The following is a 107,013-nucleotide window of genomic DNA, read 5'->3' as shown; positions in this document are numbered from 1 at the left end:
CTGAGCCTGAGCCTGAGCCTGAGCCTGAGCCTGAGCCTGAGCCTGAGCCTGAGCCTGAGCCTGAGCCTGAGCCTGAGCCCGAGCCCGAGGTCGAGGTCGAGCCCGAGCCTGAGGTCGAGGTCGAGCTCGAATCTGAATCCGAGCCCGAGGTTGCTTGCGACCTTGCGGACGAAGCCGAAGAAGAGCAGGAAGCCCCTGCGGAAGAGCCCAAGAAGGAAGGTCGCCTGAAGCGCGCCTTCAAGTGGATGGGATTTTAGGAGATACGCATGCTCGAGAACCTTTCCGATCGCCTCCAGAGCATTTTTGGCGGCCTGCGCAGCAAGGGCAGGCTTACGGAAGACGACATCAATGCCGCCATGCGCGAGATTCGCATGGCCCTGCTCGAAGCCGACGTCAACTTCAAGGTCGTCAAGAGCTTCGTCGCACGCACGAAGGAACGCTGCCTGACCGCGGAAGTGCTCGATTCGCTCACGCCCGCGCAGAACGTCATCAAGGTCGTCCTCGACGAGCTCACGCGCCTGCTGGGCGAAACCGATTCGCGCCTGGTGCTTTCCAGTCGCATCCCCAATGTGATCATGCTCGTGGGCCTTCAGGGCTCTGGTAAGACCACGGCATCCGCAAAGCTCGCGTACCTGCTGAAGCAGCAGAATCACAATCCGCTGCTCGTGGCCTGCGATGTCTATCGTCCCGCTGCAGCCGATCAGCTGCAAACGCTTGGCGACGAGATGGGCGTGCGCGTGTATCGCGGCGATGGGCAAGACCCGGTCCGCATCGCCAAGGAAGGCGTGCAGGACGCCATCGACAACCTGCGTGACGTCGTGATCATCGACACGGCGGGCCGCCTGCATGTCGACGAGCAGATGATGCAGGAAGCGCGCGACATCAAGGAAGCCACCAAGCCCGACCAGATTCTCATGGTCGTCGACGCCATGACCGGCCAGGATGTCGTGAACGTTGCCTCCGCCTTCGCCGAGCAGGTCGATTTCGACGGCGTCATCATGTCGAAGATGGATGGCGACGCCCGTGGCGGTGGCGCGCTTTCCATTCGCGAGGTAACCGGCAAGCCCATCAAGTTCATCAGCCAGGGCGAAAAGCCCGATTCCCTCGAGGAATTCCACCCCGATCGCATGGCCAAGCGCATCTTGGGCATGGGCGACGTTGTGAGCCTCATCGAATCGGCCACGAAGCTCCAGGAAGAGCAGCTGGAAGCCGAGCAGACCGAGCGCATGATGAAGGCCCAGCTCAACTTGAACGACTTCTTGGAAATGAACAAGCGCGTTCGCAAGATGGGCGGCATCTCCAAGCTCGTTTCCGCCTTGCCTGGTGGCGACAAGGCCCTTTCCCAGGGTCAGGTCGACACGTCGGCGCTCGATCGTATGGAGAACATCATCTTCAGCATGACGGCGGAAGAGCGCCTGCATCCCGATATCCTCAACGGCAGCCGTCGTGCGCGCATCGCGCGCGGCGCGGGTGTTTCGGTCACCGAGGTAAACCAGGTGATGAAGAAGTTCAACGAAACCAAGAAGATGCTCAAGCAGATGATGCCCACCGAGGATATGTCCGCCGGACGCAAGGGCAAGAAGGGCAAGAAGCGCCGTCGTCGCGGTTTGCCCGGCATGCCTGGCATGAACCTGAAGGACCTTCAGAAGATTCAGGACATGCTCGACCAGTAGGCGGGGGAGTGCGCCGTCGCTGTGAGCGTTGCATGGTAATCTTTCTGGATTTCGTTTGTGTTTGAACGCTATGCTTGCGTAAATTGCCCCTACGGGCTAACATTACCAATTGCTGTTTTCAAGAGCGCTTTTACGCTCTCGTATACGTAGGAAATTAAAGGAGTTCACCTTCATGGTCAAGATTCGCCTCGCCCGTCATGGCGCTAAAAAGGCCCCGTACTACCGCATCGTTGTCGCCGACGCTCGCTCTCCTCGCGACGGTCGTCTGATCGACGAAGTTGGTCGTTATAACCCCAACACCGATCCTTCCATGATCCAGATCGATCTGGAGAAGGTCGACAAGTGGATCGCCAATGGCGCTCAGCCCACCGACACGGTTGCTCGCCTCATCGAAACCGCTCGCAAGGACGCATAAATTATGTCCGATCAGACTATGGATCTGGCGGGATTGGTTCGTACGCTCGTAGAGCCTATTGTTGAGTATCCTGGCGACCTGCAGGTTTCCCAGACGGAATCCGATGCGGGCATTCTCGTTGAGATCGCTCTCAACGAAGAGGATACGGGCAAGGTCATCGGTCGACAGGGTCGTGTAATCAAGGCCATCCGCACGCTCGCTCGTGCCGCTGCCGTCCGAGCCGATCGTCACGTCGATGTGGAGATTGCCGAATAAAATGGGTGCGTGGGTTCGTGTAGCTCGCGTAGCGAAGACTAGGAATCTTGAAGGGAACCTCGTGGTGCAAGCCATCGCGGGGCTCCCTTTCCTGCTTTCGGAGGGCATGGAAGTGCGTTTCGTGCCTCCCACGCTGAAGGGTCCTCGGTCTGCGGTTGTGCGCGAGTTGTATCAAAGCAAGGGCAATGCCTGCGAGGTTTCGTTCGATGGCGTCGAATCGGCTTCGGATGCCGATGTACTTATTGGATCGTACTGCCTGGTAAGGCGCGATAGCCTGCCCGAAATCGATTATGCCAGCACGCCTTCTGCGCTTGCAGGTTGGCGTGTGGTCGATGCCGAGTTCGGCGATTTGGGCGAAATTGCCGAAGTCATCGACAATCCCGGCCAGTCTCTTCTGGTCGTGCAGGGCGAGCGCGGCGAAGTGCTCATTCCCGCTGTCGACGAGTTCATTCGCTCGATTCAGGAAGAGGAGCGCGTGGTTGGCACTGCCATTCCCGCTGGTCTGCTCACGCTTTCCGAGTCGTCCGACGAAGATATCCCGGAGGACGAATCGTGATCGTAGATACGCTCTCCACGTTTCCCGGCATGTACGATTCGGTGATGGGCACGAGCATGATGCGCATCGCACAGGAGAAGGGCGCTCTCGAATTTCACGCCCACGACCTGCGCGATTGGACGCACGACCGCCATCGCACCACCGACGATGAACCGTATGGCGGCGGCCAGGGCCTCGTCATGAAGTGCGAGCCCATCTTCGAGGCGTATGACAGCATCGTCTCTGTGGGTCCCAAGCCCTACACGCTCTTCCTTACGCCAACGGGCGAGCCCTTCAACCAGGGGCTGGCGCAGGAGCTTTCCGAAAAGCCCCGACTGCTGTTCGTCTGCGGCCATTACGAAGGCATCGACGAGCGCGCGTACTCGCTTGCCGATCGCTGCATTTCGCTGGGTGACTACGTGCTCACCAGCGGCGAGCTTGCCAGCATGGTGGTCATCGATGCCGTCGCTCGTTTGCTTCCGGGCGTCTTGGGCGACGAGGGCAGCGCGGTCGACGAGAGCTTCTACGATGGCTTGCTTGAATACCCGCAGTACACGCGCCCGGCTACGTTTCGGGGCATGGAGGTGCCACCCGTGCTGCTTTCGGGCAATCATGCGGCCATCGATCGCTGGCGCCGCGAGCAGAGCATCGAGCGCACCGCTCGCTTGCGCCCCGACCTCATCGAGGAATCCAACTTGTCACAGCAAGACCGTGACTTTTTGAAATCTTTGCACAACCGCTAATGGGTTGCTCTCGAAGCGCTATCATTAAAATTCAGCATTTGTAACGTTTGGGCGTTTCGCCACGGAGAGGAAAGCCGATGAATTCCGGTAACCATGCACCTTCGAAGTCGGGAGGTTTCGGGCGCGCGTGCGTTGAATTCTTGGTTATCGTGGCCCTTATCGTCGGCTGCGCCTATCTGCTCCGCACGTATGTCATCACGCCCTACGAAGTTCCCTCCGGCAGCATGGAAACGACCATCATGTCGGATGACCGCATCTTCTCGGAAAAGATTTCGTATTATTCCCGCGACGTGCAGGTGGGCGACATCGTCACCTTCGACGACCCCGAAGTCGACGGCCGCACGCTCGTGAAGCGCGTTGTTGCTACGGGTGGCCAGACGGTCGACCTGGTCGACGGCGTGGTGTACGTCGATGGGGAAGCGGCGTTCGAGCCCTACACCAATGGGCAGCAATCGTACCCGCTTAGCACCGCAGCCGACGTTACCGTGGAATATCCCTACACCGTTCCCGAAGGCTATATCTGGGTAATGGGCGACAATCGCGGCAACTCTGCCGATTCGCGCTACTTCGGCGCCGTGCCCGTTTCCAGCGTTACGGGTCACGTGTGCTTTATCTACTGGCCGTTCCAGCATTTCGGCCCCATTAGCTAATCATCAATTCTTTTGCAGGAAGACAACGAGGAGGATCATGGCACCTCAGGACGCCACGGTGAATGCGGGAGCCGTTCCCACATTCCAAGACATCATTATGAATCTCCAGCATTACTGGGCCGAGCAGGGCTGCGTTATTCTGCAGCCGTATGACGGTGCGGTGGGCGCTGGTACCAACCATACCGCCACCACGCTGCGCTCGCTTGGTCCCGATACCTGGCGTACGGCGTATGTGCAGGGTTGCCGCAGGCCAACCGACGGCCGCTACGGCGAGAACCCGAATCGCCTGCAGTACTACTATCAGTTCCAGGTGCTCATGAAGCCCTCGCCCGACAACATCCAGGATCTGTACCTGGGCAGCCTGCGTGCCATTGGCATCGAGCCGAACGAGCACGACGTGCGCTTCGTCGAGGACGACTGGGAAAGCCCCACGCTGGGCGCATGGGGCCTTGGCTGGGAAGTCTGGCTGAACGGCATGGAGGTCACGCAGTTCACGTACTTCCAGCAGGTGGGCGGCTTCGAGTGCTCGCCGGTTCCCGTGGAAATTGCCTATGGCCTGGAACGCCTTACCATGTACATCCAGGGCGTCGATAGCGTCTACGACATCATCTGGGCGCGTGGCGACGACGGCGTCGAATTCACGTATGGCGACGTCTACCTGGAAAACGAGCGCGAGTTCTCTACGTACAACTTCGAAATCGGCAACACCGATTTCCTGTTCCAGCTGTTCGACAATTGCGAAGCCGAGGCTCAGGCGTGCCTGGCCGCCAACCTTCCGCTTCCCGCGTACGACTGGGTTCTGAAGTGCAATCATGCGTTCAACCTGCTCGATGCCCGCGGCGTCATTTCCGCTACCGAGCGCATGGCATACATTCTGCGCGTCCGTTCCATGGTGAAGGATTGCTGCGCGTCGTACATGGAGCATGTGGTGGGTTCGGCTCCCCAGCTCGAGGAAGAGAAGGGGGAGTAGCATGTCGAATACGCATACGCTCGCATTTGAAATCGGCGTCGAGGAGATTCCCGCGTTCGATCTTGACTCCGCACGCAAGCAGCTCGAGAAGGCAGTTCCCGAGGCATTCCAGGCTGCGCGCATTCCGTTCCAGCAGTTCGAAGTCTTCACGAGCCCCCGTCGCATCATCGTGATGGGCTACGGTCTGCCCGAGGCAACCGAGGCGCTGCGCGAGGAATATCGTGGCCCTGCGGCCAAGATCGCGTTCGATGCCGACGGCAATCCCACGAAGGCTGCCATCGGCTTTGCACGTGGCAAGGGCCTTACGCCCGACGACCTGGAGCGTCGCGACGAGGGTGGCGTCGAGTACGTGTACGCCACGAAGGAAATCCCCGCTACGCCCATCATCAGCCTGCTTCCCGGCATCCTGTCGGAGTTCATCACCATGCTGAAGTGGCCCCGCAGCTGCCGCTGGGCTGCATACCGCGATTACTTCGTGCGTCCGGTTCGCTGGATCTGCGCTATGCTCGACGACCAGGTCATTCCCGTTACGTTCGCGGGTGCCGTTTCCGGTAACTCCACCATGGGCCATCGCGTGCTTGCCCCGGGCGAGCACGTGGTCGACACGGCCGAGCATCTTATCGACGTCGTTCGTTCCGCCTATGTGGTGCCTTCCCAGGCCGAGCGCGAGCAGATCATTCGCGAGGGCGTTGCCGCCATCGAAGCCGAAACGGGCTGCAAGGCCGAGCTGCCTGCGAAGACGCTGCTCGAGGTCGTGAACCTCTCCGAGTACCCCACGCCTCTGCGTGCCACGTTCGACGAGGAATTCCTGCAGGTGCCGGAAGAGATCATCGTCGATGCCATGCTCATGCACCAGCGCTACTTCCCGCTGTACAACGCGCAGGGCAAGCTCACCAACGACTTCATCATCGTCTCCAACGGCGATCCCGCTTGCAATGCCACCATCGTCGATGGCAACGAGCGCGTCGTGCGCGCCCGCCTTTCCGATGCGAAGTTCTTCTACGAGGAAGACCTGAAGAACCCGCTCGAGTCCTATGTCGAGAAGCTCGACGCCGTAGTGTTCCAGGAATTGCTGGGCACGGTGCGCGCCAAGGCCCAGCGCCTGGCCGCTCTGGCTGGCCACTTGGCCGTTGATGCGGAGCTTTCCGAGCAGGACGCTGCCGACTTGAAGCGCGCTGCGTACCTGTGCAAGGCCGACCTCGTAACCAATGCAGTTATCGAGTTCACCAGCGTGCAGGGCGTCATGGGCAGCTACTACGCCTTGGCTTCCGGTGAAACGCCGCAGGTTGCGCAGGCCATCGGCCAGCACTACCAGCCCCGCTTCGCGGGCGATGCCGCTCCCGACACCGTGGTGGGCAAGCTCGTCGCCTTCGCCGACAAGCTCGACACCATCTGTGGCCTGTTCGCCGTCGACCAGGGCCCCACGGGCTCTTCCGACCCGTTCGCGCTGCGTCGTAGCGCCATCGGCATCGTTGGCATGCTCGAGGCCGGGCTTCCTGTGTCCCTCGATGCCGCCATCGATTTCTCGCTTGACGAGTTCGATCGTCAGGGCGTCACGTTCGACCGAAATGCCGTGCGTGCTGCCGTGGTCGACTTCTTCGTTACGCGCACCAAGGTCATCCTGCGAGATGGCGGCGCTTCTGCCGACGCGGTTGACGCCGTGCTCGCCGCGGGCGTAACGGAACCCGCCATTATCATCAAGCGTACCCGCGCGTTGGAAGAGGCTCGCGCCGGTATGCCCGAGGTCATGGCCGACCTGGCAATCGCGTACGACAGGGCGAATAACCTGCGCGACGAGTCCTTGGGCATCGAAGTCGACGCAACGCTTTTCCAGGGCGAGGAATCCGAGCTCGACTCTGCAATCGATGCGGTCTCCGCTGCGGTTCCCGGCTTGCTTGTTGCGGGCGATTACGAGGCGGCGCTCAAGCAGCTTGCTTCGTTGCGCGGGCCTATCGATGCGTTCTTCGAGGCCGTCATGGTCATGGCCGAAGACGAGGCGCTGCGCAGCAATCGTTTGCGGTTGCTCAACAAGTTCGTCTCGGCGTTTTCGGGCGTTGCTGATTTCGGTAAGCTGGCAAAGGCGGCACGCTAAGCACGTTGTGAATCGTTTGTTCGACGCGCCCGCTTAGGGCGCGTCTTTTTTATGCGGAGGCATTTACATGGAGACCATTCAATATGGCGCGGAAACGTCTTCCATTCCCACCATCCACGTCATTAGCGACTCGGTGGGAACTACCGCGTCGGCCATAGCACGTGCTGCGGCTGCCCAGTTCGGTGAAACGGAGCCGCGCGTTGAGCTGCTTCCCAACGTGCGTTCGTTCGAGGAGGTGCGCGATTACCTGCTCGCCCATGCCGAGTACCATCGCGAGCTGTATGGCAAGCCCGACATGATCGTGCTGTACACCATCATCGACGCCCAGGTGAATGAGAAGCTGCGTGCGTTCTTCGCCGAGTATCCCCAGTTTGCCGCCGTGGACCTCATGACCGATGCCGTTGCCTCCATCAAGCGGGTAAGCGGCATGGAGCCCATCCTGCAGCCTGGCGAGCTGCATGCCACCGACGAGCGCTACTTCAATCGCATCGAAGCCATGGAATTCACGATCGAGCACGACGATGGCCGCAATCCGCAGGATCTTACCAAGGCGGACATCGTGTTGCTGGGCGTTTCGCGCTGCGGCAAGACGCCCATTTCCATCTACCTTTCTCAAGAGGGGTACCGCGTGAGCAACGTGCCGCTCGACCTGCAGAGCACGCCTCCGCGTCAGCTGTACGACGTCGATCCTTCACGGCTTTTCGGCCTCATGACCACGTCTGACGTGCTCGTCGACATTCGCCGCAAGCGCTTGGGCCGCGCCCTTTCGGTGGCGTCGTCCTACGCCGAACCCGAACAGGTTGTGGCCGATCTCGATGAGGCGCGGGCTCTCATGCGGCGCCTTGGCTGCATCGTCATCCACACCGAGCATCGCGCCGTTGAGGAAACGGCGCAGGAGATTCTGCGCTACTACGAGATGCGCCATCCGCGCAGCGTTCCGCGTCCGCGCTAGGGCATTGCCTGCGGGACGTTTCGCCATGTGAGCACAGTGCCACTTAGCGTCGTCATTGTACGCATTTTGTCATAATGCCTATTCGCCGTTTGCATTGCGTTATTATTAGCGTGCTCTCTCGCGATTTCGGAGTTACACGCGGGGGAGAGACTTTTAGAACGTCGCGAATAAGGAGTAAAAGTGACCGAAGAAGTGAAGCGCGTCTATGCATTCGGCAAGGATGCTGACGGCAAGAATGTAACCGAGGGTAATACGAACATGAAGCCGCAGCTGGGCGGCAAGGGCGCTAACCTCGCCGAGATGGCCAACATTGGCCTTCCGGTTCCTCCCGGCTTCACCATCACCTGCCAGACCTGCATGGAGTATTCCAACGCTGGCAACGTATGGCCCGAGGGCGCGCTTGACACCATCCGCCAGTACCGCGAAGACCTTGAGCAGCGCGTGGGCAAGAAGATTGGCGATCCGAAGGACCCGCTGCTCGTTTCCGTCCGTTCCGGCGCTCCCATTTCCATGCCCGGCATGATGGATACCGTACTCAACCTTGGTCTGAATGACGAGTCCATCAACGGCCTCATCGAGCAGACGGAGAACCCCCGCTTCGCGTGGGACTCCTACCGCCGCTTCATCCAGATGTTCAGCAACGTGGTTATGGGCCTCGACGGCGACCTGTTCGAGAACGCCATCACCATCAAGAAGAACGAGCGCGGCGTCAAGAGCGACACCGAGCTTACCGCGGAAGACCTGCAGGAACTCGTAGCCGAGTTCAAGCGTATCTTCAGCGAGAACGTCGACCTGGCCGCCTATCCCGACCTCGCTCAGGATGGCGTTGCCGTATTCCCGCAGGATCCCATGGCTCAGCTGAAGCTGGCCATCGAAGCCGTTTTCGGCAGCTGGGACAACCCCCGCGCAGTTCTGTACCGCAAGCAGAACAAGATCGACGACAACATGGGCACCGCCGTCAACGTGCAGTGCATGGTCTTCGGCAACAAGGGCGCTACGTCCGCTACGGGCGTTGCCTTCACGCGTAACGCTGCCAATGGCGCCAAGGAATACTATGGCGACTACCTGGTAAACGCTCAGGGCGAAGACGTTGTTGCTGGCATCCGCAACACCAGCCCCATCTCCGAGCTCAAGCATACGCCGGGCCTGGAAGAGGCTGGCAAGGAGCTCGAAGACGTGTTCGTACTGCTGGAGAACCACTTCCGCGACATGATGGACATCGAGTTCACCATCGAGCAGGGCAAGCTCTACATGCTCCAGACCCGCGTTGGCAAGCGTACCGCTGCCGCCGCCCTCCATATCGCCATCGACATGGAGAAGGAAGGCCTCATCACGAAGGAAGAGGCTGTTTCCCGCGTCGAACCCGAACAGCTCGACCAGCTGCTGCATCCCCAGTTCGACAAGAACGCCACCTACGACGTTCTGGCCACTGGCCTGAACGCCAGCCCTGGCGCTGCCGTGGGCGAAGTCGTGTTCAGCAGCGAAGATGCCGTGCGCGTGGCTGAAGAAGGCCGCAAGTGCGTGCTGGTTCGCTGGGAGACCAACCCCGACGACCTGGCCGGCATGATCGCCGCCGAGGGCATCCTCACCAGCCATGGTGGCAAGACGAGCCACGCTGCCGTTATCGCTCGTGGCATGGGCGCCCCCTGCGTCTGCGGTGTCGACGCTCTGAAGATCGACGCCGAGAAGAAGGAAATCGTCGTTTCCGGCACCGACGTCGTGCTTCATGAGGGCGACATGATCTCCATCGACGGTACCACCGGTATCGTGGTGAAGGGCGCTGTCGACCTGGTTATGCCCGAGCTCACCGGCGACCTCGACACCATCCTCGAGTGGGCCGACGAAATCCGCGAACTGGGTGTTCGCGCCAACGCCGACAACCCCGAAGATGCCGAGCTGTCTCGTAAGTTTGGCGCCGAGGGCATTGGCCTGTGCCGTACCGAGCATATGTTCCTGGGCGACCGCAAGCAGATCATCCAGAAGTTCATCCTCGACGAGAACGAGGACGTGCGCGCCGAATGCGTCAAGCAGCTCGGCGAACTGCAGACCGGCGACTTCCTGGGCATGTTCCGCGCCATGGACGGCCTGCCCGTCATCGTGCGTCTGCTCGATCCGCCGCTGCATGAGTTCCTGGAAAGCCCCCGCGCGCTCGATGTCGCCATCGCTCGCATGGAGGAGAAGGGCGCCAGCGCCGACGAAATCGCCGCTAAGCGCAACCTCATGGCTCAGATCGACGGTTGGGCCGAAGCCAACCCCATGCTGGGTCTGCGCGGCTGCCGTCTGTCCATCCTCTTCCCGCAGCTTCCCGAAATGCAGGTTCGCGCCATCGCTACGGCTGCTGCCCGCCTGAAGAAGGAAGGCCTGAACCCCCAGCCGGAAATCATGATCCCGCTGGTTGCCTTCGAGAGCGAAATCGAAACGCTCCGCGAGAAGGCCGAGGGCTTCGTGGCTGCCGTTGCCGCCGAAGAGGGCGTTGAGCTCGACATCAAGATCGGCACCATGATCGAGCTGCCTCGCGCTGCCGTCATCGCCGACAAGATCGCCAAGCATGCCGACTTCTTCAGCTTCGGCACGAACGACCTCACACAGACGACGCTCGGCTTCAGCCGCGACGACGCCGAGGCCAAGTTCCTGCCCGCGTACATGGAGCAGCACCTGCTCAAGCGCAATCCCTTCGCTACGCTCGACGACGGCGTTGCCGAACTGGTGAAGATGGGCTGCGAGAAGGGCCGTTCCACGAACCCCGCGCTCAAGCTCGGCGTTTGCGGCGAGCATGGTGGCGATCCCGAGTCCATCATGAAGTTCGCGAAGATTGGTCCCGACTACGTGTCCTGCTCGCCTTACCGCGTGCCGGTCGCCCGTCTGGCTGCTGCTCAGGCTGCTCTCGCGAAATAGTTGGCTTCTCGCTCTAGGGCGATAATCCAAAAACGTACGTACTGGCCTCCTGCTTCTTTCAGCGGGAGGCCAGTACTGCTATTCTGTTCAGTAATATGTTCAGTAATGTAGGGAGCTGGAGTTCTCTTTCGCCGGGTTTTCCGCTGCGCGGTGGTCCCGGCGAGGGAGCACGGAAAGGAGGGATGCATGGACATGGATTCTCTCGTTACCCTTACGGGTGACATCGATACGTTCATGTATACGTACATTCTCATCATCATGTTGGTCGTTTCGGGCATCCTGTTCACCATACGCACGAAGGGCGTGCAGATTCGCCTCTTCAAGGACATGGTGAAGTCCATCACCGAACAGAAGTACAACGAGGGCAAGTCCACGGCGTCTTCGTTCCAGGCGCTCATGATCTCCACTGCTAGCCGCGTTGGCACGGGTAACATCGCCGGCGTTTCCACGGCAATCGCCTTTGGCGGCCCGGGTGCGCTCATGTGGATGTGGATCATGGCTACGGTGGGTGCGGCCTCTGCCTTCGTGGAATCCACGCTTGCCCAGGTCTGGAAGGTGAAGAACGAAGACGGTTCCTTCCGTGGCGGCCCGGCGTACTACATTCAGCAGGGCCTGGGGAAGCGCTGGCTGGGCATCGTGTTCGCCGTGACGCTCATCCTCTGCTTCGCCTTTGGCTTCAACGCGCTGCAGGCGTATAACGCTTCCAGCACGCTCGAAGTGTACATGCCCGACTACTTCACCAGCGGCGTTGTCGTTTGGGTTGCCCTGCTCATCGCCGCCTTCATGGCAATCTGCATCTTCGGCGGTGGCCAGCGCGTGAGCTTCCTCACGAGCATCATCGTTCCCATCATGGCTGCCTCCTATCTGCTCATTGCGCTCATCGTCACGTTCATGCATGCTGGCGATATTCCCGCGGTATTCGGCCTCATCTGCTCTTCCGCGTTCGACTTCCGTTCGTTCGCGGGTGGCTTTGCCGGTTCCGTGGTGTCGTGGGGCATCAAGCGCGGCTTGTACAGCAACGAAGCTGGTATGGGTTCCGCTCCGAATGCCGCTGCTGCCGCGTCGGTTTCCCATCCCGTAAAGCAGGGTCTCGTCCAGACGTTCTCGGTGTTCATCGACACCATGATCATCTGCACCTGCACGGGCATGATGATTCTCGTATTCTACGTGGGTGGCGGTCTGGAAACCGTCGTCGACCCGGTTACCAACATCACGTCGTTCGTGAACCCCAATACGGGCGCGGTGCTCACGGGCATGCCGCTCGTTCAGGAAGCGCTTCGCTATTCGCTGGGTGATTTCGGCGTGAACTTCATCACGTTCAGCATCTTCCTGTTCGCGTTCTCCAGCTTGCTCGGCAATTACTATTACGCCGAAAGCAACATTCGCTTCATCAGTCAGAACAAGTGGGGCATTCTGATCTTCCGCGTGTTCTGCGTTGCTGCCGTGTTCTGGGGTGCTCAGGCTGGCTTCGACCTGGTGTGGAATGCCGCCGATATCTTCATGGGCTTCCAGGCGTTCGTGAACCTGCTTGCGCTGTTCTTCCTGGGCGGCTGGGCCATCAAGGCGCTCAACGATTACGAGTCCCAGAAGAAGCAGGGCCTCGACCCCGTGTTCCTGGCTTCCAGTATCCCCGGGCTTCCCGCTACGGAATGCTGGCATGAGACGCGCGACGAATTGGCCGAGGATGCCAAGCGCGGTGACCTTTCCGAGAATGCCAAGATGAGGCATCAGGTTGAGGAGATGCTCAACTAACCTAACAAGGTTGGCATATAAAGCGATGCGCCAGGTGGGGAGGAGGACCCAACCTGGCGCATCTTTTTTGAGGCGGTATGGCGTCGACTAGTCGAACTTGCCTGCTGCAAGGTCGCGGCCGAGCAGATAGCCGAAGGTCAGGCAGTTGATGCCGTAGCTATTGCCGGGAACCGCGAAGTTGTAGGTGTTGGCGTACATGTCGCCAATCATGGCGCCTACGTTGAACAGGCCGGGGATGGGCTTGTCGTCTTCGTCGCAGACTTCCATGTTTACGCTGGTGCGCAGGCCGCCCATGACGGTCATGAACATGGCGTAGTTCTGAGCGGCGTAGAACGGGCCGGCTTCGTCGATCTTCACCAGGAAGTCGGGATTCTTGTGGAAGTCCTCGTCGATGCCCTTATCGCACAGCTCGTTGTAACGCTTTACGACTGCCTTCAGCTTGGTGGCGTCGAGGTCGAGCTGCTTGGCCAGGTCGTCCAGGGTGTCGGCCTTGAAGTACTTGCCGGTGGAGACGCCTTCGTCCCACATCTTCACGAGCTCTTCGGGCGTGAGAGAGGGGAGCGTGTAGTCCATGCCGAACGTGTACCACTCGTGGCCCTTGTCCAGGATGGCCTGCGGGTAGTTGGCCGTCCAGATGCCGTAGGCAATGTTGCCGGGCTGCGAGAGCAGGTGGTTCGAGCTGTAGGGCGCGGAGATGTCCTCGCGCTGGTAGCGCTCGGTGTTCATGTTCACGTTCAGGCCCATGTGGAAGCCGCAGGGTTCATGGCTGCCGCCCCAGGCGCCCTGCATCATGGGGGCGTTGGGGTAGGCGTGCTGCCATGCGGCGCCGATCCACAGGCCCATCTTCTGGCCGTCGCCGCCATAGATGCCGGTGAGGTTGAAGCTCGTGTTGTAGTCGATTTCGCCCTGCTCGTAGCCAACCAGGGGAAGAACCTGCGGGCAGTAGGCGGCGAGCATTTCCTTGTTGCTCGAGAAGTCGCCCGTAGCCAGTACCACGGCCTTCTTGGCCACGAACTTCACGTAGCTGCCGTCGCTCATCTTCGATGCTACGACGCCGGTAACGCGACCCGTGTTGTTGTCTTCGCGGATGAGCTGCTCGGCCTTCGTGTCGTAGATGATCTGCACGCCGTATTCCTTGGCCTTTGCCTCCAGGGCTTCGACGGCGCCTTGCTGGCCCGTGGAAACCATGGTGGAATTGCCCAGCGTGGAGAATGCATGCGCGTAGTTCGGGCCGAGGTCGAACGAGTTGTCGCGTTCCATGATGACATCCAGGCCGGCGGCGCGAGCGATGTCAATCATCCAGTTCATGGCCTCTTCGGAGTTGTTGTAGCCGCGCATCCACTTGGTCTGGTCGATGGCGAACGAGGCGGCGCGCATCTCATGGTAGAAGTAGGGCACAGGGTCGAACGGGGTGATGCCCAGTTCTTCCATGACCTTCGAGTTGCGGGCGAAGTTGGAACCGCCACGCGAAATGGGCGCGCTCGCAGCCGAGAACAGGGTGACGCTAGCGCCCTTTTCAGCTGCGGATACGGCGGTGGTGAAGCCGGACATGCCGCCACCGACGATGATGATGTCGTCTTCGATGGTCTCGGTGATGGCGCTATCGGCGATCGGGTCGGGTGCCACCATGAACGACCACTTCGGCATGCCGCTATCAAGCTTCAGCACTGCATCGCTCGATGCGACCTCGCCTGCGGCCGTCGTAGCCTCGGTCTTCTTCGAACCCGAAGGCGATGCGCAGCCGGCAAGTCCGGCTGCTGCGGCGCCGGCGGCGCCCAATGCCCCCATCTTGAAGAATGAACGACGTGAGAAATCCCTTGGCTCTGCCATATTCCCTCCTAATGTTGAATGTGTTTGCCAGGGCCCGTCCCTCTACGGGCAAATTCAGTGTATTCGTGCCAGGTCATTTAGGTCCGCAGCTATGTTTTGCCGTTTAGCAACTTGATTTCGCTTGATGTTCGGTTTTGCTTCTAGTTGCCGATGAAATGGACTATTATGGGTGCGTTGCAGCTGTCCGAGGAGGGATATCTATGGATATACGGCAGTTGGAATACTATTCCACTTTGGTGAGAAAAGGGAGTTTCACCAGGGCAGCCGATGAACTGTTCGTTACGCGACAGGCACTAAGCAAGGCTGTGAAAAATCTTGAGCACGAATTGGGAGACAGGCTCGTAATCGTGCGCAATGGCCGTGTGCAGCCTACCGAGGTAGGCTCGAATCTGTATGCCGAAGCTGCGCCTGTCATCGATTCCTATCGCAAACTCGAGGGCCATTTCGTCCCGCATACCGAATTGCATGTGCGCGCCATGTCGCTTTCCATTGCGCTGGGTCATGGTTCGCTGCTTTCCCTGCCCGATGGCTACTTGGAATTGTTTCGTTGCGCTCATCCGAACGTACGTCTTTCGATTGAGGAGATGCCCACCGAAAGCGTCCTCGATTTGGTTGCCGAATCCGAAGTCGATATTGGTATCGTGGGTTCCACGCCCGATTACCTGGCCGCCTTCGAGCACAAGCTTCTTGTGAAGACGGGTCTCTTTCTTAGCATTCCTCGTGATAATCCGCTTGCCGAGAAGGAGCGCTTGACCATGCGTGATGTGGATGGTGAGCCTTTCGTCACCTATGGCAAGCGCAATCACTTGCATCGCTTCTTCATGGAAGAATGCAAGTCAGCGGGGGTGTATCCCGACATCTTGCTTACCACTTCCGATTGCGACATGCTGGTTCAGTCGGCGCAGGCAAGTGATGCTCTGTATTTCTGCTTCCCCGAGGTTACCGAATACCAGGCTGCATACGGTCGTGTCATTCGTCCGCTCGACACCCCGTCTAATTCGGCTTTCGGCACCTACGCCATTATTCGCAAGGAATTGCCGGCGGCTTCATCCGCGAAGTTGTTCTGGGACTGGGCTGAGTAGCTGCATCCTCCTGGCCGCCCTGCTCCTGCCTGCCTCTCGAGCACCGCTCCGCTGCTCGCGTGGTTTCGGCCCTGCATGGGCCGAAACCTACGCTCGTGCGCTGCGCTGCTTCATGCTTTTACTTCGCGCTGTTCGGGATGCCCGTGGATCTGCGTGAGGCTTCGCCTCCCGCTCTCCACGGGCATCCCGAACGTAGCGCGTTTTTGTTTGCTTTCAGAGTGTCTCGAGAGTCAGGCAGGAGCAGGGCTTCCCGTCGGCTGAGGGGCCTACTTTAAACCTTTCTTGGGAATCCCATTCGGGGCCTGCGTTCGCCTTTGGCGAACGTTCGGCCCCCGCGAGCGTGTTTGGGCTGGGGCGTCTTTTTGCTCGCCTGCGTTGGTGGATTCTGCTGGTCCTTCGCTTAACGCGTTTCCACCCCAATGAGTTCGATTCTCCGTAACGCCATGGGAAAAGAAAAAGGCTGGTAGCGGGTGCTACCAGCCTAATGTCTGTGGTGGAGGCGCGGAGAATCCCGCGTTCGCCTTCGGCAAACGCTCGACCCCTCCCTCGCAGGCTCGGTCGGGCGAAACGCTACGAACGCCCCACAGGGGCGTTCGCTTCACGCGTTTCCACTCCAATGAGTTCGATTCTCCGTAACGGCATGGGAAAAGAAAAAAGGCTGGCAGCGGGTGCTACCAGCCTATTGTCTGTGGTGGAGGCGCGGAGAATCGAACTCCGGTCCATACTAGACAGTTCCCAGGACGCTACAAGCTTAGTCGGCGAAAAGGATTCAGCGAAGGTGCGCTCGTCGACGAACAATGCCTTCGCCTAATCGGTTCGATCTTTATCGTGCGCCATACCGATTACGTGCGCGGATGCATCCCTCTAATGTGACATCGCGGCTGGGCCGAGGGAAGTGCCCAACGTTGACGCGCTGCTATAAATTAAGCAGCGAGGGCGTACTGCCCAGAGAAAGATTTGTTGTCAATTAAATTTGACGGTACCCCTGTTTAGCGTGGCGAGGAGACCACGGCTTGCTTCCCGGTTCGAGCCTACCATGTCGAAACCAGTCGCCCCCGAAATTGGGTGGACACTCATTCTACGCGCTGGCGCATCGCCAATCAAGCTTGTATACCGTGTGCAACGTAAGGTACATAGGCTTTGCGTGCGCCTGCTCCGCGTATACTTTTACCCACTAACGTGAGGAGAACGATATGAAGCAAGTCATTATCGCCAGCAATAACGCCCATAAGGTTCAGGAGATTGAAACCGCGCTCGATTTCGAAGGGTGGGAATTCAAGACGCTGCGCCAGGCAGGCCTCGATTCCGATCCGGAAGAGGACGCCGATACGTTTTTGGGCAATGCGCGCATCAAGGCGCGTGCCGCTCACGAGCTGTCCGGTTCGGCCGTGCTTGCCGATGACTCGGGCCTGGAAGTGGATGCGCTCGATGGGGCTCCGGGCGTCTTTTCTTCGCGCTATGCGGGGGAGCATGGCGATGATGCCGCGAATAACGCCAAGCTCTTGAGGGAGCTTGCCAACGTTCCCGATGAGAAGCGCACGGCTCGATTCGTCTGCACGCTGGTGTTCATCGACGAAGACGGCACCGAGCTCACGGCCCGCGGCACCATCGAGGGCAAGATCGGATACGAGGAGCGTGGCAGCGAGGGCTTTGGCTACGACCCGCTGTTCGTGCCCGACGAATTCGGTGGCGAACTGACGCTGGCCCAGGTGTCCCAGGACCAGAAAAACAGCGTGTCACACCGTGGAAATGCCCTTCGTGCATTGCGGAAGAATATTTCTGAAACATTGAAATAGTCTGATATAATGACCAAGCTGCAAAGGCGGGACGTGGCGCAGTTCGGTAGCGCGCCTGCTTTGGGAGCAGGATGTCGCAGGTTCAAATCCTGTCGTCCCGACCAGCAGTCCTTGCATATGCGGGTGTGGTTCAATGGTAGAACTTCAGCCTTCCAAGCTGATAACGCGGGTTCGATTCCCGTCACCCGCTCCATTTTGATTACAGCGACGCTCATCATACGGTGGGCGTCGTTTTGCGTTCGGGGCAAGGGAATCGAACCGATGAGGTGGAAACGCGTGAAGCGGACGCCCCAGTGGGGCGTCCGTAGCGTTTCGCCCGACCGAGCCTGCGAGGGAGGGGTCGGCATCCGCGAAGCGGATGCCGGAGCCCGTCACCCGCTCCATTTTGATTACAGCGACGCTCATCATACGGTGGGCGTCGTTTTGCGTTCGGGGCAAGGGAATCGAACCGATGAGGTGGAAACGTTTTAAGTGGATTCCAAATCCCCTCATTTGTCAGGGCGAACAAGCGAAGCGCTGTTCGCCCACTCGCAGGTCCGTCAAAGCGGGCGAGCGAAGCGATGCCCGCCCGATCGCCAAAGGCGAACGCAGGACGGGGATGCAACCCCTCCCGCCCGCTCGCGGGGGCCAATCGTTCGCCAAAGGCGAACGGAGGCCCCAGATGAAATCCCCAAGAAAGGTTTAAAGTAGGCCTCTCAGCCGATTGAGCGCTCCGAGTGTCGTCGATTGCCGCGACCCTTCGTTGCTGGCGCCCGGCCGCATTCGCCCCTCGGGGCACTGTGAAAGCAAACAAAAAAGCGCTGTACCCGGGGTTGCCCGCGGAGAGCGGGAGGCGAAGCCTCACGCAAATCCGCAGGCAACCCCGGGCAGCGCGCAGTAAAAGCATGAACCAGCGAGCGCACGAGCGGCTCCGTCGATTTCTGCCGGCGGGAACGGAGGCGTAGCCGAGCGTTCCCGCCCGGGCAGCGACCGCGCGGAGCCGCGAGCAGCGGAGCGGGTGCCCCGAGGGGCGAACGCGGCCGGGCGCCCGGGATGGATATGGCTTCGACATCGTCGATTCCTGGGCGCGCAAGAGGATGTAGCTATGTGTTCAGGATGTGGGCGAGGGCCTCCATTCTGTGTAGACGGTGTGCGCTCAAGCGCAACGCGGCGCAATGCGCATTCGGCTGAACTGGGAAAATGTCACTAGCTGACGGATTTGTAAGGTTTAAGGCTGGAAATGTTCCTATAATTAGCACGTTTAAGTAGAAAGCCAAAAGGAGGGTACGTGTTAGACGAGTTGTTCTCGCAGCTATCGTTCGTCGATATCTTCAACTTCTGCGTTTTTATCACGTTCACTGTTTGCTACGCCTATCAGCTGTATTACGTGCTTGTCACGCTTACGCGCAAGCCACCGGCGCATGTAGCGAAGAAGAATCACAAATATGCCGTGCTCGTCTCGGCGCGTAACGAGGCCACGGTTATCGCCGACCTCATTCACAGCATCCGCGTTCAGAATTATCCGCAGGAGCTTATCGACGTGTTCGTCATCGCCGATAATTGCACCGACAACACGGCGGAAATCGCACGTACGGCGGGTGCCCACGTGTTCGAGCGCGAAAACACCGAGCAGCGTGGCAAGGGCTATGCCCTGGATTACGGCTACAAGAACATCCAGCGCTACTATGGCGATGCTGGCTATGAAGCGTATTTCGTGTTCGACGCCGACAACGTTCTCGACGTTAACTACTTCCGCGAGATGAACAACACGTTCGATTCGGGTGCCATTGCCTCTACGAGCTACCGCAATTCCAAGAACTTCGACAGCAACTGGATTTCCGCTGGCTATGGCGTATGGTTCCTGCGCGAGGCGAAGTACCTGAACCAGAGCCGCCTGACGCTCAACACCAGTTGCGCGGTTTCCGGCACGGGCTTCTTCATTGCCGCCGAAGTGCTTGCGAAGTCCGATGGCTGGAAGTGGCATCTTCTTACCGAGGACATCGAGTTCTCCACGAGCACGATCTGCGACGGCGGACGCATTGCCTATTGCCCCACGGCCGTTCTCTACGACGAGCAGCCCATCACCTTCCGTGATTCCTGGCGTCAGCGCGAGCGTTGGGCCAAGGGCTTCTACCAGGTGTTTGGCCATTACGGACTCCGCCTGGTGAAGGGCATGTTCACGAACCCCCATGGTCGCAGGTTCGCGTGCTACGACATGCTTATGACCATTGCCCCGGGCATGCTGCTCACGCTCGTCACCATCACGTTCAACGCCATCATCATTGGTCTTTCCGTTGCAGGCGTTATGTCCACGGGCCAGATGGTTGCAACCAGCGCGTCCTCCATCATGTTCTGCATTCTGAACTACATGCTGTTCATGTTCCTGTTCGGCGTGCTCACCACGTTTACGGAATGGGACAACATCCATACGTCCTCGAAGAACAAGGTGAAGTACATGTTCACGTTCCCCTTGTTCATGATCACGTATATCCCCATTGCCATTGCCGCTCTGTTCATGAAGCCGGAATGGAAGCCCATCAAGCACAGCATCACGGTAAACGTGAGCGAATACGCTACGGTGCAGGGCAAGGAAAGCGAGAGCGTTCTTTCCCGCTAGCGCCTGCGAACTGAAACGCTGCGAAGCCGTTGCGCGACGATTGCGCAACGGCTTCGCTATGTTTATGCGACCTTTCTTCCATAGCGATGTCGCCTTGTTCTCCCATGCTCGAAGGCATGATGCGTGGGAAGGAGCGGCATGGAAACGGCTATGGCGAAGGTCGATGCGGGCGAGCGTTCGGTTTCTCGGTGGCGGAAGTACGCCCTTGTGGCGGCTGATTGCCTTGCCGAGACGGTATGGCCCACTCGTTGCGTCATTTGCGAGCGATCGGGCTCGGTGCTGTGCGAGCGATGTCGTCGTGCGCTTCCGTATATTGACCAATGGATGGCCTGTCCGCGATGCGGCGCTCCCTATGGCATGCGGCAGTGCACCGAATGTAACCGTCTGAGCCTGCGCGATACGGGCTTCGACGATCTTCCATTCGACGCGTGCGTGAGTGCGGCGCTCTTCTCATCTGCGGTTGCGCGTATCGTGCGAACGCACAAGGATGGGGGAGAACGGAGGCTGGCGCGCGATATGGCCTATGCCATGGCCTGCGCCATTCCGTCCGAATGGATGAGCGGGGGAGCATCGGTCGTGCCCATTCCCGCCACGCGCGAGGCGCAGCGTTCGCGCGGGTTCGACCATGGCGCATCGCTGGCGCAGGCTGTTGCGGAGTACCTGCATGCACCCTGTACGAGCTTGTTGGCGCCTCCCCATGCGAAGGACCAGCGCGAGCTTGCGCGTGGCGAGCGATTCGCCAATATGGAAGCTGCCTTTTCGTTGCTGGGAGCCAACGGCGACATCCGCGTGCGCAGCGTCATCTTGGTGGATGACGTGTTCACCACGGGAGCTACCTTGTTTGCCGCCGCTTCAACATTGCGGGCCGCCGGGGTAGAGCACGTGCGTTGCGCTACCTTTGCACGTGTGTATTGATATTACGCAAACTGGTTTGCCCTTACGGCCATCTGATACAATATCTGGTGCTTTTACGGGCTGTAGTTGCGGAACGCACGTTGCGTTCCTATTCCATGGCAGATGCGGTCAAAAGGATCCACGTAAGCGTGTGTCGCAAGGCACCGTGAGCATGGCGCATTCTAGATGTAAGACGCACCGTCCGTTTACCTTATGCGGCATACCGTCGCGCGGACGAGAGGGTGATGGTGAACAGCTCAGCTCCAGTGCGCGAGTGTGGGGGCAAAGACTAGGTCAGCCGTAACAGCATTACGTAGAACCGAAGCGGAAGGTTATGCTATGAAACGTAGGGTCTCGGTAGGTATCGCGTGCATGCTCGTGTGCGCCCTCTGCATGGTCCTTTGCGGATGCCAGAGTCAATCTTCTTACGAGCCCACGAAAAAGAGCGCAACCGTAACGGTTCCCACCATTGGCCAGGACGGCAAGCTCCGCGTTGGCGTGAATTCCTCCAACGCTCCGTTCTCCACGCAGGTTTCGGGCAAGCTCGTTGGCATCGACGTAGACATCGCCGCTGCTCTCGCCACCGAAATGGGCCTCGAGCTCGAACTCGTCGACGTGGGCAATGATGCCGAAGGCGCCCTGGAAGACGGTTCCGTCGACATCATCATGAACCAGGAAGCGGGTGACGCTTCCAGCACGGCATGGCTTTCCGACGCCTACCTGCCCACGGCGGTTTCCGTATTCTCCACGTCTTCCTCCTCTTCGCTTCCCTCCGAGGATTCCAATCCCACCATCGAAGCGCAGTCGTCTTCCATGAGCGCATGGGAAGTCGCCAACCAGTTCGGCGATTCGTCCCTGTCCAGCGTGTCCGATTTGAAGACCGCTTTCTCCGACCTGTCTTCTGGCAAGACGACCTACGTTGCAGCCGATGCCGTCATCGGTTCGTACGTTGCGTATACGAGCAGCGTCGATGCGAGGATCGTGGGCGTGCTGCAGAAGGTTGGCGGCTATAGCATTGGCATCTCCACCTCCAACACCGAGCTGCAGAATGCCGTTGCCACCGCTCTGAAGGCCATTTCCTCCAACGGCACTATTTCCGTGATCGAATCCAAGTGGCTGGGCACGTCGCTCGATCTTAGCAGCGTCGACCAGTCTGCAGCGGCTCGCAAGTCGTCTGGTTCCTCCAGCTCCTCTTCGACCACTTCTTCCACCACTACGCAGGAAGATAAGTCCGCCGGCGATTCGGTGCAGGCCGATGACGCATCCTCTTCTCAGGAGGCAACTGACTCCGCCGCGTAATGCTCGCAAACATGCAGTTGTTTGCGTTTCGTTACCAGATACACCACATGAAGTATTGACCCTACCTGTTTTCATGCAGGTGGGGTCAATCTTGTTTGTTTTACCTTCATCCGTCTGCAAGGGCTGTGCTATGGCGGGAAAGCCGTCTTACGGGGCTATAATCCATGCTGTAAGGAGATGGATATGGAGGTCATGCACGCATGAGTGATTCACAGTACGTTGCCCGTCCGGCGTATTATCCCGTTTTCGTCGACCTAACCGACCGTCGCACGGTCGTCATCGGTGGCGGTAAGGTTGCCGAGCGGAAGGTCGAGACGCTCCTTTCATGCGGAGCTTCCGTTCGCGTCGTTTCCCCCTGCGTCACCAGTGTCATTCAGGCACGAGCCGACGCCGGTGAAATCGAACTTCATCTGCGTTGCTATGAAGAGGGCGATCTTGCGGGTGCTTGCATGGCATATTGCGCCTGTGGCGTTCCCAGCGTCAATAGCCTCTGCCATGAAGAGGCCCGACGCGTAGGGTGCCTCATGAACGTGGTTGACGTTCCCTCCGAATGCGATTTCATCGTTCCGTCCATCGTTTCGCGTGGTCCGCTTACCATTGCCGTTTCCACGTCGGGTACTGCTCCCACCGAAGCCAAGTCCATTCGCCGCTCCCTCGAGCAGCAGTTCGACGATAGCTGGGCGGACTACTTGGAGCTCATGGGGCAGGTTCGCCTGCTCGTGAAGGAGCGCATCGAGGGCACCGATGAGACCCGTCGCCCGTATTACGAGGCCGCAAGCGCCGCTGGTTGGCGCGAGCGCATTGCCTCGGGCGAAACCATCGAGCCCGAGGATGCTTATCGTCAGGCGTGCAGTATGGTGGAGGCTCGTTAACATGCAGTTGTACATGATGGGCCTTAGCTACAAGACGGCCGATGTCGACGTTCGCGAATCGGTTGCCATCAGCAGGCCCCACCTTGCGAGCGCTCTCTGCTCGCTTACCGCGTACGAAGGCGTGCGCGGCGCCGTGATTCTCTCCACGTGCAATCGCACCGAGATTTACGTCGACGCTCAGTCGCCCGATTTGGCTCGGGAGGGAATCCGCTCGTTCCTGCGTGAGTATCGCCAGGTCGATGTTGATGCGCTCGAGCCCCATCTCTATCGACGCGAGGGTTTCGAGGCGGTGCATCACCTGTTCAGCGTGGTTTCTTCGCTGGACTCCATGGTGCTGGGCGAGCAGCAGATCACCGGCCAGGTGAGGAATGCGTTTCGCCAGGCCATGCAAGCCGGAACGTGCACGATGGTTCTGGCGCGTATGTTCCGCCAGGCGCTTACCTGCGGAAAGCGCGTGCGCAACGAAACGGGCATCAGCGAAAGCCACGTTTCGGTTTCCACGGTCGCCATCGACGTTGCCCGTGCCGAGTTCGAGTCGTTCCACGACAAGACGGTGCTCATCGTGGGCTCGGGCGAGATGAGCGAGCTTGCTGCCCGCTACCTTCAGGAACAGGGCGTCAAATCCTTCATCGTGTCGAGCCGTACGTACGCCCATGCATGCACGCTTGCGCACGAGCTCTGTGGCACGGCCCGCCAGTTCGATGAGCTTCCCGAGCTGCTCCGTCAGGCCGATATCGTTATTTCCTCCACGGCAGCGCCTCATTACATCCTGGTTCCTTCGCTCCTGGCCGGATGCAAGGACCATGTGCTCATCCTCGACATTGCGCTACCTCGTGACGTCGACCCTGCGTGCGGCGACATCCCGGGCGTGACGCTCTATGACCTCGATGGCCTGGGCGAGATCATTGCGGACAATCAGGAGAAGCGCCGTCAGGCCGCAGATGAGGCGCGATCCATCGTCGAGGACGAGACGCGCGATTTCGTGGCCTGGGTTGGCGAGCATGCCGTAGTGCCCACCATCAAGAAGATGCGCGGCGATGCCGAGGCCATTCGCGCGCACGAAATCGAGCGTATGGTCAAGTGCCTCGATGCCAACCTTTCCGAAGACGACATGCGCGTAGTCGAGTGCGCTACGCGGGCCATCGTGAACAAGATCCTTCACGAGCCCACCGTGCGCATGAAGCAGAGCGCTTCGCATAATAGGGATTTCGAATGCGTCGAGGCGGTGCGCTACCTGTTCGGCTATAGCGATGGCATGGTCGAGCATGCGCGTTCCCTTGCCGAGGATGCCGAATCGGTGGGCGCGGGGGCTGCGGCTCCCCATGCCATGCCGCCGCATCCCATTCCGCATGCCCACTTCACGTTCGGGCCGAATGGGGTTCCCAATATGTCGGAAGCCGACATGAAGGCCATGTGCGAGGGCCTGTTCGCTTCCAAGGTAGCGAACGAATAGTTTCGAAACAAGACGAGGAGGTACTTCTGTGGAGAAGCAGACGATTGTCCTGGGCAGTCGGGGCAGCAAGCTTGCTCTATGGCAGACGAATTACGTAAAGGGGCTTCTGGAGGCGGCTGCCCCCGAATACGATTATCGCGTCGAAGTCGTTCACACGAAGGGCGACAAGATTCTCGATGTTGCGCTTTCCAAGATTGGCGACAAGGGTCTCTTCACGAAGGAGCTCGAACATGCGCTGCTCGACGGGTCAGTTGATCTGTGCGTGCACTCCATGAAGGACATGCCCACCGTATTGCCCGAGGGCCTTTGCATTCAGGGCGTTCCCGTACGCGCGAATGCCGCTGATGCGCTCGTAACGCGCGGGGCGGTCGGCTCGCTTCTCGAGCTCCCCGCAGGTGCGCGCGTTGCCACGGGTTCGCTGCGTCGAACCGCCCAGCTTAAGCGCCTGCGTCCCGATATCGAGCCGTGCGAGATCCGCGGCAATATCGATTCCCGTATTCGCCGTATCGTCGAAGGCGAATTCGATGCGGGTGTCCTTGCCTGCGCGGGTATCGAGCGTTTGGGCATTCCCAATGTGATTGCCCAGGTTATTTCCACCGCGGACATGATTCCCGCCGTGGGGCAGGGCGCCATTGCCATCGAGGTGCGTTCGGGTGATGAGCGCATAGCCGCCCTGTGCGCCGCCATTACGCATGAGCCCACGATGAGGGCCGTTCGTGCGGAGCGCATTGTCCTGCGTGCACTCGAGGGCGGCTGCCAGGTTCCCATGGGCGTTCACGCCCGTGACATCGTGGACGAGTCGGGCGATGTGCGCATGGTCATGGATGGCTTTGTGAGCTCGCTTGATGGCGTTCGCTTTGTGCGTGCCCATGGCGAATGCGTGCCGTCCGATTACGAGACGATGGCCCAGGGCATGGTCGACGACCTACTTGCCGGTGGTGCGGGCCCCATTCTGAGCGAGCTGCGATGAGCATGGCGAACGAATCCCTGGTATATCTCATCGGCGCGGGTCCTGGCGATCCGGGGCTGCTTACGTGCAGGGCACGCGAGGTTCTGCAGGCTGCCGATGTCGTCATCTACGATTACCTTGCGAGCGATGCTGTCATGCGCTTCGCGAATTGCCAGGCCAAGCGCATCTTCGTGGGTAAGAAGGGCTTTTCGGCCCATGTTACGCAAGAGGAGATCAACGCCTGCATCATCCAGGAAGCCAGCGCGCCTGGCTTGGTCATTGCCCGCCTGAAGGGTGGCGACCCGTTCGTCTTTGGCCGTGGTGGGGAAGAGGGCCTTGCGTTGCGCGAGGCGGGCATTCCCTTCAAGGTGGTTCCCGGCGTTACCGCCGGCGTTGCGGCACCAGCCTATGCGGGCATTCCCGTAACCCATCGCCGCGTTGCCACGTCGGTTACGTTGGTCACGGGTCATGAGACGCCTGATAAAAACGAATCGGGCATCAATTGGGAGTTTTTGGCAAAGGGCGGCGACACGCTGTGCTTCTACATGGGCATTCGCGATTTGCCCACCATTGTGCGCAAGCTCATCGAGGGTGGCCGTGCCGCGAATACGCCCGTTGCGCTCGTTCGCTGGGGTACGACGCCGCGTCAGGAGACGCTTGTCGCGACACTGGAAACGGTGGTCGAGAGGGTGCGCGAAGCCCAGTTCAAGGCTCCCGCCATCATTGTCGTCGGCGACGTGGTTTCCCTCCGCGACGACCTTTCCTGGTTCGAGGATGCCCCGTTGTTTGGGAAGACGGTCGTTGTCACTCGTTCCCGCGAGCAGGCTTCGGCTCTGTCGAGCCGTCTGAGCGTGCTGGGTGCCGACGTTGTGGAATTCCCCACAATCGAGATCGCTCCTCGTGCTATGGACGACGAGCTGACGTCGGCCATTGCCGACCTTTCCGCTGGCGCGTTTGATTGGGTTGTTTTCACCAGCGCGAATGGCGTTTCGTGCTTCTTCGATATGCTTTGCGCTCAGGGGTGCGACGCCCGTGCGTTTGCCGGCAGCAAGATTGCCGCCATCGGCCCTGCGACTGCCCAGGCGTTGGAGGCCCGCGGCCTGCATGCCGACCTCGTTCCTTCGCGTTTCGTAGCCGAGAGCGTTGTTGCATCGCTTTCGGAGGCTTGCGACTTGTCATCTGTGAGCATTCTTATTCCGCGCGCTTCCGCTGCGCGCGATGTCCTGCCCGCCTCGTTGAGCGAGGCTGGTGCAACGGTGCGCGTCGTGCCCGTGTACGACACCGTTATGCCGCACGACGAGGAGGCGGGCGACTTGGTCGAACGCCTGCGCTCGGGAGAAGTGAGTGCCGTTACGTTCACGAGTTCGTCCACCGCACGCAATTTTGCGTCTATGGTGCGCGATGCGTGCGAGCCGGGCGAGTGGCCCGCTTTGCTTACCGGCGTGCAGCTTGCCAGCATTGGCCCCATTACGAGCAATACGATGCGCGAGGAAGGGATGGAGCCCACGTGCGAGGCTCCCACCTACACCATTCCCGCGCTAGCACATTTGGTAGAAGACGTTCTGTCTAACGAGAAGGAGAACAACTAGTGATCGGCATTTCCAAACTCTACTGCGGTTCCGTTGAGCCCAGCGACGTTCTGCGTTACAAGCGTCAGTCGAAGGAGCTCCCGAGCGGCTTGCTGCAGTTCTCGAAGGACAAGAAGCCCGTCGTGGTGTGGAACTGCACCCGTACGTGCAATTTGAAGTGCGAGCATTGCTACGCCCAGTCCGACGGCCATCGTTACGACCAGCTTTCCACCGAAGAGGCCAAGGTCATGATTGACGACCTGGCTGCCTTCGGCGCGCCCGTTCTGCTGTTCAGCGGTGGCGAGCCCACGATGCGTCCCGACTTGCTCGAGCTCATGCACTATGCCAAGAGCAAGGGCATGCGCGTGGTCATTTCCACCAATGGCACGCTTATCACGCCCGAGCTGGCTAAGCAGTTCGCTGAGGTTGGCCTTTCCTACGTGGGCGTTTCCTTCGATGGCGACCCCGAGACCCACGACAAGTTCCGCGGCGTGCAAGGTTCGTTTGACCGCGCCCTGCAGGGCCTGAAGAACGCCCAGGCCGAGGGCATCAAGGTTGGCCTGCGCTTTACCATCAACAAGCACAACTGGCGCGAGATCAACGATATCTTCGACCTTATGCAGCGCGAGGGCATCAACCGTGCCTGCTTCTATCACCTGGTGTATTCGGGCCGCGGTAGCGAAATGATCGACGAGGACCTGAACCACGAGGAAACGCGTCAGGCCGTGCGCCTCATCATGGACCGCACGAAGCAGTGGTTCGACGAGGGTGGTACTCCCGAGATTCTCACCGTAGACAACCATGCCGACGCTCCGTTCGTATACATGGAGCTCCTGAAGGAAAACCCCGAGCGTGCCGAAAAGGTCATGCAGCTGCTTCAGTGGAACCAGGGCAACAGCTCGGGCAATGGCATTGGCTGCATTAGCTGGGATGGCGAAGTGTACGCCGACCAGTTCTGGCGTCACTACAGCTTTGGCAACGTGAAGGATCGTCCCTTCAGCGAGATCTGGAGCGACGTGAGCCGTACCGACGAGCGCAGCGAGCTCATGTTCCGCCTGAAGGACAAGCGTCCCTTCGTGAAGGGCCGTTGCGCTGACTGCCGTTGGCTCGACGTCTGCGGCGGCAACTTCCGCGTGCGTGCCGAGGCCGCCACGGGCGACCTGTGGGCTGCCGATCCGGCGTGCTACCTCACCGATGAGGAGATCGCCAAGCATCCCGACGACCCCGAGAAGCGCATCGTCGAAGCGCCCGCATACGAAGACTAGCAATTACGTTGAATGGACGGCGCGTCGCTGCGCCGTCCTTGAAGGAAGATGGTAGACATGCAGTATGGATCGTTTCCCACGTATCGTCCGCGTCGCATGCGTGACGGCGAGCTGGCCCGCACCATGATTCGCGAGACGGGCCTTTCCGCGGACGACTTCATCTATCCGCTGTTCGTGAAGCCTGGAACGGGCTGCAGGGACGAGATTCCCTCTATGCCTGGCGTATACCAGGTTTCCCTGGATATGCTCATGGCTGAAGTGAACGAGTTGCTTGATCTGGGCGTTCATTACGTGCTTCTCTTTGGCATTCCGGCAAGCAAGGACGAGGTTGGCTCGTCGGCCTGGGATGAGCATGGCGTGGTGCAGGAGGCGTGTCGCATCATTCGCGCCGAGGCTCCTTCCATGTACATCATCTGCGATGTTTGCATGTGCGAGTACACGAGCCACGGGCATTGCGGCAAGCTCGATGAGGATGGCTACGTGAACAACGATGCCACGCTCGAATTGCTTTCCAACGAGGCGGTGAGCATGGCTCGTGCTGGTGCGCATATGATTGCGCCGTCCGACATGATGGATGGTCGTGTGGGTGCCATTCGTGCTGCTCTCGACGAAGCCGGCTTCGAGCGCATTCCCATTCTCAGCTATTCGACGAAGTACGCCAGTGCGTTCTACGGGCCCTTCCGCGATGCGGCGGACAGCTCTCCGTCGTTTGGCGATAGGCGTGCGTACCAGATGGATCCCGCCAATGCGCAGGAGGGCGTGCGCGAGGCGTTTTACGACATCGCCGAGGGTGCCGATATGGTCATGGTGAAGCCCGCGCTTTCGTATTTGGATGTCCTGCGTCGCGTGAAGAGCGAAACGGGCTTTCCCACGGTTGCCTATAACGTGAGCGGCGAGTATTCGATGGTGAAGGCGGCTGCCGCGCAGGGATGGATCGACGAGAAGCGCGTGGTGCTCGAACTGCTGTTGAGCATGAAGCGCGCCGGCGCCGACATGATCATTACCTATCACGCCAAAGAAGCTGCGCGTTGGCTTTCCGAGTAGGGGATTCAATGACGAACGAACAACAGATGGAACTAACGCCTCTGCAGCGCATGGCTGCCGCCGCGCGCGACGAGGCTGCAGCTGCGGGCAAGCTCACGGGGAAGGCCAAGCCCCAGGGCGGGCATCCTTCGTGGGTTCCCAAAGTGGGCAAGCGTCCCGAATGGACGAAGAAGCTTGGGGGCAAGCCCAAGGGCGCATCTCATCCCGCGAGCGTTGCGGGTCGCGGCTATCGGCCTGGTGGCGGGGAAGCTGCGAAACGGTACAAGGAGCGTACGGGTATTCAGGCTCCGCGCATCATCGCGTGGGAGATTACCCGCAGTTGCAATCTTTCGTGCGAACATTGCAGGGCCGCGGCGGAGTTTGGCTACTATCCAGGCGAGCTGTCGCTTGAGGAGTGCAAGGCGGTCATCGACAATATCGCCAGCATAACGAACCCCATTCTCATCCTTACCGGTGGTGAGCCGTTCATGAGGCCCGACATCTGGGAGATCGTGGACTACGCGCGCGAGGCGGGCTGCATGCCCGTCATCGGCACGAACGGCACGACCATTACGCCGGAAATTGCGCAGAAGATGGCGGAGCATCACATTAGCCGCATTAGCATCTCGCTCGACTTTCCCGATGCCGAGCGCCATGATGCGTTCCGTGGGCAGCAGGGCAGTTTCGACGATGCCGTGCGCGGCATCAAGCTTGCCCAGGAGCACGGCATTGGCGTGCAGGTGAACACCACCGTTACGAAGAAGAACGCCGAATGCCTCGAGGAAATGCACGACATGGTGCGTGGGTTGGACGCGGTAGCGTTCCACCCGTTCCTGCTCGTGCCCACGGGCCGTGGCGAGAGCCTGCGCGAGGTGGAGCTTACGCCGGAGGAGTACGAGGAAGTGCTTACCTGGGCGTATTACAAGCAGAAGACCTCTCCCTTGCACTTCAAGCCCACGGACGCGCCGCAGTACTATCGCATTTCGCATCAGCGCATGCGCGAGGAAGGCGACACCTCCACGGCGGAGGAATACGGCCTGAACGCTATGACGCGTGGCTGCCTGGGTGGCATTTCCTTCGTGTTCATCAGCCATGTCGGCGATGTGCAGCCGTGCGGGTACTTCGATATGCAATTGGGTAACGTGAAGGAGAAGCCGTTCAGCGAGATTTGGACGAATTCCCCTGTCTTCAACGACCTGCGTGATTTCAGCAAGCTGAAGGGGAAGTGCGGTGCATGCGAATACCGTGGCGTGTGCGGCGGATGTCGCGCCCGCGCCCTTTCCGCAACGGGTGACTACATGGAGGAAGAGCCGTATTGCAGCTACGTTCCTCGTTCCCTGCGTAAGGAAGGCCAAGATGACGGAACGCTCAAGATGCCGGCGTTTGCCCTGGGCGCATTGTGTCCCGATGCTGATGCCGCTTGCGAAGGAGACGGCGATGTCCGCTAGCGAAGAACTGAAGAATCGTCTGCTCGACATCATCCAGTCTGGCTTTCCCATTTGCTGCGATCCCTACGCCGAGCTTGCGTCGCAGTTGGATACGAGCGAGGCCGACGTGCTTGCGGCCGTTCGCGAACTGTATGCGGAGGGAAGCATCAGGCGCATCGGTGCTTCGTTCGATTCTCGCAAGCTGGGGTATTCATCTACGTTGTGCGCCCTTGCGGTGCCTGGTGGGGAAGAGGAACTCATTGCCGCTGCCGGCATCGTGAGCGCCTATCCTAGCGTTACGCACAACTACGGCCGCGCGAACAGGTACAACCTGTGGTTCACGCTTATCACGCGCTCGGTTGGGGAAAAGGAGCGCATTCTTTCCGAAATCAGGCAGAAGACGGGTTGCGATGATTTGCTCGATATGCCCGCATCGCGCATGTTCAAGATTCGCGTCGATTTTGGCTCGGGACATCGTGCGCGCGCGAAGCGTGCTTCCTCGGTGCGCTCCGTAGAGGGCATCGAACCCTTCAGCGCGGAGAGCGCGTTTGACGTCGCCCTCGTGCACTGGGCGCAGGGAGACGTTGCGCGCGATGCGCAGGGTAACCTGGTCTTGCATCCTTTCGACGAGGGCGCTCGCTTGATTGCGGCCCAGACGAACGATGATATCTCGGTCGAGGACGTCGTCGCGCGCGTTCGCGACTTCAAGGCACTTGGCGTTATTCGCCGATTCGGCGCTATGGTGCGTCACCAGCGCATTGGGTATGCCTTCAACAGCATGACCGTGTGGGACATTCCCGATGAGCATGTTGAGGAGGCGGGTGCGCTCTTCGCGGCGAAGTCGTTTGTGAGTCATTGCTATGCGCGTCCTCGCATGGAAACGTGGCCTGCGAATATGTATGCTATGACGCATGCGCAAAGCGAAGAGGAAATGAGCGAGAACATTGCTGAGCTGTCTCGCGCGCTCGAGGAGGCTCAGGTGCCGTGCGGGGCTCATTTCGCGCTTACCACTACGCATGAGTTCAAGAAGGTTTCGATGACGTATTTCGCGTAGTCATCTGCGCGTTCAAGGAGCAAGAAGATGAAACACAGCGTTTCCGAACAAGATTTCCAGAAGGCTTGCGCTTCCATTCCAGGTGGCGTCAACTCTCCGGTGCGTGCATTCGCCAATGTCGACTGCAGCCCGGTCTTTTACGACCATGCGCAGGGGAGCCATGTCTGGGATGTCGATGGCAACGAGTTTGTGGACTTCATCTGCAGCTGGGGGCCCATGATTCTTGGGCATCGCCCTGCCGCCGTTGATGCAGCCGTGCGTGCGCAGCTCGACAAGGGCGTGAGCTACGGTGCCCCGTGTGAGGCGGAAATCGAAATGGCCCAGGAGATATGCCGTATCGTTCCCTCTGCCGAGAAGGCGCGCATGGTTTCCAGTGGCACCGAAGCGACCATGAGCGCCATTCGCCTGGCGCGTGGGTTTACGGGCCGTCCCAAGTTCATCAAATTCGAGGGCAACTATCATGGCCATTCTGACGCTCTCTTGGTTTCGGCTGGCAGTGGCGTTGCTACGTTTGGCATCCCCGGTACGCCAGGCGTAACCGATGGCGCCGTAGCCGATACCATCGTGCTGCCTTACAACGACCTCGAGGCTGTTGAGAAGGCGTTCCAGGCGCAGCCTGATTCCATCGCCTGCGTTATCGTCGAGCCGATTGCTGGCAACATGGGCGTTGTCGCTCCTGCCGAGGGCTTCCTTGCCGGTTTGCGCGAGCTGTGCACGCGGTATGGCGCGCTGCTCATCTTCGACGAGGTCATCAGCGGCTTTCGTGCTGCCTTAGGCGGTGCCCAGGAACGCTATGGCGTGCTTCCCGATCTGTGCACGTTTGGCAAGATCATCGGTGGTGGCTTCCCCGTGGGTTGCTTTGCGGGTCGTGCCGACGTCATGTCTGCGCTTGCTCCCGAGGGTCCCGTGTACCAGGCAGGAACGCTTTCGGGCAATCCCGTGGCGATGCAGGCGGGCCTTGCGCAGCTGCGCGAGCTTCAGAAGCCGGGCGTGTACGAGCGTCTAGAAGAGCTGGGCGCTCGTCTGGAGTCGGGCTTGAACGAAGCCATCGAGCGTACTTCCACGCGTGCTTGCGTGAATCGCGTTGGCTCTCTGTGCACGTTGTTCTTCACCGACGGCCCTGTGCGCAATTGGGACGATGCAGCCGCGTGCGATACGCAAATGTTTGCGCGCTACTTCCGCGGCATGCTGGATAGGGGGTACCTGATTGCGCCGAGTCAGTTCGAGGCGCTGTTCCTGAGCGTAGCGCATACGGAAGAGGAAATCGATGCATTTACCACAGCTGTTGTAGATGTTCTTGGCGATATTGCGCGCTAGCCATTGTTCGCTGAGCCTTACCATCTGCGCATGGTAGGATAATTCGCGCTGGTAACCCAGCGATTACTTGCCCCCTTCGTCTAGCGGCCAAGGACACCGGCTTCTCAGGTCGGAAACGTAGATTCGAATTCTGCAGGGGACACCATAGAATGCACGAGGGGCGCCCGAATCATCGGGCGCCCCTCCCATGTAGCGTGTGCTATTCCTGTGGCGATTAGCTCAGGAAGTCGTCGAGAATTTCCTGCTCTGCTTCCTCTTCGGTAAGGCCCAGCGTCTGCAGTTTGATGATCTGGTCGCCGGCGATTTTGCCGATGGCCGTTTCGTGCATGAGGATGGCGTCTTCGCAATTTGCCTCGATGGCGGGAACGGATTTCACTTTGCCATTGCCAATGAGGATGGAGTCGCACTGCACGTGGCCGCGGCAGGCGGCATTGCCCACGACGAGCGGGCTAAACACCTGGCGGGATTCGTCCTTCGCCACGCTGCGGCTGACTACCTGCACGCTGCTGTCGTCGCCATTCAGTTGGAAGAGCATGTTGCTCTCCGCGAACTGCTCGTCGTGCGTCATGAGCTTTTCGGTGATGATCATCTTCGCGCCTTCGGCCAGGTCGGCTTCCGTTTCGCGCTTGGTGCTCGTAACGCCTTCGAGCTGCGAGAGGTCCATTTCGCAGAACGAGTTTTCCGCCATGTGGACCTTCGTGACGGGGTTCAGGATGCGCGTGCCATTCGCGGGGCCTTCGCCATAGTGCGCTTCCGTGTACTTTACGCGTGCGCCCTTGCCGATAAAGAACTCGTGGATGCCGTCGTGCTGGCTCTGCTCGTGAGCGGCGTTGTGGATGCCGCAGCCCGCAATAATGGTGACGTCGCTGCCTTCGCCTACGTAGAACGTGTTGTATACGACGTCCTTTACGCCAGCCTGCGTAACGATGACGGGGATGTATACGGTTTCGCCGCGCGTGCCGGGCTTGATCTTGATGTCGATGCCGGGAACGCCTTCCTTGGTGGCGATTTCGATGAACGCGCTGCTGTGGCGCTCTACGAGTTCGCCGTTGCGCCTAATGTTGAAAGCTCCGTTGGGCATGCCGTGCAGACCGGAAATGGTCGCGAGCAGGTTTTCGTCGATGGGGGAAAGGTCTACTGCCATGGTTGGTGCCTCCTAGCAGTTGGTGTTGATGTCGCCCGTGTTGATGTTGGTGGGCGTGGTGAACGTGCAGGCTTCGTTGGGGTTGGTGCGATGCGCCAGGTTCAGATGGGGCATGACCTCTTCGAGCGTTCCGCGCTTGTCGATCCTGCCCTTCTTTAGCAACACGACTTCATCGGCCAGCTGAATGATGCGCTCCTGGTGGCTGATGATCATGATGGTGTGGCCTTCGCGCGCTTCGTGGATGTCGCGGAACGTGCCGGTAAGGCGATCGAAGCTCCACAGGTCGATGCCCGCTTCGGGTTCGTCATAGATGGCGAGCTTCGGGTTGCGCGCCAGCAGCGTGGCGATTTCGATGCGCTTCACCTCGCCGCCCGAAAGGTTCTTGTCCACCTCGCGCGTGAGCCAGTCGGCGCTGCACAGGCCGACCTTCGCCAGGTACTCGTTGCATGCGAACATGGGCAGGCGCTCGCCAGCGGCGATTTCCAGCAGCTTCTTCACCTTCATGCCCTTGAAGCGGGGCGGTTGCTGGAAGCCGTAGCCGATTCCCAGCTTGGCGCGATCGCTAATGCTCGCGTGCGTGATGTCTTCTCCGTTGAACAGGATTTGGCCGCTCGTGGGTTGTTCGATGCCCATGATGAGCTTTGCCAGCGTGCTCTTGCCTCCGCCGTTAGGACCGGTGATGACGACGAACTTGTCGTCATCGATACGAAGGCTAAGGTCGTCGATGATACGCTTGGTCTCCCTCGACCCCTCGGATACGGGTACCTCAAATACCACGTTCTTGAGTTCTAGCATCTAACGTCCTCTCGTCTATGCTAATGCGTTTCGATTCGGTATTGTATCCGAACAGATGATAAGCTCCAATGGATATTATCTGGACGGTTAGGGCTGCTTGGCGGCATACTTTATAATTAATTGGCTGATGGGAAAGAAGGTGGAAACCATGTCGGAAGATAAAGCGTTCAGCCTCATAACGGTTAGCAGTGACGAAGCGGACGACGTGGTCGTTCAGGCGGGTGCTGTGCCCGCGGGCCGTTCCGAAGCCACCGCAGTTTCCCAGGCGCCGGCAGCGACGCACGATTCTCGTGCGGCTAGCGAATCCGGGGAAAGCGATGAACTCACGGAAATGCTTCAGAACGCCTCGGAAGAAGACCGTAGGGCATATGCCCGCCATTTGAGGAACAAGGCCATTCGCGAACGCGAGGCATATATCACGTCCGAAGACGACCTGCATGCCGAGACTCCCTTTGCGCGCATGCGTGCCATCATCATCGTCGTCGGCGTTCTCTTGGTTGTGATTGCCGTGGCCTATTGGATGCTCACTCATTCCGCATAGCAACGCCCGTACACGCTTGAAAGGTGGATGCGCCAGATGTCTGATCAAAACACGCATGGTGCTAGCGAAAGCGAAGAGACTATCGATTCTGTAGAAGAGGAAAACCAGCAGAACGATGAAGCCGAATCCGAATCGGCCGAGCAGGTAGTCGATACCGAAGCCGCCACGGAGGAAGCCCAGGAAGAGGTTTCGTCCGATGGGGAAGAGGCGAATCTGGAAGACGAATCCAATGCAAGCGATTGGTCCGAAGGCTCGTTCCCCACGAGCGAAGATGACGATCACTCCGAATCTGAGTTCCCCACGCCCCGTTCGTTTGGCGTGGAGGGCGATCGTTTGCGCTCCAATGGCGACGATGGCGTCGATGGCCTGCCGTTCGATGCCGACCATCTGTGGGACCCCGCGGAAAACGGCGAGGAGTTCCTGGGTGGTTCTGCCGATAGCATCGTCGACGATGCCCAGCGCGATTACTACGAATACGGCGACAAGATGCACACTGTGCGTGCCGATGTGGTAGACGAAGCCGCTGCTGCGCCGGCGCGTGGCAAGCATGGCCGTCATGGCAAGGCGAAGCCCACGCGCAAGGAGCGCTTGGCCGCCATGCCCGAGCATCAGCGCAAGTCACGTCGTCAGCGTCGTGTGCTCGTTTTCGTGCTCATCGTCCTCATTGGCCTTTTGGGCGCAATGGGCTATTGGGCGTACCAGGCCGTTACCACCATCAGCGACATCAACGTGCAGCAGGGCACGAGCGCCACGACCGACGTTCTGCAGTCGTCGAGTAACTCGAACGGCAAGGATGCCTCCTCTTCCAACTCCAAGGTTACCGATGTTCCCGACCTGGTGGGCGTGCTTGGTCTTACCCAAGACGAGGCCATTGCCAAGCTGGGCCATGGCGCTACCATCACGCTTACCGCTCCCGTGAGCGAAGAGGGCAACCCCGTTACCGCCAACCTTACCGTCATGCTCACCGACGAGCCCGCCGATTCCAAGTCGGGCACGCCCACGGTGTACTTGAGCGTTACCGAAGAAGGCAAGGTCGTGCGTGCTGGCTACACAGCTGCTACGGCAAGCCTTGGCTATGGCGACCTGAGCTTCAGCGATGCGGTTAGCAACGAGCACGTTATCGAGAAGACGCTCAACGAGGCGGGCCTGAACGTAGCCGATGGTTCCGTTACGCTGCCCGACGCCTCGCAGTACACCACGTATGCCACCGACGGCACCACGCGCGTGTTCGAGAAGTGCTCGTTCGATGGCACGTCTACCGTGGGAAGCGCCACGTACAATTGGTCGTCGGTGCTTTCGTACGATTACACGGCGGCTAACGCAAGCGGCAATCTTGCCGATACCGTTCGTCAGATTACCATCTACATTTCTGCTTCTTAAATGCGGTTTGAGTTCTGGTAGAACGAAAGAGCTATAATTCATCGATTGTGCGCCCATACTAGATATGGGCGCGATACTGTAGGGCGGCACGAGGACTAGCGTTGGATTTTTTTCAGTTGGGCATTGTATTGCTGGTGGCTTTCGTGGTCACGTATATCATGGTGCCCGTATCCAAGCGCATCGCGCTTCGCATTGGCGCCATCGACTATCCCAGCAATCGCCGCGTCAACACTACGCCCATCCCGCGCTGCGGTGGCATTGCACTCTACGTTGGCTTCATGGCCGGTCTTCTGGTCATGTACGTTCAGTCGTTTACCTGCGGCCACAGTTGGCTCGACATCATCATGGAACGCAACGTGAATCCGCCGCTTCTGGTCTGTGGCATTACGTTCATGTTCGCCTTGGGCCTGGTCGATGACGTTCGCCAGATCAACGCCAAGATCAAGTTTGCTGGTCAGATTGTGGCCTGCTGCCTCATTTACGCTGCGGGCATTTCCATCGACGCCATTGGCTCTCCCATCGATGCGGAAGGTCATAGGCTCATTTTCCTGCATTGGGCCGATATGCCCATTACTGTCATCTACTTGCTTGGGTTCGTGAACATCACCAATCTTATCGACGGATTGGATGGCCTTGCCGCAGGTATCGTTGCCATCGTTACCGCATGTCTTATGGTGCTTGTTGCCGCGCAGGGTTCGTTCACGCTTACGGGCATGTGCCTTGCGCTTATCGGTGCCTGCCTGGCATTCCTTCGTTTCAACTTCTATCCGGCTACCGTATTCATGGGTGATTCTGGCTCTCTTTTTCTGGGCCTAATCGTTGGCATTGTGTCCATTATGGGTGTCGTGCGCATGTCCAGCTTGGTGCTCATGCTCGTTCCGCTGGTCATTGCCGGCGTTCCCGTTATAGACACGCTTTCGGCTATCGTGCGTCGCAAGGTTGCCCACAAGCATATCGATGAGGCCGATTTGGGCCATGTGCACCATCGCCTGCTAGACGCTGGATTCAGCCAGCGCAAGGCGGTTGTCATTTTGTATTGCTGCTCGGGCGTGCTTGGCGCCATTGGCATTTCCATTGGTCAATTCACTGGCTCGGAACGTTGGGTCATCCTTGGGGTTCTTGCTGCGGCACTCGCCGTTGTCATTTGGAAGTTCAAGCTGTTCAAGCCCGTTTTGCGCCATTACTACGAGCATAAGGGCAAGGAAGGCCCGCGTATGCCTTCGGGCTATGGCCGGGGCGAGCAGATTCCGGAAGACCCGGAGTCTGGGGAAGAGAAGTAGCACGTTGCTTTTCCCTTGTGTAGAATGCGTGCCGCGAATCCTTTTCGCGCATATCGCAGAATACGAAGTGGTAGGATAAGCAAGCTGTCATTCAAGAGGGCGTTGTAGCCCCACCTGTTTCGGCGCTTCGGTTGCTGATGGGTCATGCGAATATATGCTGTAAGGCGTATTTTGTTGTGTGTCCCATGGCTCGATGCCATGGGTTTTTTATTAGATAGCAACGATACCTTGAAGGGGGTGTTTGCGATAGCTGCACAGGAACCACGGCTCAATGAGTCCATCACCGCACGTGAAGTGCGTCTCATTGGCTATGACGGAGAGCAGATGGGCATTTGCGCCGTCGAGGAAGCTCAGCATGTTGCCGATAACGCTGGCCTCGACCTCGTTGAAATCGCTCCGAATGCGAATCCGCCCGTATGTCGCGTAATGGATTACGGGAAGTTCAAGTACGAACAGGCTATCAAGGCCAAGCAGGCTCGCAAGAACCAGAGCAAGATCGAAACCAAGGAAATGAAGTTTCGTCCTAAGATCGATGTGGGCGACTACACCACCAAGAAGAAGCACGTCATTCGCTTCCTCGAGGCGGGCAACAAGGTCAAGATCACGATTATGTTCCGCGGCCGCGAAATGGCTCATCCGGAACAGGGTCTGAGCATCCTGGAACGCCTGGCTGATGATTTGAAGGATATTGCGGCAATCGAAAGCCAGCCCAAGATGGAAGGCCGCAATATGCACATGGTTATTTCGCCTTTGCCTGGCACGGCCAAGAACAAGAAGGCTGCTGCTGGTAAGCGTAATAGGAAGAACGTCGAAGAAAAGGAAGGGGAGTAACATGCCCAAGATGAAGACTCATCGCGGCACCGCTAAGCGTTTCCGCGTTACCGGTTCTGGCAAGATCATGCGCTCCAAGGCTTACAAGAGCCACATTCTCACCAAGAAGAGCCAGAAGCGCAAGCGTAATTTCCGCCACGAAACCGAGATTGCCAAGGCTGACCAGAAGGTCATCGCTCGCAATCTTGGCCGTCGATAGTAAGTAAGGGAGGATTGAAATGCCTCGTGTAAAGCGTGCCGTTAACGCTCATAAGAAGCGCCGCACCGTCCTTAATCGTGCCAAGGGTTACTATGGCGCAAAGTCTCGTTCCTATCGCGCTGCGAAGGAACAGGTCCAGCATTCGCTGCAGTACCAGTACCGCGATCGCCGCAACAAGAAGCGTGAGATCCGTCGTCTTTGGATCACGCGTATCAACGCTGCCGCTCGCATCAATGGCATGAGCTACTCTACGTTCATGAACGGCCTGAAGAAGGCTGGCGTCGAGCTTGACCGCAAGGTTCTTGCCGACATGGCCGTGAACGATGCTCCTGCGTTCGCCGCTCTTACGGAAGTTGCCAAGAAGGCTCTGTAAATCCGGCTGCATAGCATGCTAAAAGGGATTGGCATTCGCCAATCCCTTTTTGTTTTTCCTCATGAAGCTTTTTCTTATGCGCCGTTGCTTTGTGAGGGCGTCGTAGTGCAAGGGGCGGACTTGCTATTCGTCGTCTTCTTGAGCCTCTTCGTTTTCCAGTTCTTCGGCTTTCTTCTGAACGTACGATTCGGCTACCTGCATGGCACGTCCGCTTGCCCCGCTAACGACTTCTATACCGCGATCCTCGAATGCCGATTTGTGTGCGGGGGCGATGGAATGGCAGATGAACGTGTCGACGTCGATGCGTTCCATGAGATTGGCGTACTCTTCCCCCGTGAGCCCCTGAGCGGGTATGTTTTGAGATTCGGCTATTTCGTAGCTCTTCGTGGTGTAGTAATTGAAATTTAGGCACTGGGGGAAGCTCTCCGCAACGTCCAGGCCGTTACTCGCAACCGCGATTCTCATAACGTGCTCCTTTTCCTCTCTCTGTGAAAACGATAGCAAAGCCCCCATGCAAGGGGGCGCGCTTTCGCTCAGCGGAACTTTTCTGCAAGTTGGTGGTAGGTGGGAAAAAGAGAGGCGGTGAAAACCGCCTCTCACGATGACCTAATGGCTAGCGTGCGCTCTTGGAGTGCTGCTTGGCCCTGGTCCGACGTTGCGCCCTGCCAGGGCGGAAGTCGTTTTTCGAACCCTTTGCTTGGGGCTTGCCCGAGCGGAAATCGCCCTTGCCGTTTCGGCCCTTGGGGGCCGCGTTGCGGTTCTTCTTGTGTGCGGGCTCTTCGGCGCTCTTGTGGCCGTTCTTCTGGGCTGCCTGTGCAGCCTTCTGGTTCTTCTTGCCCTGCTTCTTGGCGGTGCCACGCGTCTTGCGAGGCGAGGGAGCTTCCTCGTTGCGCTTGCGTTCGCGCTTTGCCTTAGACTTCTTGCGCGACTTGTCTTCCTTGGCTGCGGCAGCGAGCTCGGGGTCTTCCTTGGCTGCCTTGCGCGTGGCCTTGTCGGCCAGCGCTGTTTCGCTTGCGGAAGCGTCGAACGACTTCACTTCCATGGTGGGAATGCTAATGCCGATGAGCTTTTCCACGGCGCGCAGCAGCTTCTTGGTGTCGGGGGAGATGAACGAAACGGCAAAGCCCTTTTCGCCTGCGCGGCCCGTACGGCCAATGCGGTGCACGTAGTCTTCGGCCTGCATGGGCATATCCAGGTTTACGACATAGTACACATCGGATACGTCGATGCCGCGCGCGAGCACGTCGGTGGCGACGATGATGTCGATCTTGCCAGCGGCGAAGTCATCGAGTGCGCGCTTGCGCTGGTTCTGGCTGCGGTCGGAATGGATGGGCGCGCACTTGAAGCCGGCGCGACGCAGCTTCTTGACTGTGTTGTCCACGCGATGGCGCGTGCGTGCGAACACGATGATGCGCGTGCCGCCGCGCTCGTTCAAAAGCGAGATGAGCAGGTCGATCTTCGCGCGCTGGTCTACGTGGATGACGTACTGCTCGATGGTGTCGGCGGTTTCGCCCTTATGGGCAATCTCGACGAAAACGGGGTCCTTGAGCAGGTTCTTCATGTTCTTCTGGATGGCCGAGTCGATGGTGGCCGAGAAGAGCAGCGTCTGGCGGTCGACGGGGCATTGCTTGATGATGCGCTTCATGTCCGGCAGAAAGCCCATGTCGAGCATGCGGTCGGCCTCGTCGAGTACTACGGTTTCCACCTGGCTCAGGTCAGCTGCGCCCTGGTTGATCAGGTCGACCAGACGACCGGGTGTGGCGATGAGCACGTCGGTGCCGCGCGAGAGCGCGTCAATCTGGGGGCCATAGGAAAGGCCGCCTACGACGCAGGTGACATGATGGTGCGTTTTGGTGGCAATGGTGGTGCACACTTCGCGAATCTGCATGGCGAGCTCGCGGGTAGGCGTGATGACGAGCATGAGTGGGCCCTGGCCGTGGCGGGCATGGCCGATCTTGTCCATAGAGGGCAGGCTGAATGCCGCCGTTTTGCCCGTACCGGTCTTTGCAGCGGCGATTACGTCGCGTCCCTGGAGAATCGCGGGAATGGCCTGCTGCTGCACGGGCGTGGGCTCATTGTAGCCAAGAGCGTCGACGGCCGCGAGGCCCAGTTCGCTCAGGCCCAATTCGTTAAATGATGTCATATGGGATTATTCCTTGAATCTATCTACTATGCGCTTTATACGCGAAACATCGGCGTGGATGAGTTCGGCATGCGAACACGATGCGATGCGTATGTACTAGCGGACTAGTATATAGGCGCGGTATGGCGTTACAGTGAACGCAGCGCTTCTCCTTCGATTCCCCGCAACGGCGAGGTGTAGAAATCCACGAAGCCCGTGAGCTTCGGGTTAAGCGCGTCTTTTTGGGGAACGGCGCCCGGGTGGAAGAGCAGCTCGAGCGGCATGTCCCGTTTCCTGGCGTACGCCTTGAAGGCGGGCAGAACTGCCGCGACCCGTTCGGGCGTCATGTGGCCACTGAAGTTGATGCCGCAGAATACGGCGGATATGACTTGGTAATTGGGAAGTTTCTTCTTATCCATGCGCCAGAGGAAATTGAGAAGCCAGTGCTTGATCCAGTTGATGGCGGGAATGCGCAGCCATACGCGGGGCGTCTTCAGGAAGGGGAGTACCGGCTCGGCGGGGATGCGCAGGAATGCGATGGTGCATCCGCGTTCCTCGACGGCTCGCAGTAGCGCGTCGAATACGGCGGGAATAAGGTGAAAATGCTGGTGGCTATCGATGCGCAGCGCATCCTTCGCATGGGGAAGCGCAGCTAGATGACGGTCGAGCTGTGCGCCGATTTCCGTGGCCAGCTGATTGGTGAGCTCGGCTTTCTGGGACCCGAATGAGAGCTTGAGCATCGAGGCGAAGCTTTGGCGGAATACGCCCTTGTCGTCTACGAGCAGGGGAATGCTCTTGGGGTCCGCGCAGCAGGGCCCCTCCACCACGTTCACGTGCAGGCTTGCAAGGATGCTCCCTTCGTGCTTCTGGAGCAGGGGGATGGACTCGCTGAAACTGGGTGCGTTGACCATGACCGAAACGCTGTTGAGTGTTCCCGTGCCGCCGCATGCCTTCGCGTAGGAAAGAATGAGTTCCGATTGAGCTGGGGTGATGCCGTAATCGTCGGCATGGTAGATAATGTCGGGGGCTTGCGCGTACGTCATGTGCCTAACGTATCTCCTTCTTGTTCAGGTTCTGGAAAATCTTACCATGCGCTACACTGGGTGTGTCCGATACACATCGTCTGTAAAGATTGCCCATGACTGTAGATTCTTCGCGCGTAGCGCCATTGCCCCAGGCCTTCGACCTATCCCTGATTGTTCCTTGCCATAACGAGGAAAAGAACGTCCATGCGTTTTTCGAACGCGTGAAGGACGTATTCGACGGTTCGGGCGTTTCGTACGAGATCGTCTACGTGAACGACGGCAGTTCCGATGGCACCATGGCGCAGCTGCGTAGCCTCATTTCCGAAGACGCCGGCGTTCATGCGCTGCGCGCTATTGGGTTTTCGCGCAACTTCGGTAAGGAAAGCGCCATCTTCTGTGGCATGAAGGAATCGCAGGGCTCCTGCGTGTGCCTTATCGATGCCGACTTGCAGCAAGATCCTGCCTTGGCCTTCAGCATGTACCAGTACCTGGTGGAGCACGAAGAGTGCGACGTTGTGGCGGCGTACCAGGAAACGCGACGCGAGAATAAGGTTCAGGCTTGGTTGAAGCGCCGTTTCTACCGCACGTTCAACGTGGCGTCCGACGAAATCGAGATGCCCGAGAACATGAGCGACTTTCGGGTGTTCCGGCGTACCGTGGCCGATGCCCTTGTTTCCATGCCCGAGTACTACCGCTTTAGCAAGGGGCTGTTCGCCTGGGTAGGCTTCAATACGCATGCCGTTCCCTATACGCCCGACGAGCGCCTGACGGGGGAGTCAAGCTGGTCTACGCGCAAGCTCTTCAAGTATGCCTTCTCGGGAATCATCGCCTTCACCACGTGGCCCCTGAAGGTGGCGAAGTACATAGGTTTCGTTTCCAGCTTGGTGGCTACGCTCTACTTGCTCTATGTTCTCATCGTCGATTACCTCATCATGGGCATTGCCATCCCCGGCTACCCCACGCTCGTGTGCCTCGTCCTCCTCTTTGGCGGCCTTCAGCTTTTGGTGCTGGGTGTGATGGGCGATTACCAGGCACGAAGCTATATCGAGCAGAAGCGTAGGCCTTTGTACATCGTGAAGGAGCGCTACGACACGAGGGGGTAGGGGCAAATCGTGGACATCGTGTGAACGGCGCCTTTGTCGCAAAAATGGCCCTTGCGTCGCCCGCGGTGCTTTGCCATAATAGCCTAGCTGCTTCACGGAAGCGCATGATCGTCCCCATAGTCTAGCGGTCAGGACGCGGCCCTTTCAAGGCTGAGACACGAGTTCGATTCTCGTTGGGGGCACCAAAATAACGCAGGTCGCGGCTCAGCTGCGACCTGCTTTTTTATTAGCTGATTGCAGGAGGCGTGCATGCCCAAAGTATCCATTCTCATCCCCGTCTACAATGCGATTCCCTATCTGAGGCAGTGCCTTGATAGCATCAAAGCGCAGACGCTTCAGGATATCGAGGTGCTTTGCATCAACGACGGCAGCAAGGATGATTCCCTTGCGGTTATGAACGAGTACGCTGCGGCCGATAGCCGCTTCAAAGTGCTCGACAAGCCCAATGGCGGCTATGGTCATTCGCTCAACTATGGCCTCGATCACGCTACGGGCGAATTCATCGGCATCGTTGAGCCCGACGACTTCATCGACGAGCATATGTACGAAGACCTTCTGTCGTACCAGGATTTTGGTGGCAAGCCCGCCGATATCGTCAAGGGTTCGTACGTGCAGTTCTACGATGGCCGCAATGGCTATGGCGATGCGGTAACCACCTCTGCGCTTACCGAATTCATGCCCAAGGTTCCCACTGCGCTTACCATCGACGATCATCCGGGCCTGTCTTCGTCGCATCCTTGCATCTGGACGGCTATCTATCGCCGTTCCTTCCTGGAATCCGAGGGCATTCGCTTCATGGAGCCCAAGGGCGCCGGTTGGGCCGATAACCCGTTTATGCAGGAAACCCTGGTTGCAGCCAAGCGCATCGTTTGGGTTCCCAAGAACTACTATTACTATCGTCAGACGAACATGAGCTCTTCGAGCTTCCTGAAGGACTTCCACATTCCGTTCGACCGTACGCGTGAGATGCGCGAGGTGCTTCGTCGTCGCAATGCTTCTGCGAAGATCTGGGAAGCTCTGTACGTGCGCGAATTCAGCTACATCAACTTCGTGCTGGGGGAGTGCGGCTTTTCCGAGACCGATCCCGAAGTGCATGCCCTCGTTCTCGAGATGCTCGAAGACATGGACAAGGACCTCGTTCTTTCCAGCAAGTGCTTCGCCGCAAGCGACATTGACTTCTACAACTCGTTCCTGGCAGCTGCGCATGCCGAGGGCAAGGCGAATGAGGAAGCTTCCGAAGAACAGCCCGTGGTTTCCTTCCTGGTTCCCGTGCTCGACAATCGCCGCACCATGGCCGAGTGCCTTTCTTCACTCAATGCGCTCGAAGTTGAGCACGAGGTCATCTGCGTTGATTGCGGCTCTCACGATTCCAGCCCCATGATTTGCAAGCGCGTGTGCAATACGCACGCAAACGTGCACATGCTCGATGGTGCGTTTGAATCGGTGCCCCAGGGCCTCAATGCCGCATTGGATGCATCCAAGGGGCGTTACAGCATGGTTATCGATCCGTCGATGAGCGTTGATGTCCGCCTTTCTTCCTTTATCGAGTTGGTTGCCGAGGGCTCGTCCGATATCGCGTTGCTCGACAACGATATGCGCTATGTCGTGGACGCACTGCGTGCGGCCAATGCGCTTGATGCCGTTACCGTTCAGACCGAGGAATTCGTTGCGGCCATGCTTCCGGCGGGCGCCGAATCTATTTCCGGCTTTGCCTTCGACGTGGCGCATGCAAACGAATATGCTCGCATCTATCGTAATGACTTCATTCGCGAACAGGGTCTTTCCTTTGATTCTTGCGACGTTATGGGCGATGCGTCGTTTGGCATGCGTGCAACTATTGCTGCCGCGTCCATTGCCTACGGCGCCTTCAACTGCATGTCGAACGCCGATCGCTTCATCGAGTGGCCGCTGTTCTATCTCGAGCTCGACGAACAGCACGAGCTTCGCAGCGAGCGCAGCGCATCGCGTCGTCGCGTTACGCCTTCCATCTTGAAAGGCATTGAAGCGGTGGGCGACGAGCGCTATGCCGTTTCGCTTTCCAACGTGCTGGCTAGCGCGTTCGCGTGGGATATCGTGCATACCGAGAACCTGGAAGAGCTTCACGCCTGCATCGACGAGGAGCTTCCTGCCGTGCGCGCGTGCCTGGAGCGCCTGGGTAACGAGTATTGCTGGCATAGGCCTCGCGAGCACCGCGTGTACGAGCTCTTGGCAAAGGGTGGCGTCGAGGAGTTCCTGGAAGATCGCATGCTGTACAAGGATTACGTGCTGCGTCTCGACGAACAGGCTCTTGCCGACATGAAGGATTCTCCCACCATGCGCTTGGGTACGAAGCTCGCGCATGCTGGTCGTATCGTTATGCCTCGCAAGGCTATCGCTGCCGTGAAGAACGCGTTCCGCAAGTAGCCATGTCCATTCTTTCTCGACTCTACAATCGACTTTTCGCGGGGGAGAGCTGGATTTCCGCGGCCGAGGTTCGCACGGGCGCTGGTACGCGCGTGGTGGGTTGCAGGCCGCTCGAAGAGGGTACGTGGATGCTTGAATCTCGCGCCCTCGTGGCTCAGGACCGCATGGATGACCTGCAATTCCAGGTGGTCTTGGACGATGGCACCGTGCTCGATTCCGCATTGCGTGGTTCGCAGCGCATTGCATCGCCGCGTGGCAGCTCGAAGGCGGCCTGGTACGAGCTTTGCTACGTTACGCTTCTCTCGAAGGAAATGGGTAACGTAACCGTGCGCTTCCAGAGCGCGTCTTCGGGAGAGGCGCTCTGCGCGTGGACGATGTCTCAGCAGCGCTGGCAGCGCGAGCTTACCGATGATTATTATGCCCTCGTGCGGAATCCCTTTGCGGATGGGTCCTACGAGGAATGGCGCGAACGCCAGTGCGTAACGGACGATCAGCTCCAAAGGCAGCGCGAATCGCATTTTCCATACGAGCCCCTGGTGAGCTTGGTGAGCCCCCTGTATCGCACGCCTCCGGCATTCCTGCGCGTCATGATTGATTCGGTGCGTGCGCAGAGCTACCAGAAGTGGGAGCTTGTGCTGGTGAACGCCAGCCCCGATGACGAGGCCCTTGCCGAGGTTCTTGCATCGTACGATGACGAGCGCATCATCGTGGTCGACCATCCCGAAAATGATGGCATTGACGGCAATACCAATTGCGGCATCGCCGCATCGCATGGTGACTACGTTGGCTTTCTCGATCACGATGATTTTATCGAGCCCGATTTGGTTTACGAGTACGTGGCGCGCATCAATGAAACGCAAGACGTCGACTTGCTCTATTGCGATGAGGATAGCTTCGAGGAGGGGAAGGGCTATACCCTTCCCTTGTTCAAGCCCGATCGCTCTCCCGATCTTCTGTATTCGAACAATTACGTTATTCACCTGTTCATGGTGAGCAGGTGGCTGCTTGATCGCACCGAGCGATCGGGTCCGCTCACGAATGGCGCGCAGGATTACGACCTCACGCTCAAGGCGTTCGAAGTTGGCCGCAGCATCGTGCACGTACCGCGCGTGCTCTATCACTGGCGCATGCATTCTGGGTCCACCAATGGTGGCAACTCCGATGCGAAGCCGTATTGCAACGACGCAGGCGCCTACACCATCGAGCAGCATTTCGAGCGACGTGGCATCACAGCTGATGTCGTGGATACCGATTGCATCTTCGTGTACCAGCTGAAGATCCATTCCGATATCGCGACTTCGAGCGTTTCGGCGGTATTCGATTCGGCTGAAAGCCTTGAGTCTGGTTCATGGGATGCCGCCGCTGCAGATGGATTGGCTACGGTTACGCCCTCGGAGTCTTTTGAATCCGAACGGGATATCCTTGCGTACCGCAATGAATCGGCGCGTAAGGTTCAGTCCGAATACGTTCTCTTCGCTGCTGGCGACGTTGCGCCCATTACCTCCGACGCATTGAGCGTGTTGCTGCCGTATTTCGAGCGTTCCGAAGTGGGTCTCATCTCGCCACGCTTGCTCACGCCGCAGGATACGCTTTGCCAGAGCGGCATCGTCGTTCGCGCTGATGGGCAGCTTACCGAGCTGGGCGTCGATTTGCCTGCGTGGGATAGCGGCTACATCGGGCGCTTTCATCGTCCTGCGAATTACGCCGCCGTCGCCCCCGACTGCGTCATTATGCGCAGGAAGGATTTCCTGGAAGTGGGCGGTTACGACGAGGGCTATGGCTCGTTGCTGTATGCCCAGGTCGACCTTTGCCTCAGGCTTGCGCAGAAGGGGTTGCTCACGCTCTACGTTCCCTTTGCCGAATTTGGGCATTCCCGTACGCGCTTCGAAGCTCTTTCACCGCTGCATCCCAGCGCGCGTGACTTGCTTGCCCACGATGCCAAACGTCTTGCTGAAGCTTGGCCTGCCATCGCTTCATCACCCGATGGCTTCTATAACGCCAATCTCGACCAGAGTAGCTCGTACTATCTTCTTGACCATACGAAATAGCCCTTCCGGATAAATCCGAAAGGGCTATTGCCTTTTTATATGGGGCAGCTGCTATGCCTGGTGTTCCTGTTCCAGCCCGCGATATGCGGCGCATACCTCTTCGACGGTGCCAATCTTGCGCAAGTGACCCTTTTCGATCCAGACGGCCTTTTCGCACACGCGTTCAACCTGGTCGATGCTGTGGGAAACGAACAGCAGGGTAGTGTTGTGCTCGCGCACGAGCTCGTTGATCTTGCGTTCGCACTTTTCCTGGAAGAGGAAGTCGCCTACGGAAAGCGCCTCGTCAACGACCAGGATGTCGGGGATGGTAGCCGTTGCAACGGCGAAGGCCACGCGTGCGACCATACCAGAAGAGTAGTTCTTCATGGGCATGTCCAAGAACTCGCGAACTTCGGCAAAGTCTACGATTTCGTCGAAGTGGGTGTCGATGTACTTGCGGCTGTAACCCAGCAGCGCGCCGTTGAGATAGATGTTCTCGCGTGCCGTGAGTTCCATGTCGAAGCCTGCACCTAGCTCGATGAGCGGGGCGATGGACCCATTTACCGTAACGGATCCCTTTGACGGCTCGAGCACGCCGGCGATGATCTTCAGCAGGGTAGACTTACCCGAGCCGTTCGTGCCCACGATGCCATATACATCACCTTGCTCAACGGTGAAGTTGATGTCTTCCAGAGCCTTGAACTCCTTGAAGAACAGTTCGCGTTTGGCGAGCTTGATGAAGTATTCCTTTAGGCTGTTGAGCTGCTCGCTGGCGATGTTGAACACCATCGAGACATGGTCTATGCGGATAGCTGGTTCGCTCATATTCCGTCCTAGATATAGAGAATGAACTTGTGCTCGGTCTTGCGGAAGACGATGAATCCCACCACGAAGGTCACGAGCGCCATGCCGAAGCAGATGAGGATTTCCTGAATCGAGGGGCAGGTGTTCCACATCATGATGTCGCGGAAGAACGTGAGGTAGTGGTACATGGGGTTGAACTGCATGATGGCCATCATCCAATCGGCCAGCATGTCCACGGGATAGAAGATGGGCGTGGCGTACGTCCATGCGGTAAGCAGAACGCCCCATAGGTGCATGACGTCACGGAAGAATACCGAGAGCGCCGAGATGAGCAGGCTTAGGCCGAACGAGAACATGGTGATGAAGATGATCAGCAGGGGCAGGCCCCAGATGGCATGCACGCTGGGGAGCACCTGGAAGTAAGCCATGACCAGCACGGCCGCAATCATCGAGATAGCCGTGTTCAGAAGCTCGAACATGACCTTTTCCATTGGGAAGATCATCTTCTCGATGCGAATCTTCTTGATGAGCGATTGCGCATCGATAATGGAGCTCATGGCTGAGTTGGTGGATCGATTCATGAAGTCGAACATGATCTGACCCAAGATAAGGTACAGCGGGAAGTTCTCGATGTTGAATCGGAACATGTAGCTGAATACGGCGGCGAGCACGATCATCATGAGGAGCGGGTTCAACACGCTCCATACGATGCCCAGGAAGCTGCGGCGGTACTTGAGCTTGAAGTCCTTGCTTACCAGCGATGCCAGCACGAATTTGTTGTGCTGGAATTCCGTTACTCGTTTCTTTTCTATAGCTGCGTCTGCCATTCCGTTTCCTTTGAGTTGTCCAGTCGCAAGCGTTTATTATCGCGATAATGGCGATGCGTATCAATTGCACGCGCGCGAATACATGGAATTCCGTTACTTGCGCGTAGCCTGTCCGACGTGCCGATTTATGGTAATAGTCGTTGCGTTTCCTGCAGGCATGCGCTCAGGGCGTAGAATGTTTCATGTATATGTGACATGTACATGTTTAAAGGAGCGCACATGAAGGGCATCATTCTTGCGGGTGGTAGCGGTACCCGTCTGTATCCGCTAACCACGGTAACCAGCAAGCAGCTTCTTCCCATTTACGACAAGCCCATGGTGTTCTACCCGCTTTCCACGCTTATGCTCGCGGGCATCAAGGACATCCTCATCATTTCCACTCCGGTCGACTTGCCTCGCTTCCGCGATCTGCTGGGCGATGGCAGCCAGTATGGCATCTCGCTTTCCTATGCAGAACAGCCTTCGCCCGATGGCCTTGCCCAGGCATTTATTATCGGCGAGGAGTTCATCGATGGCGAAAGCTGTGCGCTCGTGCTGGGCGATAACATCTTCTACGGCAACGGTCTTTCCCGCCATTTGAAGGCCGCCGTCAATGCTGCCGAGAACAACGGTGGCGCCACGGTCTTTGGCTACTACGTCGATGACCCCGAACGCTTCGGCGTCGTGGAGTTCGACGAAGACGGCCATGCCATCTCCATCGAGGAAAAGCCCGCCAACCCCAAGAGCAACTATGCCGTTACCGGGCTGTACTTCTACGACAAGCGCGTGTGCGATTTCGCCCGTAAGGTGAAGCCCTCCGCGCGCGGCGAGCTCGAAATCACCAGCCTGAACGAGATGTACCTGAACGATGGCAGCCTTGATGTCGTCACGCTGGGCCGTGGCTACGCGTGGCTCGATACGGGTACCGTTGAATCGCTCTTCGAGGCTTCCGAATTCGTTCGCTCGGTTGAGCGCAGTCAGTCCATGCCCGTTTCCGTTCCCGAGGAAATTGCCTTCGAGAACGGATGGATTTCGCGCGAAACGCTGCTTGCGGCCGCGAAGACGTATGGCAAGAGTCCGTATGGCCAGCACCTTCAGAAGGTTGCCGACGGCCGCATTATGGATTAGGTGATTGGATGCGCATTCTTATTACTGGTGCTGCCGGCCAGCTTGGCCGCGAGCTTTCGGGCATGCTTGCCTCGGGGCAGGCGGAAATCGGCCCCATTCCCGCTAGCTATGCGGGGGCGGAAGTCGTCTGCGCCGATGCCAGCGAACTCGATATTACCGATGCCGCTGCCGTCGATTCCTTCCTGGCAAGCGGCTTCGACGTCGTCTTCAATTGCGCAGCCTATACGAACGTCGATGGTTGCGAAGCTCACGAGAGCGACGCCTTTGCCGTGAATGCCACGGGTCCCGCGAACCTTGCGCGTGCCTGCGAGCAGACGGGCGCGAAGCTCGTGCACGTTTCCACCGACTACGTGTTCCCGGGCAACCAGCCCGAGCCGCGTGTCGAATCCGACGAAGTGGCCCCGCTTTCCGCGTATGGCCGTACCAAGCTGGCGGGGGAGCAGGCGGTTGCTCAAGCGTGTCCTCGTCACTTCATCGTACGCACGGCCTGGCTCTATGGCCACGAGGGCAAGAACTTCGTGAAGACGATGATGCGCCTGGGCAATTCGCTCGACACGGTTACCGTGGTCGATGATCAGCTTGGCTGCCCCACGAACGCCAATGACGTCGCGTACCAGATGCTGCGCATTGCCGAAACGGAAAATTACGGCATTTACCACTGCGTGAACAAGGGCACCTGTTCGTGGGCCGATTTCGCGCAGGCCATCATGCAGGAAGCCGGGCTCGATTGCGTAGTCGCGCGCTGCACCTCGCAGGAATACAAGGAAGCGCACCCCGAAAGCGCGTCGCGTCCCGCCTATTCGTCGCTCGTGAACGGCCATCTGGCTGCGACGATAGGAGACACCATGCGTCCGTGGCACGATGCGCTTCGTAGCTATATGGGCAAATAGATTTCGCTTTGCGAACGCAACTATAAGGAGTTTCATGAAAACGTATTTGGTAACTGGTGGCGCTGGCTTCATTGGCAGCAACTTCGTGCTCTACATGCTCAAGAAGTACCAGGACATTCGCATCGTGAACGTTGACGTGCTCACGTATGCGGGCAACCTTGAGAACCTGAAGGACATCGAGGGCGACGAGCGTCACATCTTCAGTCAGACCGATATTCGCGACAAGGATGCCATCACGCGCCTGTTTGCTGAATACGATCCCGATTACGTGGTGAACTTTGCCGCGGAAAGCCACGTGGACCGCTCCATCGCAAACCCCGAGGTGTTCGCCGATACCAACGTCATGGGTACGGTAACGCTGCTCAATGCCGCGCGTGCGGCGTGGCAGCAAGAAGATGGTTCGTGGACCCCGGGCAAGAAGTACCTGCAGGTTTCCACCGACGAGGTGTACGGTACGCTTTCCCTCGATAAGCTCGACGAGTTCTTCCGCGAGGACACGCCGCTTTCCCCGCATTCGCCCTATTCGGCCAGCAAGGCGGCAGCCGATATGTTCGTTTCCGCCTACGGCGATACGTATGGCATGCCCATCAACATCACGCGCTGCTCGAACAACTACGGCCCGTATCAGTTCCCGGAAAAGCTCATTCCGCTCATGATCAACAATGCGCTTGCCCACAAGGAGCTGCCGGTGTACGGCGACGGCTTGAACGTGCGCGACTGGCTGTACGTGGAAGACCACTGCAAGGCCATCGACATGGTGCTGGCGAAGGGCAAACTTGGCGAGGTCTACAACGTGGGCGGCCACAATGAACGCGCCAACATGTTCATCGTGAAGACCATCATCGCGGAAGCCTCCAAGGCCGTGAATGACCCCGCCATCACCGAGGACCTCATCCGCCACGTCACCGATCGCGCTGGCCACGACAGGCGCTATGGCATTGCCCCCGACAAAATCAAGGCCGATCTGGGCTGGTACCCCGAGACGAAGTTCGAAGATGGCATCGTCCGTACCATCGAGTGGTACCTGCAGCACAAGGAATGGATGGAGCACGTAACGAGCGGTGCATATCGTGCGTATTACGACACCATGTATTCTGCCAAGGAGGTTCTGGACTAGATGGAGTTCGGCAAGCTTACGCGGGGGGATGGGAAGATTTACATTGCGCTGCGTGCTGAGGTGCCCTCTGGTGCAAGGGTCCGCGTTTCATCGCGTGCGCAGAACGGCAACGACATGCCCGCGCTTGCCTTGCGTGGCGAGCAGTCTGGCTCGTACGTGGTCGTAGTGCCCGTTATCTCTCTTGCCCAGGTGGTCACCGCTCATGTGGTCGATGGGCAGGGCAAGACGCTCGACAGTGCCATGACCACCGTCGATCCGAAGAAGTCGGCTTGGCAGTCGAAGCGCAACACGCTGCTGAAGGACGCAGCTACTTCCATGCGCAACATCGACGCCGATCCGCGCATCGATTGCGCGAACATTCGTATCGATCGCATTGTGCTCTTCGACGACTCCACGAACTTGCTGCACGGCTTCATCTGCGTGTATGCGCCCAACTATCGCAACGAGGCGCTGAATAACGCCAACATTCGATTCGTTGGCACGGATGGCTCTCTACTGGAATCGTCGAAGGTCACCGTTTTCGGCGAGAGCCCCATTCCCGTTACGGCCGACTCTCCCGATGGGGCGCGTCTCATCGAGTTTTCGTTCCGCCTGCCCGTGCTCGATGCCGATTTCTTCATTTGGGTGTCGTTCCCCGGTGGAAGCGCACCCGATGGCTTCGTTCGCATGGAAGCCTCTCGTATCGAGCAGCTGCGCAGGGATTTCTTCTTCATGATGTCGCATACCTCGCAGGGCGAGGCCTACGACGATTGGTTCCGCCGTATTCATCGTACGTCTCCGCTGGTCATCGAAGCGCAGAAGACGGCCCATTTCGAAATCGAACCGCTGTTCTCGATTATCGTGCCCCTGTACAAGACGCCTCTTGGCTTCTTCTGGGAAATGGTCGAATCGGTGCGTTCGCAGACCTACTCCAAGTGGGAGCTCGTGCTGGTGAATGCCTCTCCCGAGGATTCTGCGCTTTGCGAAAACGCACAGCGCGCGGTAGCGGAAGACGAACGCATTCGACTGGTGACGCTCGACGAGAACAAGGGCATCACGCTCAATACGAACGAGGGCATTCGCGCCGCCAAGGGCGATTTCCTGTGCTTCTTCGATCACGACGACATCCTGGAGCCCGATGCGCTCTTCGAGTATGCGAAGGGCATCAACCGCTATCCTGACACCGACTTGCTCTACTGCGATGAGGACAAGATCGAGAACGGTCATTACTTCGATGGTTTCCTGAAGCCCGATTTCGACATGGACCTGCTCACGGCTTCGAACTACGTGTGCCACATGCTTACGGTGCGCACGTCGCTCGTGCGTGATCTTCCCGAGCTGCCGGGCAAGGAATTCGATGGCGCGCAGGACCACAACCTCACGTTCCTCATCGCGGAACAGGCGCGCAACGTCTATCACGCGCGTAAGGTGCTCTATCACTGGCGCGTGCATCAGCAGTCCACTGCCGGCTCCGCCGATTCCAAGCCATGGGCGCAGGAAGCGGGCAATCGTGCCATCGAGGCGCACTTCAAGCGCATTGGCGTGCCCGTGAAGGTGGAAGATAGCACGCCCGCCTTCTACCATCGCGTGAAGTACGTCATGCCCGAAGAGCAGCCCCTGGTCTCCATCGTCATTCCCACGAAGGACCATATCGACCTGCTTTCCACGTGCGTCGATTCTATCCTGCAGAAGACCACGTATCGCAACTTCGAGATCGTGCTCGTCGAGAACAACAGCACGGAAGAGCAGACATTTGCCTATTACGACCAGGTATCCGCGCGCGATTCCCGCGTAAAGGTGGTGCGCTACGAGGGGGAATTCAATTTCTCCGCCATTTGCAATTTCGGCGCGCGTCATGCCTCGGGCGACTATTACCTGTTCCTGAACAACGATACGTCGGTTATCACGCCCGAATGGATCGAGCGCATGCTTGGCCCCATGCTGCATCGCTCCACCACGGCTTGCACGGGTGCCATGCTCCTGTATGCCGACGACACCATTCAGCATGCTGGCGTGATCATTCCGAAGGCGAACCCCGACCATCTGTGTCATTGCTTCCCGGCCGATTCGCTCTATCATTTTTCGCATTTGCAGCGCACGCGCGAATCGTCGGCCGTTACGGGTGCGTGCATGTTGGTTCGCGCAAGCCAGTTCGATGCTGTCGACGGTTTCGACGAGCGTTTCGCCGTGGCATACAACGACATCGACCTTTGCCTTCGCTTGCGTGAGCGCGGTTGGAGCGTTGTCATGGAGCCCACGGCGCGCCTCTATCATTACGAATCTGCTTCGCGTGGTTCCGACTTCATGGATGCGCGCAAGTTCGCCCGCTTGCATAGCGAGGGTGGCTTGTTCCGCGAACGCTGGGGCAAGTACATTAGCGCGGGCGATCCGTTCTATGGAATGCATTGCGCGCGCGAATCAGCTAGATACGAACTCGATTGGTTGCGAGAGGATTGGGAACTATGGACGAAGGCGTAATCACGTCTGGTAACTTTACCTTTACGAAGACTTCCATCGATGGGGTGATCATTGTCGATGTGAAGGCATATGGCGATAGCCGCGGGTACTTTATGGAAACCTACAAGCGCCCCGACTTCGTGGCGGGCGGCATCGACGTCGACTTCGTGCAGGACAATCAGAGCTCCAGCACCAAGGGCGTGCTGCGTGGCCTGCATTTCCAGATCGAGCATCCGCAGAGTAAGCTTGTGCGCGTGGTTTCGGGCAAGGTGTTCGACGTTGCCGTCGACCTGCGCGAAGGTAGCCCCACGTATGGCAAGTGGGAGGGCGTGGTTCTTTCTGCGGAAAACAAGCGCCAGTTCTTCATTCCGCGCGGCTTCGCCCATGGCTTCCTGGTGCTCTCCGATACGGCGGAGTTTTGCTACAAGTGTGACGACGTCTACCATCCCAATGACGAGGGTGGCCTGATGTGGAACGACCCCGCCATTGGCATCGAGTGGCCCGCCATGGAGGGCGACGAGGCGTTCGATGCTTCGAAGATCGTCCTTTCCGACAAGGACAAGGTGCATCCCGCGTTTTCGAAGTAAGCGGGTTTTCCTGGAAGGTACGTGCCGCTGGCCATTTCTGCCGGCGGCACGCTTTGGTTTATTTAGCGTAACTGGCGCTCCGAACGCATTCGTTGCGTATACTCGGTACGTCTAAGCTCTTAGAAAGGAATGATCGTGTCTCAGTACGATTATCTCATCGTTGGCGCTGGCATCTCGAGCGCCGTTTTCGCGCACGAAGCCGCCAAGGTGAGGAAGACGTGCCTCGTCATCGACCGTCGTCCGCATATCGCCGGTAACGTATACTGCGAGGACATCGAGGGCATCAACGTGCATAAGTACGGCGCCCACATCTTCCATACGTCCATTCGTCGCGTGTGGGATTACGTGAATCAGTTCGCCGAGTTCAATAACTATGTGAACAGCCCCGTTGCCGTTTACAAGGACGAGCTGTATAACCTTCCGTTCAACATGAACACCTTCAGCAAGATGTGGCCCGAGGTGCGCACGCCCGAACAGGCGAAGGCGAAGATCGCCGCCCAGGTTGCCGAGGCGGGCATTGGCGAGCCCTCCAATCTGGAAGAGCAGGCGCTTTCCCTGGTTGGCCGCGATGTGTACGAGAAGCTCATCAAGGGCTACACCGAAAAGCAGTGGGGCCGCGACTGCAAGGACCTGCCCGCTAGCATCATCAAGCGCCTTCCGTGCCGCTTCCGCTACGACAACAACTACTTCAACGATCGTTGGCAGGGCATTCCCATGGGTGGCTACACCAAGATGGTGGAAGCCATGTTTGGCGATACGCCCATCAAGCTGAACACGGAATATCGCGAGTTCATCGCCCAGAACCCCGATGTAGCCGATCGCATCATTTACTGCGGTCCCATCGACGAGTTTTACGATTACCAGCTTGGTCGCCTGGAGTACCGCAGCCTGCGCTTTGAAAGCGAGATCCTCGACGAGGAAAACCATCAGGGCAACGCCGTGGTGAACTACACCGAGCGCGAGGTTCCTTACACGCGCATCATCGAGCACAAGCATTTCGAGTACGGCACGCAGCCCAAGACGGTCATCACGCGTGAGTACCCGGCCGACTGGAAGCCCGGCGACGAACCGTATTATCCCATCAACGACGAGCGTAATTCGTCGCTGTATGCTCAGTACGTCGAGCTTGCCTCCAAGGAGGGCAAGGTCGTGTTCGCTGGTCGCTTGGGCGGCTACAAGTATTACGACATGGATAAGGCCATCGACGCTGCGTTCGACCTGGTCGAAGCAGAGCTTGGCGTAACCATCGCCTAGTTGCCTGGATCATTGCCGTAAAGCGGAGGGCGCACGCGCGTCCTCCGCTTTTTTGCGTTTGGACGGCTTGTTCGCTGCGTCAAATTGGGACTTTTCTTGTGGTAATATTTCCCTGTGTGGCTGTGAAAACCACGAGGAAATGGGGCTGATATGACGGGGTATTCCTATCGTTTCCGCATGCGTTCGGCATGCATTGCGTTCATTGCCGCTACAATCGTCACCTTCTTGCTTGCGTCGTCTCCGTCGTATGGCTTGGAGGCAACCGATTCGCTTCCCACTGTTGCGCCGCAGGGCTCAGAGGCCGTTGCCGATTTATCTGTGGGCCCAACGACCAAGGCAAGCGATTCCGTGGTGGTCGATGAGGGCGACGCTCCCGCTAGTGAGCCGTCCGCCGTTTCGCAGGCTGACGATGGGGAGGGGGGAACCGCTGATTCGGAGGCGGCTGAGTCCATTTCCTCCGATGTTCCCGTCGTTGCCGTCGAGCCGCAGGCTGCAGATGCCCAAAGCTCCCTCGACGCATGCTCGGACGAACCGCAGGATCCCTCCGAAACCACCGAGGAGCCTTCGTACGAAGAGTCCCACGTGAACATGTATCGCCTGTACAACCCCAATTCGGGCGAGCACTTCTACACGTCGAGCGAATCCGAGGCCATCTCCATTGCCGGCTTGGGCTGGCAGTGGGAAGGCATTGGCTGGGTGGCGCCCTCCACGTCTGATGTGCCCGTGTATCGCCTCTACAACCCCAATGGCGGCGATCACTTCTTCACGACGTCGGCGACCGAGCGCGACGGCCTGGTGAAGAAGGGCTGGAAGTACGAGGGCATTGGCTGGTACTCCGATGCCGAAGATACGGGCCTTATCGTCTATCGCCAGTACAACAAGAATGCGAAGACGGGCTCGCATAACTACACCACGTCCGCCGCCGAGAACGCCTCGCTGGTGAAGATGGGCTGGACGGCCGAGGGCGTGGCCTGGTACGCCACGAACGGTGCGAACCTGCCCTTCACCGCGCGCTGGATCGTCTCTCCTGCATGGACGGGCTCCCTCGAGCGCTATTGGCTTGATTCGAATGCAAGCATTGCCAAGTCTCGCCTTGTTACCGCTTCGGAGGGTGCGGGGTATACCGCCTATGCGCGCCCCAATGGCATCATCGTGCGCGGGAAGTGGGATAACGGAGCTGGTCGCGTGTACGTTGCGAACAACGACGGCAAGTTGGCATCTACGTCCGATGGCGCTACCGGCTGGCTTGTGACCAAGGCCTACGATGGCGTCCTGCAGCGTTATCGCTATGACGCCGAATCCCATGCCATGCTGTCGGGCTTCTTCGTGGTCGACGGCGCTCGCTACTTTGGCATGGGCAACAACGGCTACGTACTGCGCGGCAAGACCAACTGGGGAGACCACGTGCTTCTGGCCAACAACGACGGCGTCATGCCGTCCGCCGCGGGTTGGCTTGTGACGGGAATCTACGATGGGGGCAACCTGCAGCGTTACTGGCTGCAGAAGGCCTACCAGTCGTTCGTGGGTGCGCGTACGGGCTTCTTCAACGTAGATGGAAGCAAGTACTTTGGCGTGTATAACGAGGGCTACGTGTTGCGCAACAATTTCATCAAGGATGGCTCCACGTGGTACAAGGCCGACAATGACGGCAAGCTCGTGAAGTCGGTTCCGCCTGCGCAGTACCTCATGACCGAGTATGCGCAGCGCTTCTCGAGCGCCACGCGCTGGCTCATCATGATTAATCTCGATACCGCCATGTTGGGCGTCTATACGGGTTCGCAGGGCAATTGGACGTGCGTTAAGTACTGGCTCTGCTCGCCTGGCAAGCCTTCCACTCCCACGGTTACCGGCACGTTCACCACGCTCGATCGCAAGCCGCATCTGAGCACGGCCTATTCCGCGCAGTATTGCACGCGCTTCTATGGCGGCTACTTCATCCATAGCATCCTTGGTACGGGCAACGAGTTGGGAAGCTACCGTTACCTGTCGCATGGATGCGTGCGCGTTGAAGTGGATAACGCCAGGTGGATCTACGAAAACGTACCGCTTGGCACTACGGTTCACGTGTACGACTAGGCTGTCGTTCGCGCCTCGTGCTTCTTTGACCTTGGGCGTGTTAGCTTAAAGGTTGCTGAAGGCGAGGCGCGTAGTTGAGCGGGTCGTATGTAAACTGCGCTCTGCGAGTTCGTATTCGTTTATACTTTTGAGAGTCTTAATGTGCCGACTGTACTGTAGGGGATATATCAGCTCATGAGCAAAGGAAAACATGCCGGTCATGGTACACCGGTTACTCGTTACGAGGACCAGTGGGGCCAGGAACAAGGCAATGCCCAGTGGATGCCCAGCGGTATGGTGCCCATCAATCCGTATTCTCGCTCCTCGTATGCCGAGGGTCTTGCGAACAAGAAGGGGAAGCGTAAGCGCCGTAAGCGCATCGGCATCACCATTGCCCTGGTGATTATTGCCATGCTCGTGTGCGCTGGCACGGCTGCGGCTTTGTATTTCTCCAATCAGATCAAGACGATTGACGAGAACTTTTCACAGGGTCTCGATGCCGACATCGAAGACGCTCTCGTTGAAACGAACGCGCCAAGCGATCCGTTCTACGTGCTGCTCATGGGTACCGACGAGTCCATCGAACGTTCCGAAGATAACACCTTCGGTGGCATATATCGCACCGACACCATCATTCTTGCGCGCGTCGATCCGGGCAACAAGAAGGTCACCATGATTTCGATTCCGCGTGATACGCAGGTCGACATGGGTGAATACGGTCTTCAGAAGATCAATGCCGCATACGCGTATGGTGGGGCATCTCTTGCCGTCAAGACGGTTTCCGAACTATGCGACGTAGACATCGCGCACTTCGTGCTTGTTGACATGGATGGTCTTGCCGCCATTGTCGATAACCTTGGTGGCATCGAAGTCGACGTTCCCATGGAAATCGACGACGAGGATTACACGGGCCATCTCGACGCGGGTCTGCAGACACTCGATGGCTGGCAGACGCTCATATTTGCGCGCAGCCGCCACGCATACGATTCCGTGGGCGATGGCGACCTGCTTCGCGCCGCGAATCAGCGTACCGTTATCAGCGCTATCGTCGACAAGCTCTTCCAGAGTGACATCATCACTATGAGCACGTCCATCACGAACCTGTCTTCGTTCATTCAGACCGACCTTACGGTGAGCGAAATCGTGGAATACGCTCAGGCTCTGAAGGGTATCGACACCACGACCGACGTGTACAGCGCCACGGCGCCCGTCGAGTCGGTCTACGAGAACAACATTTGGTGGTGCAAGCTCATCGAAGACGAGTGGCAGGAAATGCTCAGCCGCATGAAGCAGGGCCTTGCTCCCACTGAAGAGCAAGAGGTCGATTCTGCCACGGGCATTGTTCTCTCGTCGGTGGGCGATAGCGGTACGGCTTCCGTCACGGCCGACGCGAATGCCACCTCAACCACTTCCGTTACCCAAGATGGTAATGTCGTCGTGAAGAACGGTTCGGGCGTATCGGGCGCAGCTTCCTCGGCGGCCACCATGCTCGCCAAGGCTGGCTTCAACGTGACCGAGGTGGGCGACGCCGATTCCGACAAGTACACGAGCACGCTCATCATCTACGCTTCCGACGATTACGCAGACGAAGCGAAGACCATCAACGAAACCATGGGCGGAAGCAATACCGTCATGAAGAACGATGGCACGTACACCATGACGGGCGACTTGCTGGTGGTGCTCGGCTCGGCCGATGCATCCTAGGAACTAAGCGTATGAACAGGTAGGGCGTCGACAAATGTCGGCGCCCTTTTTTCATTTCGAAACATCCTTGAAAAGATGAACGTGTAATATGGCAATAATATTGACGAAACGGCATTGGGCCAATGACGCGTGGCGTCTTAGCGAGCACGAAGGGAAGGCTTATGACTCCCGATCAGGAATACGTTCTCAAGACGGTTAAGGCTAGGGACGTTCATTTCGTACGCTTCTGGTTTACCGACGTTATGGGAAACATGAAGTCGTTCGCCGTAAATCCCAACGAGCTCGAGCATGCCTTTGAAGAGGGCATGGGCTTCGACGGTAGCTGCATCAATGGCTTTTCCGATACGGCGGAAAGCGACATGCTCGCATTCCCCGATGCCTCTACGTTTCAGATTCTTCCCTGGCGCCCCGATTCCAACGCCGTGGCGCGTATGTTCTGCAATATCCGCACGCCTGAAGGCGAGCCGTTCGAAGGGGACTCGCGCCTCATTCTTTCGCGTGTCGTGCAGGGCATTCGCGATGCTGGCTACGAAGCAAACGTGGGTCCCGAGGTCGAATACTTCTACTTCCACGATTCGAAGGGCACCGAGGTGCTGGACCGTGGCGGCTACTTCGACCTCACCGAGCTCGACTCGGGTAGCGACTTGCGCCGCGACACCGTCCTGGCGCTCGAGAACATGGGCATCCCCGTGGAATACAGCCATCACGAGAGCGGCCCCAGCCAGCACGAGATCGACCTGCGCTATTCCGACGCTTTCAGCATGGCCGATGCGGTCATGACGTACAAGATGGTCGTGAAGGAAATCGCCGCGCTTCATGGCGTGTATGCCAGCTTCATGCCCAAGCCGCTTTCCGATTGCCCAGGCAGCGGCATGCACGTTCACCTGAGCCTGTTCGACCATGAAGACCATAACGCGTTCTTCGATCCGGCCGACCCGCTTGGTCATCACCTCTCCAGCACCGCAAAGCACTTCATGGCGGGCCTGCTGCGCTATGCCCCCGAGTTCTGCCTGGTTACGAATCAGTACGTGAACTCCTACAAGCGCCTCACCGGTGGCAAGGAAGCTCCTGCGTACGTGAGCTGGGCGCGCAGCAACCGTTCTACGCTCGTTCGCATCCCGGGGTATCGTCCTTCCGAGGAAATGGCCTGCCGCATCGAAATGCGCAATGCCGATCCGGCATGCAATCCATACCTTTCGTTTGCAGTCATGCTTGCCGCCGGCATGGAGGGCATACGTCAGGAGCTGCCGCTTCCTGAATCGTCCGAAGGCGTTAACCTTTCGTCGCTCGAGCCCGCCAAGCTTCGCGAGCTGGGCGTTCAGAAGCTTCCCCTTACGTTGGGAAGTGCTATCGAGCTGTTCGCCGAAAGCGAGCTCATGAAGAACGTCTTGGGCGAGCACATCCATGACTATCTGGTCGACGCCAAGTCGCGAGAATGGCGCGAGTACCTGAAACAGGTTTCCCCGTGGGAGCTCGATCGCTGGTTGGAAGTGTTGTAGCCATGGCGCGCAAGCAGGTGGCGTTCGTAGCCGACAGTCTCGATAATGCCTATACCTTTCAGAATGCGCTTTCCGAAATGGACGTCGACGTCGTCGCGTGGTCGAGCGCCCGCTTCGAGAAGGCAACCGCGCAGCGATTCGACTTCGACTTGCTCATCTACGAGATTTCGGGCAATGCCGCCGAGGTGCTGCATCGGCTCGAGCGCGTGCTTTCCAACGAATCGAATGCCTGCGCGCTGTTCGTCATCGACGAGGCGTCGTTGCCGGGCCTTTGCCTTCCCACGCAGGTTAAGTGCGACTTCATCCTAAGCGGGGCTTCGGGCGTGGAATGCGCCGCTCGCATTAGGCAGCTGCTCTGGCCGGGTAACGAAACGAACGTCGATGACTATATCGTCGTCGACAGCATGACCATCAACCTGGCCACGTACCAGGTTGACATCGATGGCACTCCGCTCGACTTCACGTATTTGGAATATGCGCTGCTCGCGTTTCTCGCATCGCATCCGGGCCGCACGTACTCACGCGATGCGCTTCTAAGCCGCGTGTGGGGTTTCGACTATTACGGCGGCAGCCGTACCGTCGACGTGCACGTCCGTCGCATTCGCGCCAAGCTCGGTCCCGAACTTGCGCAGCATTTGGAAACCGTGCGTGGGGTAGGCTATCTCTGGAACGTGTAGGGTATACTCAACTATTCGTAAGTTGTTTTTACCGGGAAGCGTGTTCCTATGCCTAAGAAAATAGCTGTCATCGACGGAAACTCCCTGATGCATCGCGCATATCACGCGGTGCCGCCCACCATGAACGCGCCCGACGGCACTCCCACCAACGCCGTGTTCGGCTTCCTCTCCATGTTCTTCAAGTTCATCGAGGTTGCCGCTCCCGACGCGGTCGTTTGCGCGTTCGACGTGGGAAAGCCGAAGTTTCGCATCGAAGCGCTCGAGCAGTACAAGGCACAGCGTCCTCCCATGGACGACGAGCTGCGCGTGCAGTTCCCGCTTGTCGAGGAAATCCTTGCGAGCATGAACATTCCCGTGGTGAAGGTCCCCGGTTGGGAAGGCGACGACATCCTGGGAACCATTTCTGCTCGTGCCGATGCCCTTGGGTACGATTCGCTCCTGGTTACGGGCGACAAGGACGCCTGCCAGCTTGCCAGCGAGCATACGCATATCGTGAATACGAAGAAGGGCATTTCCGATGTCGTGATCTACGATCCGGCGGGCGTTCAGGAAAAGTATGGCGTCACCCCGGAGCAGATTCCCGATTACCTGGGATTCATGGGCGATTCCGCCGACAACATCCCAGGCGTGCCGGGCATTGGCCCGAAGAGCGCCTCCAAGCTCCTGCAGCAGTTTGGCAGCATGGAGGGCGTGTACGAAAACCTCGACAAGCTGAAGGGCAAGCAGCTCGAGAACCTTACCAATAATCGCGATGCGGCCTTCCTGTCGCGCGATGTTGCCATTATCAAGCGCGACCTCGACTTCGAGCTCGACCTCGATGCCGTATCGTTCCCCTCGTATACCGCTGAATCCGTTTCGGAGGCGTTCGACAAGCTGCGCCTGAAGGCCCATCTGGGCAAGGCTCTTGCGCTTATTGGCGGCCAGGCGGTTCAGCATAGCGTCGAGATTCCCTGGCGCGATTACCTTACGGGAGACGACGCCAAGGTGTTTGCCGACGAGGTTCTCGACGACGGCGTGGCGCACGACGCAGACGATGTTGTGGGCGTTGCCTTCCTCAAGAGCGATCAGGGTTCCATCTTTGGCGACGATCTTATGCTGGCCGTTTCCACGGCGAAGGCATGTGCGCTGCTTGAGGGGTCACAGGCTCAGGCTATGTTGTCTCATGCGGTTTTGGTTTCGGGTGTCATTCCCGTTGCCGTATACGATGCCAAGGCAGTTGCGGGCGAAGTGTATCCCGCCGATACTGCCGAAGAGAAGCTCATTCATACGCACGATCTGTTCGATATGAAGCTGTTCGACGTGAGCCTTGCCGCTTACGTGCTCGATTCCTCTGCGCGCGATTACGCGCCGGCGCATCTTGCCGAGCGCTACTTGGGCGGTGCGTTGCCGCAGGGCTCTTCCGAAGCTGATGAGCTGGTCATTCAGGCGGCTGCCATCCGTCTGCTTGCCACCGAGCTGAGCAAGCGCATGGAAGATGATGGCGTCTACGACGTCTACAGCGACATCGATGCGCCGCTCGTTTCCGTGCTTGCACATATGGAACGCGTGGGTGCGGCTATCGACGTCGATCATCTCCGCGCACTGGGTGAAAAGACCCAGGGCGATTTGGACGCACTCGTTGCGCAAATCTACGAGCTTGCAGGGGAGGAGTTCAACGTCGATTCTCCCAAGCAGGTGGGCCATATTTTGTTCGAGGTCATCGGCCTGAAGCCGAAGAAGAAGACCTCGCGTGGCTATTCCACCGACGCCAAGGTGCTTTCCGAGCTTGCAAACGAGCACGAGCTTCCGGGTCTTATCCTGAAGTACCGCGAGCTTGCGAAGATCAAGGGCACGTACATCGACGCGCTGCCGAAGATGCGTCGCGGCGACGGTCGCCTTCATACCTCGTTCAATCAGACGGTTACCACCACGGGCCGCCTGAGCTCGAGCGACCCCAACCTGCAGAACATTCCCGTACGCACGGCGTTTGGCCGCCATATCCGCGAGTGCTTCGTGCCGCTTACCGAAGGTCACGTATTCGTGTCGGCGGACTATTCGCAGATTGAACTGCGCTTGCTTGCGCATCTTTCGGGCGACGAGCACTTGGTTGCCGCATTCAATTCTGGTGCCGACTTCCATGCCGCCACCGCTTCGCATGTATTCGGCGTGCCCATCGAGGAAGTCACGCCCGAACTGCGCAGCCGCGCGAAGGCCGTGAATTTCGGCATCGTGTATGGCCAGCAGGCCTATGGTCTCTCGCAGACCCTGAAGGTCTCCTTTGCCGAGGCGCAGCAAATGATCGACCAGTACTTCGAGGCGTATCCGGGCGTTCGCTCCTACCTTGATGGCGTCGTGGAATTCGCTCGCGAGAACGGCTACGCCCAGACCATGTTCGGGCGCAAGCGTCACATTCCCGAGATCAACGTGCGCAACGTGCAGCAGCGTTCGTTTGCGGAGCGTACGGCTATGAACCATCCCATGCAAGGCAGTGCGGCCGACATCATCAAGCTTGCCATGGTCCAAGCCGAAAACCGCCTGCGTCACGAGTTCCCCAACGCGAAGCTCATGATTCAGGTGCACGACGAACTCGACTTGTCCGTTCCTGCCGATCAGGTGGAGCCGGTAAGCGAGCTGTTGCGCGAAGTCATGGAGAACGTGGTTGAGCTTTCGGTGCCCCTTATCGTCGACGTGCAGTCGGGCGAAAACTGGGCGCAGGCTCACTAGGGGCTTCGATGCATCTTACCGATTCCCAGTGCGATAGGTTTTTCGATGTCATGGATTGCCTGCTCACGTATGTGAATGGGCGGTTCAACGTAGTCGATGCGAACGAGGTTGACGATCGCGATCCTCTCATCGAGGCGAAGCTGACGCTCATCGCACATGAGTTGTGGGAGAACGTTGCCGTAATCGACGACTTCGTGCGCGACAACCCCTACGACCTGCCGCAGGCCGACCTGGCGCTCACGCAGTCGTGGAAGCATGCGATTTCCGGCACGTTCACCGTCGTGAGGTACCAGCAAGGACATGCCATCCTCATGCACGAATCGGGCATCTACAGCGTTTCGGGCGTTGAAGCCGATTGGGAAGAGGTGCTGGGCAGGGTTCCCGCGCTCGTCGATGCCGTGCTCCTTCCGTTCGAGGGTTCGATCATCTACGACGGGTTCCTCTCCATTGGCGACGTGCCCGAGGCGCGTGCGCGCGCCATTGCCGACGAATTCGAGGAGCGGTGCCAGCAGGGCGTCGTCTCCACGGTTGATGAGTTCCTGCAGCGTTCCAGCGCCTATCACGAAGCGCAGAGCATGCTCGAGTTCGAGAACTTCATGAACTCGCTCGATCGCCATCAGGGCCAGGAGCCCGAGGTACTGCCCCAGGGGTTCCATCGCGGTGCACTGGCGGGGCTTTCCGGCAAGGAGCGCGATGAGGCGGTCGAGCGCGACCTCGATCGTCGTTTCGGGGAATCGAAGCCCGCGCCCTCCCTAACGAAGGAAGATGAAGCGCTTAGCATCATTGGGCTTTGCACGCTGTACTGCGGTATCGTTCGCCTTTCCGATGCGTATCGTCAGTATTGCGCGTGCGTGCAGGAGCCCATGGGCGAATCCGAGTTTCGCACGCTTGCCGTTCGAGCTGGTCAGGACAAGGAAGCGCCGTTCGTTATCTGGATCGAGGGCGAGCACGTGCATGCGATGCACTTCACGCTCGATGAGGAGTACGTTGCCGAGCAGGTGGCACATCGCATCGCTGGGGGAACGTCCGTGAGGGCATTTGCCTCCATGGAGCGCAATATCGCCGATTTTCGCCGCATGCTCGAAGATGAGCTGGGCAACCTTGATGGCATGCGCCATTACCTGGCACGCGAGCATGAGAAGTTCTCGATGCGCCCGCTCCCGCCGTATTCGCCTGATGTCGATGCCTTCGACGTCATATTCGACAATCCCTGCGTTCAGATGCTCATCTCGTTTTTGGACGAGCGCATACCCGACGGGCAGGACGATTATCTCTTTGCCGACAGGGTAGTGGAGGAGCTTGTTTTGGGCGCCATCGAAATTGGCGACGTGCAGGCCATGCACGCCTATACGCACCAGCTGGGGCTCGATGGCTGCTGCGCCGACAAGTCGCGCCTACGCCAGCTAGTGGCGAACGTCTACGACAACGTGCCCTCATGGGAAAACAATGGCTGGTCTCCGCGTGAGGTGCGCGAGAGGCTTACGGGTCGCCGTGAGTTCTACGATGAGCGCGGCGAGCTCATGAAGGTGGGCAGCAACGATCCGTGCCCCTGTGGTAGTGGGCTCGAGTATCGCGACTGCTGCGGACGCTAATTACTTTCCAGCGGTAACCTGGCTGAATGCCACGATGCCTTCGGCGTCGCCTGAAACCGTTACGGTGTACGTGCCCGGTGCCAGTCCGTCGATGGTCTGGAACACTTCGCCCGAAAGCGAACGGCTGAAGGCGGCGTATCCGCCGGCTTCGGTAATCGTAAGCGTTGCTTCGCCTGCGGTTACCTCTGCTTCCATCTGCAGATTCGTGTTTTCCTGAACGGTGACCGATTCCGATTGCTCGCCCTGCGCAAGGTCGAATTCGAAAAGCGGGGTAGTGCTGCTGGCCTTATTCTCCGATTCCTTGGATGCGTCGGAGTTGGCATCCTCGTTCTGAGTGCTATCGCTTACGGCCTCTTGGTTGGCCTCCTGCGATTCCTGGGTGCTATTCGCGCTGCTCGAGCAACCGGCAAAGAGAAGGCATGTTGTGCACAGCAGGGCGCAGAGTATGGCGTTTCGCATGGTTCCTCCCATCGTTTGCTCCCTATTGTATGGGCTATCTCGCCTCGCTTTCACCTCCATTCGGCGAATAGATGGCAAAACAAAGCTGCAATGGGAAATTGAATTGCGTGCAATTAGATGTGACGAAATGATAACGATGCGGGCTTCCTCCTTCCGCGATGGGGTTTTGGGAGTATAGTGGTCACCAATACATAGAGCGCATTGCGCACAACGAAAAGGAGTAATCATGGCTCAGGTACTTTCTTCGGCAGAATTCGATTCCAAGGTCCTTCAGGCTTCCGAGCCCGTGCTTGTCGACTTCTACGCCGATTGGTGCGGCCCCTGCAAGATGATGTCGCCGACGATTGACGAGGTTGCCAATGAGATGTCTGGCAAGGCGAGCGTCTACAAGGTGAATGTTGACGAGTGCCCCGATATTGCCCAGCGCTATGGCGTCATGAGCATTCCCACCCTCATCGTGTTCCAGGGCGGGGAAATCAAGAACCAGACGCTTGGCGCCCAGCCCAAGGCTTCCGTTCTGGCTCTGTTCGACTAGCACGTAGCGAGGTCGATATCATGGGTGTATACGATATCGCAATTATTGGGCAGGGCCCTGCTGGCCTTACCGCAGGTCTTTACGCTGCGCGTGCGGGCCTTTCCACGGCAATGTTCGAACGCATGATGCCCGGTGGCCAGATGGGCGAAACCGCGCAGGTGGACAATTACCCCGGCTTCTCCGAAGGCGTGAGCGGGTTCGACCTTGCAATGCAGATGAGCGGCCAGGCAACGCGCTTTGGCGCTCAGAGCATCCAGGAAGACGTGCTGTCCGTAGACGTCTCTTCTTCGCCCAAGCAGGTGGTTACCGCGCAGGGCACGTACCAGGCGCGTGCGATCATCTTCGCTCCGGGTGCACGCAGTCGCAAGCTCGACGTCCCTGGTGAGGCCGAGTATGCAGGCAAGGGCGTATCCTATTGCGCCACCTGCGACGGTGGGTTCTTCCGTGGCAAGGATGTCGTGGTCGTTGGCGGCGGCGAAACCGCTGCAAGCGATGCAATCTACCTGGCGCGCTTGTGCAACAAGGTGCATGTCGTCCATCGCCGTGACACTCTGCGCGTGAGCGCTGCGAGCCGCCAGCAGATGGAAGCCGCCGAGAACGTTTCCTTCGAATGGAATTCCGTCATTCGCGAGATCCGCGGGGAAGACGGCAAGGTCTCCCAGGTGGTCATCGCCGATGTCGAAACGGGCGAGGAGCGCGTCATTACCACGAGCGCAGTGTTCGTTGCCGTGGGCAAGGTTCCGAACACCGAGCCTTTCGCCCAGGTGCTGCCCCTGAACGAATCTGGCTACATCGTGGCCGATGAGAACGGGGTCACTGCTCTCGAGGGCGTGTTTGCGGCGGGTGACGTGCGAACCAAGCGGCTTCGTCAGGTGAGCACGGCGGTTTCCGATGGTGCAAATGCTGCGGAGGTCGCTGCAGAGTGGCTTGCATCATGTTAAGATAGCCCAGTTACATTGCGGCTCCGCATACGAGCGGGGCAAACGAAGATATACGAGAACGCGTCGCGCTGGCGGCGCGTTTTCGTGAATACATGTGAAGGGTGCAGTTATGCTCGAAAAGGAAAAGCTCGAGAAGATCATCGAGGCTTACCGCGAAATTCAGGTCAAGATGACCGACCCTGCCGTGCTGGGTAACCAGAAGGAATACAACCGCCTTGCCAAGGAGTACTCCAATCAGACTCCGCTCGCCAAGGCTGCGGAAAAGTACGTGAAGGACCTGGAAGACCTGGCCGAAGCCAAGGAAATGCTCGGCGAGGCCGACATGAAGGAATTCGCCCAGGAGGAAATCGCGCGCATCGACGCCGAGCTGCCCGGCCTGGAAGAGGATATCAAGTTCATGCTCATTCCCGCCGACCCGGCCGACGATAAGGACATCATCGTCGAGATTCGCGCTGGCGCTGGCGGCGACGAGGCTGCCATCTTCGCGGGTGACCTGTACAAGATGTACTCCCACCTGGCCGACGAAAAGGGCTGGAAGATCGAAACGCTCGATGCTTCCGCTTCCGAAGCTGGTGGCTACAAGGAAATCCAGTTCAAGGTGAAGGGCGATCGCGTCTATTCCGAGATGAAGTTCGAATCGGGCGTGCACCGCGTGCAGCGCGTTCCCAAGACGGAAAGCCAGGGTCGCATCCACACCTCCACGGCCACCGTTGCCGTGCTTCCCGAAGCCGACGAGGTGGAAGTTGACATCAAGCAGGAAGACCTGCGCATCGACGTATATCGCGCTGGCGGCCCGGGTGGTCAGTGCGTTAACACCACCGACTCCGCCGTGCGCATCACGCACCTGCCCACGGGCCTGGTCGTTCAGTCCCAGGACCAGAAGTCGCAGCTGCAGAACAAGATTGCCGCCATGGCCGTTCTGCGTGCCCGTCTGTACGACAAGATGCTCGAAGAGCAGCGCGCAGCCGAGGGCGCGGAGCGTCGTGCCCAGATTGGCACGGGCGACCGTTCCGAGAAGATTCGCACGTACAATGGCCCCCAGGACCGCGTGACCGACCATCGCATTGGCTACAACGGCACGTACAACGGCATTCTGCTCAATGCGGGCGGCGCTGGCATCGACGAGCTCATCACGGCTCTGCAGGCTGCCGACCGTGCGCGCAAGCTGGAGCAGGCCGTATAAATGTCCGAAACGTGGACGGTCAAGAGGATCCTCGACTGGATTAGTGGCTACCTTTCCGAACGGGGCGACGAGAATCCGTTGCTCTCCGCTCAATGGCTCGTTGCCGAAGCGCTGGGCGTATCCCGCATTCAGCTCTACGCCGACCTCGACCGTCCGCTTTCCATGGCCGAACGTGACACGTTGCGTGATTACACGCGCAGGCGTGGCGCGGGCGAGCCGCTTCAGTACATTACCGGCACCACCGACTTCCGCTTCATCACGGTGCGTGTGAAGCCAGGCGTGCTCATTCCACGTCCCGAAACGGAAGTGCTGGTGAGCGAAGCCCTTTCCGCATGCAAGCCCCGTATTGCCGCCTTGCGAACCGCTTCTGTCGCACCCGAAGGCGAAGCGGAGGGCGAGGAGGCTTCCACGCCCGCCGAACCGCAGCCGTTTCGCGTTGTGGACCTTTGCACGGGCTCGGGTTGCATTGCGTGCTCCATTGCCAAGGAAGTTCCCCAATCCCAGGTCGTTGCCACCGACATTTCCGATGACGCCATCGAGCTCGCGCGCTTGAATGCCGCCGAGCTGGGGTTGTCCGAACGCGTTGACGTCGTTCAAGGCGACCTGGCGAAGGGCGTTCCCGCGGCATGGAATGGCACGGTCGACCTGGTGATATCGAATCCTCCTTACATTCCCACGGCCGTATTGGGTGAGATGAGCCACGAGGTCATGGACTACGAGCCCTCGCTTGCGCTCGATGGTGGGGAAGACGGGCTCGACTTGTATCGCCGTATCGTTCCCGCTGCTTTGGAGCTGCTTGCTCCGGGTGGTGTGCTGGCGGTCGAGCTGCATGAGACGTGCCTGGACGAGGCGCGTGCCATTGCAGTGGAAGCTGGCTTCGCCGCCTGCCGTATTGCCGTGGACCTTGCGGGTCGTCCACGTGTGCTCGTTGCCTCTGCGCCGCTCGAATAGCGGTATGATTACCGCTGCAGGTTCCGTTCGAAAGAGGAGAACATGAGCAGCGAAAACATTCTTTCCCAGCATCTCGACGAGGCGGCATCCTACATTCAGGGCATCATCGGCCCCCGTTCGTTTAGCTTGGGCCTGGTGCTGGGCAGCGGATTGAATCCGCTTGCCGATTCCATCGAGGACCCCATCATCATTCCCTTTGGCGATGTTCCCCACATGCAGGTAAGCACTGCGGAGGGTCATAAGGGCCAGTTCGTATGCGGCACGCTTTCCGGCAAGAGCGTTCTGGCCATGCAGGGTCGCCTGCATGCATACGAAGGGTATTCCTCCACGCAGGTTGCGTTCCCCATTTGGCTCATGCAGCGCTTGGGCGTGCCCGCGATGTGCACGACGAACGCTGCCGGAGGAATTAACGAGCAGTATCGTCCCGGTGACTTCTGCGTTATGCGCGATCACATCAATCTCACGGGGCGCAATCCCATTGCCAATCCCGATGCGGCTGCGCTTGCCGAGCGCTTCTTCAGCATGACCGATTGCTACGACCCGGCCTTGCGGGCCACGGCATTGCGCGTGGCCGAGGAACGCGGCATTCGCGTTCACGAGGGCGTGTACCTGGGCTTGCTGGGTCCGAGCTTCGAAACCCCTGCCGAGATCAGGGCCTTTCGCGTGTTGGGCGCCGATACGGTTGCCATGAGCGTCATCGAGGAGGTCATTGCCGCTCGTCATGTGGGTATGCGTGTTCTGGGCATTTCGCTCGTATCGAACATGGCCGCGGGCATTGGGGCGGTCGATGGCGCAGGAGGCGCGTCCCCTTCGGGAGAAGAGGTCATGGTTTTGGCGAAAACGCGCGAAAAGCAGTTCGAGCTGCTTATCCGTGGTATCGTTGAGACGCTTTAGATTACGTTCGCGGAAAGGTTGCGTGCATGGAAGAGTACAAGCGCGAGTTCATCGAGTTCATGGTTGAATCCGAGGTGCTCAAGTTCGGCGAGTTTACCCTGAAGAGTGGCCGCAAGTCCCCGTTCTTCATGAACGCGGGTGCCTATGTCACCGGTGACCAGCTCCATCGCCTGGGCTGCTATTACGCTCGCGCCATTCACGATAACTTCGGCGACGATTTCGACATTGTCTTTGGCCCTGCGTACAAGGGCATTCCGCTGTCGGTGGTCACCGCCATGGCCTATCACGAGCTCTACGGCAAGGAAGTGCGCTATTGCTCGAACCGCAAGGAGAAGAAGGATCACGGCGAGGGTGGCAGCCTGCTGGGCGCCGAGCTCTACGATGGCGCGCGCGTGGTAATGGTGGAAGACGTGACCACGTCGGGCAAATCCATCGATGAAACCTATCCGCTGATCTCGTCCATTGCCAATATCGAGGTGAAGGGCCTCATGGTTTCCCTGAACCGCATGGAAGTGGGCAAGGGTGGCGTGAAGGCCGCCATCGACGAGGTCTCCGACAAGTACGGTTTCCCCACTGCCTGCATCGTCGACATGGCCGAGGTCACGGAATACCTGTACAACCGCGAATGCCAGGGCCGCGTGGTCATCGATGACGCCATGAAGGCCAGCATCGATGCGTACTACGAGCAGTATGGCGCGAAGGCGTAGCGCCAGTTCTTTTGTCGCATTGTCAGGGGGTGTCGAATTTCGGCACCCCCTTTTGCATGCCCTGGGTTGTTGGGGCGCCTTCCGTTTGCCCGTTCGGCGCTTGCCCCAAGGTACTTTATTATGCGATAGTGAATTGTGCTCCACATTGGTTGCTTCTTGCTGCTGATGTGGCACGATAGATATACTCGCGTAAAGGGAAGCGCAGCTAAAGGAGGCGTCGTTACCATGCCTGATTCCACGAAGGAACAGCGACGGGGGTATCCACGCTACGGGAGTCATACCGCATACGAGGGGCGCGTCATGAATGGCGCCCAGGCCCTCATCGCCTCGCTCGAAGCTGAAGGCGTGGAAGTGGTGTTCGGCTATCCGGGCGCTCAGGCCATCAAGATCTACGATGCCCTTTACGATAGCTCCAACATTCGTCATGTTCTGGCTCGTCACGAGCAGGGTGCAACGCATGCGGCCGACGGCTACGCGCGCGCCACGGGCAATCCCGGCGTCGTGCTGGTTACCAGCGGGCCGGGGGCAACGAATACCGTTACGGGCATTGCGACTGCCTATATGGATAGCATTCCCCTGGTCGTGATTACCGCCCAGGTTCCCACGCGCAGCATTGGCACCGATGCGTTTCAGGAAAGCGACATCTTCGGCATTACCATGCCCATCGTGAAGCATAGCTACTTGGTGAAGGATCCGTCCGACCTTGCCGTTACCATGCGCGATGCGTTCCATATTGCCACGACGGGTCGCCCGGGGCCGGTGCTCATCGACGTTCCCAGCGACATTCTGGCCGCTCAGGTGGTCTTCCATTACCCCGATGAGAGCTCGCTGCCCGGGTATCGTCCCACGTTGAAGCCGAATGGCCGCCAGGTGCGTGCCGCGGTTGATGCGCTCTGCGGCGCCTGCAAGCCCGTCATCTATGCAGGTGGCGGCATTGTGGCTTCGGGGGCTTCCGAAGAGCTTGCCGCGCTAGCCGAGAGGCTTGGCGCTCCCGTGGTTACCACGCTCGTGGGCCTCGATGCGCTTCCGAGTGGCCATCCCCTTAACCTGGGGCTCGTGGGCATGCACGGTTCGCGCTTCGCGAACCTGGCGGTTAGCGAATGCGATGCGCTGGTTGCCGTGGGTGCGCGGTTCAGCGATCGCGTTACGGGGAAGGCCAGCTCCTTTGCTCCCCATGCGCGTGTCATTCACATCGATGTCGACCCTGCGGAAATCGGCAAGAACCGTCATGCCGATGTTCCCATCGTGGGCGATGCGCGTGTCGCGCTTTGCGCGCTGCATGCGGAAATCGATAAACGCAATTTTGAGCGTTCGACCGATGAGTGGCTCGAACGCGTTGACGCATGGCGTTCCCAGTATCCGCTCAACGGGAAAGACCCCGCTTGCAGCGATGGATCCATTCGTCCCGAATGGCTTATGCGCAAGCTCAACGAGACCATTCGCGACATTCCGAACATCGTGGTTACCGACGTGGGCCAGCATCAGATGTGGGCTGCGCAGTACCTTGAGCGCACGAGCCCCCGCACGTTCGTGACCAGCGGCGGAGCGGGAACCATGGGCTACGGCCTGCCGGCTGCCATAGGCGCGCAGGTTGGCCGCCCGTCCCATGCGGTTGTGCTCGTAACGGGCGATGGGTCGTTCCAGATGTGCATCGAGGAAATGGCCGTCGCCAGTATCCATGGCCTCCCCGTGAAGGTCATCATGCTCAACAATGGCTCGCTGGGCATGGTGCGCCAGTGGCAGCATTTGTTCTACGGCAATCGTTTCAGCCAGACCGACCTGGAACCCGTGCCCAACTTTAGCGCACTTGCCAGCGCGTATGGATGGCAAGGGGAGCGCATCGACCAAGCAGACCAGGTGGATGACGCGTTGGCGCGCTTGTTCCGGCATGAGGGCCCTGCGCTTCTGGAGGTTGCCATCTCTCCCGATGAGATGGTCTTTCCCATGGTTGCGCCTGGCAATTCCATTCACGATGAGATAGGTGCCGTGCCCGTGGGCGACATCTCCAAGGCGGTCACCGCCGATTCTGCGGAAGGGGAGTAGCATGACGACGTTCCAGAAGACGAATCGCCACATCATTTCCGTGCTCGTGGAGAACAAGGCGGGCGTCCTCTCGCGCGTGACGGGGCTCATTTCCCGTCGCGGCTTCAATATTGCCTCTTTGGCCGTTGGCCCCACGGAAGACCCCAACGTTTCACGCATGACCATTGTCGTCGATGCCGAGGACGAGGCGTTCGAGCAGATTACGAAGCAGCTCAACAAGCTCGTGAGCGTGTTGAAGATCACGAGGCAGTCTTCGGGCGTCGATATTGTGCGCGAGCTCATGCTCGTGAAGGTTGCCGTTTCCCCCGAAGATCGAAGCCAGGTCATCGAGGTTGCCGACATTTTCCGCGCGAAGATCATCGACGTGGGCGTTGATTCGGTTACCATCGAGGCAACGGGCGACGAGAACAAGCTTGGAGGCTTGGAAAGCCTGCTGCGCCCGTATGGCATTCGCGAAATCATTCGCACGGGAAAGATCGCCATGCCCCGCTCGGGCCGGGAGGCATAGGCGCGTAGACGCAAACGTATGGAGGCGACGGGATTGTCTCGCAAGATAGCCATTTTCGATACTACGCTTCGTGACGGGGAGCAGTCTCCGGGTTGTTCCATGAATACCGAAGAGAAGCTCGTCATCGCGCGTCAGCTGCTTCGGTTGCACGTCGATGCCATCGAGGCGGGCTTCCCCGTGTCATCGCCGGGCGATTTCGAGAGCGTGCGTCGCATTGCCGAGCTCGTGGGCGATTCCGCTTCGGTCGTGGCCCTCTCTCGCGCGGTCGATGGCGATATCGACGCTGCGGCAGAGGCGCTGCGGGGTGCGCAGAGGCCACGCATTCATACGGGCCTGGGCGTTTCGCCCAGCCATATGCGCGACAAGCTGCGCATCTCTCCCGATGAATGCGTCGAGCGTGCCGCCCATTGCGTTCGCTATGCGCGAAACCTGTGCGATGACGTGCAGTTTTATGCGGAAGATGCCGGTCGGAGCGATTATGCGTTCCTGGCGCGCGTCGTGCAGGCGGCAATCGATGCGGGTGCCACGGTGGTGAACATCCCCGATACCACGGGCTTTTCGCTGCCCGAGGAATTCGGCGCGCGCATTGCGTACCTTATGGAGCATGTTGATGGCATCGATGACGTCACGCTCTCCGTGCATTGCCATAACGACTTGGGCCTGGCCACCGCCTTGTCGCTTGCGGGCGTAGCCGCGGGCGCTACGCAGGTGGAATGCACCATCAATGGCCTGGGGGAACGCGCGGGCAACACCGCCATGGAAGAAGTCGTGATGGGCATTCGCGTGCATGGCGATGCCTTGGGCGTGCATACCGATGTCGATGCCCGTGGTTTTGCCATGGCATCGCGTCTCGTCTCCAGCGTTACCGGCATGGTGGTGCAGCCGAACAAGGCCATCGTGGGGTCCAACGCATTCGCGCATAGCTCGGGCATTCACCAAGATGGCGTGCTCAAGGACCGCTCTACGTACGAGATCATCGATCCGAGCGAGGTGGGCGCGGGGGCCAGTCGCATCGTACTCACGGCGCGCAGCGGCCATTCCGCCTTGAAGCAGCGCCTTTCCGATTTGGGCTACGCGTTCGATGACGAAACGATGTCCGTGCTCTATCGCCGCTTCCTGGAAATCGCCGACCACAAGAAGGAAGTCTACGACGAGGACCTGGAAAGCCTGGTAAACGAGAACGCCCGCGAGGTCGAGAACGTCTTCACGCTCAAGTCCCTTCAGGTGAGCTGCGGCTTTCCGCTTACGCCTACGGCTACGCTCACGCTTTGCGACGAGAAGGGCGAGCTCCATACGGTGTGTGAGTACGGTTCTGGCCCCATCAATGCATCGTACAAGGCGGTCGACGCCATCGTGGGCACCCATTCAGACCTAACCGACTTCTCGGTTACGTCCATTTCGCGCGGCATTGACGCTTTGGGCGAGGTTACGGTGCGTGTGAAAGACGACGATGGCCGCATCTTCATTGGTCGCGGCAGCGACTACGACATCATCACGTCATCCGCGAAAGCCTATCTGAACGCCATGAACCGCATGATCACATTCAGGCGCGCCCATGCGGAATCGAATGAGCAGGTGCTCTAGAGCATGCGTTCGCGCTGCTGCGCGTTGATTTCGCTGGCGATGGAGCTGTGGATGATGTTGGAGAACGGCCCCATGTCCGACAGCGCCCGTTCGTCATCCGCAAGCTTCCCGCAGATGCGCCGCTTGAAGTAGGTAATGAAGGCGCCCGTGTAGAATTCGGCTAGGAACTGCTGATTTGCCTCGTTGAGGAATCGATTGCTCAGAATGAACTCGATGTCGTTTCGCAACGCCGGCACGTAGAGCTGGAAGAGGTATTCGGAGAGGCTGTCGATGCTCGTTTCGGAAAGAACCTCGGCGTAGTACTTCTTCTTCGAGCGGAAGCATGCGTCAAGCGCTTCGAAGAAGGCGTCGGCGTTGATCGAGCGCACGCCTTCCTTGATGAACGTGTAATAGGGTAGACGCGCCAGGTCGCCTGCGTCGTTTCTGGGGTATACCAGTTCGTCTTCGCTCACGCGCTTCTTCAGCTCTTCAGCCATGCCGTAGCGAAAGATCCACTGGATGAGCTTGCTACGGTCGCTGAAGTGATAGTAGAACGTCTTCCTGTTGCGCTGAGAGCGTTCCACGATATTCGATACGGACACCTTTTGAAGCCCCTCTTGCTCAACGAGCTCTATGAACGATTGCGCAATGAGAAGCTTTGTATCGATGGAACCCATGCATCTCTCCAAGAGTTTTACCCAAAAAGTAATATCTGTGGTGCGTAGTATAGGGTTTCCCACAGTTTTATGGAACTGTGTAAGCGCAATTCTTTTCTCGGATAGACGCATTGAAATATATATTCGTATTTACTAATAAAAATATCTATTCAATAGCCTAAATCTATAGATACCGCCCCTTGGTATTCAAAGTTCCCTGCATGCGCATAGTGGCTCGCCATCTACCTGCGGTTTTGCAATTCGGATGGACAAAGACGCAAAAATGTCCATCCAGAATCGCCCAATCGAGGGTATTCTTTGGATTGTGGGTATGGGACAAGAAGAGGAAGCCTGTCCACCCTTTGACCGAGGAGGAAGAAACATGGATTTCAGCCTGACCGACGAACAAGAATTGCTGCTCGAGAGCGTTGACGAGTTCTGCGAGCGCTATTTCACGGACGAGGTTATCGCCGAAATGTACGAAACCGGGACGATGCCCGACGAAATCGCCGAGGCATATCGCGATGCCGGCTTTGGCCTTATGGGCATCCCCGAAGAGTTCGGCGGCATTGATGCTGATCGCGTTACCATCGGCCTCATGATCGAGCGCCTGTATCAGAAGAGCGGCTGCATGCACATTCTGTATCAGAACTCTCTCTCGATGTTCGACATCATGGAGTTCGGCACCGACGAGCAGAAGCAGCAGGCCATGGATCACTACATGGAGACCGGCTGGCCCATCTCCTCGCTGTCCATTTCCGAGCCGGGCGCTGGTTCCGACAACCAGTCGATGACTGCCGTTACGGTGAAGCAGCCCGACGGCACCTACAAGCTGAACGGCCAGAAGACTTGGGTTACCATGGGCGCCGTTCTTCCCTACACGATCGTGGTCGCCAAGGACGAGGATCCCAGCCACGACAACCGCAACATGAGCCTCTGGCTCATCAAGATGGACACCCCGGGTGTTTCCACCGCTCCGCTGCACAAGATTGGCCAGCAGTGCATTCCGTTCTGCGAAGTGTACTTCGATGACGTCGTGCTCACCGAAGACCAGCGCATGGGCGAGCCTGGCAAGGGCTTCATGATGCTCATGAAGAACTTCGAGGTCGAGCGTGCCTACATCGTTGCCGAGCAGGTTGGTATTGCCCAGGCTGCCCTGGAAGACGCCGCTCAGTACGCCAACCAGCGCATCGCCTTCGGCAAGCCGATCTTCAAGCAGGAGGCCATCGGCGAGCTGCTTACCGACATGGAGATCAAGGTCCAGACCACGCGTCAGCTGCTCTACAAGGTGCTGTGGATGATGGACAACGGTCAGCCCGTGCAGCTGGAGAGCGCAATGCTCAAGCGCTATGGCTGCAAGGAATGCTTCAACGTGTGCGACATGGCTCTGCAGATCTACGCTGGCCTTGGCTACACCACCGAGGTACGCGTTGGCCGTCTGTGGGCCGACTCCCGCGGCAACATGTTTGGCGGCGGTACGCACGAGATCATGGCGTACATCTGCGGTCGTCAGGTTGCCAAGAAGTACGCTCTGTAGTTTCAGGCATGGTCGCGTCGCCCGCCCCTCGCGACGGGCGACGCTCTCGCGGGTCTAGCCCGCATATGCAAGACATTCCCAAGAGGATCAGAAAGGAACATCCATGAACATTCTCGTGGCATGCAAGATCGTCCCCGACGATCAGGACGTTAAGGTTGCCGGCGATGGTTCGCTCGATTTCTCGCGCGCCCATCAGGTAGTCTCCACCTACGACCTGAACGCCATCGAAGCCGCTTCTATGCTTTCTGGCGACGGCTCCGTGAAGGCCATCAGCGTTGGCTCCAAGAAGGCCGACGACTCCAAGACCAAGAAGAACATCCTTGCTCGCGGCGTTGACGAGCTGTTCCTCACGGCCGACGACGCTACCGCCAACCTGGATGCGTTCGGCGCTGCTGCCGAGCTGGCCAAGCTGGTTGCCCAGGCTGGCGACTACGACGCCATCCTGGTGGGCGACGGTTCTGCCGACCTGTACGCGAAGCAGACGGGCGTTCAGCTGGCTGCGGCCCTGGGCCTGCCCTATGTCTCCGGCGTTGTTTCCGCCGAGGCTGGCGACGGCAAGATCGCTGCCAAGCGCCTGCTGGAAACCGAGATCGAATCCGTCGAGGTTCCCACGCCCTGCGTGATCGCCATCGCCCCCGACTTCGCCGAGCCCCGCATCGCGGGCATGAAGGACATCCTGGCTGCCGGCAAGAAGCCCATGAACGTTGCCGCTGCCGAGGGTGCTGCCGCTGCAGCCACCGAGGAAGTTGCCGTGAAGGCTCCTGCCCAGGTCGACCGCAAGTGCCAGATCTTCGATGATGTGAACGAATTCGCAGCTGCCGTCAAGGCCGCTCTGTAGGGAAGGGCAGGAATCTAGAATGGCTAAGGCTTTTGTTATTGCTGAAACCGAAAACGGCGCGCGTGAGCTCTGCGCTGGCGCCCGTTCCATTGCCGATGGCGTTGTGCTGTGCATCGCGGGCGCTCCCGCGGTAACCGGCGTTGCCGATAGCTGCGTGCACATCGACGTGCCCGCTGGCAACGTTGTCGACGATGCCTATGCATCCGTTATCAAGGCGTTCGACGCTTCTGGCGCCGACGTTGTCCTGGCCGAGCAGACGCTCCATGCGCTCAGCCTGGTGGGTCGCCTGGCTGCTGCCAAGGGCGCTGCCGCCATCGCTGGCGTAACCGAGCTCGACGGCGACGTGGCCAGCTCCATGTACTTCGGCGGCACGGGCGTGCGCACCGCAAAGCCCGCCACCGACGTGAAGATCTACACGGTCGTTGCCGGCACGTTCGATGCCGCTGCCGCAACGGGCACCGACGCCGTGGAAGAGGTTGCCTTCGAGGCCCCCGCCGCCGCTGTCGTGAAGACGGGTTCCGAGGCTCTGCCTCCCGCGTCCGTCGACCTGGCTGGCGCCGACGCCGTCGTTGCCTGCGGCCGTGGCTTCCAGGCCGAGGAAGACCTGCAGTTTGCCCGCGATCTGGCTGCCAAGATTGGCGCCGAAGTTGGCTGCAGCCGTCCGCTCTCCGAAGGTGTCACCTGGTTCCCCCGCGAGGCTTACGTGGGCGTTTCCGGCCAGATGATCTCCCCGAAGATCTACTTTGCCATCGGCGTTTCCGGTCAGATGCAGCACATGGTTGGCTGCGCTGGCGCTGGCACCGTCGTTGCCATCAACAAGGACAAGAACGCTCCCGTGTTCAAGCAGTGCGACTACGGCTTCGTAGGCGACCTGAAGACGGTTCTGCCCGAGCTCACCGCAGCTCTGTAGGCATAGCGTTTAGCGGGAGGGGCCGCGAGTCCCTCCCAATTTCGAGGGGCAGGCGCCCTGCTCGCGGTAGTAGGGCGGGGCGCCAACAAGTTTCGCCGGTTCAATTCAGCCCGAATTGATGCGGTGATTTCAGTGATAGAAGGAGGAACCGCATGGAAGAAAGGGACTTCGACGTCATCGTCGTTGGGTCCGGCTGCGCAGGCGCCATTGCGGCGTACGTGGCGGCCAAGAAGGGCAAGAGCGTCCTGGTCGTCGAGCGTGGCGAATATGCTGGCGCGAAGAACATGACGGGTGGTCGCATCTACGCCCATTCCCTGAAGGCTGTTTTCGACAAGTACGGCGAAGGCGAAATCGAATGGGATGATATTCCCTTCGAGCGCAAGGTTACGCACGAGCGCATCGCCATGATGGATGCCACGAGCAACATGACCATCGACTTTACGAGCGAGCAGCTGGGCGAGATGGGCAAGGACAGCTACACCGTGCTGCGTGGGCCCTTCGACCAGTGGCTTGCCGAGCAGGCCGAAAATGCCGGCTGCGAGTACATCTGCGGCATCGCCGTGGAAGAGCTGCTGAAGGACGAGTCGGGTGCCGTCATTGGCATCAAGGCTGGTGAGGACGAGATCACCGCTCATGTGGTCATCATCGCCGAGGGCGTGAACAGCCTGCTGGCCGAGCGTTGCCTGGGTGCTCCGCGCCCCAAGCGCAACGAGATGGCCGTGGGCATCAAGGAAGTGTTCGAGCTTTCTCCCGAGCAGATTGAGGATCGTTTCCTGTGCCCTGAGGGCGAGGGTGCGGCCATGCTGTTCGTGGGCGATGCCACCCATGGTGAGGTTGGCGGCGGTTTCCTCTATACCAACAAGGACTCCATCAGCCTGGGCCTGGTGGCCACCATCGAAAACATGTCGAAGGCGAACACCACCATCTACCAGTGCCTCGATGACTTCAAGAAGCATCCTGCGGTTGCCCCGATCATTCGCGGTGCCGAAATGGTCGAGCATTCCGGCCATATGGTATCCGAGGGTGGCTACAACATGATTCCGAAGTACACCTACGATGGTGCGCTCATTGCCGGCGACGCCGCTATGCTCTGCATGAACCTTGGCTACATGGTTCGCGGCATGGACCTGGCGGTGGCCAGCGGCCAGTTCGCGGCTGAGGCTGCGTGCGATGCCATCGACGCGGAAGACGTGTCCGAAGCCGGTCTCGCCTCCTACAAGCAGAAGATGGACAACTCCTTCGTCATCAAGGATCTTGCCACCTTCTCGAAGTGGCCCTCCACGATGGAGCACTGGGATCGCATGTTCACCGACTACCCGAAGATGGTTTCCGAAATCTTCAACGCCATGTTCGTGGTCGACGGCGAGCCTGCTCTCCCGTTGAAGAAGCGCATGATGCCCATTGTCAAGCAGCGCGGCCTGTTCAAGCTGGCCAGCGAAGTGAGGGGAGCTCTGAAGGCACTGTGAGCGAGCTGAAGATTACCGTAAACGTCGACGAGCTCATCGGCGTTAACAAGTACAACGTGGACGAGGAAAACGCCCACATCGAGCTGAACAAGGAAAACCTCGACGAGGTTGACGACGCGGAGTTCCAGAAGCTGGTTCGCGTATGCCCGGCAGCCCTGTACAAGGTTGACGAGGATGGCCACAAGAGCTTCGACTACGCCGGCTGCCTGGAATGCGGCACCTGCCGTATCTGCTGCGAGGAAACGATCGTTTCCAAGTGGGATATGCCGCAGCCTGAAATGGGAGTGGTCTATCGTTGCGGCTAAACGGCAGGTAGCTTGACGCTATCGCTGTAGTGTGGCAACGTACGGCATGGAAGCCTGTGCGCAATCATCTGGGGCTATGTTATGCAGGATGGTGCGCTGGGCTTCCATGTCGTTTTGTTTGTTAGTTGGTTGGGGAGGGGTATGCCGTGGATTTCAATCTCAGCACCGAGGAACTCGCGCTCAAGGATGATTTTCGCGCGTATGCCGAACGCTATTTTTCCCGTGCGAACGTACGTCAGTGGCAACGCGACGGTGGGTTGCCCGACGATGTTTGCAAAGCGTTCATCAATGAGTATCTTGGCCATGCGAGCCTACTTGGTGACGCCTCGGGTGGCGGATCTCTTCTTGCCCAGGTTATAGCTACTGAAGAGGTTTCTCGTGTGGCGGGCGCGTCGCTCCCGTTTTCCAGCGACATCATGAACCTGCGTATCATGAACAAGTTTGCGGGTTCTTCGAAGAGCATGCACCACATGCTCGAAACCTATCGCGAGACGGGCCGTCTTGCGTTTGCGCTCGCGGTTTCGGAGCCGAGCGCGGGTAGCGATACTATGGCCATGCGGACCACTGTTTCCGCGCAGGGCGAATCCTACGTTCTGAAGGGCTCGAAGACGTTCGTCGCCAATGGCGAGTTCGCGCCCTTTGTCATGGTTGCCGCCGTAGAGCCCGATGTTGCTTCCGATGGGTATCCCACGCTGTCGTTTTGGATGGTTCCCCGCAATAGCGAGGGCCTGAATGCCTATCCCATTGGCAAGATTGGCCAGAAGATCGTGCCCTTTGCCGACATCGTGTTCGACGATGTGCGCCTGGAGCCATCCTTCCGTCTGCAAGGGGAGGGCAAGGCTGGTTTCCCCCAGCTGTTCCATTTGCTGGAAATCGGCCGCGTTATGGTATGCGCGCAGTCTTTAGGCATGGCCCAGGCTGCCATGGAGGATGCCGTTTCCTATGCCCGTAATCGCATGGCGTTCGGCAAGAACATCGCATCGTTCCAGCAAATCGAGCAGATGCTCGTAGACATGGAAGTAAAGATCGTCAATATGCGTTCGCTCGTGTATCGTGCCGCGTGGGCGTTTGATCACGATTCCAGCGATAAGCGACTGCTCGTGGCCATGGCGAAGCGCTATGTTCCCCGTGCCGCTACTGAGGTGGCTAGCGATGCGCTTCAGGTTTTGGGCGGACGCGGCTATACCGAAAACGAGCGGGTGGGTAGCATCTGGCAGGACTGCCGCGGCAATCAGATCGCAGAGGGTACCGATCAGATCATGATTCATATTGCCGGACCTCTACTCATGGAATCGTACGACGCTTCCTAGGCGCATCTTCCGCTTGCAAGCGCTCTCCCTGGGGTCTTTGTCGCATTTTCTTCCGAGATATGGTACATAGCGCTCTCTTTTGCTCAGGCAAGGGATGTATTCAATTAATTGTTGGATTGCTATAGAAAAATACAATCAATATTGCCCGTAACCCATTTGTCAATTAATTGGATTTTGAATACTTCGTGAAATACCATTTGAGGTGGTTTGGTATTCGATGCAGTTTGAGGAATGCGTCTCCAAGAATCGCAGCGAATGCTATAACTGGCGCAAACAGCATGAGGGAACTATCGATTAGGAGGAATGCAGTGAGCGAAAAGGTTATTCAGCCGGCTAAGAAATACCTCTTCGCCATCGTCACGGTATACATGTGCTACCTGACGCATGGCGTTCAGGCTATTATCTTCAGCCAGAACCAAGTTGACTTCTATACTCAGTGGGGCTTCATCAATGACCCCACCGCCGGCGCGGCTGCGGTTTCAACGGCTATCGTTTGGACCGGCGTCGGCAAATTCGTCTCCGTGTGGATTGGCGGCGAGATCTCCGACCGTATCGGTCGTAAGATTCCGGCCATCCTGGGTGGCGTGCTGTACATCATCTCTTTCGTGATCATGCTGATCACCGACAACGCCACCGTGGCTGCTGTCGCTGGCTTCCTGTCTGGCCTGGCTACGTCTGGTTTCTGGGATGGTGCTCTGTATCCCGCTATCGCCGAGGCGAATCCGCGTCAGGCTGGCGCAAGCACGATTGGCATCAAGGCCGTCATCAGCGTGACGGGTATCATCTACCCGATCTTCGCGGCTGCCAACGCCAATCACGTGCTCGACAAGGCCACCAAGACCGTTGTCGCTGGCCCTGGCACGGGCGACTGGCACATTAACGTGTGGGTCGCAATCGTCCTGTCCGTTATTGCCACCATCTTCGCTATCATCACGCCCTTCGTCTATGACGACGAGCGCAAGCAGAAGGTTGACAATGCCGACGACAAGAGTGCTGCCAAGAACGCTGCTGAAGCGGAAATCCAGGCTGCACGCGACGCAATGCTGAAGAAGCCCAATGGCCTGACCCAGTTCGTCACGCTGTTCTATGGCTTCGTCATCATGTTCATCATGTATGGTGCTCAGCAGTACTCCAAGCAGTTCGGTACCGCCTACCTGGGCATGACCGCAACTGACAGTGCTACGCTGACCTCCATCTACACCTTCGGCTCCATCATCGCCGTGCTCTTCTGGGCATTCATGATGGGCAAGCTCCGTTGGAATCCCGTTAAGGTCATCATGATCGACTCCATCATCGCCATCGCTGGCCTTGCCGCCGTCCTTCTGGCTCTGCCTCTGGGCATTGGCGTTGCCGGTGTCTACATCGGCCTGGCCCTCGTTGGCTTCGGTGCTGCTGGTGGCATGCTGCAGACTGGCGTTACTCAGCGTCAGCTCATCTGCCCCGGTCCTCGCGGTCGTAACGTTGGTATGTACTACACGTTCATGGGTGCTGCTTCGGTGTTCCTGCCGTTCATCGTAGGCGCCATGACCACCGCCGTGGGTGAATCCAGCGCTGTCTGGATCATGATGATCCTGCTGCTGGCCTTCGCCATCCTCGCGCTGCTGATGGCTCTGTACCTGGTTAGTCAGTACAAGGGCATGTTTGGCTACAGCGCTCTGGAAAAGATGCGCGACTAGCATCAGACAAATGCCAGGGCTCGCTTCTGCTCTCACTGCCGGTGAGCCCTGGTTTCAATCCTAGGCGTTTGCGCCGCCTTGGAAACCCGCCATGGAGGGACATGGCGGGTTTTCTTTTTCTTGGTTTGGGGTAATAAAAAAGACGGCGCATGCCGTCTTTTATCGCGTATCTAAAGCGTGAATGGGCTATTGCTTTTCGTATTTGAATTCCCGTGCGAGGTCAACGAAGTGCTGAACGGCGGGCGTCTTGTAGGAATTCTTCTTGTACGCCAGGTGGATGGTGTGGAAGCGCTCGGGGATATCTTCGATCTTCAGCTTGATGAGGTTGGGGAAGAGGTTGATGCCCAGCGTGTTGAGCGCGATGCTCACCGCGTCCTTGTTGGCGTCGACCATGGAAGCGAGCGTGATCTCGTCGTCGTACTGCTCGCATGCAAGCAGTTTCTCCCTGTTCATGACCTCTTTGACTTCGCGCCCGATGGGCGTGTTGTAGTGGTAGGTGATGATGTGGTCGCCGCGAAGGTCGCCTAGCATGATGGAGCTCTGCTTTGCGAGCTTGTGGCGGCTGTGCACGATGGCTACCAGGTCCTGATACGTAACGGGCACGAATTGCAGGTCGGGCTTGTTGGGCACGTAGGCGCTGAAGATGACGTCGTACGTGTCGTTTTCCAGGCCCTCGATGAGCGATTGCGTAAGGCCCTGGGCAACGCGGATGACGGGGCCCGATCCGAATTGCTCGCGATAGGCCTTCATGAGCATGGGCAGGTAATGGTCTTCCACGGTGTAAATGGTGCCGATGGAAACATTGCCCGTGTATTCGCCGGCCTCGTCTTGGGCGAGCGCCTTGCCGCGTTCGATGGCGGCAAGTGCCTCTTTGGCGTATTCGTTGAATTCGCGACCGTACTTCGTGAGCCTTACGTTGCGTCCGTCGCGCACGAAGAGGGGAATGCCCAATTCGTCTTCCAGGCGGGAGATGGAATTGGAAAGCGTGGGCTGCGTGATGTAGAGCTGTTCGGCAGCCTTCGTGTAGTGCTGGAGTTCGGCAAGTTTGCAAAAGTATTGCAGTTGCGAAAGGTTCATGAACTCTCCTCTGCGGTTTGGCATGGGCTATGAGGTTCGCATTTTTTAGCCCATGAGTGGCGTCCCCTAAACACCATGTTGCCAATTATAAAAGTTCTTCTGTCATTTTCTGAAAATAATTGAGAAAAAGCTTTGAACAGCGGTTATGTATACGTAAAAAGGGGAATGCGCATTCGCGCATCCCCCTCGTTGTAGCCACGTGTTTGGCTCTGTTTGCTAGCGACCCAGCAGTTCGTCGAGGCTGCGGGCTCCGCACACGGAACCGTCAGCTTCGGCGGCGGCAATCTGCTCGTCGGTGTAGCCCAGATCCCTCATGACGTCTTCGGTGGAAGAGCCAAGCATGCCCGTCGGCTTCAGCTCCGCCGTCTCGTTCAGTTCGAATTGAACGGGGGCAGTGGGGCACCAGCGGTCGCCCTTGGGATAGTGCACCGGCTTGATGTACTCGTTGATGATCGCGTTCTGATCCTTGTACACGTCCTCGGGCGTCTGAGCAGGCTCGCAGGGCATGTCGTTTTCCTTGAACATGGCCAGCAGCTCGTCGCGGGTGAACTTGGCGAAGCCCTCGTCCAGGACCTTGACGACCTTGGGGGAGAGACCCTTGTTGTTCACGGCGTCGATGGAAGCCAGATCGGCGTCCTCCAGCAGGTCCTCACGGCCGATGAGCTTCAGCACGCGCGGCCAGTCGCGGTCGTACTCGGGAAGGCAGAGAACGACCCATTTGTCGTCGCCCGACTTGAACACGTTGTTCAAGGGGTTGTTGACCTCCAGGCGGCTCTTCGGGTACTTGTTGCCGTACTGAGCGGAGATCATGCCCACGGACAGCGCGTAGATGGCGCCATGCTCCAGAGCGCACGTTACGTAGTCGCCCACGCCGGTCTTTTCGCGCGCGATGTAAGCTGCGAGCAGACCAGAGCAGAGGAACATAGAGCACTGGAAGTCACCATAGCCGTTGGTGGGGATCATGGGGAAGCTGTCGGCGTCCACCGTGGTGCCGAATACGCCGCCACGACCCATGTAGCAGGTTACGTCAAAGCCGGCAGCGTCCTTTTCGGGACCCTTCTTGCCGTAGCCCAGGCCATGGCCCATGATCAGGCGCGGGTACTTCGCATGCAGCGTTTCCCAGTCGAAGCCCATCTTGGCGAGGCTCTTCGTGCGGGTGTTGGTGATGAAGATGTCGGCTTCGGAAAGAAGCTTGTGCATAACCTCGGCGCCGGTTTCGCTCTTCAGGTTCAGGCTGATGAAGCGCTTGTGCATGTTGGCGACGTCGAACGACAGGTTCTCTTCGTCGGTGTAGTCGGGAATACCATACACGGGAGCCTGGTTGGTGCGCGTTGCATCGCCCTTGGCGGCTTCGACCTTGATGACGTCGGCGCCCCATTCACCGAGCACGCGGCCCGTGGTGGGGGTGGCAAGGAACGTGGTGAGGTCGACGACCTTCACGCCTTCGAGAGGCAGAGACATATATTCCTCCTCAAACAAATGTTCCGAATAGGAAAAGAGCTGGCACAAAATGCGCCAGCTCTTTCAATACGCTCAGAGATGAGCTGGTATATCAAGCTGCAACTAGAAGTTGTACTTGACTTCGCCGCCGTGGTTCTGGCACTCGCGAGCAATCGTGATGCGCTGAACGTTGGGGGCGCCTTCCTCGAGCCACATAGCGCGGCAGTCGCGGTACAGACGCTCGGTCGGGCCGTAGGGGCTGTCCTCGAAGTAACCGTCGCCACCGAAGATCTCGAGCATGCCGTCGGAGACCAGCTTCACCGTTTCGATGGAGAACAGCTTGCAGATAGCAGCCTTCTCGGTGATGAAGTCGTTCTTCGGGTCGATGTCGTAGTCGCGAGCGAAGTCGTAGATGGCGGTGCGCAGAACGTGAACCATCATCTGCATGTCGGCGATCTTGGACTTGATCATCTGGCGGGAAGCGATGGGCTTACCGAAGGTGATGCGGTCGTTGGCACGCTTGAGCGAGAGCTCCAGCATGCGCTGAGCCATGCCGAGGTTGGACATAGCGATGTGCACGCGGGAGACGGACAGGCTGTGGATGGCGACATCCATGCCCTGGCCCTCTTCGCCGAGCAGGCACTCGGGACCAACCTTGACGTTGGTCAGCTTCAGGCCAGCATGGCCAGCGCCGCGGCAGCCCATCATGTGGGGCATTTCGACGATTTCGAAGCCGGGCAGAGAGTTGTCGACGATGAACGCGCTCAGGCGGTCGTCCTTCTGCTTGCTGGGGTCGGAAACTGCGATGATGTAGGTGTAATCAGAGCAGTCGGTGTGGCTGATGAGCCACTTCTCGCCGTTGAGGATCCAGGAACCATCGGCCTGCTTCTCAGCGGTGGTATGCAGGTCGGCGCCCGTGCCGCCGGTCTGCTCGGTGATGGCGAAGTTGCAGTAGACGGACTTGTCCTGGAACTTGTCCATGAGCTTGTCCTTCATTTCCTGCGTGCCGTAGTCGTCGAGGATGCGCCAGTTCATGTCGGCAGCGTGATGCAGGTGCATGCGCATGCCGCCGGGGCCGCGGGAGAACTCTTCCTGAACGCGCAGGATTTCGAGCTCGTTGAGATCCCATCCACCGTACTGAGACGGCATGTAGAAGCGGTACAGGTCGTTCTTCTTGGCGAGTTCATAGAACTCTTCCGGGAACTTGTTCGTGACTTCGATTTCCTTCTGCATCTCGTCGAAAGGTCCCTCGACCAATTCGCGAATCTGCTTCAGATAAGCCTCAAACTGCTCGTCGGTGATTTTCGCGTTAGGGTTCATCTAAGTCCTCCTCAATGATCTACGCGATGTTCGGAATAGAGCTTTGTTTAGCTCACGAGTAATATTGTGCCTGTGGTCCATGGCTAAATCCAATTGATAGCGGTTCGAGTTTTTGAATCGAATTATTAATATTCCGAATACATGGAGGACATTCCTCGCGAATTGTGGGAATTTCCGTCCGTACATGCAAAAGCGAAATTGGCCACCCCGCGTTCGGAGTGGCCAATTGTATACATGTTACTCTGTTATGGGACGTTATTTGCGCGTGCGTCGCAAGCCCTCGTTCGAGGGGCCTGAGCCGCTGGCGAGCATGCGGTCGAAGCTCATGCGCACCAGGCCCAGCCCTACGACGTGCACGTATCCGATCATGCCGTTCTTGCATCGGAACATGCATTCCTCGCATGGGTCGCTGTCGCAGTAGCAGTAGGCGTCTTCGTCGGCAAACGCGAAGGTGATGGGGGAGTACTTCTTCTCGTGCACGTATTTTACCTGGAAGCCGGTGAACGTCTTCACGCAGGCCCAGTCGATGTGCAGCTTGCAGCCCATCTTCGCGAACCATTTGATCTTCACGCAGTTTGCGTTGAATCCGCCGCGGAATTGGAAGTCGAGTTCGAAATCGCTGGGAACGTCCTCGTGCTCAACGAAGGGGATGGGCTCCATCTGCTTGCCACAGGCGGTGCAGGTGGGTGCCTTCGTGCGCACGAAGGGCAGCTCGGCGATTTTCGTCGAACCGTTTCCCGACCAGGAGATGGGATTGCCATCGGTGAGGCCAATATGCACGTGCCCGCACGAAGGGCACTGGTAGAAGTGCAGGTCGTCATCGCAGACGCGCGGCTTGAAGCCCGCATGGGACCTTGTCGCGGAAAACTCCCTTTCGATTGGCATGGCTTCTCCTTACATGAATTGCGCTTCTAGCGTTCGTTGCGCTCTTCGCGCATGCGTAGCAGTAGCTCGGCGGCGAGTTTGAATCGTTGCACTTTGCCGGTAGGCGTGTACGGAATGCGGTCGATGTATTCGATGCGCTCGGGCCAGACGCGCTTGGGCGTGCCCTTCTCGGCCAGGTATTCCGTGATGCTTTCCACGGTAGGCTTTGCTCCGGGCTTCGGAACGAGGAAGGTGCAGATGCGTTCGCCCATGCGCTTGTCGGGTGCGCCGATGGTGGCGTGCTCGCCTACGCCCGGGCAGCCGTCGAGTTGCTGGTCCACCTCGTTGCACGAGATGTTCTCGCCGCCACGGATGATGATTTCCTTCATGCGCCCGCTAATGCGGATGCGACCTTCTTCGTCCATGTAGCAGAGGTCACCCGAATAGAACCAGCCGTCGGAATCGAGCGCGCGATCGGTGCGTTCGGGTTCGTTTAGGTAGCCAACGAACTGGTGTGGCCCGCGTGAGGCTTCCTCGCCCTGCGTTCCGCGGGGGACGTCGTTATGGTTGGCGTCGACGACGCGCACTTCAATTCCCTCGTAGGGAATGCCCGACCAAGCGCCATTCCATTCCAGGCACTTATCGAGTGGCACATAGACGTGGGGGCAGCTTTCCGTGGACCCGTACGACTCTGACAGCAGGATGCCGTACCTGCTGGCATGTTCAATCATGCTGGAGGGAACTGGCGCACCGCCGCAGATGTAGAAGCGCATGCTAGGCAGCGATCCGCCGTGTTCGTCCAGGTAGTTTAGCAGGTCGTATATGAAGGGCGTTGCCCCGTGGGACCAGGTGCAGCCTTCCTTCCGGATGAGCTTCACGGCCGATTCGGGCGAATAGCATTCCTGCAGAATGGCACATCCCCCGAACAGCATGGTGGCGATGAGGCCGTGGTAGAAGCCCGTAGCGTGATTGAGCGGCGAGGGCATCCACACGATGTCGTTTTCGGTGAATCCCATGGGCGCGATGTACGCGCGCTCGGAGAATAGAATTGTGTTGTGGGTGAATATGGCTTGTTTCGGGCGACCCGTGGATCCCGACGTGGAAAGGATGCATGCCGCTTCGTCGGACTTGGACGGGCTGGGCTCGTCGAGAGGCTCGCAGTTGGTGAGCACGCACGAAAGGGAAACCTCCCCGGGGATGGTGCTTGCGATGCGGTCCACAAACAACGCGCCCTTCAGGTTGGGCATGGAGCCGCATATCGCGCGATATTCCATTTCGTAGTTGCGGTTGTGGTAGAACGTGGGAGCGATGTAGACCGCCGTGCCTACCGAGTTCACCGTTTCGATGAGGTCTTGGTCGGTGTTACGCACCGCATAGGGGTGCATGACGGCGCCTACTTTCAGGCATGCCACGTAGATGATGGCGAATTCGGCCCATTTGGGCAGCTGAAACGTAACGATGTCGCCGTTTTCTACGCCCACTTCCTTCATCCAGGTTGCTACGCGGGCGGCCGCCTGGTCAATTTCGCCGTACGTATACGAATGCCCCTCGGTGTCCTTCACGTACACATGCTGCGCGTACTTCTTGGACTGGGATGACCATATGTCGGAAAGCGTACTGGTTCCCCAGTAGCCCTTTTCGTAATACATGCGCTTACGTTCTTCGTCGATGCGCAGGTCGCTGATCATCTTCTCCCTCTCAGACGCCCTTGGAACCTTGGCGGTTGATGGCGCCGTTTTTCGCTAATGCGCCATCCTTGTTTAGTTTACAGCTGTGGTGCGGCTGCCTATTATTCACTTTCCGTCGCTTCTACGTGCCGACTTATTGGAAATAGCTATCAGGGGAGGATAATCTACGCTCTTGCGCTTTCGGCTCTGAGCAGGTAATTCACAATTCCTTCGCAGGTGAGTGGGAAGTTGAAAATTGTTCTTGCATCTGGATGGGGTAGCCTGTAGAATCAATTCCGCTGCTGAAGCACGGGGTGTTAGCTCAGTTGGTTAGAGCGCCGGCCTGTCACGTCGGAGGTCGCGAGTTCAAGTCTCGTACATCCCGCCATCAAAAACACGTAGAGCTCCCAATCGGGAGCTCTTTTCGTATTTGGGGAAACGAGACTTGAACTCGTTGGGGTGGAAACGCGTGAAGCGGACGCCCCAGGGGCGTCCGTAGCGTTTCGCCCGACCGAGCCTGCGAGGGAGGGGTTGGGCACTCGCCGAAGGCGGGCGCGGAAGTCTCGTACATCCCGCCATCTGAATTTGGAAGAGTCCCAGCAATGGGGCTCTTATCTTATATGGGGAAGATGGGGTAGCGGGTTAGCGGCAATACGTGAACAGGGGATGGAGGTTTGTTCACGTTTGGCTGATGGCTTTCTGCTATCGGAATCGAGGAAACGCAAAAAAGTTCTTGCGTCGGTCTTTGTTTACCTGTATAGTTTCCTTCGCTGCTTAAGCACGGGGTGTTAGCTCAGTTGGTTAGAGCGCCGGCCTGTCACGTCGGAGGTCGCGAGTTCAAGTCTCGTACATCCCGCCATTTAAAAGCCCAGTTCACCGCCTCGTTGTAGGCGGTGAATTCGTTTTCGGGGCCTCGTATTTCATGTGGCTTGAACGGAATTTGAACGGAATTTCCCGAGCGGCGTTGCGCTGAGTTGGGTCCTGATGGACGATGGATGTCATGAATGCCCTATCCGACATAGCGAAGCGCGAGCTGTATCTGACGTGCCTGTTCGGCGCCTTCGTCTTCCTGCAGTTCACCGTTCTTGGGTTGGCGAATCATGCCGGCGAGGGGTACCTCGCCACCGAGCAGCGGAGTATGGTCTACTACGCCCTGCAGGTGTTCGTCATCGGCGGGTTCCTGCTGTACAGCCTGTATTACCGCCTTAGCGCGGGCGGGCGCGGGCGGAACGCGGCGATGTACGGAGCCTTCGGCGCGTTCCTCGCCTGCGTGGCGGCGATGCTGATTGCTGGCCACGATTCGCTCGGCTACGTGGCCGTCTCCATGGCGGCAGCGCTTTGCATCGGGGGAATCGGCGGCGCCATTCACATTAGGATGAGCCTGGCGACCGTGACGGGTGCCAGCGTTGCGCGGTGCATGGGAATCGGCAGCGCCGTCGCCGTCGTGTTGCAGTACCTACTTCAGATACAGTGGGGTCCGACGCTGCCCCTGCCGGCTTTCATGCTGGCGGGCGTCGTCGTTCTCTTCCTGCTGGCGCGCGAGGCCCCGGCGGAAGAGCCGGAGGCCGGAGAGGCGGAAGGCGCGAAGCCGAAACCCACGCCGCCGAAACGAATCGTGGTTACCATCCTCATCGCGGCCACTTTCATACTGTTCACCTGCTTCTACAACGAGCATATCCACCACCTGATGATCCAGTCGGACTACGCGACCTACTCCGCGTACAGCTGGCCGCGCCTGATGCTCGTGCCTGGCTACCTGCTGTTTGCGGCGATCGGCGACAGGAGGGGCGGGAAGTACGTGCCGCTCGCCTCCCTGTGCATCATGCTGGTCGCGCTGCTCAACGTTGTCCTGGCCGGTGAGCAAGAGGCGTACTGGCTGACCATGTGCCTGTTCTACCTCGCCATCGCCGCCTTCACCTCGTATTACCTGCTCACCTTCTGGCGTTTGGCCCCGGGCATGCGCAACCCGGCACTCTGGGCTCCCTTCGGCAGGATGCTCGACAGCGCCATGGTGCTGCTCGCCGGAGCCGTCAACCTCTCCGCGCTGCCGGCTCCGGCGGTCCTCGGCTTCGACGTCGCGGGGGTTGCCCTGGTCATCGTGCTGATGGCGCTGGGCGGCGACTTCAACCTGACCGAGACGCCGCGCGAGTCGGAAAGGCCCGTCCTGTCGTTGGAAGAACGCACCCGCTTGTTGGCGACCGAATGCGGCTTGACCGACCGCGAGAGCGAGGTGCTCGAGGCCCTCGTGCTCACCGACAAGCAAAACCAGCAGATCGCTGACGATCTGTTCATCTCCCGACGCCAGCTCCAGAGGCACGTCTCCAGCATCTACGGGAAGACGGGCGCCACGAATCGGGCGGCCTTGGTCGTGCGCGCAAGCGGCGAGACGCAGCCTCGCTGACGGCGTTCTCTCGTATTGCCTTTCCAGGTTGCTGTGAAGGTCTGCATCGCTTCTACCTGCGGTAACGTAAAGTGGCACAAATGTGAACCTTCCTATCGGCCTACTATTGCCGTAGCGTGCAAGGTGGTTTTCTATGCGAGGCACCTAGGAGGTCGGTCGTAATGAGAAGCAGTTACGGGAAGAAGGGCACGAGGAGCGTCCTGGCGTTGCTCGTCACGGTGGCGCTGGCGTTCGGCTTGGTGCCCGTGGGGGCGTTCGCCTTCGCCGCAACTCAAACAGGAGCTTCAACGGAATTCGCATCGGTGGACGATATGGCTGCCGACAAGGGCGATGCGCCCGATACGGAGAAGAAGGACGTGCAGGCCCAGGGGCAGGGTTCTGCCAAGACCGAGACGACTGACTCCGCACAACAGCAGGGTGCGCAGCAGGACGAGGAGGCAACGGAACCTGGCAATGGAACCCAGGCCCAAGAAGAGCAACCCGGTGAACAAACCCTTATGGTCATGAGTACCAGCACGGCAAACGCCACTGGCCAGGAGCAGACCGAAAGCGAAGATCCAAGCGACGGCGACACCCAGCTGTATGCGCAGGCAACCACGCTTTCTTCCGTCGCGTTCACGGTGACGCCTCCCGAGGCGGGCACCACTTCTGCAACCGCCCCAACGGTAACCGTTGGGGCGGATGCCAATTATGTTGTTGACAACAAGGGCTGGGTAACTGTAGGTGGGGGATCCCTTGGAAACGTAACGTTTAACGCAGGTGAGAAATACTACATCTGGGTGACAATTGCTCCGAAAAGCAATGGCTATACGTTCGACTCCACTGTAACCAGCACTTGTGAGGGCGGTACTGTTGTCAGTTCGTACACTAATCTGGATAAGACGATAGACGGCGTTTCAGTAAAATGCTTCCAAGCCAGGGTGGAGGTCACAGCAACTGCACCTGCTGCGGATGTCGTCACCATTAAGTATGATGTGAACGGCGGCACCAAGGGGAGTGCCTGGCCGGCTGGCGACCTCTACGAATCTGTCAAGTCAGGAACATTGATGCGTTTCACGGCTCCAACTGAACTCGCCGCCTCTTTCGCAACCCCGCCCCAGGGGATGAAATACGCAGGATACCAGATTGGCGTATGGACTGTTCTTCCTGGTGAAGAGTCCGGTTATATAAACGTCCAATCCGATACGGTAATCAAGCTCCGGTGGGTGTCTTCTGATACAGACCTGCCCGTGCGGTGCGGCTTTGCGATGAGCGGTAGCGGCAAGGCGGAGATGAACTTCACAAACGGAATCACAGGTGAACCGGATTACATGAGCTATGCGGGAAAAGACGACCAACCCACTCCCGGGTCCGCGTCTGTGAAATACGGCACGAAGGTCACTATGACGGCTACTCCTGGTGCTAACTATTCGCTCAAAGGATGGTACTCGTGCGACAGCGAGACCGGCGAAGTGGGTGCGCTCGTATCCACTGCTGCTACGTATGAGTACACCGCGATCGAGCCAACGTATTTGAAGGCGGTTTTCGAGCATGTCCACACGCCGGGCGCCGCCGTGCACGAGAACGAGGTGGCGGCCACCTGCACGACGGGCGGCAGCTACGACGAGGTCGTTTACTGCACCGAGTGCGAGGCGGAGATCTCCCGCACAGCAAAGACAATTGCCGCCCTCGGGCACGACTGGGGCGAGTGGGTGGAAACCGACGGCAAGGCTATGCGCACGTGCAAGCGCGACGCCAGCCACACCGAGACGGTCGACGTCGCCTACGCAACAGTCTCGGGCGACGGCGCCACGTGGGAGAAGGGCTCGTCCGACCCGCTGACCTTCACGTTCAAGCGCAACGTGAACGACGGCAAGACCTTCAAAGCGTACAAGAGCGCGAAAGTCGACGGCGTCGACGTGCCGGAGTCGGCTATCGCCACGGCTGAGGGCAGCCTCATCCTGTCGATGACGACGACTTATCTCGAGACGCTCTCGGTGGGCGAGCACGAGCTGACCGTCGCCTTCGAGGACGGCGAGGCCACCGCGACCTTCACCGTGAAGGCTGCCGAGACGAAGGCGGTTGCGACCTCGTCTTCCTCGTCGAAGCCAACATCGCCCAAGACCGGCGATCCGATGCCCGTCACCCTGCTGGCGGTGTCCGCCACGTTGAGCGCTGCGGTTCTACTCGCAGCGCGTGCGCGCACCCGCCAACCGCTACGCGCGACCGGCAAGCACGCCCGCCGCTAACAACAAAGCGTTTCGCAGCGCCTTCCGGAGGCCCAAGGGCAGGATCCCCGGGCCTCCGTCTACTTCGGACCCAATCCAAAACCACGCGTCCGCTTCGGCTCTCGGCGGCTCGTACTCCACGCCCTATCGCCCATGCCGCCGTGGGGCATCCCGCGGGCATCGAGCCCGCGGGATGCCCGCGTGCGCGCTTCGGGGCGCGCATGCCCGCTCGGGCGTTCCGCCCTCGCTCTCGCTGCCCTTAGCGTCCGCCGGGGCCTCATGGCCCCGCCGCCCGCACGCTCCGCTCACGCCGGCGCCACGGGCGAAACGCGCCACTGGCGCCTTTCGCCGGCTGGCGCCTCTCGCGCGGGTCGCCGCACGCGCCGCGATTTCGCAATCGCTGCGCGCACGGCTCGGCCGCGCTCGCGGGGCGGCCTTCTTGGCGCTGGCATGGCGCCGCGAGGCCTGTGCAAGCGTTGGATTGGTGCGTACCGCACCAATCCGCTTGCCCCTGCGGGGACCCTCCGCGACGGCCCTCCGGGCCATCGCTGCGCGGGCGGGCTGCTTTGCCGCTTCGCGGCGAAGGCCCCGCCCTTGCCCGGCGCGCGCATCGGCCGAAAAAAGGAACGGGACGGCACCGGCGCCGTCCCGTTCCCTCGTCGCGTCCATCTGCGCGCCGTCACCCCGCGTGCTCGGCGTCGTAGGCGTCCTGGGCCGCCCGGTTGGCGGCGTCCAGGTCGGCCTGCGCCGTGGGGCCGATGCCGCCGGGGTACTGCATGCGGTACGCCTCGAGCTCGTTTCGGGTCTTTTCGAGCTCGAGGCGCGTGCGGTCGAGCTCGGACTCGTAGGCGGGCTCGTAGGAAACGACCGCCTCGCCGGTGAACACGGGCTCCATCTTCACGAAGCATGCGGCGGTGAGCGCGGAGAAGGCGAGCGCGACGACGATGCAGCCGCCCATGAACACGCGCGCCATCGCGGCTTGGCGCTTCCTCGCGAACGTGTCGTCGTACGCGCCCCGAAGGGAGGCGCAGGCGGCCCGCACCTCCTCGGCCGTCTCACGCGTGGCGGCAACGAGCTCGCCGGCGGCCGACTCGAGGTATTCATGCAAACCTGCGTCGTCTGCCGCCTTCCTGATGCCGGCCCTCAGCTGGTCGCGGAAGTAGCCGGCAGGATCGGCGCCCTCTCCTGCGAGTATCCTCGCACTCTCGGCCAGGCTCGCCGCGTCGGCCGCGATGGCTGCGCGCTCCTCGCCCGACGCCCGCGCCGCTTCGCCGAGCTTCGATGCGGCTTCCTGCAGCTCCGCTGTCGCCTGGCGCAAATCGTCGAGCGTGGCCTCCTTGCGTTCTGCGCGCGTCGCGTTCTCGCGCAGCTTTGCGTATCTGCCCTTGGTTCCATCGGCGTTTTCCATACGCTACCTCGACCTCCCGGCGTCGTGGTTGTGCTGTTGGCAATCGTGGTGCAGCGAATCCGAACTGCGGTGGCGGTCGTGCTCGTTGTGCATGAAGCCGCTGTCGTGGCCCCGGATCCTCTCCGCGAGCCGCTTCTCGGCCTCGCGGAGGTGCTTTTGGTAGGCGTTCCCGTTGACCGCGTGGCGGACGTCTTCGGTGGAGAGCCTCGCCGGGCGCATCGCCCGGTCGGTGAACGTGCGCTCCTGGCCACGGGCGTTTCTCACGGTGTAGGTGAGCCCCCGCTTCGTCTCGCGCACGCCGTAGCCCTTCGCCTTCAGCTCCTCCTTGTACTGCGAGAGCGTCGTCGCTCCCCTCATGGCCCGCGCGCAGTCGCGGAAAAGCTGCTGCTTGTAGCTGCGGCCCTGCTTGGCGGCCATGCGCTCGGCGTTGACCTCGCGGCTGCGAGCGCGCACGTTGGAATACGACACGGGCCCGTAGACCATCTGCTCCTCCTTCTCGCGCAGGTTCATGACGTGTTCGAGGCCGAAGCGGTCGTCGAGCTCGTCCTTCACCTGCCGGCGCCGCTCGAGCGCTTCGGGCGCGCCGCGGTCGTGGCGGCGCCCGGTGGAGAGGTCTGTGCGGCCGACGATCGCGTGCGCGCAGTAGCGGTCACCCTCGTCGTGCAGGCAGACGAACACCTCCTGGGCGGGGTAGACGCGCGTGTAGTACTCCCACGCGAACGCCATCGCCTCGCGCTCGCCGACGGGCCCGCCGTTCTGCGAGCACTCGTCGGGGAGGAAGGCGAGCTGCTCGTGGTAGGCGAGCGTGGGCTCGGTCCCCGCGCGCCCAGACACGTCGTGGCCGTAGGCGGCCATCGTGCGCCGCATCTCGTCGTGCCAACGTGCGGGGTCGATGTTCCACCCGGCCGTCATGACGGCCTTCTCGTTCTCGAGGTAGCCCGCGCAGGCGGCCAGGTGCCCCGCGGTCTTCACGGGCGTGCACGACACGGTCGTCATCGCAGTCCCCTCCCGCTCTCGAGCATGGCGTTGAGCGCGGCTCGCAGCTCGCGCACCTGCCCGTCGAGCTCCTCGATGGCGTCAACGATGGCGACGACGTCCTCCGCCTCGAAGCCGTACTCGTTCAGGCGCCGTGCCACTTGGTTGAGGTTTCCGGTGGCGTTGGCGAGCAGCCTGTTCGCCTCGCGCACGGGCTCGGCGTCGAATGCCGTCACCTTGAGCTCGCATCCGAGCGCCGATGCGATCATGAACCGGCTGCGCGAAAGCCCCGTCGTCCTCGCTTTCCGGTTTATGGCGGAAAGCTCGGACGGCGTTGCCCGCATGTGTATGCGCTTCGTAGCCTTCTCGGCCATCCGTTCCCCCTTCACTTCGGTGACGGCAAGTTACGCCAGTGACGGCAAATATCACAGTGGGTTTTGCCGTCACTGCCGCATTTGCCGTCACTTCGACAATGTCAGCGTCACCACGCGCTTCGAGTTCGTGGCGCGGAAGCGATAATCGACCCCGTGCTCGGAGAGGAAGTGGCGATGTTGCGAGAGCCACTTGCCGAGGACGGCTGCGTTGGGTGCGTCGAGGCGCGCCTCATCCAGCAGTTCCGAGCTGCTTCCCTCCCAATCCTTGCCGCGAATTTCCATGAAGCGCACGACCTCCACGATGCAGTTGGGCACGGATTGGGCCCGTATCTGCTCGTCGTCGAGGCTGTCGATGAGCACCCATCCCGCATCCTTGTGCTCGATGACCTTCGCGCAGTGCTCGACGTCGCGTCCGGTGGCGGTGAGCGTGAAGCGGCCCGAGCCGCGGCCCTGCTCCTTGAGCACGATCATCGTGTCGACGGCACCTGAGATGCCGGTCGTGCCGGAGATGTCGGTGAAGCTGTCATTGGGGTCCTCCATCTTGCGCAGGTGGTGCACGAGCAGCACGCACACGTCGGCTTCCTCCGCGAGCTTCTTGAACAGGCGCAGGTCCGAGTAGTCGGCCGAGTACGAGTAGTCTGTCGAGGCCTCGCGCACGACCTGCAGCGTGTCGATGATCACGAGCTTGGTGGCGGGGAACGCGGCGAGGTGGTCCCGTATCTGGCCGATCAGCCCCGTCTGCAGCGTGCCGGCGGCGACGACGAGGCGAAGCGAGTCGGCCGCCTCGTCGCTCAGGGCCCACAGACGCGTCTGCAGGCGGCGGCGGTTGTCCTCGAGGCAGAAGTAGACGACGTCGGCCCGAGACGTCTCCATGCCCAGGAACTCCTCGCCCATGGACACGGCGCGCCCGAGCTGCAGGCACATCCACGACTTGCCCTTCTTGGGGCGCGAGGCGAAGATGGCCACCACCCCGGTGTTGAGCAGCCCCTTCACGAGCCACGTGGCCTCGGGGAGCACCATCTCCATGAGCGTCTGTGCGCCCACCCACTCGAGGGTGGCGGCACCAGGTTCGCTAGGCTGATTTCTTCGCGTCATCGGCGTCGCCTCCCTGCGCCAGCCCGAGCGCGCGGTTGAGCGCGCTCTCGGCGATGACCCAGTTCGCGCCCAGCTTGATGAACGGCAGCGTGCCCGCACGCGCTATCTTCGCGGCCTTCGAGTACGAGCAGCGCATCACCTGCGCCGCCTCCTCCAGCGTCACCAGCTTGTCGGCCATCATGCACTCCTTTCGTATTTAGGGCTGCTAATTGCGTAACAAGATAGCATGATGGGCTCGGGCCGCCAGATGCGCGCCTTCCCCTTCATCGAATGAACATAACGATTAAAGATTTGCAAACAAGAATGTTCTTGTGCGATAATGGGCCAACGTTCACGCTAAGCGAAAGGAAGGCCCATGGGCATCGCCGTCGCATACGATCCCAGGCAGAAGCTTCACTATGTCGTCAGGTCGGTGCCCGCCGACCTGCTCGAGTGGGACCCGGGCGCGGACTGCACGCCGCAGCTGAACGCGCTGCTCGCAGCCAAGACGCCGACGGCGTTCCTGCGCGCGGTCGGCGGCATGCCGAGCCTGTATCCGGGCGGGCGCTTCTCCAGGACGACGCGCGCGGCCACGCGGAGGAGCGAGGTGAATTACGCGATCGTGCGTCTGGGCGAGTGCGACGAGGACCAGCTGCGCGCCGAGATGTGGATGGACTCGGCCACGCCGCTGCGCTCCGACACGGCCAAGATGAGCAAGTTCGCGGCCGACTTCGGCTACGAGGAGGTGCGCTTCGCCGAGCTGGTCGACGGCGCGCTCGAAGGTGGCGGCGCGGTCGTGGTCGAGCACCTGCAGGACTGGATGACCATGCGAAACTCGCTGACGCTGTGCGCCCGGCTGCTGGCGCAGCTGCAGGACGGCGGCGGGGTGGCGAGCCTCGAGGAAGCCGGGTTCTACCGCCGCGAGAACTCGCGCCTGAAGGACGGCTTCTACATCATCCCGTTCAAGTTCAACCCCTTCTTCGCGCGCGCGAGCGCCGACTGGGAGGAGAAGGACCCGCTGTACAACTCGCTCGTCACGCAGAGGAAGCTGGCGTCACGTTTCCGCTTCCTCGACGAGCCGCGCGGGGATTTCCCCGACCCCTCCGAGGACGACGTCTTCTTTGTTACGAGCCCCGTGGCCACGCAGGAGTACGCCGGCGTCTTCGCGTCGCGGCGCCTGGAGCCGGCGGACAAGACGCTGTACATGATGGTGAGGGACTCTGGAGACCACGCCGCGATGGCCTCGAAGGTCGTGCTCGCCATGACCGAGGCATTTCGCACGTTCGAGGACTGGGAGGACGGTATGCGCGGCAAGGAGGCCAAGCGCGGCACGGGCCGCCCCCTCGGCTGGGAATACGACGCAGCGGCCGCGCTCGCGGGAGTCGACGACGCGCGCATGGTCCCGCGATCGTTCGCGTCGGCGCTGTGGTACCGGCTACTGTACCACCACGCGCGCAGGTTCACCATCTGCGCCCATTGCAAGAACGCGGTGCTGTCGAGCGAGAAGGGCACGCGCCGCGAGTACTGCAGCGACACCTGCCGCGTGCAGGCGGCCGTCAAGGAGCGGAAGCGGGGCGGCGGCGATGCGGGTTAGGCGCAACAAGGGGCACTTCGTCGAGCGCAAGAGCGGCAGCTGCCAGGTGCGCTACCCGCTCGGATGGGACAACGCGAAGAAGCGCTACACCTACTACGCCGAGGATGCCGCCGACGCGGTGGAGGCCGCTGCCGCGCTGAAGGAGATCAACGACTTCGTCTACCACGGCGGCAAGCCCGCCGACATCGCGGCCTTCCGCGGGAAGTCCAAGATCGCCGAGGGTGACGTGCTCACCGTGGCCGAGTTCGCCGAGCGCTTCCACGCCGCCCGCGAGAAGGGCAGGCGCTTCACCCCGCGCACGCTGGAGAGCGACCACGACTGCCTGAACCGCGCGATGCCCTACATCGGCGCCATGCCGATCGAGCGCGTGACGAGCGGCGACATCGACGACATGCTGTGCGCCATGCAGGGCGACGGCGCCGACAACCTGAACGGCCGCGCGTACAGCGGCACCACGGCGCTCAAGACCTACGCGACGCTGAACAAGCTGTTCAAGTACGCGGTGAAGAAGGGCGTCATAGCCGTGAACCCGTGCGTCGACGCCGACGCGCCGAAGGCCGACACCGAGGAGAAGGAGGCGCTCTCGCTCGAGCAGATCCGCGAGCTGCACGCGCTCATCGAATCGGATGTGAACGCGCGCAACGTGGGCATCGCCATAGGCTTGGACGCCGGACTTCGTCTCAGCGAGATGCTCGCGCTCACGTGGAAGGATTACCGCAAGCACGAGATCTCCGTGTCGAAGAGCCTCGAAAAGGAGCGTCAGACGGCCAAGAAGACCAAGAACGACGACACGCGCGTCGTCCCCTGCGGGCTGTTCCTGGTGCGTGTCCTCGACAGGTGGAAGAAGCTGCAGAAGGCCTACTTCGCAGACAAGGGGCTGGAATGGAGCGAGGGCGCGCCCATCGTGAGCAGCCTGCGCGGCACGCACATCACGCAGCGCAACTACACGCGCTGGTTCGAGGGCGTGCGGGAGAAGTACCCGGTGCCCGACGACTGGGGCTTCCACGGGTTTCGGCACACGTACGTCACCATCATGAACCGCGACGCCATGATCGACGACCGCACCGTGCAGGAGCTATCCGGCCACAAGGACGAGCGCGCGTTCCGCAAGTACCGGCACACCTCGACCGAGTGGCAGCGCGAGGCCGCGCGCCGCTTCGACGCGCTGACTGCGCCCGACACGGAGGGCAGCAGCCTGTGCGGCTCGTGCTCGCTCTGGGCGCCGTCGCCTTCCAACCCCGCCGTCGGCGCCTGCTGGGCGAAAGAGGAAGATGGCCTTCTGATACGCCTCGCCGACGCCGAGTGCGACACCGAGCTCTACGAAAAGGGCACCTCCCTGCGTCAGAGCCTGCTGGGGTACAGCGCGTAGGCGCAACATCGGTGTTCTTTACCGAACCGTAGCCATGGGCAAGCGCCCGCTGTGGTATGATTCGTTGCGAAAGCCTCCCCTGCGGGGGAAAGGAAGTGAAGGCCGGACAACCCGTGTTATGATGGGACCCGGCCTTCGCGCTGCCTAGAGTTTGATGTTTAGGACCTCGACGCTTTCCATCACCTTAGCCCATGTCTTCGCCCAGCGATGCGCTCTGTCGAGCGCTCGCAGGTTTTCGCCGTATGCGCCGAGCACTTGGTCTGGCAACCACAGTCTAGCGTCGTTTTCTCCCCTGACATGTTCAACGTCGATGGCTTTCACTGCATTAGCCCGACGGGCGTACATAAGGCAATCTCTGTCGCGTTTGTCCAGGGCATTTTGTCTGCTCTCGAGAAAGAGCGTGGACACGCCCATTTCTTCGAGCTTGATGAGCATCGACACGAGACACTTGCGCCGTGCCCGCTCTTGCTTGATGCCTTTAAGCGGGCTTGCCACCACGATTGTGGTTTGGTGTCCGACTGTCGAGATAGCTTCTATGGAATTTGCCTTCTGCTTATCCGTCATGTTTCGCCAATGCAGCTTCGCAGCTCCGGCGGGCTTTACGGACTCGAGGGTTTCGATGGCTGCCCGCGCATCTCCTTCGAAAACGGATGCGGCGAGTAAGTACAACGGGGGGTCGGCAGAGGACAAGATGCTCTCATCGCCCCATGCAGTCAGCTTCGTTTCCTGATTCTCTGCCAAGTTCCACCGCTTCCCATCAATCTTATTTCAAGGGATTGTACATCAGGTTTACGGACGTCTAGAAGGCTACGGTTTCGATAGGGCATCGGCATCACAGAAGCCCTGTATCCGAGTATCCAGCTTGAACGGAATTTGAACGGAATTCTGCCCGTGAACGGAATTTGAACGGAAAACGTTGCACAATGGTGCACACTGGAAATGTCGGTTGACCTGTATGAATGCGGAATGATGCGGATTAACGGGGACGCGTCGCGGCCTGTCACGTCGGAGGTCGCGAGTTCAAGTCTCGTACATCCCGCCATCTGAATTTGGAAGAGTCCCAGCAATGGGGCTCTTTTCGTATTTGGGGACGGTGGCGAGACTTGAACTCGTTGGGGTGGAAACGCGTTAAGCGGACGCCCCGGTGGGGCGTCCGTAGCGTTTCGCCCGACCGAGCCTGCGAGGGAGGGGTCGAGCGCTCGCCGAAGGCGGGCGCGGAAGTCTCGTACATCCCGCCACGAAACTACTGGTCACCGTCCAATTTTGGGCGGTGATTTTGCTTTCTCGGGATGCCCGCCGAGCCCGCGGGTGCACATGGGGTGCACACCGAATAAGATAGCCGCGATCGACGACACCGTGGACGAATCATTGTTCGACGTGTCGGGTTACGCTATCGCGGGCAGGTGAGGCTAGGCACGCGCTTGAACGGAGACACGCACCTACCCAAACCCGCATGAAAGCGGCTGAATAGGCGCGCCGCATCTTCCAGGCGGCGGTGTGGGTTTGGCCTCGTACTCGCCGAAGTCCCCAGATTCGTCTATAAAAGAGTTCTATCAACTGACTATCGTGGCATGGATAATCGAGTCTTGCGATATCGTTCTCACCGCTAATTCCGGTCGATGCAAAACCCGCAATCTCCGATGAACAAAAACTTCGACGCCTGCGCCGACGAAGAAGCTAAGCTTCCATCGCCATATGCATCTTCCGCTTGCATTTGTGCTATTCAAATTGTCCGTATCGACTTAATATGTGATACTATTCAGTAATAACGAACAAAAGAGGTGATCGGCAACGCAGCAAATCGAGGACATAGCGCAGGCCAACGGCGGCCTCGTAACGACGGCGCAGGTGGTAGAGGCAGGCATCCCCCGCGCGCGTCTATCGGACATGGTTAAGTCCGGCGAGCTCGAGCGCGTCCAGAGGGGCGTCTACTGCCTAGCCGACGCCTGGGAGGACGAATTCCTCTCCGCGCAACTGCGTTTCCCGAAAGGGGTGTTCTCCGACGGCACGGCTCTCTTCCTGCATGACTTCACCGACCGCACGCCCTTCTCGCTGACCATGACCTTCCCGCGCTCGTACAGGGCCACGAAGGCTCGTGAGGCGGGTATCAAGGTGCGGACGTGCGCGGACGACATGCTGGACCTCGGGGTTTGCAACGTGCGTACCCCTTACGGAAACTTCGTGCGCGCATACGACCTCGAAAGGACGCTCTGCGATTTAGTCCGCGGGCAGAAAGCCGTGGACGTCCAGGTCGTCAACCCGGCCATGAAAGCGTACGCTCGCAAGAAGGGAAAAAGCCTTTCCAAGCTATTCGAATACGCGCGGGCGCTCGGCGTCGAGAAGAAGGTCCGAAACTACATGGAGGTGCTGCTGTGAGAACCAAAAACGCCATGCAGCTCAAAGCCCAAATCCGCAACAAGGCGAAGGGCGCCGGCACGACACCGCAACTCATGATGCAGAACTACCTGCTCGAACGCATTATCGAGCGCATATCGCTGTCCCATTGGCGGGATAACGTCGTTATCAAGGGCGGCGTGCTTATATCGTCGCTGGTAGGCGTCGACAAGCGCAGCACCTACGACCTCGACGCCACCATCCAGGGCTTCCCTCTCACTCACGAGAACGCCGAGAAGGCGTTCAGGGAAATCATCGCGGTGGATGCTGACGATGACTTCTCCTTCGAGTTCGTGCGCACGGAAGACATCCGCGAGACGGACGACTACCCGGGCATCCGCGTACACTTGCTAGCAAAATATGAAAAGATCTCGTCGCCCCTCACGGTGGACGTGACGACGGGGGACAGAATCACCCCCGAGGCAATCGAGTTCAGCTACCCGCTGATGTTCGACGATCGCTCCGTCTCGCTTATGGCCTATCCGCTCGCCACGATTCTCGCAGAGAAGCTGGAAACCGTGATTAGTCGAGACGT

The 107,013-nt window shown here is 59.3% G+C and carries 89 protein-coding genes, 6 tRNA genes, 1 other RNA gene and 1 pseudogene (1 of these 97 running past the window's edge); 75 read left to right on the top strand and 22 right to left on the bottom strand.

The features are described 5' to 3' along the window. The 12 genes and pseudogenes from E7002_RS01035 to E7002_RS00980 form a co-directional block, all read left to right on the top strand. A pseudogene (locus E7002_RS01035) lies at positions 1-257 on the top strand (hypothetical protein); the annotation flags it as partial. Between the two features lie 9 nt (positions 258-266). Further along, the gene (ffh, locus tag E7002_RS01030) at positions 267-1,673 is read left to right on the top strand and encodes a signal recognition particle protein (RefSeq protein WP_303727078.1); all 1,407 of its coding nucleotides are present in this window, start codon (positions 267-269) and stop codon (positions 1,671-1,673) included. 172 nt (positions 1,674-1,845) lie between these two features. Further along, entirely contained in the window at positions 1,846-2,088 is a 243-nt protein-coding gene (rpsP, locus tag E7002_RS01025) for a 30S ribosomal protein S16 (RefSeq protein WP_303727076.1), read from the top strand. 3 nt (positions 2,089-2,091) lie between these two features. Further along, the gene (locus E7002_RS01020; RefSeq protein ID WP_066661777.1) at positions 2,092-2,343 is read left to right on the top strand and encodes a KH domain-containing protein; all 252 of its coding nucleotides are present in this window, start codon (positions 2,092-2,094) and stop codon (positions 2,341-2,343) included. Between the two features lie 61 nt (positions 2,344-2,404). Beyond that, the gene (locus E7002_RS01015; protein WP_303727073.1) at positions 2,405-2,899 is read left to right on the top strand and encodes a ribosome maturation factor RimM; all 495 of its coding nucleotides are present in this window, start codon (positions 2,405-2,407) and stop codon (positions 2,897-2,899) included. Next, complete coding sequence (gene trmD, locus E7002_RS01010; protein ID WP_303727072.1) at positions 2,896-3,621, top strand: tRNA (guanosine(37)-N1)-methyltransferase TrmD; 726 nt, start codon at positions 2,896-2,898, stop codon at positions 3,619-3,621. Before E7002_RS01015 ends, trmD begins: the two co-directional genes overlap by 4 nt. A gap of 77 nt (positions 3,622-3,698) precedes the next feature. Beyond that, entirely contained in the window at positions 3,699-4,271 is a 573-nt protein-coding gene (gene lepB / locus E7002_RS01005) for a signal peptidase I (RefSeq protein WP_303727071.1), read from the top strand. Between the two features lie 37 nt (positions 4,272-4,308). Beyond that, entirely contained in the window at positions 4,309-5,241 is a 933-nt protein-coding gene (gene glyQ, locus E7002_RS01000) for a glycine--tRNA ligase subunit alpha (RefSeq protein WP_066661792.1), read from the top strand. A 1-nt stretch (position 5,242) separates the two neighbouring features. Continuing rightward, positions 5,243-7,333, top strand: a complete 2,091-nt coding sequence (gene glyS, locus E7002_RS00995; protein ID WP_303727069.1) for a glycine--tRNA ligase subunit beta — start codon at positions 5,243-5,245, stop codon at positions 7,331-7,333. A gap of 67 nt (positions 7,334-7,400) precedes the next feature. Continuing rightward, positions 7,401-8,285, top strand: a complete 885-nt coding sequence (locus E7002_RS00990; protein WP_303727068.1) for a pyruvate, water dikinase regulatory protein — start codon at positions 7,401-7,403, stop codon at positions 8,283-8,285. Between the two features lie 180 nt (positions 8,286-8,465). Then, complete coding sequence (gene ppdK, locus E7002_RS00985; protein WP_066661804.1) at positions 8,466-11,180, top strand: pyruvate, phosphate dikinase; 2,715 nt, start codon at positions 8,466-8,468, stop codon at positions 11,178-11,180. A gap of 186 nt (positions 11,181-11,366) precedes the next feature. Then, complete coding sequence (locus E7002_RS00980; protein ID WP_303727066.1) at positions 11,367-12,932, top strand: sodium:alanine symporter family protein; 1,566 nt, start codon at positions 11,367-11,369, stop codon at positions 12,930-12,932. A gap of 87 nt (positions 12,933-13,019) precedes the next feature. Here E7002_RS00980 and E7002_RS00975 read toward each other — a convergent pair whose 3' ends face one another. Then, positions 13,020-14,762, bottom strand: coding sequence for an FAD-dependent oxidoreductase (locus E7002_RS00975; protein ID WP_303727065.1), 1,743 nt, complete (start codon positions 14,760-14,762; stop codon positions 13,020-13,022). A 155-nt stretch (positions 14,763-14,917) separates the two neighbouring features. Here E7002_RS00975 and E7002_RS00970 point away from each other — a divergent pair, with 155 nt between their 5' ends. Beyond that, a complete protein-coding gene (locus tag E7002_RS00970) occupies positions 14,918-15,844 on the top strand; it encodes a LysR substrate-binding domain-containing protein (RefSeq protein WP_369692468.1) in 927 nt (308 codons plus the stop codon). 689 nt (positions 15,845-16,533) lie between these two features. On the opposite strand, the gene ssrA is transcribed toward E7002_RS00970, so the two are convergent. Next, positions 16,534-16,901: a transfer-messenger RNA gene (gene ssrA / locus E7002_RS00965) on the bottom strand. Positions 16,902-17,037: 136 nt separating this feature from the next. On the opposite strand from ssrA, the gene rdgB reads away from it, so the two are divergent. From rdgB to E7002_RS00885, 16 genes are all read left to right on the top strand, one after another. Continuing rightward, entirely contained in the window at positions 17,038-17,640 is a 603-nt protein-coding gene (gene rdgB / locus E7002_RS00960) for an RdgB/HAM1 family non-canonical purine NTP pyrophosphatase (RefSeq protein ID WP_303727063.1), read from the top strand. Positions 17,641-17,667: 27 nt separating this feature from the next. After that, positions 17,668-17,744, top strand: a tRNA-Pro gene (locus tag E7002_RS00955). Between the two features lie 15 nt (positions 17,745-17,759). Next, positions 17,760-17,833 (top strand) — tRNA-Gly (locus E7002_RS00950). A 1,074-nt stretch (positions 17,834-18,907) separates the two neighbouring features. Further along, positions 18,908-20,236, top strand: a complete 1,329-nt coding sequence (locus E7002_RS00945) for a glycosyltransferase family 2 protein (RefSeq protein WP_303727061.1) — start codon at positions 18,908-18,910, stop codon at positions 20,234-20,236. Between the two features lie 138 nt (positions 20,237-20,374). After that, the gene (locus E7002_RS00940; protein ID WP_303727059.1) at positions 20,375-21,151 is read left to right on the top strand and encodes a ComF family protein; all 777 of its coding nucleotides are present in this window, start codon (positions 20,375-20,377) and stop codon (positions 21,149-21,151) included. A gap of 318 nt (positions 21,152-21,469) precedes the next feature. Continuing rightward, the gene (locus tag E7002_RS00935) at positions 21,470-22,429 is read left to right on the top strand and encodes an ABC transporter substrate-binding protein (RefSeq protein ID WP_303727057.1); all 960 of its coding nucleotides are present in this window, start codon (positions 21,470-21,472) and stop codon (positions 22,427-22,429) included. A 200-nt stretch (positions 22,430-22,629) separates the two neighbouring features. Next, a complete protein-coding gene (locus tag E7002_RS00930; RefSeq protein ID WP_303727056.1) occupies positions 22,630-23,301 on the top strand; it encodes a bifunctional precorrin-2 dehydrogenase/sirohydrochlorin ferrochelatase in 672 nt (223 codons plus the stop codon). A 1-nt stretch (position 23,302) separates the two neighbouring features. Continuing rightward, entirely contained in the window at positions 23,303-24,754 is a 1,452-nt protein-coding gene (gene hemA / locus E7002_RS00925; protein WP_303727055.1) for a glutamyl-tRNA reductase, read from the top strand. A 28-nt stretch (positions 24,755-24,782) separates the two neighbouring features. Further along, entirely contained in the window at positions 24,783-25,724 is a 942-nt protein-coding gene (gene hemC / locus E7002_RS00920; protein ID WP_303727054.1) for a hydroxymethylbilane synthase, read from the top strand. Positions 25,725-25,726: 2 nt separating this feature from the next. Then, positions 25,727-27,292, top strand: a complete 1,566-nt coding sequence (cobA, locus tag E7002_RS00915) for a uroporphyrinogen-III C-methyltransferase (RefSeq protein WP_303727053.1) — start codon at positions 25,727-25,729, stop codon at positions 27,290-27,292. Then, complete coding sequence (gene ahbC, locus E7002_RS00910) at positions 27,292-28,536, top strand: 12,18-didecarboxysiroheme deacetylase (protein WP_303727052.1); 1,245 nt, start codon at positions 27,292-27,294, stop codon at positions 28,534-28,536. The genes cobA and ahbC overlap by 1 nt, the downstream gene beginning before the upstream one ends. 57 nt (positions 28,537-28,593) lie before the next feature. Next, positions 28,594-29,580 carry a porphobilinogen synthase gene (gene hemB / locus E7002_RS00905; protein WP_369692490.1) on the top strand — a complete coding sequence of 329 codons (987 nt, stop codon included), beginning with the start codon at positions 28,594-28,596 and terminating at the stop codon, positions 29,578-29,580. An 8-nt stretch (positions 29,581-29,588) separates the two neighbouring features. After that, positions 29,589-31,007 carry a radical SAM protein gene (locus E7002_RS00900; protein ID WP_303727049.1) on the top strand — a complete coding sequence of 473 codons (1,419 nt, stop codon included), beginning with the start codon at positions 29,589-29,591 and terminating at the stop codon, positions 31,005-31,007. Further along, complete coding sequence (locus tag E7002_RS00895) at positions 30,997-32,040, top strand: hypothetical protein (protein ID WP_303727048.1); 1,044 nt, start codon at positions 30,997-30,999, stop codon at positions 32,038-32,040. Before E7002_RS00900 ends, E7002_RS00895 begins: the two co-directional genes overlap by 11 nt. Positions 32,041-32,067: 27 nt before the next feature. Further along, on the top strand, positions 32,068-33,357 hold the full coding sequence (gene hemL / locus E7002_RS00890; RefSeq protein WP_303727047.1) for a glutamate-1-semialdehyde 2,1-aminomutase: 1,290 nt from the start codon (positions 32,068-32,070) through the stop codon (positions 33,355-33,357). A 69-nt stretch (positions 33,358-33,426) separates the two neighbouring features. Next, positions 33,427-33,502: transfer RNA gene (locus E7002_RS00885), tRNA-Glu, on the top strand. Between the two features lie 69 nt (positions 33,503-33,571). On the opposite strand, the gene E7002_RS00880 is transcribed toward E7002_RS00885, so the two are convergent. After that, positions 33,572-34,501: a SufD family Fe-S cluster assembly protein gene (locus E7002_RS00880; protein ID WP_303727046.1), complete on the bottom strand. Its 930-nt coding sequence runs from the start codon at positions 34,499-34,501 to the stop codon at positions 33,572-33,574. A 12-nt stretch (positions 34,502-34,513) separates the two neighbouring features. Then, positions 34,514-35,296 carry an ABC transporter ATP-binding protein gene (locus E7002_RS00875; protein ID WP_303727045.1) on the bottom strand — a complete coding sequence of 261 codons (783 nt, stop codon included), beginning with the start codon at positions 35,294-35,296 and terminating at the stop codon, positions 34,514-34,516. 148 nt (positions 35,297-35,444) lie between these two features. Between E7002_RS00875 and E7002_RS00870 the strand changes: the two genes are divergently transcribed. The 6 genes from E7002_RS00870 (at position 35,445) to rplT (ending at position 39,900) form a co-directional block, all read left to right on the top strand. Next, the gene (locus E7002_RS00870; RefSeq protein ID WP_303727044.1) at positions 35,445-35,837 is read left to right on the top strand and encodes a hypothetical protein; all 393 of its coding nucleotides are present in this window, start codon (positions 35,445-35,447) and stop codon (positions 35,835-35,837) included. 36 nt (positions 35,838-35,873) lie between these two features. After that, positions 35,874-37,217, top strand: a complete 1,344-nt coding sequence (locus tag E7002_RS00865; RefSeq protein ID WP_303727043.1) for a histone-lysine N-methyltransferase — start codon at positions 35,874-35,876, stop codon at positions 37,215-37,217. Positions 37,218-37,318: 101 nt separating this feature from the next. Next, positions 37,319-38,497: a glycosyltransferase family 4 protein gene (locus E7002_RS00860; RefSeq protein WP_303727042.1), complete on the top strand. Its 1,179-nt coding sequence runs from the start codon at positions 37,319-37,321 to the stop codon at positions 38,495-38,497. A gap of 198 nt (positions 38,498-38,695) precedes the next feature. Beyond that, positions 38,696-39,328 carry a translation initiation factor IF-3 gene (infC, locus tag E7002_RS00855; protein ID WP_066661853.1) on the top strand — a complete coding sequence of 211 codons (633 nt, stop codon included), beginning with the start codon at positions 38,696-38,698 and terminating at the stop codon, positions 39,326-39,328. 1 nt (position 39,329) lies between these two features. Then, the gene (rpmI, locus tag E7002_RS00850) at positions 39,330-39,527 is read left to right on the top strand and encodes a 50S ribosomal protein L35 (RefSeq protein WP_303727040.1); all 198 of its coding nucleotides are present in this window, start codon (positions 39,330-39,332) and stop codon (positions 39,525-39,527) included. A 19-nt stretch (positions 39,528-39,546) separates the two neighbouring features. Beyond that, complete coding sequence (gene rplT / locus E7002_RS00845) at positions 39,547-39,900, top strand: 50S ribosomal protein L20 (protein WP_066661858.1); 354 nt, start codon at positions 39,547-39,549, stop codon at positions 39,898-39,900. Positions 39,901-40,023: 123 nt separating this feature from the next. On the opposite strand, the gene E7002_RS00840 is transcribed toward rplT, so the two are convergent. From E7002_RS00840 to E7002_RS00830, 3 genes are all read right to left on the bottom strand, one after another. Further along, on the bottom strand, positions 40,024-40,365 hold the full coding sequence (locus tag E7002_RS00840) for a NifB/NifX family molybdenum-iron cluster-binding protein (RefSeq protein ID WP_303727039.1): 342 nt from the start codon (positions 40,363-40,365) through the stop codon (positions 40,024-40,026). Positions 40,366-40,513: 148 nt separating this feature from the next. After that, positions 40,514-42,043: a DEAD/DEAH box helicase gene (locus E7002_RS00835; RefSeq protein WP_303727037.1), complete on the bottom strand. Its 1,530-nt coding sequence runs from the start codon at positions 42,041-42,043 to the stop codon at positions 40,514-40,516. 128 nt (positions 42,044-42,171) lie between these two features. Then, entirely contained in the window at positions 42,172-43,065 is an 894-nt protein-coding gene (locus E7002_RS00830; RefSeq protein ID WP_303727036.1) for a carbohydrate deacetylase, read from the bottom strand. Between the two features lie 95 nt (positions 43,066-43,160). Here E7002_RS00830 and E7002_RS00825 point away from each other — a divergent pair, with 95 nt between their 5' ends. From E7002_RS00825 to E7002_RS00810, 4 genes are all read left to right on the top strand, one after another. Further along, positions 43,161-44,150 (top strand): glycosyltransferase family 2 protein, encoded by a 990-nt coding sequence (locus tag E7002_RS00825; protein WP_303727035.1) that lies wholly within the window; start codon positions 43,161-43,163, stop codon positions 44,148-44,150. A gap of 110 nt (positions 44,151-44,260) precedes the next feature. Then, positions 44,261-44,335 (top strand) — tRNA-Glu (locus E7002_RS00820). Between the two features lie 64 nt (positions 44,336-44,399). After that, complete coding sequence (locus E7002_RS00815; protein WP_303727033.1) at positions 44,400-46,553, top strand: glycosyltransferase; 2,154 nt, start codon at positions 44,400-44,402, stop codon at positions 46,551-46,553. A 2-nt stretch (positions 46,554-46,555) separates the two neighbouring features. After that, a complete protein-coding gene (locus E7002_RS00810; protein WP_303727031.1) occupies positions 46,556-48,601 on the top strand; it encodes a glycosyltransferase in 2,046 nt (681 codons plus the stop codon). A 51-nt stretch (positions 48,602-48,652) separates the two neighbouring features. Here the strand turns inward: E7002_RS00810 and E7002_RS00805 are convergent, their stop codons facing one another. Together E7002_RS00805 and E7002_RS00800 are read right to left on the bottom strand one after the other, a co-directional pair. Next, on the bottom strand, positions 48,653-49,405 hold the full coding sequence (locus E7002_RS00805) for an ABC transporter ATP-binding protein (RefSeq protein WP_303727029.1): 753 nt from the start codon (positions 49,403-49,405) through the stop codon (positions 48,653-48,655). Between the two features lie 8 nt (positions 49,406-49,413). After that, complete coding sequence (locus tag E7002_RS00800) at positions 49,414-50,211, bottom strand: ABC transporter permease (protein WP_303727028.1); 798 nt, start codon at positions 50,209-50,211, stop codon at positions 49,414-49,416. Between the two features lie 219 nt (positions 50,212-50,430). On the opposite strand from E7002_RS00800, the gene rfbA reads away from it, so the two are divergent. The 12 genes from rfbA to E7002_RS00740 all read left to right on the top strand — a co-directional run bounded on the left by rfbA (position 50,431) and on the right by E7002_RS00740 (position 67,832). Then, positions 50,431-51,318: a glucose-1-phosphate thymidylyltransferase RfbA gene (rfbA, locus tag E7002_RS00795; protein WP_303727027.1), complete on the top strand. Its 888-nt coding sequence runs from the start codon at positions 50,431-50,433 to the stop codon at positions 51,316-51,318. An 8-nt stretch (positions 51,319-51,326) separates the two neighbouring features. Next, positions 51,327-52,208 (top strand): dTDP-4-dehydrorhamnose reductase, encoded by an 882-nt coding sequence (gene rfbD / locus E7002_RS00790; protein WP_303727026.1) that lies wholly within the window; start codon positions 51,327-51,329, stop codon positions 52,206-52,208. A 34-nt stretch (positions 52,209-52,242) separates the two neighbouring features. After that, complete coding sequence (rfbB, locus tag E7002_RS00785) at positions 52,243-53,325, top strand: dTDP-glucose 4,6-dehydratase (RefSeq protein ID WP_066661888.1); 1,083 nt, start codon at positions 52,243-52,245, stop codon at positions 53,323-53,325. Beyond that, on the top strand, positions 53,326-55,782 hold the full coding sequence (locus tag E7002_RS00780; protein ID WP_303727025.1) for a glycosyltransferase family 2 protein: 2,457 nt from the start codon (positions 53,326-53,328) through the stop codon (positions 55,780-55,782). It abuts the gene before it with no gap. Beyond that, positions 55,767-56,348, top strand: a complete 582-nt coding sequence (rfbC, locus tag E7002_RS00775; RefSeq protein WP_066661893.1) for a dTDP-4-dehydrorhamnose 3,5-epimerase — start codon at positions 55,767-55,769, stop codon at positions 56,346-56,348. The genes E7002_RS00780 and rfbC overlap by 16 nt, the downstream gene beginning before the upstream one ends. A gap of 129 nt (positions 56,349-56,477) precedes the next feature. After that, on the top strand, positions 56,478-57,602 hold the full coding sequence (gene glf / locus E7002_RS00770; protein WP_303727023.1) for a UDP-galactopyranose mutase: 1,125 nt from the start codon (positions 56,478-56,480) through the stop codon (positions 57,600-57,602). Positions 57,603-57,752: 150 nt separating this feature from the next. Further along, complete coding sequence (locus E7002_RS00765) at positions 57,753-59,678, top strand: L,D-transpeptidase family protein (RefSeq protein ID WP_303727022.1); 1,926 nt, start codon at positions 57,753-57,755, stop codon at positions 59,676-59,678. 174 nt (positions 59,679-59,852) lie between these two features. Further along, the gene (locus tag E7002_RS00760) at positions 59,853-61,361 is read left to right on the top strand and encodes an LCP family protein (RefSeq protein ID WP_303727021.1); all 1,509 of its coding nucleotides are present in this window, start codon (positions 59,853-59,855) and stop codon (positions 61,359-61,361) included. A 161-nt stretch (positions 61,362-61,522) separates the two neighbouring features. Further along, positions 61,523-62,860 (top strand): glutamine synthetase family protein, encoded by a 1,338-nt coding sequence (locus E7002_RS00755; protein WP_303727020.1) that lies wholly within the window; start codon positions 61,523-61,525, stop codon positions 62,858-62,860. A 2-nt stretch (positions 62,861-62,862) separates the two neighbouring features. Then, positions 62,863-63,537: a winged helix-turn-helix domain-containing protein gene (locus E7002_RS00750; RefSeq protein WP_303727019.1), complete on the top strand. Its 675-nt coding sequence runs from the start codon at positions 62,863-62,865 to the stop codon at positions 63,535-63,537. Positions 63,538-63,585: 48 nt separating this feature from the next. Beyond that, a complete protein-coding gene (polA, locus tag E7002_RS00745) occupies positions 63,586-66,240 on the top strand; it encodes a DNA polymerase I (protein ID WP_303727017.1) in 2,655 nt (884 codons plus the stop codon). Between the two features lie 8 nt (positions 66,241-66,248). Continuing rightward, complete coding sequence (locus tag E7002_RS00740) at positions 66,249-67,832, top strand: YecA family protein (RefSeq protein ID WP_303727016.1); 1,584 nt, start codon at positions 66,249-66,251, stop codon at positions 67,830-67,832. Here the strand turns inward: E7002_RS00740 and E7002_RS00735 are convergent, their stop codons facing one another. Beyond that, the gene (locus E7002_RS00735) at positions 67,833-68,291 is read right to left on the bottom strand and encodes a hypothetical protein (RefSeq protein WP_303727015.1); all 459 of its coding nucleotides are present in this window, start codon (positions 68,289-68,291) and stop codon (positions 67,833-67,835) included. It lies immediately after the preceding gene. A 226-nt stretch (positions 68,292-68,517) separates the two neighbouring features. On the opposite strand from E7002_RS00735, the gene trxA reads away from it, so the two are divergent. The 9 genes from trxA (at position 68,518) to E7002_RS00690 (ending at position 77,637) form a co-directional block, all read left to right on the top strand. After that, positions 68,518-68,826, top strand: a complete 309-nt coding sequence (gene trxA / locus E7002_RS00730) for a thioredoxin (protein WP_066661915.1) — start codon at positions 68,518-68,520, stop codon at positions 68,824-68,826. Positions 68,827-68,846: 20 nt separating this feature from the next. Then, the gene (gene trxB, locus E7002_RS00725; protein WP_303727014.1) at positions 68,847-69,767 is read left to right on the top strand and encodes a thioredoxin-disulfide reductase; all 921 of its coding nucleotides are present in this window, start codon (positions 68,847-68,849) and stop codon (positions 69,765-69,767) included. 109 nt (positions 69,768-69,876) lie between these two features. Then, on the top strand, positions 69,877-70,950 hold the full coding sequence (gene prfA / locus E7002_RS00720) for a peptide chain release factor 1 (RefSeq protein WP_066661920.1): 1,074 nt from the start codon (positions 69,877-69,879) through the stop codon (positions 70,948-70,950). Then, positions 70,951-71,901, top strand: a complete 951-nt coding sequence (prmC, locus tag E7002_RS00715; protein ID WP_303727013.1) for a peptide chain release factor N(5)-glutamine methyltransferase — start codon at positions 70,951-70,953, stop codon at positions 71,899-71,901. A 42-nt stretch (positions 71,902-71,943) separates the two neighbouring features. Further along, a complete protein-coding gene (locus tag E7002_RS00710) occupies positions 71,944-72,795 on the top strand; it encodes a purine-nucleoside phosphorylase (RefSeq protein WP_303727012.1) in 852 nt (283 codons plus the stop codon). A gap of 26 nt (positions 72,796-72,821) precedes the next feature. Continuing rightward, positions 72,822-73,502 carry an orotate phosphoribosyltransferase gene (gene pyrE / locus E7002_RS00705; protein WP_303727011.1) on the top strand — a complete coding sequence of 227 codons (681 nt, stop codon included), beginning with the start codon at positions 72,822-72,824 and terminating at the stop codon, positions 73,500-73,502. A gap of 225 nt (positions 73,503-73,727) precedes the next feature. Next, positions 73,728-75,545, top strand: a complete 1,818-nt coding sequence (gene ilvB, locus E7002_RS00700; protein ID WP_303727009.1) for a biosynthetic-type acetolactate synthase large subunit — start codon at positions 73,728-73,730, stop codon at positions 75,543-75,545. Position 75,546: 1 nt separating this feature from the next. Beyond that, a complete protein-coding gene (gene ilvN / locus E7002_RS00695) occupies positions 75,547-76,053 on the top strand; it encodes an acetolactate synthase small subunit (RefSeq protein ID WP_066661935.1) in 507 nt (168 codons plus the stop codon). A gap of 33 nt (positions 76,054-76,086) precedes the next feature. Further along, positions 76,087-77,637 (top strand): 2-isopropylmalate synthase, encoded by a 1,551-nt coding sequence (locus tag E7002_RS00690; RefSeq protein ID WP_303727007.1) that lies wholly within the window; start codon positions 76,087-76,089, stop codon positions 77,635-77,637. On the opposite strand, the gene E7002_RS00685 is transcribed toward E7002_RS00690, so the two are convergent. Continuing rightward, positions 77,634-78,293 carry a TetR/AcrR family transcriptional regulator C-terminal domain-containing protein gene (locus tag E7002_RS00685; RefSeq protein WP_303727006.1) on the bottom strand — a complete coding sequence of 220 codons (660 nt, stop codon included), beginning with the start codon at positions 78,291-78,293 and terminating at the stop codon, positions 77,634-77,636. The genes E7002_RS00690 and E7002_RS00685 overlap by 4 nt on opposite strands. A gap of 361 nt (positions 78,294-78,654) precedes the next feature. On the opposite strand from E7002_RS00685, the gene E7002_RS00680 reads away from it, so the two are divergent. The 7 genes from E7002_RS00680 (at position 78,655) to E7002_RS00650 (ending at position 86,314) form a co-directional block, all read left to right on the top strand. After that, positions 78,655-79,809 carry an acyl-CoA dehydrogenase family protein gene (locus E7002_RS00680; protein WP_303727005.1) on the top strand — a complete coding sequence of 385 codons (1,155 nt, stop codon included), beginning with the start codon at positions 78,655-78,657 and terminating at the stop codon, positions 79,807-79,809. Positions 79,810-79,912: 103 nt separating this feature from the next. Next, positions 79,913-80,647, top strand: a complete 735-nt coding sequence (locus E7002_RS00675; protein WP_303727004.1) for an electron transfer flavoprotein — start codon at positions 79,913-79,915, stop codon at positions 80,645-80,647. Positions 80,648-80,666: 19 nt separating this feature from the next. Then, positions 80,667-81,557 (top strand): electron transfer flavoprotein subunit alpha/FixB family protein, encoded by an 891-nt coding sequence (locus E7002_RS00670; RefSeq protein ID WP_303727003.1) that lies wholly within the window; start codon positions 80,667-80,669, stop codon positions 81,555-81,557. Positions 81,558-81,709: 152 nt separating this feature from the next. Continuing rightward, positions 81,710-83,023: an FAD-dependent oxidoreductase gene (locus E7002_RS00665; protein WP_303727002.1), complete on the top strand. Its 1,314-nt coding sequence runs from the start codon at positions 81,710-81,712 to the stop codon at positions 83,021-83,023. Then, positions 83,020-83,328, top strand: a complete 309-nt coding sequence (locus E7002_RS00660; RefSeq protein WP_066661953.1) for a 4Fe-4S dicluster domain-containing protein — start codon at positions 83,020-83,022, stop codon at positions 83,326-83,328. Before E7002_RS00665 ends, E7002_RS00660 begins: the two co-directional genes overlap by 4 nt. A 146-nt stretch (positions 83,329-83,474) precedes the next feature. Further along, positions 83,475-84,638: an acyl-CoA dehydrogenase family protein gene (locus tag E7002_RS00655; protein WP_303727000.1), complete on the top strand. Its 1,164-nt coding sequence runs from the start codon at positions 83,475-83,477 to the stop codon at positions 84,636-84,638. A gap of 308 nt (positions 84,639-84,946) precedes the next feature. Continuing rightward, entirely contained in the window at positions 84,947-86,314 is a 1,368-nt protein-coding gene (locus E7002_RS00650; RefSeq protein ID WP_303726999.1) for an MFS transporter, read from the top strand. Positions 86,315-86,500: 186 nt separating this feature from the next. On the opposite strand, the gene E7002_RS00645 is transcribed toward E7002_RS00650, so the two are convergent. The 5 genes from E7002_RS00645 to fadK form a co-directional block, all read right to left on the bottom strand. Next, positions 86,501-87,391, bottom strand: a complete 891-nt coding sequence (locus tag E7002_RS00645) for a LysR family transcriptional regulator (RefSeq protein ID WP_303726998.1) — start codon at positions 87,389-87,391, stop codon at positions 86,501-86,503. Between the two features lie 216 nt (positions 87,392-87,607). Next, a complete protein-coding gene (locus E7002_RS00640; protein ID WP_066664961.1) occupies positions 87,608-88,852 on the bottom strand; it encodes a CaiB/BaiF CoA-transferase family protein in 1,245 nt (414 codons plus the stop codon). Positions 88,853-88,954: 102 nt separating this feature from the next. Then, the gene (locus tag E7002_RS00635; protein WP_066661961.1) at positions 88,955-90,151 is read right to left on the bottom strand and encodes an acyl-CoA dehydrogenase family protein; all 1,197 of its coding nucleotides are present in this window, start codon (positions 90,149-90,151) and stop codon (positions 88,955-88,957) included. A 255-nt stretch (positions 90,152-90,406) separates the two neighbouring features. Next, complete coding sequence (locus E7002_RS00630) at positions 90,407-91,036, bottom strand: hypothetical protein (protein WP_303726997.1); 630 nt, start codon at positions 91,034-91,036, stop codon at positions 90,407-90,409. 26 nt (positions 91,037-91,062) lie between these two features. Continuing rightward, the gene (gene fadK / locus E7002_RS00625; RefSeq protein ID WP_303726996.1) at positions 91,063-92,703 is read right to left on the bottom strand and encodes a medium-chain fatty-acid--CoA ligase; all 1,641 of its coding nucleotides are present in this window, start codon (positions 92,701-92,703) and stop codon (positions 91,063-91,065) included. Positions 92,704-92,993: 290 nt separating this feature from the next. On the opposite strand from fadK, the gene E7002_RS00620 reads away from it, so the two are divergent. The 4 genes from E7002_RS00620 (at position 92,994) to E7002_RS00605 (ending at position 97,311) form a co-directional block, all read left to right on the top strand. Continuing rightward, positions 92,994-93,070, top strand: a tRNA-Asp gene (locus E7002_RS00620). Positions 93,071-93,464: 394 nt separating this feature from the next. Continuing rightward, positions 93,465-93,541, top strand: a tRNA-Asp gene (locus E7002_RS00615). Positions 93,542-93,673: 132 nt separating this feature from the next. Then, on the top strand, positions 93,674-95,083 hold the full coding sequence (locus tag E7002_RS00610; protein WP_303726995.1) for a helix-turn-helix transcriptional regulator: 1,410 nt from the start codon (positions 93,674-93,676) through the stop codon (positions 95,081-95,083). 161 nt (positions 95,084-95,244) lie between these two features. Further along, on the top strand, positions 95,245-97,311 hold the full coding sequence (locus E7002_RS00605; RefSeq protein ID WP_303726994.1) for a hypothetical protein: 2,067 nt from the start codon (positions 95,245-95,247) through the stop codon (positions 97,309-97,311). Positions 97,312-97,969: 658 nt separating this feature from the next. Here the strand turns inward: E7002_RS00605 and E7002_RS00600 are convergent. The 5 genes from E7002_RS00600 to E7002_RS00580 all read right to left on the bottom strand — a co-directional run bounded on the left by E7002_RS00600 (position 97,970) and on the right by E7002_RS00580 (position 101,320). Next, positions 97,970-98,698 (bottom strand): hypothetical protein, encoded by a 729-nt coding sequence (locus tag E7002_RS00600; RefSeq protein WP_303726993.1) that lies wholly within the window; start codon positions 98,696-98,698, stop codon positions 97,970-97,972. A gap of 3 nt (positions 98,699-98,701) precedes the next feature. Next, positions 98,702-99,694, bottom strand: a complete 993-nt coding sequence (locus E7002_RS00595; protein ID WP_303726992.1) for a relaxase/mobilization nuclease domain-containing protein — start codon at positions 99,692-99,694, stop codon at positions 98,702-98,704. Next, positions 99,691-100,047, bottom strand: coding sequence for a hypothetical protein (locus E7002_RS00590; RefSeq protein ID WP_303726991.1), 357 nt, complete (start codon positions 100,045-100,047; stop codon positions 99,691-99,693). Before E7002_RS00590 ends, E7002_RS00595 begins: the two co-directional genes overlap by 4 nt. Positions 100,048-100,134: 87 nt before the next feature. Further along, a complete protein-coding gene (locus tag E7002_RS00585) occupies positions 100,135-101,073 on the bottom strand; it encodes an AAA family ATPase (protein WP_303726990.1) in 939 nt (312 codons plus the stop codon). 46 nt (positions 101,074-101,119) lie between these two features. Next, positions 101,120-101,320, bottom strand: a complete 201-nt coding sequence (locus tag E7002_RS00580; protein ID WP_303726989.1) for a helix-turn-helix domain-containing protein — start codon at positions 101,318-101,320, stop codon at positions 101,120-101,122. A 177-nt stretch (positions 101,321-101,497) separates the two neighbouring features. On the opposite strand from E7002_RS00580, the gene E7002_RS00575 reads away from it, so the two are divergent. After that, entirely contained in the window at positions 101,498-102,715 is a 1,218-nt protein-coding gene (locus tag E7002_RS00575; protein ID WP_303726988.1) for a hypothetical protein, read from the top strand. Beyond that, a complete protein-coding gene (locus E7002_RS00570) occupies positions 102,705-104,084 on the top strand; it encodes a tyrosine-type recombinase/integrase (RefSeq protein WP_303726987.1) in 1,380 nt (459 codons plus the stop codon). Before E7002_RS00575 ends, E7002_RS00570 begins: the two co-directional genes overlap by 11 nt. A gap of 144 nt (positions 104,085-104,228) precedes the next feature. On the opposite strand, the gene E7002_RS00565 is transcribed toward E7002_RS00570, so the two are convergent. Continuing rightward, positions 104,229-104,825 carry a hypothetical protein gene (locus E7002_RS00565; protein ID WP_303726986.1) on the bottom strand — a complete coding sequence of 199 codons (597 nt, stop codon included), beginning with the start codon at positions 104,823-104,825 and terminating at the stop codon, positions 104,229-104,231. A gap of 1,059 nt (positions 104,826-105,884) precedes the next feature. Here E7002_RS00565 and E7002_RS00560 point away from each other — a divergent pair. After that, positions 105,885-106,460 carry a type IV toxin-antitoxin system AbiEi family antitoxin domain-containing protein gene (locus E7002_RS00560; protein ID WP_303727428.1) on the top strand — a complete coding sequence of 192 codons (576 nt, stop codon included), beginning with the start codon at positions 105,885-105,887 and terminating at the stop codon, positions 106,458-106,460. Continuing rightward, positions 106,457-107,013 carry the 5' portion of a nucleotidyl transferase AbiEii/AbiGii toxin family protein gene (locus E7002_RS00555; RefSeq protein ID WP_303726985.1) on the top strand. 304 nt of this gene lie beyond the right edge of the window, so the window shows 557 of its 861 coding nt (coding positions 1-557); it begins with the start codon at positions 106,457-106,459; its stop codon lies off the right edge, out of view. The genes E7002_RS00560 and E7002_RS00555 overlap by 4 nt, the downstream gene beginning before the upstream one ends.

The organism is Denitrobacterium detoxificans (assembly GCF_015062615.1).
Classification (GTDB): domain Bacteria; phylum Actinomycetota; class Coriobacteriia; order Coriobacteriales; family Eggerthellaceae; genus Denitrobacterium; species Denitrobacterium detoxificans_A.
The sequence above is the reverse complement of the archived record's forward strand: the minus strand, read 5'-3'. Positions and strand labels throughout refer to the sequence as shown.

What these genes read in the sequence shown, in the direction of transcription:
- ffh (WP_303727078.1), top strand. Translation starts at nt 267, where the DNA reads ATGCTCGAGAACCTTTCCGATCGCCTCCAGAGCATTTTTGGCGGCCTG.
- rpsP (WP_303727076.1), top strand. Translation starts at nt 1,846, where the DNA reads ATGGTCAAGATTCGCCTCGCCCGTCATGGCGCTAAAAAGGCCCCGTAC.
- E7002_RS01020 (WP_066661777.1), top strand. Translation starts at nt 2,092, where the DNA reads ATGTCCGATCAGACTATGGATCTGGCGGGATTGGTTCGTACGCTCGTA.
- lepB (WP_303727071.1), top strand. Translation starts at nt 3,699, where the DNA reads ATGAATTCCGGTAACCATGCACCTTCGAAGTCGGGAGGTTTCGGGCGC.
- glyQ (WP_066661792.1), top strand. Translation starts at nt 4,309, where the DNA reads ATGGCACCTCAGGACGCCACGGTGAATGCGGGAGCCGTTCCCACATTC.
- glyS (WP_303727069.1), top strand. Translation starts at nt 5,243, where the DNA reads ATGTCGAATACGCATACGCTCGCATTTGAAATCGGCGTCGAGGAGATT.
- E7002_RS00990 (WP_303727068.1), top strand. Translation starts at nt 7,401, where the DNA reads ATGGAGACCATTCAATATGGCGCGGAAACGTCTTCCATTCCCACCATC.
- E7002_RS00980 (WP_303727066.1), top strand. Translation starts at nt 11,367, where the DNA reads ATGGACATGGATTCTCTCGTTACCCTTACGGGTGACATCGATACGTTC.
- E7002_RS00975 (WP_303727065.1), bottom strand. Translation starts at nt 14,762, where the DNA reads ATGGCAGAGCCAAGGGATTTCTCACGTCGTTCATTCTTCAAGATGGGG.
- E7002_RS00970 (WP_369692468.1), top strand. Translation starts at nt 14,918, where the DNA reads ATGGACTATTATGGGTGCGTTGCAGCTGTCCGAGGAGGGATATCTATG.
- rdgB (WP_303727063.1), top strand. Translation starts at nt 17,038, where the DNA reads ATGAAGCAAGTCATTATCGCCAGCAATAACGCCCATAAGGTTCAGGAG.
- E7002_RS00940 (WP_303727059.1), top strand. Translation starts at nt 20,375, where the DNA reads ATGGAAACGGCTATGGCGAAGGTCGATGCGGGCGAGCGTTCGGTTTCT.
- E7002_RS00935 (WP_303727057.1), top strand. Translation starts at nt 21,470, where the DNA reads ATGAAACGTAGGGTCTCGGTAGGTATCGCGTGCATGCTCGTGTGCGCC.
- E7002_RS00930 (WP_303727056.1), top strand. Translation starts at nt 22,630, where the DNA reads ATGAGTGATTCACAGTACGTTGCCCGTCCGGCGTATTATCCCGTTTTC.
- hemA (WP_303727055.1), top strand. Translation starts at nt 23,303, where the DNA reads ATGCAGTTGTACATGATGGGCCTTAGCTACAAGACGGCCGATGTCGAC.
- cobA (WP_303727053.1), top strand. Translation starts at nt 25,727, where the DNA reads ATGGCGAACGAATCCCTGGTATATCTCATCGGCGCGGGTCCTGGCGAT.
- hemB (WP_369692490.1), top strand. Translation starts at nt 28,594, where the DNA reads ATGCAGTATGGATCGTTTCCCACGTATCGTCCGCGTCGCATGCGTGAC.
- E7002_RS00900 (WP_303727049.1), top strand. Translation starts at nt 29,589, where the DNA reads ATGACGAACGAACAACAGATGGAACTAACGCCTCTGCAGCGCATGGCT.
- E7002_RS00895 (WP_303727048.1), top strand. Translation starts at nt 30,997, where the DNA reads ATGTCCGCTAGCGAAGAACTGAAGAATCGTCTGCTCGACATCATCCAG.
- hemL (WP_303727047.1), top strand. Translation starts at nt 32,068, where the DNA reads ATGAAACACAGCGTTTCCGAACAAGATTTCCAGAAGGCTTGCGCTTCC.
- E7002_RS00880 (WP_303727046.1), bottom strand. Translation starts at nt 34,501, where the DNA reads ATGGCAGTAGACCTTTCCCCCATCGACGAAAACCTGCTCGCGACCATT.
- E7002_RS00875 (WP_303727045.1), bottom strand. Translation starts at nt 35,296, where the DNA reads ATGCTAGAACTCAAGAACGTGGTATTTGAGGTACCCGTATCCGAGGGG.
- E7002_RS00870 (WP_303727044.1), top strand. Translation starts at nt 35,445, where the DNA reads ATGTCGGAAGATAAAGCGTTCAGCCTCATAACGGTTAGCAGTGACGAA.
- E7002_RS00865 (WP_303727043.1), top strand. Translation starts at nt 35,874, where the DNA reads ATGTCTGATCAAAACACGCATGGTGCTAGCGAAAGCGAAGAGACTATC.
- infC (WP_066661853.1), top strand. Translation starts at nt 38,696, where the DNA reads ATGGGTTTTTTATTAGATAGCAACGATACCTTGAAGGGGGTGTTTGCG.
- rpmI (WP_303727040.1), top strand. Translation starts at nt 39,330, where the DNA reads ATGCCCAAGATGAAGACTCATCGCGGCACCGCTAAGCGTTTCCGCGTT.
- rplT (WP_066661858.1), top strand. Translation starts at nt 39,547, where the DNA reads ATGCCTCGTGTAAAGCGTGCCGTTAACGCTCATAAGAAGCGCCGCACC.
- E7002_RS00840 (WP_303727039.1), bottom strand. Translation starts at nt 40,365, where the DNA reads ATGAGAATCGCGGTTGCGAGTAACGGCCTGGACGTTGCGGAGAGCTTC.
- E7002_RS00835 (WP_303727037.1), bottom strand. Translation starts at nt 42,043, where the DNA reads ATGACATCATTTAACGAATTGGGCCTGAGCGAACTGGGCCTCGCGGCC.
- E7002_RS00830 (WP_303727036.1), bottom strand. Translation starts at nt 43,065, where the DNA reads ATGACGTACGCGCAAGCCCCCGACATTATCTACCATGCCGACGATTAC.
- E7002_RS00825 (WP_303727035.1), top strand. Translation starts at nt 43,161, where the DNA reads ATGACTGTAGATTCTTCGCGCGTAGCGCCATTGCCCCAGGCCTTCGAC.
- E7002_RS00815 (WP_303727033.1), top strand. Translation starts at nt 44,400, where the DNA reads ATGCCCAAAGTATCCATTCTCATCCCCGTCTACAATGCGATTCCCTAT.
- E7002_RS00810 (WP_303727031.1), top strand. Translation starts at nt 46,556, where the DNA reads ATGTCCATTCTTTCTCGACTCTACAATCGACTTTTCGCGGGGGAGAGC.
- E7002_RS00805 (WP_303727029.1), bottom strand. Translation starts at nt 49,405, where the DNA reads ATGAGCGAACCAGCTATCCGCATAGACCATGTCTCGATGGTGTTCAAC.
- E7002_RS00800 (WP_303727028.1), bottom strand. Translation starts at nt 50,211, where the DNA reads ATGGCAGACGCAGCTATAGAAAAGAAACGAGTAACGGAATTCCAGCAC.
- rfbA (WP_303727027.1), top strand. Translation starts at nt 50,431, where the DNA reads ATGAAGGGCATCATTCTTGCGGGTGGTAGCGGTACCCGTCTGTATCCG.
- rfbD (WP_303727026.1), top strand. Translation starts at nt 51,327, where the DNA reads ATGCGCATTCTTATTACTGGTGCTGCCGGCCAGCTTGGCCGCGAGCTT.
- rfbB (WP_066661888.1), top strand. Translation starts at nt 52,243, where the DNA reads ATGAAAACGTATTTGGTAACTGGTGGCGCTGGCTTCATTGGCAGCAAC.
- E7002_RS00780 (WP_303727025.1), top strand. Translation starts at nt 53,326, where the DNA reads ATGGAGTTCGGCAAGCTTACGCGGGGGGATGGGAAGATTTACATTGCG.
- rfbC (WP_066661893.1), top strand. Translation starts at nt 55,767, where the DNA reads ATGGACGAAGGCGTAATCACGTCTGGTAACTTTACCTTTACGAAGACT.
- glf (WP_303727023.1), top strand. Translation starts at nt 56,478, where the DNA reads ATGATCGTGTCTCAGTACGATTATCTCATCGTTGGCGCTGGCATCTCG.
- E7002_RS00765 (WP_303727022.1), top strand. Translation starts at nt 57,753, where the DNA reads ATGACGGGGTATTCCTATCGTTTCCGCATGCGTTCGGCATGCATTGCG.
- E7002_RS00760 (WP_303727021.1), top strand. Translation starts at nt 59,853, where the DNA reads ATGAGCAAAGGAAAACATGCCGGTCATGGTACACCGGTTACTCGTTAC.
- E7002_RS00755 (WP_303727020.1), top strand. Translation starts at nt 61,523, where the DNA reads ATGACTCCCGATCAGGAATACGTTCTCAAGACGGTTAAGGCTAGGGAC.
- E7002_RS00750 (WP_303727019.1), top strand. Translation starts at nt 62,863, where the DNA reads ATGGCGCGCAAGCAGGTGGCGTTCGTAGCCGACAGTCTCGATAATGCC.
- polA (WP_303727017.1), top strand. Translation starts at nt 63,586, where the DNA reads ATGCCTAAGAAAATAGCTGTCATCGACGGAAACTCCCTGATGCATCGC.
- E7002_RS00740 (WP_303727016.1), top strand. Translation starts at nt 66,249, where the DNA reads ATGCATCTTACCGATTCCCAGTGCGATAGGTTTTTCGATGTCATGGAT.
- E7002_RS00735 (WP_303727015.1), bottom strand. Translation starts at nt 68,291, where the DNA reads ATGCGAAACGCCATACTCTGCGCCCTGCTGTGCACAACATGCCTTCTC.
- trxA (WP_066661915.1), top strand. Translation starts at nt 68,518, where the DNA reads ATGGCTCAGGTACTTTCTTCGGCAGAATTCGATTCCAAGGTCCTTCAG.
- trxB (WP_303727014.1), top strand. Translation starts at nt 68,847, where the DNA reads ATGGGTGTATACGATATCGCAATTATTGGGCAGGGCCCTGCTGGCCTT.
- prfA (WP_066661920.1), top strand. Translation starts at nt 69,877, where the DNA reads ATGCTCGAAAAGGAAAAGCTCGAGAAGATCATCGAGGCTTACCGCGAA.
- prmC (WP_303727013.1), top strand. Translation starts at nt 70,951, where the DNA reads ATGTCCGAAACGTGGACGGTCAAGAGGATCCTCGACTGGATTAGTGGC.
- E7002_RS00710 (WP_303727012.1), top strand. Translation starts at nt 71,944, where the DNA reads ATGAGCAGCGAAAACATTCTTTCCCAGCATCTCGACGAGGCGGCATCC.
- pyrE (WP_303727011.1), top strand. Translation starts at nt 72,822, where the DNA reads ATGGAAGAGTACAAGCGCGAGTTCATCGAGTTCATGGTTGAATCCGAG.
- ilvB (WP_303727009.1), top strand. Translation starts at nt 73,728, where the DNA reads ATGCCTGATTCCACGAAGGAACAGCGACGGGGGTATCCACGCTACGGG.
- ilvN (WP_066661935.1), top strand. Translation starts at nt 75,547, where the DNA reads ATGACGACGTTCCAGAAGACGAATCGCCACATCATTTCCGTGCTCGTG.
- E7002_RS00685 (WP_303727006.1), bottom strand. Translation starts at nt 78,293, where the DNA reads ATGGGTTCCATCGATACAAAGCTTCTCATTGCGCAATCGTTCATAGAG.
- E7002_RS00680 (WP_303727005.1), top strand. Translation starts at nt 78,655, where the DNA reads ATGGATTTCAGCCTGACCGACGAACAAGAATTGCTGCTCGAGAGCGTT.
- E7002_RS00675 (WP_303727004.1), top strand. Translation starts at nt 79,913, where the DNA reads ATGAACATTCTCGTGGCATGCAAGATCGTCCCCGACGATCAGGACGTT.
- E7002_RS00670 (WP_303727003.1), top strand. Translation starts at nt 80,667, where the DNA reads ATGGCTAAGGCTTTTGTTATTGCTGAAACCGAAAACGGCGCGCGTGAG.
- E7002_RS00665 (WP_303727002.1), top strand. Translation starts at nt 81,710, where the DNA reads ATGGAAGAAAGGGACTTCGACGTCATCGTCGTTGGGTCCGGCTGCGCA.
- E7002_RS00645 (WP_303726998.1), bottom strand. Translation starts at nt 87,391, where the DNA reads ATGAACCTTTCGCAACTGCAATACTTTTGCAAACTTGCCGAACTCCAG.
- E7002_RS00640 (WP_066664961.1), bottom strand. Translation starts at nt 88,852, where the DNA reads ATGTCTCTGCCTCTCGAAGGCGTGAAGGTCGTCGACCTCACCACGTTC.
- E7002_RS00635 (WP_066661961.1), bottom strand. Translation starts at nt 90,151, where the DNA reads ATGAACCCTAACGCGAAAATCACCGACGAGCAGTTTGAGGCTTATCTG.
- E7002_RS00630 (WP_303726997.1), bottom strand. Translation starts at nt 91,036, where the DNA reads ATGCCAATCGAAAGGGAGTTTTCCGCGACAAGGTCCCATGCGGGCTTC.
- fadK (WP_303726996.1), bottom strand. Translation starts at nt 92,703, where the DNA reads ATGATCAGCGACCTGCGCATCGACGAAGAACGTAAGCGCATGTATTAC.
- E7002_RS00610 (WP_303726995.1), top strand. Translation starts at nt 93,674, where the DNA reads ATGGATGTCATGAATGCCCTATCCGACATAGCGAAGCGCGAGCTGTAT.
- E7002_RS00605 (WP_303726994.1), top strand. Translation starts at nt 95,245, where the DNA reads ATGAGAAGCAGTTACGGGAAGAAGGGCACGAGGAGCGTCCTGGCGTTG.
- E7002_RS00600 (WP_303726993.1), bottom strand. Translation starts at nt 98,698, where the DNA reads ATGGAAAACGCCGATGGAACCAAGGGCAGATACGCAAAGCTGCGCGAG.
- E7002_RS00595 (WP_303726992.1), bottom strand. Translation starts at nt 99,694, where the DNA reads ATGACGACCGTGTCGTGCACGCCCGTGAAGACCGCGGGGCACCTGGCC.
- E7002_RS00590 (WP_303726991.1), bottom strand. Translation starts at nt 100,047, where the DNA reads ATGGCCGAGAAGGCTACGAAGCGCATACACATGCGGGCAACGCCGTCC.
- E7002_RS00585 (WP_303726990.1), bottom strand. Translation starts at nt 101,073, where the DNA reads ATGGAGATGGTGCTCCCCGAGGCCACGTGGCTCGTGAAGGGGCTGCTC.
- E7002_RS00580 (WP_303726989.1), bottom strand. Translation starts at nt 101,320, where the DNA reads ATGGCCGACAAGCTGGTGACGCTGGAGGAGGCGGCGCAGGTGATGCGC.
- E7002_RS00575 (WP_303726988.1), top strand. Translation starts at nt 101,498, where the DNA reads ATGGGCATCGCCGTCGCATACGATCCCAGGCAGAAGCTTCACTATGTC.
- E7002_RS00570 (WP_303726987.1), top strand. Translation starts at nt 102,705, where the DNA reads ATGCGGGTTAGGCGCAACAAGGGGCACTTCGTCGAGCGCAAGAGCGGC.